Here is a 115,343-nt window from a genome sequence, read left to right on the forward strand (position 1 = left end):
GCCCAGTTGCTCCGCAGCGCCGCCGAATCGGCGGGCGCGACGGTCCTCGCCGTGCACATCCACGGATTCGAGCCGCGAGGCCTCGCAGGGGTGGCCGTGCTCGCCGAGTCGCACCTTTCGATTCACACCTGGCCAGAGGTGGGCTACGTGGCCGCTGACCTCTATACATGCGGTCGGTGCGACCCGGCGCGGGCGCACTCCATGCTGGCCACCGAGCTCGAAGCCAGCCGATCCGAGATCATGGAGATCGCGCGTGGTGGGCACGGGGAGCGCTCGCTCGGGCTCGTCCGCCTGACCAGCGAGGTCCACGAGCCGAGCCGAGCGATGAGTCGGACGGTCGAACGGCACGGCTGAGCGCGATCGGACGAGCTCGTGGCACCCATGGGGATCCACGCGGGCGAGCGTCACTTGCAGTACGACCGAAGCTCGCCGCGCCGACGGATGTCGAGCGTGGCGCAGTGAAAGCCCCCGCCGTAGACGTAGTAGCCCATGAACGGGCAGGGCACGGGAGTGAAGCCCCATGCGTCGAGCATCTCCATCAGCGGCTCCTGCGTGGCCTCGACCAGCACCCGCTGAGGGTCGAGCATGAGCACGTTCATCGTCAGCCATACGCTGCTCAGCTCGAGCACCCCCTTGATCACCGGCGGTGGTGCGTAGCGGCAGTCCCAGTCGTCGAGAGCGGCGGGCAGCTGCTCGCGCACGATGTTGTCGGGGTTGATCAGCGCCTTGCCCGGCGCCAGCGGCATGAACGTGGTGTCGATGTGCATGGGCTGCCGCGAGCGGCTCTCGATTCGGTGGATCCGGTACCGCTCGCCGAGGTGTCGGCGCAGCCACTCGATGCCGAACTCGTTGGTCACGTTGCTCCGTGTATAGAAGATGTCGCGACCGCAACGGACGAAATCGGCCGCATCGAAGGTGCAGTCCCGCTCGGAGACCGAGTATCGAACGGGCTCGTCCTTGCCGGGAACCACGTAGCCCTCGTCGTAGAAGTCGTCGGTCAGTCGGGGCTTGGGCGCGGCGGTCCAGCGGGCGCCCGTGCGGAAGTACTCGTGCAGCAACGAGCGATAGGCGTGGGTCTCGAAGTATCGCGAACGCCAAGCCGTGGGCGTCTCGAGGATCTCGTCGCCGAGGACCATCAGCAGGTCGCGCGGGTTGGCGAGGCTGTAGCCTGCCGCGCAGTGCCAGTCGGGGGTCGAGTAGGCGCCGGTTTGGGGTAGCGGATCCGGGCGTCGAACCTCGATTCCACTCGACTCGAGAATCCCCAGCAGCGCATCGAGGTCGCGCTGCGCGGCCTCGACCAGGGGCTCGGGGGCGGGGCGCCCCGACATGCCCTCGAGGAGGCTCCATGCATGACGAGGCGCGGTGGATCGGAGCGATACGTGCCACGGCGGTACGGCAGCGCCGGTGACCCGACCCACGATGACCTCTTCGAGTGGATCCCATTCATTGTGCGAATTGACGATGGCTTTGGGGGTGCTTTGGTTGGACATCGATCTCCGCCCCGAAGGTCGCACGCGGCGGCTCGCAATGCCATCGCATCCGCGGGAGGCAAGAAGCTGCGAGATCGAGCATGATTCATGTGCAGAATCGTTCGGACGATTTCGATCAGTGCTCGTTTTCGTCGCTCGGAGCGGTCTTTCCCTCCGGTACTTTCCCCGCTACTCTTCCTCCGTCTCGAGGCATTGCCGCTCGAGACCGTGGTGCCGAACATGTCCAGTGAGTCAGGAATCGTGCGCATTCCACCGTTGGTGCTGAGTGGAACGGGGGTGCACGCATGCTGCCATCTGGCCATCCCGGCATCACTGCAAGACTGCCTGCACGACACTTTTGCTGAGACGTCCGTGGCGGAGCTGGCACGGGCAGCGGCCCTCGCGGTGCTGCTGCGCATGAACGACAACAAGGCTCATGTCGTCGCTGCGGTGGATACTGACCATGGACGGGCTCGACGCCTCGTGCCCATGCACGTGTCCTTGGCATCCGATATCCCGATACGCGCCGCGCTGAGCATGGCCATGGACATCATGGAGGCCATCCGACACGCACCGGCAGATGTGCCAGATCGCGAGCTCGAGGGCCTCGTGAACCCGCGGACCGGCCGGCCGAGCGTGGCCATCGCCATGGCCGATCCACCCCGGGATGCCTGTGCCGACCTGGTCGTCGCCGCGACCGAGGCCGAGGTGATCGCAGCGGCCGTCGATGCGACGAGCGCACAGTGGCTTGCGCAGGCGATGGCGGAGCGGATCCTGGTCATGCTGCAGCACGCGGTCGCCCACTCGCAGCCGCGGCTGGACGCGGTGGACTATCGCTCGTCGGCAGACCGGGTGATCACCGAACGCTGGCACCAGCCGGTGGTCCGGGACGACGTCCTGTCCATGACCTTGCCCGAGCACGTGGCCCGGCTCGCCGCCACCGATCCGGATCGGGTGGCGGTGATGACCCCGGCGGGCGATACGACCTACGCTCAGCTCGAGCGCGCGGCCGCTCGGCTCGCCGGGCTCCTCCGGCAGCGCGGGGTGACGTTGGCCACCCGCGTGGGCGTGTGCCTGGACCGCACGCTCGAGCTGGTGGTGGCGTACCTGGCGGTGATGCGACTGGGCGGCGTGGTGGTGCCTCTGGATCCTGCCCACCCAGATGCCCGGCTTGGATTCATCGTCGCCGACACGGGTCTCACTCATGTCATCTCCCACGACACATATGCGCCACGATTTGCGCAGCCCCACGTACTGGTGCTCGACCGCATGAGCGACGACCCCGCTCATGTACGAGGCGAGGTTCCGTGGGCGCCCGTGGATCCAGCCGCGTCCGTGGCCATCGTCTATACATCGGGCTCCACGGGCCAACCCAAGGGGGTGCTGGTCACCCAACGTGGCCTCTGCAACAGCGCACGGTCGATCCTCGAGCAGGCCGGTGGTGGCCCGGACGAGCGCGTGCTCTCCAATGTGCCAATCGGGTCGGTCAGCTCGTTCTTCGATCTGTTCCTGTCCCTGCTCATGGGTGCTCGGATCGTCCTGCCGGATCCTCACGTGCTCCGTGACACCAAGGCCATCGTGTCTGCGGTCCAGAAGTACCATGCCAGCTATGCTCTCATGGCCCCCTGGCTCTTGCGGGCTCTGCTCGACGAGCCGGCGATCGGTGGCTGCACCACCTTGCAGCGAGTGCTCGTGGGTAGCGAGATCATACCCGACGCGCTCCGTGACCACTTCCACCGGGTCCTGAGCAAGGCGACCCTGTGCCATGCCTATGGCATCTCCGAGGCTGCGTGCGTGGTGCTGAGCTCGACGTGTCGAGCCGACGGCCCGGGCCCGGTGGTGCTCGACCAGATCGTATGGAATTCGTACATGGTCCTGCTCGATGAGAGCGGACGACCCGTTCCCGTCGGCGTGCCCGGAGAAATCCATGTGGGCGGCGCATGCCTGTCGGATGGATACCTTCACCGGGAGCTCGGGGAGGGGCGCTACCACGAGCTGATGCTCGCGGACGGTACCCGCCGGCGACTGTATGCGACCGGCGACCTGGCGTACTTCCTGCCAAGCGGGGCGCTGCGCTACCTGAGCCGGCGTGACTTCCAGGTCCAGATTCGCGGCTTCCGGGTGGAGCCGGCGGAGGTGGAGCACGTGCTCCTGGCACTCGACGGGGTCGAGCAAGCTCTGGTGGTGGCGCGAGACAGCGAAGGCACGCCCGTGCAGCTCGTGGCCTACTTGGTGCTGTCCACACCGAGATCCGCCACCGAGCTACGCACCGCGCTGGCCGAGCAGCTGCCCGAGCACATGATCCCATCGCTGCTCGTGTCGATCCCGGCCATTCCGTCGACTCCCAACAACAAGCCCGATCGCAAGGCGCTGCCCCCACCCACCAGGCAGACGCTGCTGCGCAGCGCACCCTGGGTGACGCCACGCGACGCGCTCGAGCGCACACTCGCCGGGTTGTGGGCCGAGGCCGTCGACCTGGCCGCCGAAGACATCGGAGTCCACGACGACTTCTTCGCGCTGGGCGGTGATTCCATCCGGTTCTTGGGGCTCGCGCAACGAGCTCACTCCTTGGGGATCCCGATTGCCCCCACCGACGTGCTACGGGCACCGACCATCGACATGCTTGCCCGTCGGGTACGCGAGCACGGTGCTCCACCCAGCCGCCTCCCGGAAGCCACCAAGAGCGCCGAGCCGACCGACGAGCTGCCACTCCTGGAGATGCAGTGCCAGCTCCATACATGGGCCCGCCGGGCGGGGAGCACGGTGGAGCGCCACAACATACCCGTGGCCGTGCGCCTCGTGGGTTCATTGGACGTGGAACGCTTGCGTGCAGCGATGCAGGGGGTGATCACACGGCACGCGGCCCTGCGCACCTGCTTCGTGGGAGTGGGAAGGCCAGCCGCTGAAGTCAGGCAGAGGATCGTACCGGCGGCGGCGGTGGACATGCATGTGGACGATTGCCCAGCGGGCGGCCCTGCCGAGGCACTGGCCGGACTGTTGGACATGATGTCTCGGGCCATGGACCTCTCCCGGGCGCCGCTCATGCGTGCCCGGCTGGTGCGGGTGGAGCCCGAGGAGCACCTGCTGCTCATGGCGATCAACCACATGGTGTTCGATGGCAACTGCGTGGCTCTGTTGGTGAGCGAGCTCGCGCGCGCCTACGACGACATCGCCTGGGCGGCCTCGCCTGTCCCTGGGCTCGACGAGATCGTGCGGGCCGAGCTTCGTGCTCGGACGACACCTGCCGCCCAAGAGGCGCGACGGGCCATGCGCGCGCGCATCGGCGAGGCGCTCCCCTTGCTGCCCGACGCTCACCTGGGCTCGGAGCCCACCATGCTCGGGCGTTCGATGACCTTGGACCAACCGGTGCTTCGTGACGGCCGACTCTCGGTGTTTCAGGCCTTGCTGGGCTGCTTTCAGTGGGCGTTGCACCGCTGGAGCGGCCACCCGCGCATGGTCACGATCGTCGCCGCCAGCGGACACCGTGCACCGGCGTGGGCCTCCGTGCTGGGGCCGCTGTTGACCGAGCACGCGATCATCACCTCGACCGGACCCATCGAAGAGCCGGTGCCGAGCTTCATCACTCGGGCCCGCGATGCCTGGCTCGAGTGCGTCCTCGCCGACGATGAGCTGCCGCTCTCGAATCAGTGTCTGGACGAGCTCGAGGCCGAGCAGGGGCGTCGGCTCCTTCAGGGGTACTTCGTGCTCAATCGCGCCGACCCGATGCCGCCGTTACGGAGCGCAGGCCTGGCCTGGGAGCTGGTGCCGGCCCATCGCTATGCCGAGGCCCATCAGATCGACTTCGAAGAAACCGCAGACATCTCCGTGCTGGCCACGGAGGTCGCAGCGGGGAAATACCGCCTGCACCTGTGTGGGCGCTCGGACTTGCTGGGACTGGCGGAGCTGGAGCGCATCGAAGACGGCTTTTGCGATGCGCTCCAGGTGAGCCTGGTCTCTGGCCAGCTCTTCCGCCACGGCCCCGGACACGAGCAGCAGCCATCATGAGCGAATCCCCGCTGATCATCACGAGCATGCGTGAGCTCTACGCTCGGGATCAGAGCTGCGCTCGCGCGTGGTTTCGACGCTATCACGCGGCGGCGAGCACGGCATTTCCCGATCCGGACGACCTCGTCCCCCTGGAAGAGTACGAGACCTACAGCACCCATCCCGGACCCTGGGAGATCGCCATGCTCTGCTCGGGTGACCAGCTCCTGGGCGGCTGTCACTGGGCCGTGCTCGAGACCGCTTCGGGCAGGCACTTCTATGCCGGGGGACTGGTCTGGGTCGATCGTCGGTTCCGAGGCCGAGGGCTGGCCGCCCACATGATCGACCACGTGCTCGGTGCTGCGATCGCGGGCCATCCAGATCTCCTGGGTGAGCTCAGCACGGTCGCCGATCCCCGGCTGATGACCGATGAGCAGGTGCAGCAGTCCACCATGAACCCGCAGGACCGACTCGAATACTGGGCGCACAAGGGGCTCCTGGCATTCGACGCACCGTACATCGAGCCGTCCCTGAGCCCCGGCCAGGCCGATGTACGCCACTACATGGCCATGATGCGACCCCTGCAAGAGTCCTTTCGCTCGATCTCGCGAGCGCAATACCTGGAGATCCTACGGGCCTATTTCGACTCGTTCGATCCCACCGGTGGCACGGACTCGCGCACGCTGCCTGCATACCGGGAAATCTCGGAGCGAACACCGCCCGAGGTCAGGTTGATCCCGTTCGGCACGCCCCGGGCCCATGTCTAGGGCACGCCCGGTTCGCCCTCGCGGGATCCCATGGAACGAGCGGAGTGACATGATCACACGAGACCACGAGATCACCACCGAGTACCCAGGCTACTCGCGGTTGCGCCAGCACGGTGTTCGTCGCTTCGTACTTGGACCGGATGACATTGCCGAGAGTGCCGCGGTGCTGACGCAAGTGTTCTGCGCCCAGGAGCCGTTGACCCGGACCCTGTCGATCGGGCCGGCCGAATTCGGCCCGGTCGGTCGCATGCTGTGCGAGGTCGCGGCGGAGGCTGGTCTTGGCATCATCGCTCGCGATCGAGGCGGCAACGTCGTTGGGTTTCGCATTAGTGAGCCCTGGCCTTCGACCAAGGGCAGCGAGCCTCCCGAGCGGCTCGCGCCGATCCATGCGTTGCTCGGAGAGCTCGAAGCAGAGTTCGATCGCCTTCATGCCGCTGACAATCGCGCCGTTCATTTCCTGATGATGGGATGTGTGCCCGGGCTGGAGGGCATGGGCTTGGCAAGCACCATGGTGCGGGACACACTGTGGCTCGCCGAGCGGCGCGGCTATGCACGGGTGTTCGCCGAGGCGACCCACGATGGCTCGGCACGGGTACTCGAGCGCCACGGTTTCGAGCCGATGGCCGAGATCGTCTACGACAGCTACGAGCACGCCGGGAGGCGGCCGTTCGTCCACATGCCGGCGCGTGCCTGCAAGCTCCTCGTGAGGTCGTTGGGAGCCGATCCGAGCCAGGGCGAGGGCCGAGTCATTCCCGCCGCACGAGAAGCCGGCCCCGCGAGGATCCGTGGGGGATGACGATGGGAGCAGGCTCGATCACGACCGTCCCGCTCGAGCGAGCGAGGGCCAGCTCCGGTGGGTCGACCCTCGACCACGAATCCGCGGTGGGGGTGTGGGGATCATTTCTCGAGCTGCATCAGCGGGTGCTCGATGAGCACCGGCATGAAATTGCAGACGACTACCTCGAGGGGCTTTCACACCTGTCGCTCACCAGCGCTCGCGTCCCGAGCATCCATGAGCTCCAGTCCAGACTCATGCCGTCCGGTTGGAGCCTCGTGCCCGTCGATGCCTTCCTGTCTCCAAGGGTGTTCTTCGAGCACCTGTCCATGCGGCGCTTTCCCGTGATCATGCACATTCGCACCGAGGAGCAAGTCGGGTACTCGCCGGTCCCCGACTTCATCCACGACGTGCTCGGTCATCTCCCCTTGCTTCACGTCGGGGCCCATGCCCGCTTCGTCACGAGGCTGGCCGAGAGCTACTTGCATGCTCCTCCGTGCGCCGTGGAAGACCAGATCTTCGATGCCCAGGTGCAGGAGAGCGCGCTGGCCGAGCGCGGAGCCAGCGACCGGGCTCTGGAGGACGCCCGCATGCTCGTACGAGCCATCGAGGAGCGCAGCCGCGTGCGTTCGTCCTTGCGCTCCCGTCTTCGCAAGCTCTACCTCTGGACGGTCGAGTTCGGCTTCGTCACCGGAGCAATGGGAGCACCCAAGGTCGTGGGAGCGGGAATCCTGTCCTCGCACGACGAGCTGGTGAGGGCCAAGGAGAGACCGCGGGTGTTGCTCACGAACGAGACAGTGCTCGCCTCCTATGACTTCACCCAAGTACAGCTCCAGTACTTGGTGTTCGAGGGATGGGAGCAGCTCGAGTCTCTGATCCCCGAGCATTGACGACCGTGGCAGAGATCGCGCGATTCTGAGAACTCGGTCGCAGTGAAGCTCATGATAGGAGACCATGTGTCATTTTCACCTGCGTCCCGAAGACCGGTGTGCGAGACTAGCTCGATGTTTCCGACCGACTGCTGGTACGCGATCCTCGACGCGCGCGAGCTCCGACGTGCCAGGCCGCTGTACGCCCGGCGTCTCGGGGTCGAGCTCGCGCTCTGGCGTGACGAGCAGGGCCGGGCGCGCTGCGTGCTCGATCGCTGTCCCCACCGAGGCGCGTCGCTGAGCGCCGGCAAGATCCGCGAGGGCTGCCTCGAGTGTCCCTTTCATGGGTTCGTCTTCGACGGCCGCGGCGCCTGCGTCGAGGTGCCCTGCAACGGCCCCGATGCTCCCCGCGCCCGCCATCTCGACACCCGGGCCTTCGAGATCCGCGAGGCCCAGGGCTTGCTGTGGCTGTGGTGGGGGCAGCCCCGCGAGTCCTACCCGCCGACTCCCTGGTTCGAGGTGCTCGATGGCCGCTACGAATTCGTCTCCTTCGAGCTCGATACCGAGGTCAATTGGATGCGCAACGTCGAAGCGCAGCTCGATTGGGCCCACGTACCGTTCGTGCATCGCAAGTCGTTCGGGGCCACCTTTCCCCGAGTGTTGGACATCCACTCTGCCGTCGAGGGCGACCTGCTGACCACCTGGAGAGGGGACCAGACGGATGGGGAGGGCAAGCCGACCTTCTCGCTGCGCTTGTTGCTGCCTGGCCTCTGGATGATGCCCTACGAACTCGAGAGCGAGCGAGCTTGCGGGCTGATCGCATATGCGCCAGTCGATGATGTGCACACTCGAGTGTACTTTCGCAGCTATGTACAGAAGACGGCGATTCCCGGTCTGGCGCGGCTGATCGGGATGTATCACAACTTCTATAGCCGAAGGATCCTGCGCGAGGATCTCCGCGTCGTGCTCACTCAGCCGCCTGGGCCCACCGCCCACGTGCACGACGAGCGGCTCGTGCCGGCGGATCTTCCGGTTGCACACTTTCGTCGGGAGGTCGCCCGGCGCAGCCAGCCGGGAGTCGAGCTCGGACCTCGTGTCGCGGTGATGAGACGGTCGGGCTGAGCGTGCGGTCGGGTCACCGCCGGTCGACCCGAGATCCAGACTCGGGGAAACGAGCCTGTTCACCCGAACAGCGACGGGAGGGTGTTCACCCGAGCAGCGCCGAGGGCCTCGAGGGTTGGGGAGCGAGCGGGCGAAGCCCAAGGGCGGCGGGGCCGCATTGGGGCGAGTCCCGAGCGGGCTCGAGCCCGAGCGCGAACCGCATCGGGCCCCCAGGGGCACCCGGCGTCCGGTGAGCCGGAGCCCGATGGGGTAGGGCGGATGCTCGATCGGTGCGCTCACGCAGGGCATTCTCCCCGAGGTGGTCGTTCGCTAAGGTCGGGGTCATGAGTGTGGACACCACGATCGAACGCCCGGTCTCCCCCAACCCCTACGACCTGCTCCCATCGCGCCCGTCCTTCACGGTCACCAGCGACGACGTCATCGACGGACGGCCTCTCAAGAGCGACCAGGTCGCCTCCGCGGGCAACCGCTCGCCGCAGCTGTCGTGGTCGGGAGCGCCGGAGGACACCAAGTCCTACGTCGTCACCTGCTTCGACCCCGACGCTCCGACCCCCTGCGGCTTCTGGCACTGGTCCGTGGTCGACATCCCCGCCAGCACCACCTCGCTCGACGTCGGGGCCGGGTCCGCGGGCGGCACCCTCCCCAAGGGCGCCTTCATGCTGCGCAACGACGGCGGCGGCGCGGAGTTCTTGGGCGCGGCTCCGCCCCCCAACGACCAGCCGCACCGCTACTACTTCGTCGTCCACGCGGTGAGCGAGAAGACGCTCGGCATCGACCCCGAGGCCTCCAATGCCTTGATGAGCTTCAACCTCGCCTTCAAGACGCTGGCGCGGGCGATCGTGCACGGCACCTACCAGCACTGACGTGCCACCCGCGGCGCACGCCGTCGGCAGAGCGGTGACGACCCGCGTTGCCGAGCGACTCCTCGTTCTCGGAATTCGATCGAGCTTGGTGCCCCCGACTCCGGGGCCTGCCTCGCCTGCGGGTCACTTGCACGAGACGGTCTTGGTCACCGTGGTGGCCGCCCCTCGTGCGTCATGGGCGACGAGCCGCAGCTCGTGGTCTCGGGTCATCGGCAGCGCGGTGACGTCCGGGTGCACGAGCACGTCGTCGACGTACCAGCGCAGGTGATCGAGGTCGTCGTCAGGGTCCGCCACGCTCGAGGTCAGCGGGAGCATCGTGGGGCATGGGACCGAGGCGGGTGTGGTGATCGCGGCGATCGGCGGCTCGCCGAGCACCGACTGCGTGGTGAGGTCGAAGCGGATCGTCAGCGGGAGTACTTCGTCGCCGCAGGGGATGGGGACGGCCACGTCCATGCCAGCCGCGAACAGGCCGGCGTGGCCCGCGGTGAGCGTGAGGAGCTCCTCGTTGACCCCGCGAACGGTGTACGGGACGCCCTCGACGGTGAGATCGGCCTGCAGCAGCAACGCCCCCGCCGGGAATGCCTTGGTGTAGGAACTCGCGTCGGCGATGCCCATCGCGGGCTGTAGCAGCTGCATGTCGAGGTCGCCGACGGTCAGTGACAGCGGGGAGCCGTCCGGGCACGTGTCGGCGATCGTTGCCTGGTTCGTGCTCGTGAGGAACAGCGAGCCCAGGTAGAACGGGCAGGTGGTGCCGGTCTCCCCGTCGGGGCACATGGAGTAGCCGAGCTCGCCGCTCAGGTTCATCGAGGTGATCGCGTTGGGCGTGATGAACTCGACCCGGCTGGTGCCGTCGTCTCCGCCGAGTTCGAGGAGGTGCTCCTCTCCACGGTGCAAGGGTTGGCGCGCTTCGGTGGTGCGCTTGGCTCTTGCCGCGCAGACTGCCTCGTCGAAGATCTCGCAGCAGCTGTCTTCGAGATCGCATGCGAGCGCCTGGCCCGGGAAGATGCCGTGGCCGTCGGCCCGCGAGTCGGGGATGTGCTGGGTGGGTCCGATGGCCGAGATCGGGCTCGAGGTCGGGATCGCGAAGGCGCCAGGAGCATCGCAGTTCGCATGGATGTCGCGATCGTCCGACCACTCGAGGTTGCATGCCTCGACACAGGCTTGCGTGATGAGGTCGAGTTCTTCGATGGTCGGATGCTTCGGGTCGAGCACCCAGCCCTTCGGTGCGTGGACGACCCAGCCCTCGAAGGCATCGCCGGGAGGCCCGTGGACGGTGGGCACCGCGACGGGAGAGATGGAGGTCGAGCCGCAGCTCCCTTTGTCGTCGGGCTCCGCCAGGCACGACTTCTCGACGGGAGCGAGCCCGGCCGTCGCGGGACAGTTCCACGCCGTGTCCTGGTAGCCGGGCGCAACGAGACCCATGCTCGAGGGATCCCGGGTGAATTCGATCGTGTCGACGAGTACGTGCTGCGCCTGATCCGACGAGAACCGCAGCCGGATGGCACCGAGACCCTCGATGGCGATCGGCGCGAAGCGGGTCAACGGAATGCGGATCGTCTGCATGAAGTGGTGCGCACGACAGTTGATGTTTCCCTGGTAGCTCGTCAGCTCGTCGTGCGGTTCGAGGATCGGCTCGGTGATCACGGTGCTCGCCTGTGCCACGCCGCTCTGGTCCACGAGATCGATCGCGAACGAGAGCGCCGCATGTTCGGACTTGCACTCCTCCGGGTCGAGGTTCTCGTAGATCCGGCCCGCTCGCAGGCTCAGGTGCGTGAAGCCGCCGATTCCCGCAAGCGGTGCGCCGTCGTCCTCGAGCGACCACTCGACCACCAGCTCGTCCATGGGATTGCCGCCATAGTCGACGCGAAGGGCCGCGGTGTCGTGCGAGAAGTAGCTGCTGTCCGAGAGGTCGTCGTAGAGCGCCGCGCCGAAGTTGGTGCAGGCGTTGCCCCCCGAGCCGGACACGGTCACCGCTCCGCCCAAGGTGGAGGCTCCCAGGTTGGGGCCGCACCCGAAGATCGGGCGGTGGAGGTTGTCGATCATGAACCGGTCCGCGCCGGGCGGCGCGTGGCCTTGCGTATAGTCGATGAACGTCAGAGGTCGCTGCTGCACGACGTCGTGGAAGTCGACGAGGTGGCCCTGCCAGTCGACGCCCGTCAGCGCGCAGTGGAAGCCATCCGCAGGGTTGCCGCCCTCGGGCGGGAGCGCGGCGGAGCGGAGGATCTCCTCCCGCGCGGTGGCGTCCTGGAAGATCGTCCATGCCGCGAACCGCCCCACGAAGAACGGGCCGAGGACGTCGCCGATCGCCCGTCCATAGTGCGAGCCGACTGTCCTGACCACACCACCCCAGTCGGTGTGGGTGACGCCGAACACATTGGCCAACACGGCGTCGTTCTCCGCTGCGGCCGCGGGATCCCGGGGCTCGGTGAACGCATCGTCGGAGAGACGATTGTCATACGCGGCGACCTGATCGCCGAGCGTGTCGTCGTCGATCGACCCGAGCAGCCCGAGGAACGGCGGGGAGCTCACGTCGGTGATGGGCCCGACGTCGGTGGGGTCTCCGGCGCCAACCATGGTGCCGTCGCCATAGCGCTGCGCGATCGCAGCGTGGCTGCACAGCTCGTACTCACCGATCGTCGTCGACAGCGACGTGGCGTAGGATTCGAACGACGCGGGCAGCAAGTACGCCCCCGAGCCGCTGCGGCTGTGGCCGACCACGAACGTGCTGTGAGCGAGCCGAGGCGGATCGTGGACGACGCCCGACCAGGGACTGGTCGCACTGGGATCCCTTGCCCAATGCATTGCACACGCCAATGCCTTCTCGCGCTTCTCCGAGCTCCAGTTCGAGTTCGGAGGAGGCTGGACGCTGAACACCACCATGCCCCGGCGAGCCAGATCCTCGGCCAGAACGTCATAGAAATGCTGACCGGGAGACAGCGGCGGCATGGCCTCCGGAAACACGGAATTCAAGCCATTCCCGGGCCCCAGGAACGCACTGGGGAACCCGACGTCGCTCGGGGGCCACGTGTCGGGCGGGTTGTCGTGGGTGTTCTGCGGGTTGCACTCATCGGGCGGGGCGCCGACCAGCGGCGCGGGGTGATGGACGACGATCTCGAAGTTATCGGTGTCGTTGTCACCGTTGAGCTTCGGCCCAAAACCACTTTGCCACAGGATGCCTTCTGGTCCGCAGTCTTCTTCGACAACGACTTCGTATCGAGTCTCCTCGAAATGAGCGTCATAGACGTCGTACATTCCGGCCATTTGGCACGGTGCCTCTACCTGTGGAAATCCGCCTGTTTCATCAACTCCCGCAGTATCGTCCGGTGAGCCGGCATCCTCCAAACCGCTCGTAGGACCACCGTCGGCCACCGAGGTCGAGTGGTTGCCCGGTGCACCCGGATCGCCACCACCACAAGCAAACACCATCCCGAGCGCGACCGCCAGGAGGAACCGGGTACTTTCTCCGTTGCTCGTGCTGTGCTTCTTCATGTTTCGTCTCGCCCCAGGCACGTCACCACGTCCACGCGCATTGCCACGATGCAAGCGCGTCCCCGTCCCCCCAGGCTGTCTATGATCTATGGCGCGGAGAGCAAGGCGATCCCATCTCGAGGCTTCGCATCGCTCTTGTCGTCCTTGAAGATCACGTCTTCGAGACCATCACCGTTGAAGTCACCCACCGCAATCGTGCTCGCACCGGTCAACGTCTCGTCGTCGTCCAACTGACTGATTCGAGCCGGGTCCGGCTCGGGTGCGAGTGGAGCGACGACATACTTGCCATCGACCCTCACGAGCATGTCCGGCCGGCCGTCTCCGTCGAATTCTGCGATCGTTCGGAGATTGTAGGCGTCCCTCCCCACGGCGTCGGTATGGTGCACCATCGGTTCCTCGAACGTGCCGTCACCGTTCCCACGGATGAACGCGACGCCGGCGGAGATGCTGAAGATCAGATCGAGGTTCCCGTCGTCGTCGAAGTCGACCCGGTACATGCCAATGGCGTGCGTCCCTCCGGCCGGGAACGAGCCCACGTACTCGACCGTCTGCAGGCTCGGCCGCGTCAGGAACACGTAGAAGCGCCACCACTGAGGGTCGTAGTCCGCAACGTACGGGTCGCAGACGTCTCCGAATTCTCGAACCACGAAGTCATCCACACCGTCCCCGTCGAAGTCACCGAAGAGCGACTCCCCGAAGCTCTGGCACCCGGAGAGTTCGATGGGTCCCTCAATTCCTTGCCAACCATCGCCCTCCCGCTCGAAGATCCACCCTCCGCGGACCTCCCCGGGCATCCATATCGTCGCCACGATCTTCTCGAGCTCGCCGTCTCCGTCGCCATCGATCGGCACGGGCAGCCCGCTGGCCAGCCAGTCGTCATCTCCGTACCACGTGTTCGCGAGGTGCGTGACCGGGGCGAGCGTGCCGCCGAGGTTCTCGTGGTACGAGACAATCCCCGGGCCGTACTGGAAGAGGACGTCCGGGTCGCCATCGCCATCGAGATCCCGATCGGCGCTGGCCACCCCGAAACTGCCAACCCCCGGCTCGGTCTGCCAGCGCTTCACGAATCGCCCGTCCTCGTACGCGATCAGCATCATGTCTGCGAACGGGTCATCGATCGGCTTGGCGAGCGCGAGCAGCTCGTCACGACCGTCTTGATCGAGGTCGGTCGTCAAGATCTTGGAGGCCGACAGCACCCCGATGTCGAGATCGGCCCATACGACGCGCTGCTTGGCGTAGCAGAGCTGCGAAGGATCGACGATTCCATCCCCGCACCCCTCGGGCAGCGGCTCACCGACGTCCGGTGGCACATCCTCGCTGTCACTCATCGAGGTCGAGCTCGGCGAGGGCGGTGGCAGCACCGAGGAGCCGAGCGCGACCTCGTCATCGGCCCCGCAGGCGCTCGTGCCGAGCGCCGATACCAACGCCGCGAGCGCCACCTCGCTGCGCGTCGGCTTCCTGCGGCTGCCCGTCGCCTCCATGGAGCCCATTGTTGCCCACCCCCCAGGGGTGGCAACCAACGCAATTCGGAAATTTCGCAGATGACGCTCGGCCGGTCGTGGTCGAGGGGTGGTGAGGGAGGTGCTGGCGCTACGACCCTGCCTCGAAGCTGCGTACGTCGAAGGTCGTTCCCGATGGACGGCAACGAGCAGGTCCATTCGGTCTCGAGGCCGTGCTCGAGTCGTGATATCGAAGGACTCATGCGCATCCCGATGGTCCTGGTCCTCGTATCACTGGCGCTTGGCAGCACCGTGGCCGCGGCCGAGCCGCTGCCCGAGGGCGACCAGGGGATCGCCGCCGGCTACCCCGGCGACGCGGGCATCGACCAAGACCCCGCCGTGATCTTCGCCGACGACTTCGAGGGCTACACCATCGCCGACGATCTATGGGACCGCTGGGACAACGTCTATCAGCTCGACCAGATCCGCTTTGCCACCGAGCCGGACCTCGTCTTCGCCGGCAACCAGGCCCTGGAATTCACCGTGCCCGAGCAGGACGCCGAGCTCAGCAACGCGACCGACAAGCAAGTCTCGCCCGAGCTCGACGTGCTGTTCTTGCGCTACTACTCGAAGTACCAGCCTCCGTTCGACGTGGTCGGCAGCAGCCACAACGGCGCGATGATCTCCGCGCACTACTTCATGGACGGCCAGGCCACCCCTGGAGTCCCGGCCGACGGCACCAACAAGTTCCTGGCCGGGCTCGAGACCTGGCGCGGGGAGCCCGAGACGGCGTCGCCGGGGCAGCTCAACATCTACATCTATCACCCCGAGCAGCGCAGCCAGTGGGGCGACCACTTCTTTCCCACCGGCGTGGTGCTGCCCAATTCGAGCGAGCCCTTCGACTTCGGTCCGGAGTTCATGAGCCGCCCCGACATCATCCCGCAGCTCGATCGCTGGTACTGCTGGGAGTACATGGTGCAGGCCAACACGCCCGGAGAGCGCGACGGCCGGATTGCGATCTGGCTCGATGGTGAGCTCGTGGCCGATTTCGGCAACCTTCGCCTGCGCGACGTTCCCGAGCTCACCATCGATCACTTCGGGCTCGCGTTCCACATCGGCAGCAACCCCAACGGCGAGACCAAGAAGTGGTACGACAACGTGGTCGCCGCGACCTCGTACATCGGGCCGCTGTACGTGCCCGGTGGTGGTGACGAGACCGGCGGCACGGGTGCGGCAGACGAGACCGGGGGCATGGGCGAGGGCGGCGAGGGCACGGCGACCGCGGCCACCGGCGTGGGTCCTGGGGCCGACTCGGGCCCCGACGCCGAGTCCGGCGGCACCGATGGCGGCGGAGCACAGAGCGAGGATGGCGGCGGGTGCGGGTGCACGAGCGGGCCCCACCGTCACGGGAGATGGATGGCGCTGCTCGTCGTGATCGCGGGCCTCGCTCGCCGCCGGAGCCGGCCGCTCGTCTCCGGCGACGGTCGAGCACCCGGAGCGATCCCCTTGATCAGCAACCCCCCCGCAAACGCCACCTCCACCCGCCCATGACCGGCGTCCCCCGTCCCATGACCACCTCCACCCGCCCATGACCGGGGGTCGCCCTTCCCATGACCCCCTCCACCCGCCCATGACCGGGGGTCCCCCGTCCCATGACCACCTCCACCCGCCCATGACCGGATGGACGACCCGCCCCTGGTCATGGGCCCGAGTGGAAATCCTTCGAGAGCCCCCAACGTCCTGCGCTTCTTGCGCCAAATCGGCAAACGTTTGCCGATTTCACCCCCACCCTCTTCGGACCCCACCATCCAGTTCCACGCTCGAGCACGGACAGTGGCTGTCGTGGATGCGCACGATCACCAACGCCATGCGCCGGATCGAGACCCGCTCGCATCGCCGCACGACCGCGCGAACCCTCCGGCAAATTCGAACACGTGTTCGAATTCCGACGAGCGCGGTGACCCCACCCCACCCGCCCCACCGCTATGATCCCCCCATGACTTCCATTCACATTCGAACTTGGCTGGCACTCGGAGCCTGCATGGCGTGGCTCTCGGGATGCCCCGGCGACGACTCCAGCGTTGGTGCCAGTGCCACCGAGACCGAGACCGGCACCGGCACGACCGGCACCGGCAGCACCGAGACCTCCACGACCAATCCAACCACGACCGCGCCGACGAGCGTGGGCACCATGGACGGCACCGGTAGCAGCGACACCACCGCGGCCTCGCTCGACACGGGCTCGACCGGCGACAGCAGCTCCGGGGACACGACCGGTGATCCCGGAACCTGCCCCGGCACGCAGTCAGGCTGCGTGGTGGACTGGGACAGTTCGGCCAGGGGGGCAGCACCGATGGCATCGGTCAGGCGGCACGCTTCGACAACATCGCCGGCATCACCTCGGTCGACGACTTCGTCTACGTCGGCGCCAACCATGCGATCCGTCGGATCGACGTGGACACGGCCGAGGTCACCACGTGGGCAGGCCAGAGCGGCGCCAACGGCCACATGGATGGCATGGGCACCGGCGCGCGCTTCTCCAATCCCTCCGGGCTCGCCACCGATGGCGCGGTGATCTGGGTGGCCGATGCCGGCAATGCCGTCATCCGGGAGATCGACGTGACCACGGCCCAGGTCACGACCATCGCCGGTCAGGTGGGCAACGCGGGCAACAACGACGGCATGGGCGGCGCCACCCTCGATGCCATGCGCGACCTGGCGTGGGACGGCTCGTTCCTCTACCTGGTGCAGGGCAACGGCGTGGTCCGACGGATCGACCCGGGCAGCGGGGCGGTGGTGACGGTGGCCGGGCAGCCCAACACCAACGGCTTCATGGACGGCCAGGGCGGCGCCGTGCGCTTCGACGTCCCGCGCCACATCGAGGCGACGGGCCCCGGGGAGCTCTACATCGCCGACACCGAGAACCACCGCGTGCGGCTGATGCTGGTCAACGGCATGGTGGGCGACGTGAGCAGCCCCTACGGCATGATGGCGGGCCACCAGGACGGCAACGGCAACGCGGCGCTGTTCCGACGCCACCGCGGGCTCGCCCACGATGGCGCGGGGCACCTGGCCGTCTCCGACTCGGACAACTTCGTCATCCGCGAGATCGACCTCGGCACCGACGAGGTGACCACCATCGCAGGCATGGCGGGCAACGCCAACCACGTGGAGGGCGTGGGGGTGGGCGCGGGCTTCGACAAGCCGCTGGACATGCACTACGACGCCACGACCGGTGACCTGTTCATCAGCGAGGGCAACGTGCTACGGCGGATGTACTACCAGTAGCGGCTCGCCCGCAGACGGTCGCGACGACCCGCGGCCGGGCCCGTGCTAGCCTGCGCGCCGTGCTCCCGCACCTGCTCGAGCTGCTCCCGGCGGAGCTCGTCGCCCACGCCAACGCCCACGGCGTGGCGCTGCGGCTCGACGAGGCGCGGCGGATCCTGGTCGATGCCCACGCGCCCCCGGGGCAGCAGCGGCGACGCAAGCCGGTGGCCAGGGCCAAGCAAGCCGCGGTGGCCGAGCTGACGCGCCACGACTCGCTGGAGGTGCTCGAGCGCGCCACGGATCCGAGCGATGGCTTCGTCAAGTACCTGCTGCGCGGCCGCGATGGCGACGTGTTCGAAGCGGTGCGGATCCCCCTGCACGCCCCGGGCCGCTTCAGCGTGTGCCTGTCGTCGCAGGCGGGCTGCGCCATGCGGTGCGCGTTCTGTGCCACGGGACGGCTGGGCCTGCGCCGCCACCTCGACGCGTGGGAGATGGTGGCCACGCTCGAGCTGCTGCGCAACGAGGCCCCCGGTCGCGTGACGGGGGCGGTGTTCCAGGGGCAGGGCGAGCCGCTGCACAACTACGACGCGGTGATGAAGGCGGCGCGGGTGCTGTGCGATCCGTGCGGAGCCCACGTCGCAGCCAAGGCCATCACCGTCTCCACGGTGGGGCTGGTGCCGCAGATCCGGCGCTTCACGGCGGAGCGACAGCCCTACCGCTTGATCGCCTCGATCACCACCACCCAGCCCGATCGACGCACGCACCTGCTGCCGGTGGCCTCGCGCTTGCCCTTCGACGAGCTGGTGGCGGCCCTGCGCGAGCACGCCGAAGCCACCGGCAAGCTGCTGACCATCGCGTGGGTGATGATGGCCGGGGTCAACACCGACCCCGCGGAGATCGAGGGCCTGCGGCGCGCCTTCGCCGGGGTGCCGTTCGTGCTGAACCTCATCGACGTCAACGATGCGCGACCCGACGGATTCGCCCGCGCGGGCGAGGCCGAGCGCACGGCGTTCATCGATGGGCTGAGCGCGGCCGGGATCCCGTTCCGGCGGCGCTACTCGGGCGGCGCGGCCCGGCATGCGGCCTGCGGCATGCTCGCGGGTCACCGCGCAGCATCGTGAGCCTGGTCGCATGCTCGAGCGCCCGTGGGGCTGCAACCGCGTCGCTTCGTGCTCGTCACGCCGGCGGGCCCAGCCTACCCTCGTGGCCGGACGACACCGCATGCGATCCAGACTACCCATCCTTCTTTGCTCGCTGCTCCCCACCCTCACCGCGTGTCCCGGAGGCGGCGAGGTGGTCGACGGCAGCGGCAGCGAGTCCGAGGGCACCGAGACCTCGGGCCCGAGCACCATGACGGTGGGCGCGACCGAGACGGTGAGCGCGACCGAGACGGCGACCGAGACGGCCACGGCGACCGAGACGGCCACGGACTCGGCCGACACCACGGCGGGTGACACCGAGCCCGACGCGATCTGCGGCAACGGAGAGCTCGAGCCCGGCGAGCAGTGCGACGACGGCAACACCGAGCCGGGCGACGGCTGCGACGAGAACTGTGGCGCGGAGAACATCCCCCCCAGCTGCGGCGACGGGGTGACCGATCCCGGCGAGGACTGCGACGACGGCAACAACGACCCCGGCGATGGGTGCAGCCCCATCTGCGAGCTCGAGATGCCCGAGGCCTGCGGCAACGGGATGCTCGACCCCGGCGAGCAGTGCGACGACGGCAACACCAACGCCGGCGACGGGTGCAGCCCCACGTGCCAGGACGAGATCGCGGTGACGTGCGGCGACGGGGTGCTCGACCCCGGTGAGGACTGCGACGACGGCAACGCGGCCAACGACGACGGCTGCCTGTCCAACTGCGTGCAGGCGTCGTGCGGCGACGGCAACGTGTGGGTGGGCCACGAGACCTGCGACGACGGCAACGTGGCCGACGGCGACGGGTGCTCGGCCGCGTGCGTGTCGGAGCTGTGCGGCAACGGGGTGATCGACGGGGCCGAGCAGTGCGACGACGGCGGGGCCAACGGCACGCCGGGCAACGACTGCTTCACCACGTGCCTGCTCATCGACGTGGGCTTCGATCCGCCGCTGGTGTTCGACCTCGACACCCAGACCCGCGGCGACGGCCCGCGGGGGATCGAGACCGGCGACTTCAACGGCGACGGACGCCCCGACCTGGCCACCGTCAACCAGAACTCGGCCGACGTGACCGTGCTCTACGGCTTCGGCGACGGGCGCATGTGGGCCCCGCACCTGCGCACCACCGGCTCGGCGCCCCACGACGTGGAGCTGGCCGACCTGAACGGCGACGGGCGCCTGGACGCGATCGTGGCCAACGAGAGCAGCGACACGGTCTCGGTGTTCCTGGGCGGCGGCGTGGCGCTGCAGCCGGGCACCGACTACTCCGTGCAGTACATGGGGGTCGGCTTCGACCCGCGCGGGCTGGCCGTGGCCGACGTCGACGGCGACGGCGATCTCGACGTGGTCACCGCCAACCAGGACAGCAACACGGTGACGATCCTCGATGGCGACGGGGCGGGAGGGCTGGCGGCCGCCGCTTCGCTGCCGACGTTCGTGGGGGTCACGGGCATGGGACCCATCGACGTGAAGGTGGCCGACGTCACCGGCGATGGCGAGCTCGACATCGTGACCTGCAACCCCAGCACCGACGACGTGACGCTGCTCCCCGGCCTGGGCATGGGCAACTTCGGCGCGGCGCAGACGTTCACCACCCGCATCGGGGCCGGGGGCGACGACCCCGAGGCGCTCGCGCTGGCCGACGTCACCGGCGACGGGGTCCCCGACGTGATCACGGCCAACCCGACCTCCGACGACATCGTCGTGCTGGTCGCGGCCGGTGGCATCCTCCAGGCGCCGGTTCGGTTCTTCACGCTCTCGGGCGCCAACGGCGATGGCCCGCAGGGCCTGGCGGTGGGCGACGTGACCGGCGACGGCGAGCCCGACGTGGTCACGGCCGACTTCAACACCGACGACGTCACCTTGCTGGTCGGCGTGGGCGGCGGGGCGACCTTCATGCCCGCGCAGGTGTTCCCGGTGGACGTGGCCAGCCCGCTGGGCCAGGCCGGCGACGGCCCCCGCGGCATCGCCCTGATGGACATGGACGGCGACGGCGATCTCGACGTGGTCACCTCCAACACGATCTCGGACGACGTCACCGTGCTGCTCAACAACGGCGCGGGAGGCCTGTCGGCGCCCGCGGTGTACGAGTCACGCAACGGCTACGACGGCGAGGATCCGCGCGCGCTGGCGCTGGGCGACGTCAACGACGACGGGATCCCCGACGTGGTGGTCGCCAACCAGGACACGGCCGACGTGACGGTGGTGCCCGGGCTGGGGGCGGGCCTGCTGGCCCCGGCCCAGACCACGGCGCTGGCCGCCGCCTCGAGCCCGCGCGGCATCGCGCTGGGCGACGTGACCGGCGACGGCGAGCTCGACTGGGTGGCGACGCTGTTCTCCCTCGACCAGGTCACCCGCGCGACCCTGGGGCCCTCGGGTCAGTTCTTCCCCACCACCTACTTCTCGGACGACGGCGTCGAGGGCATCGCGCTCGGCGACATCGATGGTGATGGCGATCTCGACCTGATGGTCGCGGCCTACAACGACCACGAGGTCTCCCGCATGCTCAACAGCGGCACGGGGGCCTACGCCTCGCTGTCCCCCTACGCCGGGACCTCCTTGCCCTACGAGGTCGAGCTGTTCGACGTGACCGGCGATGGTCTGCTCGACGCGGTGAGCGCCAGCAGCAGCGGCGACACGATCCGCATCTACCCCGGCAACGGCGCGGGCAGCTTCGCGGGCTCGACCGGCTACACCACCGCCCAGAGCACCTCGGGGCAGTTCCCGATCTTCATGGCGGTGGCCGACGTGACCGGCGACGGTCTGCTCGACGTGATGACGGCCAACGCCGACTCCAACGACGTGTCGCTGATGACCAACGCCGGCGGCGGGATCTACATGCCGCCGATCATCATCCCGGTGACCTTCGCCCCGGGTGACGCCGACACCTATGCGGTGCGCGTGGGCGACTTCGACGGGGACGGCGAGCTCGACCTGGCCACCGCCAATCGCAACCGCGACACGGTGAGCATCGTGTTCGGCTTCGGCGGCGGCAGCTTCTCGGCCCCGCAGGAGTTCGACGTGGGCGCGCAGCCCAGCCAGATCGCGGTGGCCGACTTCAACGACGACGGCTACGACGACGTGGCCTCGGTGGACTTCGGGGACGACACGGTCACCGTGCTGCTGAGCCAGGGGCACTGAGGAGCGCGTCTTGCCTGCGCAGGCCACCGCTGCGCAGGCCACCGCTCAAAAGCGCATCGACGCGGCCACCCCCAGGTGGCCTCCGCCCACCGTGGGCGCAAGCGACAGCGTATCGCGGGGCCTTCGCAGCCGAGCGCGTCGGTGCAGGCCCACTCCCAGGATCACGGCGCCCACGGTGGTCAGCCCAGCGCCCACCCCGGCCGAGATCAGCGAGATCCGGCGCCGGTGGAGCGCGTCTGCGATGGGCTCGGCTTGCGAGGTGACCCAGCGCGCCTCCTCGGCCTCCTCGAGCGAGGCGCGATAGAGACCATGCGTGGGCCAGCTGACCAGCAGCAGCGTGCCCAGGCCCAGCCCCACGCCGACCGAGCCCGTGATCACGAGGTTGGTGGCCTGGCGATCCTCGCGACGGAGCTCGGGATCGTGCTGGATCTCCCGCTCGCGCGCAGCAAGGGGACCGATGAGCTCGGGCTCGGGCTCGGGCTCGGGCGTGACCTCGGTCGCCGGCCGCGTCGCGGGAACCGACGCCGCGCTGGATGATGGCGCCGGCTCGGTCGCCGGAGCCAGCGGCTCGGCCAGGGTCGTCGCCAGCAGGGCGGCCATGATCGCGTGGCTCATGGCGAGTCCTCCTGGGCGAGCACGTCGACCGGGATCACGAGCTCGAGCCGACCGTTGATCCACAGCTCGACGTCGGTCTGCCCCTGCTCGACGCCGAGGAGCATCCAGGTCCCCGTGGCCAGCCCCTGCTCGATCCGAGCCACCGAGGGCTGTCGCGTGTCCAGCTCGAGCACGTCGGTGACCTCGTAGTCCCGTCGCCCCGCCACCGAGTCGGGATCGAGTTCGAACACGAACACGCCTCCCTCGGGCACGACGAACCCATCCTCCGAGCCGCTGGCGTCGGCGTGACCGGCCACGCGCTGGATGTCGACGGAGTCGTAGCGTGGGCTGCATGCGCCCGCGCCGATCAGCAGCGAAGCGGCCACGAGTCCTTGGCTGATGCGCTCTACGTTCATCACATGCCCCCCGTGGTCGTGCCCGTGCCGGTGTCCGAGCCCGCGCCGGTATCGCTGCCCGTGCCCGTGTCGCTGCCCGAGCCCGTGTCGCTGCCCGAGCCCGTGTCGCTGCCCGAGCCCGTGTCCGAGCCCGTGCCGCTGCCCGAGCCCGTGTCGCTGCCCGAGCCATCCATCGTGCCACCGGTGGTGTCGTCGGGCTCGGGCGAAGACTCCTGCACCTCGTACTCGAAGATCTCCTCGTAGTCGCCCGCCTTGACCGACAGCCTCACGGTGCCCTTGCCTCGAACCTCGACCCGAGCGCTGCGGCCCGAGGCGCGAACGATCTCGAGCAGGGTCGGGGTGAGGCTCTCCCACGAGTACGGCAGCGCTCCGGCGAGATCGTAGCCCCGGCCCATGGCGCGTGCGCGCAGCTCGGTGACCTCGCCCACCACCAGCTCCACCGAAGCGTCGTTCACCACGCCTCCCGAGCCATCGCAGGCCTCATCGTGATCGATGTCGTCGCACGGCTCGGGGATCGACGAGTCGTACTCGCCGACGATGAGGCCGTCGACCGGCAGGATCCAGAGCGACACGAAGTCGACCCCGTAACCGCCGGCCGTGGCCAGGACGCTCACGTCACCCGAGCGCAACGCCACCAGAGCGCTCGCATCGGCATCGAGCCGCGAGGGGCTCACCGACTCGAGCGCGGGGATGCCAACCTCGTCGGGCAGCGCACTACCCATGAATGTCAGATCGAAACGGGACCCCAACGCGACCGTGGTCGGAAACACGCCAGTGCCACAGGTGGAATCGGAGCCATCCACGCAGCGCCAGCGAAACACCCCATGCCCCAGCTCGCCCGTGGCCTCCTCGACCACGGGATCGGGCGTGTCATCGGTGCATGCCGCCACGAACCCCACACAGAACACCATCGCCCGGATCGTCGAGCCTCGGGTCGCCCCTGCCACGCTTCGCCTCATGCCTCTTCCCCCAAAGGAGCCCGTTGGATAGTGCCCCTCGTACCGCCAACGATCACGGTCGGCACCGATTCGCCACGCGAGGCCCCCATGCAAGGATCGCGCGATTCGCGAAGGACGCTACGGAATCAGCACCGTCGACCCCTGCGTCCGGCGGTCCTCCAGCGCGCGATGGGCCGCCTCGGCCTCGACGAGCGGCCATCGCTGACGCACCTCGACCTTTACGGCTCCGGACTCGAGCACCGAGAACAGCGCCCCGGCGCTGGCCAGCAGCTCCTCGCGCGTGGCCACGTAGTCGAACAGCATCGGACGCGTGAGGAACAGCGAGCCGTGCTGCGCCAGGCGCCCAATGTCGAAGGGGTCGGGCTTGCCCGAGGCATTGCCGAACCCGACCAGCATGCCCCGTCGTCGTAGGCAGCGCAGCGAGCCGTCGAAGGTGGCCCGGCCCACCGAGTCGTACGCCACCGGCACCCCCTGCCCGCCGGTGAGCTCGAGCACGCGCGCCTCGAAGGCATCGCGGGTGTAGACGATGGGGTGCGTGCAGCCGTGGGCGCGGGCCAGCTCGGCCTTGTCGTCCGAGCCCACGGTGCCGATCACGGTCACCCCCAGGTGGGCCAGCCACTGGCAGGCGATGAGCCCCACCCCGCCCGCCGCCGCGTGCCACAGCACCGTCATCCCCGGCTCCACGGGGAACGTGCGACGCACGAGGAACTCCACCGTCATGCCCTTGAGCAGCGCCGCCGCGGCGACCTCGTCGCTCACCCCGTCGGGCAGCGGCACCAGCACCGCCGCGCGAACGTTGCGATGGGTGGCGTAGGCTCCCGGAGGCCCCGCGGCATAGGCCACGCGCTGCCCCACGACGACCTCGTCGACGTCGGGGCCCACCTCTTCCACGACTCCCGCGGCCTCCATGCCCAGCCCCGACGGCAGCTCGACCGGATAGAGGCCCGTGCGGTGGTAGGTGTCGATGAAGTTGACCCCGATGGCGGTGTGCCGCACCCGGGCCTGGCCCGAGGCGGGGGGCGCAAGCGCGAGCTCCCGAGCCTGCAACACCTCGGGCCCGCCGTGCGCATGGAGCTGGATCACCGTGGACTTCACGACCCCGAGGCTACCCGGGCTCGAGCTCTTCTTGAAAGGGCCAGCCCATCGGGTCGACCACGAACAACCACCCGGGCTTGCGGGCGAACTGCCAGGCCGCGGCCACGTTGACGAGCACCGCCACCAGCACCAGCGCGGGAAACCACCGCCGCCGCGCCGCGCCGCCGAACGCCAGCAGCAGCAGCAGCAGCAGCAGCCAGTCGGCCCCGAAGCGATACACGGGCTGGAGCTGCCCGCTGTTCTGGTAGAGCAACGACGGCAGCGCTGCCCCGAGGATCGCCAGGCCGAGGCCCAGCCGCTGGGGGAAGCGCTCCCGGGCCGCGGCCACCGCCAGCACCCACGGGCTCGAGAGCCACAGCGCCATGCCGTGGATCGAGACCCTCACGTACGGCACCTCGGCGCTCACCTGCGGCGCCAACCACAGCAGGCACCGCAGGTTTCGCGGCAGGTACTCGAGCGAGAACATCCCGAGCTCCTGCATGCGCGCCTGCCAGCGGATCTCGAGGAAGCGATGCCCGAACTCGAGCGGGCTTTCGAACCGAGCCATGTTGTAGCAGGCCAGCGCCAGGCCAATCGCGCCGAGCGGCACGAGGAAGCGCAGCGCCGCGTTCACGAGTGCACGACGCTCGCCGGTGGTTCGAAGGCGCCATAGCTCGAGCCCCATGACCACGATCGCGGGCAGCATGTTGATCGGGCGGCACGCCACCGCAAGACCCAGCCATAGCCCCGCCCAGCCGGGGCGTCGCGCTCGCCAGGCCGCGTCGAGGTAGAGCATCAGGCACAGCGCCCCGAAGATCTGCGCGGTGAACCACACGCGCCCATTGGCCCCCAGAAAGCACGCGGGGCTGCCAAACGTCCACGCGGCTGCGATCCACAGGTGCTCGCGACCACGCCCGTCCTCGGTGCCGCGCTCGCGGTCGAGCATCCGCACCAGCACGAGCGCAATGAGGGCCGCCGCCAGGCAGGTGAGCAGCACGTCCCAGGTCGCCGGCCCGAACACCATCACGAACGGCAGCATCATCACCGCCGGCCCGGGCGGGAAGGTGATGTACCAGGTGTCGTCGCCGCGCCGCACCTGGCCGCGTTCGAAGTTGCGCCACCCCTGGCCCACCACCCAGTAGGTCTGCTCGCCCTGCCGCTCGGCGCTCTGGCAGGCCTTGGTGCGGCAGGGGTAGCCCCGCACCGTGCTGCCGTCGGCGAGGGTCAGCGTGTAGAGCACGGCGTAGTCGTCGAAGGCATGGCCGCGACAGCGCTTGCGCGCCTGATCTCGTGGTGCGCACCACCCCGGCGGCTTGCCCTCCAGGGCCATGCGCCCCTCGGTCCAGCCCTGGGCCAGGTGCACGAAGTGGTTGTCGCGGCTGGGCTTGGTCAGGCGCTCGCCCGCGAGCACGCACAGGCCCACGAACGCCACCACGAACACCAGCGCATGTCGTGGCCACTGCCGTGGGCGGGGGTCGGAGGTCACGCGGGGGAGTCTACGCAACTCTCGCATGTCGCGGGCAGGCACCCATGCCCCTCGTGCCCCGTGCCCAGAACGGACGAGGCGGGTCCAGGCACGTCCGGGGCGACGGGCACGCTATGCTGCCGGGGGTGATGCCGCGGGATCTGATCTTCGACCTCGACGACACCCTCATCGAGAGCTTTCCCAGCTACGTCCAGCTCCACACGCGCATCGCGGTCGAGCTGGGGTGGCGAATCCCGTCCCGCCACGAGCTCGTCGAGTATGGGCCGACCTGGCAGGCCACGCTGGTGCGGATGTGGCCCGACCATGATCTCGCCCCCTTCATGGCCCGCTACGACCAGCTGGCCGACGACCTCCCCTACCGCTCGGTGCCCGGAGCCGTGGCCGCCCTGCACCGGCTCCGAGCCCAGGGACACCGCCTGTGGGTGGTGACCAAGCGCGAGCGCTTGCGTCTGGCGCAGCGGCTGCGCCAGGCCGAGCTCCCCATCGCGCTGTTCGAGGGCGTGTTCTGCAACGAGGACGTGCCCGAGCCCAAGCCCAGCCCACGCTGCTTCGAGCCCATCGCCGACGCGCTCGGACGCGCGCCATCTCGCCCCGTGTACGTCGGCGACCGCGACGACGACCGCATGGCCGCCCAGTCCGCCGGCATCGAGTTCGTGGCCGTGTGCACGGGTCCCGAGCGGTCTATGGGTTTCCCCTACGAGCACCCGGTCTCACACGTGCTCCCCTCGGTCACCAGCCTCCCCGCGTGGCTGCGCGAGGCGTAGACCTCGCTCACTTCCTTCAGCGTCATTTTGGGACGGATCGAGATCGTCGCCCCTGCGCGACGGGTCTCCTCACCTTCGAGCGCGATGGCTTGCTAGATTGTGTCTTGGCTGTGCCTTCGGCCATGATCGACGACGACGTCACGCGCGACTCGCTGCCCGAATCGATCCGACCGGCGCCCGCGATCCTCGGCAGCAAGTTCGCCGACCGCTACATCGTGCGCCGCGAGGTCGGCCAGGGCGGCATGGGCACCGTGTACGCCGCCCACGACATGATGCTGGGCGAGGTGGTGGCGCTCAAGGTGCTGCGCCCGCTGTCGGCCGAGGACGGCGTGGTGATCGAGCGCTTCCGCCGGGAGGTTCGGCTGGCGCGCAAGGTCGCCCATCCCAACGCCGCGCGCACCTACGACATCGGCTTCCACGAGGGCATGCACTACCTGACGATGGAGCTCGTCGAGGGCACCACGCTGTCGAACGTGCTCCGCGAGCGCTCCCGCCTGCCGGTCCACCGCGCGGTGGACATCGCCATGCAGATCTGCGCCGGGCTCGACGCAGCGCATCGCGAGAAGGTCGTGCACCGCGACCTCAAGCCGGGCAACGTGCTCATCGAGCGCCGCACGAACCGGGTGGTGATCACCGACTTCGGCGTGGCCTGCATGATGTCGGCCGGTGATCTGCTGACCGGCGATCCCAACATCATGATCGGCACGCCGGCCTACATGGCGCCGGAGCAGATCACGTCGGGAGAGCTGGGCGCGCACACCGACATCTACTCGCTGGGGCTGGTGCTCTACGAGATGCTCACCGGGCGGGTCCCGTTCCGCGAGGCCACGCCGATGGCCACCGCGTTCGCCCGCGTGCGCCACGATCCCGAGAACCCGGGCGAGCACGCCAAGCTGCCCCCCGAGCTGTGCGAGGTGGTGCTGCGCTGCCTGGCTCGCGATCCCGCCAGGCGTCCCGCGGCAACCCGCGAGCTCGCCGATCTGCTCGCGCCGTTCCTCCACGACATCGGCGAGAGCACGCTCGTGGAGGGGCTGACGCGAGACACCCTCATCCCCACGCACGTGCCGATCTCCGCGAGCTTCGTGTCGATCCGCATGGGCACGCAGAGCCTGGCCGTGCTGCCCATGCGCTACCGCGGCCCGGAGTCCGAGGCCTACCTCGCCGACTCGATCACCGAGCAGCTGGTCGATCTGCTGTCGATGACCCGCGGCCTCAAGGTGCTGTCGGCCTCGGCCAGCGCCCGCCTGGGCGAGAACCGCGATCCCGTGGTGGTGCGCGAGCGCCTCGGCGTGGGGGTGATGGTCGACGGCTCGGTGCAGCGGCACGGCGACATGCTGCGGGTGGTGGCGCGCCTGGTGAACACGGCCGACGGCGTGCAGGTGTGGAGCGAGCGCTTCGAGGGGCGCCTCGAGGACGTGCTCGAGCTGCAGGACACCATCGCCAACCGCGTGGCCGAGGCCCTGCGCCTCGAGCTCGACACCCATCGCCACACCGCCGCGATCCCGGCCCCGGCCGTCGAGCTGTACATGCGGGCGCGCGGCCAGGCTCGGCGCTACGACCTGGGCGGGCTGGGCCCCGACGGCGCCGAGCAGCTGATGCTGCGCTGCCTCGACATCACCCCCGACTTTCCCCCCGCGCTGGCCTCCCTGGCGCTGGTGCTGGCGCGGCTGTGGTCGATCCACGGCGAGGGACAAGACGGGGCCAACTGGCCGCAGCGCTGCCGCGATGCGGTGGCGCTCGCGCTGGACAAGGCGCCCGAGCAACCCGAGACCCACCTCGCCGCCGGCCGCATGCACTGCGAGCACGGCCACTACCGCGCGGCCGCCGAGGCCCTCAAGGAAGCGCTGCGGCTGGCCCCCACGTATGCGGCCGCGCACGCCTCGCTGGGCGCGCTCCAGTGCGAGACGGGGCGCTCGCACGAGGGCTACCGCCACCTCACCACGGCGGTGGAGCTCGAGCCCGACGATCCCCTGTCGCTGCTCAGCGCCGCCCGCTACCACGCGCAGCGCGGCGACCTGGCGCAGGCCGAGGGCATGCTCGACCGGCTCGGCGACCCCGATCCCACCACGCGGGGGGCCATTGCGATCATCCGCCTGCGCATGTCGCTGTGGCGGGGACGAGCCGATCAGGTGCGAGCCCAGCAGCGAACCTGGGGCATGATCGACGCTCCGCGCAAGCGCCTGCTGGATCTGCTGGGTGGGGTCTACCTGGGGAGGATCGGAGTCCAGGAGCTCGGTGATGCGCTCGACGAAGCCATGGCCCGCGACACCAGCCCGCGCTTTGCTTCGAGCATCCACCAGCTGGCCACCGAGGTGCTCGCGGCCCGCGGCGAGACCGAGGCGGCGTTCGAGTTCCTGCGTCACGCGGCCCGGGACGTGCTGGTCGACGTGGACTGGCTGGCGCACTGCCCCGTGCTCGGCGACCTGCGCTCGAGGGAGGGCTTTGCCCCGGTGGTGATGACGGTGAGGCAGCGGGCGGCGGTGATCTGGGCGAACTGAGCGCCTCGGTCGATCCCTGATGGCATGGAGGGTGCATCGAGGGGCGCCCCGATGCACAAACCTCCCCCCAACGCACTCTCGATCTCATCGGCGACGCTGCTCGCGTGGCTCGGCACTGCCTCGATGGCGTCGCTCCCGTCGTGCACGGGATCCGGCGACGAGCCCGGCGACGACGCGCAGTGGCGGATCGACGAGCCGCTGCCTTCGGGTCCGATCTGCAGCGTCGACATCGATGAGCCGAGTCCGGACTCCATCCAGGTGTTTCCCGCCGGATCCTCCGTCCCCGTCAACGGCACCGCCGCGGTCGGCGAGGCGGTTCCGGTGCCCGTCACGACCTTGATCTACGTCATGGATCTATCGGGCAGCACCAACGACCCAGGGGGCGGCTGTGGCGATGATCCGAACGGTGATGGTAGCTCGGACACCACGCTCGACTGCGAGATCGCGGCGCTCACCTTGCTTCACACCCAAGCCACCGCGCTCGGCACGATCGCCGACACCGGGATCGCGGTGTTCGCCTCGACCGGTGCGACGGCGGACATGATCCCGGGCATGACCAACAACGACCTGCTCACCGCTCCGGCGGCCGATCTCGGCGGCCCCCCCGGCCCGGACGTGATCGACGTGCTTCGCTCGGCCGAGAGCGGCGGCTCCGGCACCCTGGACCTGTTCTCTCCTCGCAACGTCGGCCAACTGACGAGCTTCGGGTCGGGGCTCGAGGCTGCGGCGACCATTGCGAACGCCAGCACGCAACCGGAGATCTTGGTGGTCTACCTCTCCGACGGCCTGAACAATCAACCGCCGGCCGTGGCAGACGTCATTGGAGATCTTCCGTCCAATGCCACCGTGTTCACATTCGCGGTGGGGGACGATGCCAGCTGCACCAACCCGGGCAGCTTCGGCAGCCTGCAGGACATCGCCGACGCGACCGGCGGCACGTGCATTCCCGTGCCCGACACGGGGAGCCTGCCGGGCATCCTTCCTGGAATCATCATGACTCGGCTGACGGACCTGAACATGTCCATCAGCGGTACGCTCGTCGGCGGCGCGCCCTTCGGTCCCATCGACATCGACCCCATCGACGTGGTCGACCCGGTGGTACCGCCCCCCCTGAACGGGCCGGTCACGGTGAACTACGAGCACACGCTCGACGGACTCGCGGCCGGGACGTACACCGTTTGCGTGGAGGCCACCTGTACCGACGTGCTCGGCGGCGCGGCCCCCGAGGAGTGCAGCACCTTCAAGATCAACGCGCCGCCCGTCGCCAAGTGCGAGGACGTCACCGTGTCGGCCGATGCCATGTGCCAGGCCGAGGCCGACGTCGATGCTGGCTCGTTCGACCCGGACGGCTGCCCCGGGCCGCTCGAGTGCCAGGCCGACCCGCCCGGGCCCTACGCGCTGGGCGATACGCCGGTCACGCTGACCTGCTCCGACGGGCTCGACACCTCGCAGTGCGAGGCCACCGTGACGGTCATCGACGACACGCCGCCGGTGGTGGAGTTGGAGCCCGTGTCGCCGGAGCTGTGGCCGCCGAATCACATGTATCACGTGATCTCGGGGGATCAGTGCATCGCCAGCATCTCGGACAACTGCGACGGGGTGCTCGATCCCGCCACCGCCTGGAGCGTGCACACCGCGACCTCCGACGAGGGTGAGCTGGCCACCGGCTCGGGCAACACCTGCGACGACATGGTCCTCGACCCGAACGATCCGACGCTCGTGCAGCTCCGAGCCGAGCGCGCCGGACCGAGGAACGGGCGCTGGTACGAGCTCCACTTCGGCGTGGAAGACCAAGCGAACAACGTCACCGACGGGACGTGCGTGGTGACCGTGCCGCACGATCAATCCGGCGATCCGGCGATCGACAGCGGCTGCGCGTTCTGTGTCGGCGACGACTGCCCGACGCAGTGCCCGAGTCCGGAGCCCACCTGCGGGTGAGGATCGACGGCCGCGACGCCGCGGCATGAACCGGCGAGGGGCCGGCTCGAACACTCGAGCCGGCCCTCGTCGTTCGTCGCAAGCATGCGTGACCACGAGCGTGGCAACGATCACCCACGCCTACGCGGGGCACGAGCCCGCGCTCGAAACGGAGCCGAGGTGCACGTGCGCACGCGCGAGTGAGTCACAGCCTGTGCGTGGACGCTCGGCGGCTTCGAGACACCATCGGGCGGCCAGCAGGCCGCCTCCCGCCCGCCGAGAGTCGAGGCCGACCGTTCCCCGACGGAGTGACCGGCCCTTTGCTACCCTCGCGACCGTTGGCGCCCGTGTCCGCCACTCGCGACCGCCTCGGCGTGCACCCGCTGTACTTCCGCGAGCACGAGCCCGCGGTGGCCGGCACGATCGCGGAGCTACTGCGCGCGAGCCCCTCGCCCGCGCTCCGCCCCGACCGCGAGGCCATCGCACGCTACCTCGCGGGCGATCCCGACGACCGACACAGCTGCATCGAAGGCATCGGGCTGGTCCCCACGGGGCACACGCTGTCGTGGCGCGAGCGCGGCTGGCAGTTGCAGCCACCGCCCCCGCTGCCCGAGCCGCGAGGGACCCTGCACGACGCGATGGTGGATGCGGTGGCCGACCTCCTCGCCGCCCCGCGCCGCACCGCGATCGCCCTCAGCGGCGGACTCGACTCCGCGCTGGTGCTGGCGATCGCACGCCGCGAGCTCGGGCTCGACCCCCCCGTGATCACCCTGGCCGTGGACGTGCCCCACTACGGCGAGCTCGAGACCACGCGCAGCACCGCCCGCACGCTCGGCGCCGCCGTGCACGAAGCCCACGTGTCCGCACGGGACTTCCTCGCGCAGCTCCCCGAGGCGGTGCGCCTGGCCGAGGTTCCCCTGTGGAATCCCCATCCCGTCTCCAAGCTGCTGCTGGCCCAGGCCGCGCGCCGCGAGGGCTTCGACGCGGTGCTCACCGGAGATGCGGCCGACAACGTGTTCGGCGGCGCCTTCGGGCACGACTACCTCCCGCTGGTGGGCCGGCTGCTCCGCAGCCAGGGCGTCGAGCCGTGTTCCCCTTTCTTCGATCCCCGGGTGCTGGCCCACGCGGCCCGGCTGCCCGCCGATCCCGACAAGCCCGTGCTGCGCGAGCTGGCCGCACGGTGGCTGCCCTCGTCGATCGCATGGGCTCCCAAGGCACGGCGGCTCGCCCCCGACTTCGGCATCGCGCGTCTGTTCGACCCCGCGATCCTCGTGCACCAGGCCGAGCGGCTCGGCCTGCCTCCGCCTCGACTCGACGATCCACGAGCGCGATGCGGCCACACCACGCTGGCCCTCCTGTGGGACGCGCTGTCACGCGAGACCCGGCCATGTGCGGCATCGTAGGCATCATCGACCCGCAGCGACCGGCCCACCTGCACGAGCCCGCGGTGCGGCGCATGGTCCACGTGCTGCGCCACCGCGGACCCGATGACCAGGGCAGCTGGCAGGGCCGCCACGCCGTGCTGGGTCACACGCGGCTCTCGCTGCTCGATCGCGAGGGGGGAGCCCAGCCCATGCTCGACGTCAGCGGGCGCTACGTGCTGGTCTACAACGGCGAGGTCTACAACCACGCCGAGCTCCGCAACGAGCTCCGCGAGCGCTGGACGTTTCGCACGCGCTCCGACACCGAGGTGGTCCTCGCCGCCCTCACCGCATGGGGCGAGGACGCGCTGCCCCGCTTCAACGGCATGTTCGCGCTGTGCTGGTGGGACGAGCACGAGCAGCGCGGGCTCCTGGCGCGCGACCGCCTGGGCGTCAAGCCGCTGGCCTACCAGCGCGTCGAGGGCGGCCTGCGGTTCGCGTCGGAGGCCAAGGCACTGGTCGCCGTCATGCCGCAGCGCCCGCGCCCCAACGTGAACGCGCTGCTCGAGGTGCTGGCCGCCCCTTGCATGAGCGGCGTCGCGGCGCCGGCCTTCGCGGGCCTCGAGTACCTGCAGCCCGGGGAGCTGCTGCGGATCGATCGCCGCGGCATGCAGGCCCACCCCTGGGCGCCGCTGCGCGTGCTCGCCGACCGCGACGACGATGAGCTCGAGCCGCAGCTGCGCGCCGCGATGCAGCTCGCCGTGCGCCGGACCCTGCGGGCCGACGTGCCCGTGGGCGTGTTCCTCAGCGGCGGGCTCGATTCCACGCTGGTGGCCGCGCTCGCGGCCGCCGAGGCCTCCGAGCCCCCGCGTGCGCTCACCATCGCGTTCGATGGCCAGCACGCCTACGACTACGCCCGCTCGCGGATCGTGATCTCCGACGACACCCCGTTCGCTCGCCTCGCCGCGCAGCGGCTGGGGCTGCGCCACACCTGGGTGCATGCGCCCACCGCCTCGATCGCCCGCACGCTGCCCGAGCTCGCCCGCATCGACGACGCCGTCCCCGCGTGGGAGCAGCAGCTCGCGCAGCATCACCTGGCCCATGCCGCCGCTCTACACGACAAGGCGGTGCTGGTGGGCGACGCCGCCGACGAGACCCACTACGGCTATCACTTCCTGCTCGACGACCGGGCCAACCGCTCCCCGCTGGCGCTGCTGCGGCGCTTCCCCAGCGCGCCGATCCATCCCGACTGGGGAGACCCCGCGCTCGGGTCCGACGTCCAGGCCCGCTTCGCTCGCGACTACGAGCGGCTGCTGCGAGCGCACGGCCACGACCCCGACGATCGCGACGACCGAGCCCCCCACGCCGCGCGCGCGCGGGTGCTGGCCACCACGTGGCTGGTGCTGCGACGCTGGCTGCCGCGGCTGCTCCACAACGGCGACGTCCACACCATGGCCGCCTCGCTCGAGGCCCGGGTGCCGTTCGCCGACACCGAGCTGTGCGACCTGGCGCTGCGCGTCGACCCCCGCCGCGCGCTCGCGTCCGGCGAGGACAAGGCCCTGCTGCGTCGCGCCGTGCAGGGCCTGCTGCCCGAGGAGATCCGCGTCCGTCGCAAGTCGGCCCTGCCCAAGGACCAGCGCACCGCCGAGCTCTACAAGGCCCTGGTGTCCGAGCACCTCCGAGAGGATCCGGGCCTGCTGACCGCCCTGTGCGACGAGGCCGAGCTGCGAGCCCTGCTCCGCCCCGACCGACGGCTCGACGAGGGCGAGCGTGCGGTATTGTTCCGGGTGGCCGCGCTGGCCAGCTGGCAGCGGGCCTACGACGTCGCCCCGCCATGAGCCGGTTCCTGTTCGTCGTCATCCCCGAGCGCGGCCACGTGCACCCCTACCTCGGGCCCGCCGCGTGCCTGCGCGCGCGCGGACACGAGGTGGTGATCTACGCCGAGGGGCCGCTCGAGCCCGTGCTCGAGCCCCAGGGGCTGCCCCGCTGGCCGCCCACCGACCCCGCCCCCGAGGCTCGCCATGCGGGCGCCGAGTTCTCGGCCCGGGTTCGCGACCACGCATGGCTGCGGCAGTGGGTGGCCGGCGTGCTGCTCGACGGCGTGGAGGCCCAGGTCCCGCGGATCGAGGCCGCCATCGCGGCGCTGCGCCCCGACGCGCTCGTGCTCGACCCCATGGTCTACGCGGGTGCCATCGCAGCCCATCGCACGGGGCTCCCGTGGGCGGCCGTGTCGAACTCGCTCAACCCCGTCCTGCCCGACGACCTCGACTCCGAGCTGCTGCGCACGGTGGCGTGGCTCTCACCCCGACGCGCCGCACGGTTCGAGGCGCATGGCATGGCACCGCGCTTCCGCGGCTGCGATCTGCTGTCCCCCACCCTGACCGTGTGCTTCTCGAGCCGCGCCCTCGTGGGCGAGCCGCCTCCCGGCGTACACTTGGTCGGCGCCAGCCTCCCGCTCCACCCACGCGAGCCGCCCAGCGGCATCGACTGGGGCGTCGGTCGCTCGCGCCCGCGAGTGCTGATGTCGCTGGGCAGCCAGGTCTACCACCAGCCGCGCATGTTCCAGACCGTGATCGAGGCGCTGCGCGAGCTGCCCGTGGAGCTGGTGGCCAGCGTCGGCGAGCTCGATCCGGCGTCGCTGGGCCCCTGGCCGCCGGGTGCGATCGTGCGGCCGTGGCTCCCCCAGCTCGAGGTGCTCGCCCGCTGCGACGCGATGATCACCCACGGCGGCGCCAACTCGGTGATGGAAGCGCTCGCCCACGACGTGCCGGTGCTCGTGTCACCGATCTGCAACGATCAATTCCATCAGGCGAAGCTGGTCGCCCGCGCCGGGCTGGGGTCCACGCTCGATCTCCACACCGCCACCGCCGAGCAGTGTCGCGCGGCGGTCCGGGCGCTGCTCTCACCCGAGCAACGCGCGCGCGTGGTCGGCTGCCTGCCCCGCGACGGCGCCCAGCGCTGCTGCGACCTCCTGGAGCGATGGGCCGCGCGTGCATCCGGTGCGCGGTGATCACCTCCAGTCCTGCTCGTAGGCATGCTAACCATTTCAGCGCTTCGATGACGGTGCTTCTCTCGCATCCCTCGTCGGCTCATAGAATGCATCACTCCACGGCGGGTCCAACCGCCGCCTCGTCCCATGACCGCCGCCCCAGAGTCCAGCGCCGACCCGAGCTCCGACGACCCGATGGTCGGTACCGTGGTCGACGGCAAGTACCGCGTCGACGCCCTGCTCGGCGAGGGGGGCATGGGCTCGGTCTACCGCGTCCAGCACCTGGGGCTTCGCCGCAACCTCGCGCTCAAGGTGCTGCGACCCGAGCTGACCTCGCACACCGAGGTCGCGGCCCGCTTCGATCGTGAAGCCCAGAGCGCCGCGCGGCTCGACCACCCCAACTGCCTGCAGGTCACCGACTTCGGCACCACCCGCGACGGCCTCAAGTACATGGTGATGCAGCTGCTGTCCGGCCACGAGCTCACCGACGAGCTCGACGGACGGGCGCTGCCCCCCGAGCGCGCGGTCACCCTGATGCTGCAGATCGTGCGGGGGCTCGAGCATGCGCACGAGCACGGCATCGTGCATCGCGACATCAAGCCCGAGAACGTGCTGGTCACCACCGACCACGACGGCCAGGAGCTACTCAAGCTGGTGGACTTCGGGATCGCCAAGGTCCTCGAGGGCGAGCTCGACGGCGCCTCCCCCAAGCTCACCCGCGCCGGCATGGTGTTCGGGACCCCGCGCTACATGAGCCCCGAGCAAGCCGCGGGCGGGGACATCGATCACCGCGCCGACCTCTACTCGGCGGGGATCCTGTTCTACGAGATGCTCACGGGCACGCTGCCGTTCGACTCCGACGACCTGGTCAAGGTGCTGCGGCAGCAGATCATCGAGCCACCGCCTCCCCTGCCCGACCACGTCCCCGCCGCGCTGCGGGCCATCGTCGAGCGCCTGCTCGAGAAGGACAAGGACGATCGCCTGCAGAGCGCCACGGCGGTGATCGAGGCGCTCGAGGCCTACCAGGCGTTCCAGCCCGTGCCCGCATCGCCCACGCCGAGCGGCGCGCCGGTGCCGACCCTCGCCCCGCGCGGCCCCACCCTCGCCCCGCTCGGCCCCACCCTCGCCCCGCTCGGCTCCACCCTCGCGCCGCTCGGCCCCACCCTCGCGCCGCTGCCCTCGCCGTCGGTCCCGCCCGTCGGTGGCTCCACCATGATCCCGATGCACGGCCACCCCACCTACGCGGGGCACAACGCCGTCTCGCTGCCCACGATGAGGCCCATGGCAGCCTCGACCCTGCGCGTGCGCATTGCCCAGCGACCGCGCTGGCAGCTGGTGAGCGCGGCCGTGGGCGGTCTGCTCGCCCTCGTCGTCACCTGCTCGTGGATCGCCGGCGACGACGGCGAGCCCGGGACCGCAGCCGTCGGCACCCCGAGCGAGGTGGCCTGGTACGACGGGTTGTTCTCGGGATCGGGAGACGACGGCCCGGACCCCGACGCGCTCACGGCGATCGACGACGCGATCGTGGCCAACCGAGTCGACGAGGCCCGGACCAAGCTCGAAGCGCTCGAGGAGGAGCACCCCGAGCATCCCCAGCTGAAGTGGCGCCGGGCCCGTCTGCTGGCCAAGGCCAACGGCCAGGCCGAGGAGGCCCTGCAGGCCTATGCCGCGGTCGCGACCCAGGCACCCGCGCTCCTGGAAGAGCCCGCGTTCTTCGCCGAGCTCGACCGCTTGCTGCGGCAGCCCAAGCTGCAGACCACGGCAGTGACGGTGGCGATCGAGCAGCTCGGGCACGCCGGGCACGGGTTCCTGCTCGGGCGGCTCAACCAGCTCGACGATCCCCTGCCGTGGGCCGAGCGCAAGCGAGCCGCCGAGGCCATCGAGGCCCACGAGCCGTGCGCTCCGCTGCTCGACGCGCGGCGGCAGATCGCCGCCGATCTCCTGCAGGCATCGGATTCCGACGACCCGTGCGCCACCTTCGGCGGCGCGCTGATGCTGATGAAGCTCGATCTCGACCAGACCTATCTGCAGCCCGTCCACGACGCCAAGCTCCCCAAGGCCTGCAAGGAGCACAAGGCGCTGCTGACCGAGGTTCGCACGGCCCTCGCCCAGCGACACGGCCAGCCCAAGAGCAAGAGCAGCGCACGCTGCCGCGGCCTCAAGGGCATGTTCCGCAGCGGCTGCTGACACGGCGTGGGCTCGTGATGACCCCGCGTCCGCGCCCGCACCTCCCCGTGATCCGGCGCGTGGTGCCGCCAGGGGTGATTCCGGTCGAGCTGTGGGACCTGGAGCTGGGCCATGGGGAGCTGGGCCATGGAATCCTGTGGGATCACATGGGGACCGAAGCGCTGCCCGCTGCGCTGGTGCAGGCGATCGAGCACCTACGCCGTGGCACCGCGATCACCCGCTCGCGGGTGCCGATCCCCCCACGATGTCGCGAGCTGACCGCGGTGTGGTTGGCGGGCGGGCACGCCGTGGCGCTCGATCCCTCGCCGCTGTCGGCAGCCCTGGGGCTCCCCGTCTGGCGCGCCGACGAGCCCACCGCCGTGGCCGAGCATGGTGCCCGCGCCTTGCTGCCCGAGGCGCCCGCGCCCGCGGTGATCGACCTCGGCCAGAGCCGGCTCAAGATCTTCCTGAGCGGCGAGCGCTTCGTGTACGAGCGTCCGTGGGATCGACTCGCGCCGCTCGACCCCTTCGCCCCCGGCGCCCCCGTGATCGATCCCGCGGCCGGCCGCGCCCGACTGCGTGCATGGGTGAGCGAGGCCCTGGCCGACGCGAGCGCCCGCATCCGCCAGCTCCGCCAGCTCCGAAGGTCTCGAGGGCCCACCGATGCCGTGATCATCGCCCTGCCCTGCGCGCTGGCGGACACGCCCACGCCGGGTTCCTGCTCCTATCCCGGCCTCGAGGGCGATTCTCGCTTCGTCGCCGACGTGCTCGCCACCGCCGGCTGGACCCCCCGCACCGTGCTCGTGCTCAACGACGCCGAGCTCGCAGCCGCCGCGGCCAGCCTCGATCCACGCTGCCGCGACGCCGTCACCCTGGTGCTCACGCTAGGCTTTGGAGCAGGCGGAGCGCTGTTGCTGCCATGACCCTCGCCCTGTTCCTCTCCCCCCACCTCGACGACGCGATCCTCTCCTGCGCCGGCCGGATCCAGCGCCACGTCGCCCGCGGCGATCGGGTCGTGCTGCTCACCGTCTTCAGCCACGCCGACCCCGACGACGTCGCCGGCTGGGCCGCACGCCGCCGCGAGGACGAGGCCGCCGCCGCGCGGCTGCATGCGCAGGCGCGGTGGCTCGGCCTGCCCGACGCACCGTTTCGCGATCCCAGCTACGTCGACTTCGATGCACTCACCGGCGACCATGCCCCCGGCGACGCCACCTGGCGCGAGCGCCTCGCCGCACGCCTGTGCGAGCACCTCGACGCCGAGCGGCCCGCCGCGCTCTACGTGCCGCTCGGCGTGGGCGATCACGTGGACCATCGCCTGACCCACGAGGCCGCTGCCCTCGCGCTCGCCGAGCGCGAGCCCCAGGACAGCCCCGCGCTCTACCACTACGAAGACGTCCCCTACGCCATGGTGCTCCACGCCACCCGTCGGCGCCTCGATGCGCTGGGGTGGTCGAGCCACGACGTCCCCCCCGGCCAGGTCGACGCCTACCTCGACGCGCTGGCCCACACGCCCTACATCGCGAGCTACCTGCCGCCCGGGCCGGTCCGCGACCGCAGCTTCGCCCGCCTGCGCCAGTGGCCAGCGTCGAGCCCGACCCGATCCCTCCATGCCGAGCTCGAGCGCCTCGATCACACCACCGCCGCACGATCGGAGGACGCGATCTGGGACTACGCCAGCCAGGCTCCGGCGCTGTTCCACACCCGCGAGCGCTACCGGGACCTCGCCCGCACCCACGCCGAGCGCCTCCACACGGATGCACCTCGGGCCGAGCGCTACTGGCGGCTACGGTAGCTGCGGGGCCCCGTACATGTAGCGCCACGCCGGATCGAACACGTACTCGCCATCGCCATCCACGGGCGAGTCGCCGCTGACGCAGACCGAGCAGTGCGGGTAGCCGTTGGGGGTGGTGGCAATCAGTCGGTGCGAGTCGCCGTAGGGCGGCGGCACGTCCTCGATGACCGTGGGCACGCCCACCATCCCCGCCGACTCCCACGCATCGAGGTGCCCCTGGTGCTGGTCGTCATCGACGTGCGTCAGCCCGTAGAACTCCGTCACGGGCGTCGCGGGATCGGGAGGCACGTTCCACCACCCACCCGAGTGCATCACCGCGCGGTGGGTGAAGCGGCGCGACGCATAGAGCCCCGTGCTCGACGCTCCATGGGAGATCCCGGCGATGATGAGGTCCTCCCCCCGCAGCATGTCGTCGTCGTCGAGATAGTAGCCCCAGTCGCCGCCGGGGTGGATCTGGTCCAGGTGCCGCAAGATCGTCACCACGCGCCCCTCGGCGCTGTCGGCCCGGCCGATGTCGATCACGCCCGAGACGTCCTCCCCCACCAGCGCCTCCCAGCGGGTGTCCTCGTTGCAGCTCCCGCCCGCGCCCCCGCACGACCAGTCGTTGGAGTAGTCGGGCACGATCACGTGGAACCCGTGCCCGGCGAGCTGGATGCTGTGGTTGCGCCAATTCGACGGCGTGTTGGTGAACCCGGGCAAGAAGAACACCAGCTTGCCGAGCGGCTCGACGCGCGTGTCGAGGTGGGCGTACTGGAGCGCGAGGTTCTCCACCACCGTGGGGTCGAGCTCCACCGGATCGAGTTCGAACTCGTAGAGCTGCGGGTCGCTGACATCCACGTTGGGTCCGTCGTCGCCGCCACCGGTCGAGTCGGCCGTCGAGTCGACCCCCGTGTCACTGCTTCCGCTCGAGGTCCCGCCGCTGCTCGAGCTGCCCGGCGGCGTCCCCGTGTCCGAGGGCCCTCCCGTGGACGTCGCCGCCACCGTGTCCCCCGAGCCACCGCTGCCCGTCGAGCCCTCGGCCTCCGGCGTGCCGTCGTCGGTGCACCCCCCTAGCAAGATCAGCCCCAACCACATGCCCCGCTTCATTGGCCGGAGTATAGAGGGTCTTGCCCGGACTATCATGCTCGCGCCCTCCGGGATTCGCATGACCGAGCGAGTCATCTTCCTCGACGTCGACGGTGTGCTCAACACCGCGAGGTCCCGTACCCTCGGCGAGGGCCGCTGGCGCGACCTCGACCCCCAGGCCGTGGCGCGCCTCGACCAGATCCTCGAGCGAGGCAGGGCCACCGTCGTGCTGTCCTCGGCGTGGCGCAAGGCCGTCGACCCCCAAGAAGTCCAGGCCCGGCTGGCCGAGAACGGATTTCGGGGCACGGTCCGCGACCGGATCCCCCTGCGCGAGGAGCACGATCCCGCCGTGCTCGAGCGCCTCGGCGAGACCAAGGTCGCCCGCGCGGGCGGGGCCTGGCCGCGCGGCTACGAGATCCAGCAGTGGCTCGACGCCCACCCCAAGGTGGCCGGGATCGTGATCCTCGACGAAGGCCACGACATGAAGCACCTCCAGCCGTGGCTGGTCGAGACCAACCACATCAGCGGCCTGCGCGACATCCACGTCGAGCGCGCGCTCGCCATCCTGCTCGGGCCTCCGCCGCCCCGCTCGCGATGACGGCTCGCGATGACGGCTCGCGATGGCCTCGTGCGCGACCACGCACGCGCTCACCCGTCGCACGCGCTCACCCGCCGCACGCGCTCACCCGCCGCATGCGTCGGGCAGGTTGCCGCTGATCTCCGCGCTCCCCGGCACGCCCCCCAGCTGCCCGAACACCGCCACCGGCTGGCACGTGGGCAGCAGCGGGTTGTCCTTGACGAAGAAGTCCGTGCCCACCGAGCCGAGCGACCCGAACGCCCCCATGGTGCTCAGCACCGGGTTGTCGCGAATCACGAATTGCTCGCCCACCGTCTGCAGCAGCGAAAACCCCTCCACGCTCTGCAGCCCGGGATTGTCGCTGAAGTAGAAGTAGGCCCCCGTCGACTGCAGGCTCATCGGCTGTCCCACCGCGAGCAGCCCCGGGCACTCTCGCACCTGGAAGCCCCCGCCCACGCTGGTGATCGACCCCAGCCCGATGAGCGTGGTGATCGCCTGATCATCGAGGATGATCACGTCCCCGCCCACCGCCGTCACGTTGCTCAGCCCTCCCAGCCCTTGCAGCACCGGGTCGTGCGCCACCACGAGCTTGCCCCCCACCGTCTGCACGGCCAACAGGCCGTTGATGTCGAGCAGGTTCGGGTTGAGCTCGATGCGTAGATCCGCCCCTACCGTCTGCACGCCGATGAGCCCGTCGATGTCGACCAGCTCCTCGTTGGTCGTCACGCGCAACAGATCGCCCACGCTGGTGATGCCGGCCAGGCCGTCCACGTGCTGCAGATCGTCGTTGTCGTTGACCGACAGGAACCCGCCCACCCCGGTCAGCCCCGCGAGCCCGTCGAGATCGAGCAGCGACGCGTTCCCGTCGATCCACAGCCCCCCGCCCAGGAACCCCGACACCCCCGACAGGCCGTCCACGTGCAGCAGCGCGTCGTTGTTCTCCACCACGAGGAAGTTGCCCACGCTGCCGAGCGCCGACAGCCCATCCACGTGCTGGATGAGCGGGTTGTCGATCAGCACCAGGTTGCTCCCCACCGCCGTCACGCTGCCGAAGCCATCGATGGACGGCAGCGACGCGCTGCCCTGGATCCACAGCGATCCTCCCACCGACTGCAATCCCGACAGCCCCGCCACCGAGGTCAGCTGCGGGTTGGCCTCGAGGCGCACGTCGCCCCCCGCCGCGCTCAGCCCCGCCAGGCCGCCGATGTCGAACAGGCTCGGGTTGTCGACGATGAAGATGCTCCCCGTGGGCCCGCCGAGCCCCGACAGCCCGAACAGATCGATGAGCGACGGGTTGCTCAGGATCACGATGTCGCCGCTGCTGCCCCCGACCCCCAAGAGGCCATCCACGAACAGCAGGCTGTCGTTCAGCCCCAGCTCGATCCCCCCCACCGTCCCCTGCAACAGCGGCACTTCGATGAACCCGAGCTCGTCGGCGTTCCACACGCGAAACCGCCCGCCCACCGTCTGCAGGCTCGGCAGCCACAGCTCGAACAGGCTGGGGTGATCCTCCACGAACAAGAAGTCCCCCACCTGCTCGAGCGACTCGAGCCCCGACACCGTCTGCAGCGAGGCGTTGTCGATGAGGTAGAGGTGCCCGCCGATCGTCTCGAGGTTGTGCAGCCCGTCGAGCCGCTCGATCGTGGGGTTGTGGCGCAGCTCCACGTTGCCCCCCACCTCGCGCAGGCACTCGAGCGTCGACAGCTCGAGCGCCTGCTGGAGGTCGAAGATGACCAGGTCGCCCGTGATCGTGCTGTGCCGGGGGTAGTCCAGCAGCTCCTGGTCGGTGTCGAGCAGCACGTTGCCCTGGAACGGCGTGGGATCGCAGCCCTCCGGTCCCGTGCTCGTGCTCGTGCTCTCGTCGACGATGGTGGTCGTGCCCGGGCCCGTCGACGAGGTGCTCGGGTCGACGGTGGTGGGCCCAAACGTCGTATCGAGCGGACCGACCGTCGTGGGCGCCGTGGTGCTGTCGGCCGGCCCGGTCGACGTACCCTCCGAGGACGAGCCACCCGTGCCCGCGAGCTGGAAGTCGAGATCGTTGCGCCCGCAGCCCCCCGGCAGGCACGCCGCAACCGCGGCAGAGAGGACGATCCGCTTCATCGCGGCCCCATCATAACCCGGGCACCGCGGGCCGCCGCCGACTGACGAGACCGAGCGATCCCCTGGGGCGCACAAGGTCGGAGCAAAACCCACACGATCTCCGCGCTCGATTTTCGGTATCGTCATGATCGAGCCGATGTCGACCCAGCCCCGCCTCGCGCCGGGGGAGCTGCAGTCACGGCTGCCCCCCGGCTGGCCCCGCTTCCTGGCGGCGGTGGTCGAGCATTCGCTGCGGATCGGGCTGCGTCGGCCGCGGGACTTCCTGCGCAGCTTCCCGCCGCGCTCGATCATGCGCGCGCTGGCCAACGACCCCGAGCGTCGCGGTCGTCTGCTCGAGGCCACCACCGGCGTGCGTCAGCGGATCGCGATCCGCAAGTCGCTCGACTCGGCCGCCGAGGATCTCCAGATCGCGCTCGACGAGCGCATCACCGATGCGGCCGCCGTGGTCTCGCTGCTCACCCCCGACGATCGCGTGCGGCTGTTCGACCGCAAGCAGCTGTGGGGGTTCGTCGTCGAGCCGGGCTATGGCAGCGGCGCGGCCGAGCACGGCGAGCGGATCCCCGCCATCCGCGAGCACACCAGCTTCGTGATCGAGCAGGCGTTGTTCGAGGGCTTGATCAGTCCTCGCGACATCATCAGCGCGATCTCGGTGCCCACGCTCGTCGAGCGCCTGCCGCGGGCCGAGCTGGCCACCCTGCTCGAGCGCATGCTCGAGGACGGCCGCGCCGGGGTGGCCTTCACCGACGACCTGCTGTTCCAGATGGTGCCCATGTCCACCATCGTCACCCACGTGCCCATGGCCACCCTGTGGGACTGGGTGATCACCGCCAAGATCGCGGCACCGCTGGGCCTGGTGCCCGATCCCATGGACTTCAGCTCCAAGGACGACGCGCTGTTCGACGAGCTCGCCGCCGCACCGTCCGAGGCCGACGACGAGGCGCGCGACGTCACCGTGATCATCGACGGCGACGAGGTGCAGGAGCCCACGAGGGCCGCGGTGCCGCTGCGCTCGTTCGGCGGCGGTCGCTCGGCCTAGCGCCACGCCTCAGGGCTGCCGCAGGCGGATGCAGACGATCCTCGCCCCATCCCAGGTCTTGCTCACCGCGGAGATGCTGTTCTTCTTGCCGTTGATCACCAGCCGCTCGTCGCCGAACGAGTCCCCCGGGGTCGAGCTCCAGTAGATCGACTTGCCCAGCATCTTGGCGTTCGCCATCGCGTTGAGCTCGCCGATGGTCGGCACGCGCCAGCTCTTCAGGCCGGCGACCTCGAGCTCGCTGCAGTAGGCCACCGCTCGATCGAAGCCGAGGTTGCCCGCACGCTCGGGTGCCACCAGGAACACGTCGAGCGCCCGCACCTCGCGGGCCTGCAGCGCCTCGGCCACCTCGGGAGGATCGTCGCCGGGATCGAAGGTCCGCGCGGGGATCGGCGGATCGCCGGGCGCAATCACGGCCAACGGACTCGGCCCGTCGCTCGGCCCATCGCCCGGCCCATCGCCCGTATGGCCGGGTTCGTCCCCGGCGGGTGGGTCCCCGATCTCGACATCGGCCTCGGCCTCGGCATCGGCCGGACCCGCCTTGGCATCGACGTCCGCGACGCCTTGCTCGGGCGCGTCGGCCTCGTCCTTGGCCGACGAAGCCGCCGGAGCGCTCGCGACCTTCTCGTCGTCACCTTCGTCACCCCCAACCAGCGAGATCACGAGCACCGCGGCAATGATCACCACCACACCTCCCAGGACGACCGCCAGCCCGGCGGGGCTTCCAAGGGCCCGTCCCATCCGGCCCCCCACCGTCAGCGGTGACTCGAAATCGGTCGCGGACTCGTCGGCCGAGACCGGCGCCGGCGTATAGCCAGCCATTGCATCCGACATGGATGGCGATTCCCCAAAGCCCAGGCTGCCTCCGGGATCGCTGCCGAGCTCCACCGGCGTCAGCGGCAGCGGACTCGATCCCTCCGCGTCGAGCAGGGCCGTCGCGCCCGGCATCGGCGGGCTCGCGGCCGGCATCGCCGGGCTCGCGGCCGGCATCGCCGGATTCGCGCCCGGCATCGGCGGGCTCACGGCCGGCATCGCCGGATTCGGACGCGGCAGCGGGTTGGCCGGCGCGGGCGTAGGCGGCAGCGGACTCGGCGCCATGGCCGAAGGCGGACGCGGGTCGGCCAGCGGTGAGCGAGCGACCGCCGTATGGTCCGCTCCCGTGTACTCCACCGGCGGGACCTCGTGCGCGACCGCCGTGTGGTCCGCTCCCGTGTACTCCACCGGCGGGACCTCGCGCGCGGCCTGGGTCATCTCGATCTGCGAGGTCGAGGCATAGGGATCCGCATTCTCCGGCTCCGTGCCCAGGCCCACCAGCAGCTGCTCGGGACTGGAGCCCCCCGGGCCCTTGCGCGGACGACGAATGGTCGTGTCCTCCACGTGCGGAACCGGTACCGACATGCCCCAGGTACGCGGTCGACCATCGGCGCGCCCGGTGACCATGCGCCGCAGCACCGAGACGATCCGCTCCTCCACCTCGCGCGGACGCTGGGTGTCGACCGCCAAGGTGAGCGTGCGACCAAAGGGCACGTCGTGGGATCGCAAGACCTCGCGCAGCGCATCGACGGCGTTGCGATCGAGCGAGTGGCTGCGGCACAGCACGAACAGGCCACGCCCTTGCTGCGCCGAGATCGCCCGGGTCAGGATCTCGGCGTCGGCATCCACGCCCACCACCAGCCGGACCTCGTGGCCGCGTGTCTCGAGGGCCTCGGCCGTCTCCCGCACCGCGGCCTCGTCCGACGCCGCGCAGCAGATGGCGACGGGTGGCGCGCCAGCATCTGCATCGGAGTGAGCGTCGGCCATGGGGGAGGCCCGCAAACGGCGTGCGGGCTCGAAATTATAGATCAACGGGCCGGCCGGCCCCAAAACCCCGAATGGCCTGAAAACCGCGTGGGATCGACAGCCTTCTGGTCACTCGAGCGGGATGCCCGGGCCCGGTCACGGGCCGGTCTCACCGAGGACACGAGCACCGATCAGGGCTCGGCGCGGCGGCGCAGGACGGCAAAACGACCGTAGGGACCGCGCTGAACCCTGATTCGCACGCCATGGTCGAGATCGGCGCGCTCGAGCAGGCGCTGGGCCTCGGAGGCCGAGCCCGCCGGCTGCTCCCCCACCCCCACCACCACGTCGCCCCGCCGCAGGCCGGCCTCGTCGGCCACCGACCCGGGCTCCACCGAGGTGATCACCGCCCCGCCATCGGGCGGCAGCCCCAGCGTGCGACGCACCCGGGCGTCCGGCTCCTCGAGCCGCAGCCCCAGCGGCTGAACGGCGGGCGCCGGCGTGGGCTTGGGCTTGGGCGCCACGCGGACCCGCCCGTCGGACCCGTCGCCGGGCAGCTCGCCCAGGCGAACCGAGAGCTCGTGGCTCTGGCCCTCGCGCCACACCTCCAGCGTCACCACGGCTCCGGGCCCGGCCTGCGCCACGGTGTTGCGAAAGTCGGCCATGTCGCGCACCGGTTGCCCGTCGAGGTTGGCCACGATGTCACCGGCGCGAATGCCCGCCGCGGCCCCGGGACCCGAGGAATCCACGTCGTCGATCAGCACCCCGTGATCGCCCTCGTACTCGAACGAGCGCGCGAGATCGGACGACAGCTCGCCCATCACCACGCCCAGCCAGCCGCGACGCACCACGCCATGGCTGATGAGCTGATCCTTGACCGCGCGTGCCATGCCCGAGGGGATCGCGAACCCGATCCCGCTGCTGCCCCCGTTGGGGGAGAAGATCGCGGTGTTGATGCCGACCACGCGACCGCGCAGATCGATGAGCGGACCCCCGGAGTTCCCGCGGTTGATCGCCGCATCGGTCTGGATGAAGTCGCCATAGTCGGTGATCCCCATGCTGCCGCGCCCCACCGCCGACACGATCCCCGCGGTGACCGAGCGCGAGAGCCCAAACGGGCTCCCCACCGCCAGCACCCACTGCCCCACCCGCAGCCCCGAGCCCTCGTAGAGCGACGCCGCCCGCAGCCCCTCGGCCCGGATGCGGATCACCGCGAGGTCGGTCTTGGGGTCGGTGCCCACCAGCTCCGCGTGCAGCTCGCGATCGTCGTGGAGCTGCACCTTGAGCGTGCCCGCGCCCTCGACGACGTGGTTGTTGGTGAGGATGTAGCCCGCCTCGTCGATGATCACCCCGCTGCCCATCCCGCGGGCCTCGCCCTTGGGCGCGAGCGGGCGCAGGAATTCGGGCAGCTCGGCCGAGGTGTCCTGCTCGTTGATCACCGAGACCACCGCGGGGGCAATGGCCTCCGCCGCACGCTCGAACGCCAGCTCGAGATCGGCCACCGAGGGCTCGGGCGCGGGCAGCTCCTCGGGCGAGAGCGAGGGGGCGCGCAGCGCGGCCGCCTGAGGCCCGTCGCCGCGAGCGACGGCTTCGTCGGGGGCCGTGCTCTCAGGCGCACCACGGGAGTGACACGCGCCGAGGGCGAGCACGAGGAGCAGCGACGGGGCGAGACGGTGGGACATGTCGACCTCCAAGGCGCCGGGAACGCGGCCGACCTCGAGTATAGCGGGCGACCGCGGGCGCGCCCGCCCCCTGTGGACGAACGAGGGGCGGGCCGCGGCCTCAGGCGACCGCCTTCACCGAGATCCGCCGCGGCTTGGCGCGCTCGGACTTGGGCAGCCGGACCTGCAGCACGCCGTCGTCGAGCGAGGCCTCCACGCGCCCCGCATCGACCTCCTCGGGGATGCGGAACACCCGGCGGAAGTCGCCCTCGCGTCGGGACAGCGCCAGCGCCTCGCCCTCGCGGATCACGTCGCGCTTGGCGAACACGGTCAGCTCGCCGCGCTCGAGGTCGATGCCCACGTCCTCTCGTCGCACGCCCGGAAGGTCGGCGACCAGGCGATACTCCTCGGCGTTCTCGAAGATGTCGACCGCGGGGGCGAGCACGGGCCGCTCGCCGCCCACCTCGTGCACGGGACGCGTGTCGATCTGATCATCGTTGGGGTTGGTCATGATTCTCGTCTCCTGGGGAAATCCGATGGTTGGTGTGGAACTGGACCGGAGCTGGACCGGGCTCACGCAGCAACGCTGCGCACCGTCACGCTGCGGGGCTTGGCGTCGGCCCGCTTGGCCAGGGTGATGGTCAGCACGCCCTGCTCCAGCGTGGCCTCGACCTTCTCGGGGTCGAGCTTGGACGGGAAGGTGAACGAGCGGGCGAGCTGCAGGCTCTCGCGCTCGCGGCGATGCACCGAGAAGCCCTCGGGCACCGCGACCTTGCGAACGCCACGAATCGCGACGGCATCCTCGGTGACCTCGACCTCGAGATCCTCGGCGCGCAGGCCCGGCACGTCGGCCACGAGGCGGTAGTGCTCGCCATCGTCGAGCACGTCGAACGCCAGGCCCGCGGTCGGTCGACGCTGCGGTCGCGCCCAGTCGGACAGCAGCGCGTCGACCTGGCGCTGGAGCTGGTGGAGGTCATGGTACGGATCGGCAACACGGAACAGCTGGCTGAACATGATGATCTCCTCGTCTGGTCGACGCGCACGCCCCAGTCGTGGATCGCAGGGAGGCGATGCGGCCGACCCGAAGTCTCGGCCCGAATTCGATCGGACCGCTTGGGTGGTTCGATGGTTGGTTGGTGCCAAGCGCCTCGAGCACCGGGCCCGAGGGTCGCTGGCGGCCCGGGAGTTTCGTCGCCCCCGGGTCGGTGCACATCCTGGGGACGTCCCTCGGGCTGTCAACCCCGGACGTCGTCACCCACGAGCACCGCGTCCTCCGCGTCCTCGCGCACGGCCACGCCCTCCCACACCACCACTTGGCGCAGGCTCACCCCCCGGGCCACCGTGGCCCGCTCGCCGAGCTGCACGTGGGGCCCCACCCGGGCCCCTGCCCCCACCCGAGCCCCCGCACCGATCCACACCGGTGGCACGAGCTCCGCCCCGTCCTCCACGATCGCCTCGGGGTGGACGCCGCGTAGCGCATGCTCGGCATGCGGCAGGTCGATGCCGCCATCGAGCACGTTCCACACGCCCTGCCGATAGCGCTCGGGGGTCGAGTGCTCCCACCAGTAGCGCTCGCTGACGAACCCGAACACCCGCCCCTCGGCCGCGGCCGCGCGGTAGGCGGTTCGCACCACGCACTGCTCGCCCTCGGGAGGAATCCGATCGAGGAAGCGAGGCTCGAGCACGTGCACCCCGGTGAACATCAGCGGACCGCCGAGCGGCTCGCGAACGACGGGGCTGCGCTCGCCCACCAGCTCCACCAGCCTCGCGTCGGCATCGAGGCGCAGCGGTCGCCCCCAGCGTCCCTCGGGATCGGGCCGCAGCACCATGGTGGCCTCGCCGCCGTGGGCCCAATGCGCCGCGAGCACGGCGTGGAGATCGAGCTCGAGCAGGATCTTGCCGTTGACCACCACGATCGGCGCCCCGTCCCCGGGATCGAACAGCGGCCGGGCCTGACGCAGCCCGCCCCCGGTGCCGAGGATCTGGCCGTGCTCGGGCGAGTAGCGGATGCGGACCCCGAGCGCCGAGCCATCGCCGAGCTCCGCCTCGATCTGCTCGCCGAGGTGATGGAGGTTGATCGCGATGTCCTCGATCCCGTGGTGCGCGAGCCAGCGCACGGCCCAGCGCACCAGCGGGCTGCCGCACACGGGCAGCATCGGCTTGGGACGCCGCTCGGTGATCGGCCCCAGGCGGGTGCCGAAGCCGGCGGCGAGGATCATGGCGCGAGCAGGGGGTACGGCACTCATGGTCATAGCTCCCACACGAGGATCTCGAGCAGCAACACGGCGGTGACCAGCCCCGCGGCCATCGCCGCCACCACGAGCAGGCCCCTCATCATGCCCGCGTGCTTCGAACGACGCACGTCGGCCTCGAGCAGCTCGCGCTCCTCCCCCTCGGGCATCGAGGCCCGCAGCTCGGCGATGGTGGCCTCGCCGTCGCGGGCATGGCTGCGGAGCATCAGCACCGTCATCGCCACGAGATAGAGGCCGCCGCCGCCGAACACGAACAGGCGCAGCCCGAAGATCCAGCGCAGCTTGTGCTCGCGCATCGCCAGCAGATCGCGCTCGCGCGTGGACAGCAGCAGCGGCGGGCCGTGGACCTCGACCGGCAGCGTGTCGATCACCCAGCGCTGCGCCATCGCCCGCGCCTGCGGCGGGAGCGTGCCCGCCTTCTCGGCCTGCTCGAGCGCGTCGAGATACCCGCGCTCGCGCTTCTCGTCCCAGGTGCGATCGTTGCGCGGCAGCGACAGGCGACCGCGCTGCTGCTCGAGCCCTTCACGCAGCGACGGCGGCGACGCCGGGCTCCGTGCCAGCACCCGCGCCACCGCGGTCGACTCCCCCGGTGCATTGGTGAAGTGATAGGCCTCGAGCTGCAGCAGACCCGAGAGCTGCGCCGGCGTGCTCCAGGGCCGCGCCGGCTCGCGGCCCTGGATCGGAGGATCGAACGTGTCGACCCACGCGCCGTCGGGATCGTAGACGTCGACGAACACGGGGCGCTTGGCCGACAGCCCCAGCGCCAGGACCTCGAGCTCGCCGCCCGGCTCGACCTGCAGGGGCTCCGTCGTCAGCAGCACCGCGCCCGCGAAGCTCACCAGTCGGATCTTCCGCTCGTGCAGCACCTTGGGCGGCGGCGGGGTGGCCGGCACGGGCTCGACCGCGGCCTCTCCCTCAACCGGCGGATCGGGCGGGTCCTTCACCGCAGGGTCCTCGGGGGCCGGCTCGGCCGCGGCCTCTTGCGGCGCGCGCAGCTGCACCAGCACCCGCAGCACCTCGGTGCTGAGCAGGCCGTGCACCAGGGCCAGGCCCGCCGCGTCGGTGTGCCCTTCCCACACCAGCGGTGGATCCTCCGCGTTGCCGCGTCGCTCGGCGAACTCGCCGTCCACCAGCCGCAGCGCGAGCGGCCCCGACCACGGCTTGCCCGCGGGCTCGGTCACCCGCACCATCAGCTCGTTCTCGAAGCCCGCGAGCACCCGCCGGCGCGGCCGCACGTCGATCTTCAGCGCCTCGGGCTGCGGGTCGCTGTCGTCGGCGTACTGCGACATCGACGTCGACACCACGTGACGCGCGGGCACGGGCGTGCGCTCGGCCACCACCTCGATCGGGATCCGCTCCACCCGCGGAGGGAACGGCGATGCCTCCACGTTCACGTCGAGGATCGCCGCCCCCGGTGTGAGCGAGGGCACCACGACCCGCCCCTGTGCCATCCCGCCCCCGTGCACGCGCGAGAGCGCACCGAGCTCGTGGCGAACGCCCCCTTGCTCCACCGCGATCGCCACCGATGCCTCGCCCACCTTGGTCGGCGACTCGGGGGTCACCTGCACCCGCATCGCCAGCGTCTCGCCGCCCACCCACTGCGGCTCGCCCTGCACGATCACCGCATGCGTGACCTGCTGCTGGGACACCCACAGGCTCAGGAGCAACGCCACCGCCAGCCCCAGCGGGCCCCCGATCACGAACAACCGACCGACGAGCGGACGCTCGATGGGCGAGGTGAGGAGCTCGATTTCTTCCTTGGACAAAGGGACCTCCCAGGAGGTGGAGCCGGTGTGGCCCAAGAGGCAGAGCCGGTATGGCCAACTGGCAGAGCCGGTGGTGGCGCCGGACCACGCTCGGGCACGGCGGCCGTGGCGGAGCGCGCACGATTATCGTATCGTCCCGCCCTTCATGAAAGTCAGCGTCATTGGAACGGGATACGTGGGCCTGGTCGCGGCGGCGGGCTTTGCCGACCACGGCAACGACGTGGTGTGCGCCGACATCGACGAGGGCAAGGTCGAGCGCCTGCGCCAGGGGGAGATCCCCATCTACGAGCCCGGGCTCGACGAGCTGGTCGAGCGCAACACCAAGGCGGGCCGCCTGCGCTTCACCACCAGCAATGCCGAGGCCGCACGACACGGCGACGCGATCTTCATGGCGGTGGGCACCCCCAGCGCCCCCGACGGCTCCGCCGACCTGAGCTACCTGTTCCAGGCCGCGGCCGAGGTCGGCAAGCACCTCGAGCACTACACGGTCATCATCAACAAGAGCACCGTCCCCGTGGGCACCGCCGAGCGGGTGGCCCGCATCGTTCGCGAGCACACCCAGCAGGAGTTCGTGGTCGCCAGCAACCCCGAGTTCCTCAAGGAGGGCACCGCGGTCGAGGACTTCATGCGACCCGATCGCGTGGTCATCGGCACCGACGACACCCGCGCCCGCGAGCTGCTGCGCCAGCTCTACAAGCCGTTCTTCCGCACCAACGACCGCATCGTGTTCATGGACGCCCGCTCGGCCGAGGTGACCAAGTACGCCTGCAACGCCTACCTGGCCACGCGCATCTCGTTCATCAACGACATCGCCAACCTCTGCGATCTGGTGGGGGCCGACGTGGGCTCGGTGCGGCAAGGCATGGGCATGGACCCCCGCATCGGCCCGAAGTTCCTCTACCCCGGGGTCGGCTACGGCGGCTCGTGCTTCCCCAAGGACACCCGGGCCCTCATCAACACCGCGCGCGAGCACGGCCTCTCGATGAGCCTGGTGGCCGCGGCCGAGCGCATCAACGAGGCGCAGAAGCTGGTCATGATCCGCAAGCTGCGGGCCATGATCGACGACGTGGCCGGCAAGACCTTTGCCCTGTGGGGGCTCTCGTTCAAGCCCAACACCGACGACGTGCGCGAGGCTCCGGCCCTGCGGGTCGCCCGCTCGCTGCTCAACGACGGCGCCAAGCTGCGGCTGCACGACCCCGAGGCCGGTCCCAGCTTCATGGCGGCGCTCGGCAACGGCAACGCGGACCGCGTCGAGCTTTGCACCGACGAGTACGCCGCGGCCGAGGGCGCCGATGCGCTGCTGCTCGTGACCGAGTGGCGCGAGTATCGGAGCCCCGACTTCGATCGCCTCAAGAAGCTGATGGCGCAGCCGATCCTCATCGATGGTCGCAACCAGTGGGACCGCGCCCGCCTCGAGGGCATGGGCTTCCGCTACGCTGCCATCGGTCGATGAAGCTGGCCCGATGAGCTGCGGCGCCCGATGAGCCGAGACGGTGCACCCGCGGACCGCGGTTGCCCGTGTTTGACGCGTGCGCGGGTGCGGGGCTATCGTCGCGCGCCATGATCCGCGTTCGCGGTATGCACAAGAGCTACCGCACGGGAAAGCTCGTCACCCCGGTGCTGCACGGGGTCGATCTCGACGTCGCCGACGGCGAGATGGTGTCGATCGTGGGTCCATCGGGGTCGGGCAAGAGCACGCTCCTGCACGCCATCGGCGGGCTCGACCGCGACTACGAGGGCACCATCGAGGTCGACGGCCGCGACCTCCGGGCCATGTCCGACGTCGAGCTCTCCGCCTATCGCAATCGACACGTGGGGTTCGTGTTCCAGGCGTTCAACCTGCTGCACCACCAGACCTGCGTCGAGAACGTGGCCCTGCCCGCGCTGTTCGCCCGCGGCGAGGGCATGCTCTCGCGCGAGCAGGCGCTGGACCGCGCCCGCGAGGTGCTCGGCCGGGTGGATCTGCACGACAAGGTCGACGCCCTGCCCACCACCCTCTCCGGCGGCCAGCGACAGCGCGTGGCCATCGCGCGGGCGCTGTTCAATCGCCCGCGCCTGATGCTGTGCGACGAGCCCACCGGCAACCTCGACTCCGTGATGGGCAAGGCCATCATCGAGCTGTTCCGGCGGCTCAACGAGGAAGACGGGATCACGCTGGTCGTGGTGACGCACGATCCCAAGATCGCCGCCTCGACCCAGCGCACGGTTCGGGTGCAGGACGGCCTGGTGCTCGAGGGGGCAGGCGACGCGCTCGAAGCCGAAGCGGCCGCGGCCGAGAATTCGAGCAACACCGCGGACGCCGAGGCGAGCGCCGAGGGCTCGGCCGACCCCGAGAGCGCGGACGTGCCCGAGGACCCGGCCGACGCGCCGGCGCAGGAGGCCCTCGCATGAGGAGCGCCCGCTTGTTCGCCCTGGTGCTCGCCAACCTTCGGCGCAGCCGCAATCACTTCTTGCTGGCCTCGATCGGCATCGTGGTGGGCATCGCCACCTTTGCGTTCTTCCTGGCGCTGGGCCTGGGCGTGCGCGCGGTGGTCCTCGGCAAGATCTTCCCCCTCGACAAGCTCGAGGTCGTGCCTCGCAGCCTCGAGGTCGACGTGGGCCCGCTGCGCATGGGCCTGGGCCAGGACGCGCTCGACGACGCCATGGCGGCCAAGCTCGGGGCGCTCCCCGGGGTCACCGCCGTCTACCCCAAGATGAAGCTCACCGTGGGCTCCATCGCCTACGGCGGCGAGTCCTTGTTCGGGGCCGACCTGCGCTCGGAGATCGTCGCCGACGGCATCGACCCCGCGCTCTTGGCCAGCGAGATCAACAAGGACGGCTACCAGTTCGTCGACCACGAGACCCCCGAGCGCCTCGCCGCCGAGCCCCCCAAGGCGTGCACGGCCGACGCCGAGTGCGGCGACAAGATGTACTGCGGCGAGCCGCCCGGCACCACCACCCCGCGCCGGGGAACCCGCAAGAAGCCCGGACCCGACGGCCAGCCCGACCAGCCCGAGCCCGCCAAGGTCTGTCGTCACTTCGTCCCCGTGATCGTCTCCCACCACGTGGTCGAGCTCTACAACGGCACCCTGCGCCGCGCTCACGGGTTTCCCCAGCTCAACCCCGATGCGGTGCGCGGCTTCACCTTCGACCTCATCATCGGCGAGTCGATGGTCGAGACCTCCAACCAGGACCAGGTGATCCACGATCGCGGGATGTTCGTGGGCTTCTCGGACAAGGCGATCCCGCTGGGCATCACCCTGCCGCTGGGCTACGTGCAGCGCTACAACGTGCGCTACAACGGCGAGGACGCCGCCCAGCGCTACCACTCCGTGATCCTGGAGATCCCCGTCAAGGACGACGTGGCCGCGGTCGCCAAGGGCGTGGAGGACCTCGACCTCAAGGTCAAGGACAGCGGGGCCGAGGAAGCCGCGCTGCTCATCGCCGTGTTCATGATGGTGTTCGGCCTGGTCAGCGCCGTGATCGTGGGGATCGCAGCCGTCAACATCATGCACGTGTTCTTCATGCTGGTGTACGAGCGCCAGCGCGAGATCGGCGTGATGCGAGCCGTGGGAGCCAGCCGCGGCGACATCGGCCGCATCATCCTGGGCGAGGCCGCCTCGCTCGGCACCATGGCCGGCACCGCGGGCATCGTCCTCGCCGTCACCGCCGGGACGATCTTCGATCACGTGTCGGCGCGCTACGTGCCCGACTTCCCCTACAAGCCGACCACCTACTTCGACTTTCCGTGGTGGCTCATCGTCGCCGCGCTCGGGTTCTCGATCAGCTTCTGCGTGCTCGGGGCCCTGCTGCCCGCCCGCCGCGCCGCCCACATGGAGCCGGCGCGGGTGCTCTCGGGCGCCTGACCCGAGTGCCCGCTGCGTCCGCGCCAGATCCCGACACGACCCGATGAGCCTGCGGGCCTCACCAGTCCACTCCCGCCCTCCCCCCAGCGACGCTACGATCCCGCCGTGCGTCCTCGCTTCAACACCAGCGGCCCCTGCATCCCGGACGAGCACTACATGCTCCCGCCGCAGCGGCGGCTGCACCACGTGCTCGAGCTCATCGAGGACCACCGCTACTTCACGCTGCATGCCGGGCGGCAGACGGGCAAGACCACCAGCGCGCGATGGCTGGTCGAGCACCTCAATCGCGGCGGTCTCTTCCATGCACTGTGGGTCGACGTCCAAGATGCTCGCGAGCTGAGCGATCCCGTCCGCGCCTTCGAACTCGTGCTCGACGATCTCGACCGCGCCGTGCGGCGCGACCTGCCGGATCTCGCGGCCCCCACCGGCCCCGCCCGCGAGCTCCACCCCCCGCGCAGCGCCATCCGCCGCTACCTCGAGGATCTCGCGGCCCGCGCCCCCCGGCCTCTCGTGGTGCTCCTCGACGAGGTCGATGGACTGGTCGGCGAGGCGATGGTCTCTCTGCTCACGCAGCTTCGCCAGGGCTACATCGACCGCGACCGCGTGCCCTTCCCCGCCAGCGTGGCGCTGGTGGGCATGCGACAGGTCCGCGACTACGTGCTGCGCCAAGAGGATCGGCATGTGCTCGCCTGGCTCGGCACCACCTCCCCCTTCAACATCACCGCCGAGGCCGCCACGCTGGGGCCCTTCGCGGAGGCCGAGGTGGGCGAGCTGTGCGACCAGCACACCTCGGCCACCGGCCAGCGCTTCGCCCCCGCGGCCATCGCTCGCATCTACGACCTCGGCCAGGGCCACCCGTGGCTGACCAACGCGCTCGCCGATCAGATCGTACGCCGCGACGTCAAGGACCGCGCCGTGGAGGTGACGGCGGAACACGTCGACGCCGCCAAGGAGACGATCATCCTCGAGCGACGCACCCACATCGACTCGCTGGTGGCACGCCTACGCGAGGAGCGAGTGCGGCGGATCGTGGCGCCGATGCTGGCGGGAGACCGCACCACCGAGGACGTGCTCGACGACGACTTCGCCTACGTGGCCGGGCTCGGGCTCGTCCGCCGCCGGGAAGGGCGCTGGGTCATGGCCAATCCCATCTACCAGGAGGTCGTCCCGCGCGCGCTCACGTATGTGCAGCAGGGGCAGATCGCCAACGAACCCGCTTGGTACGTGCGTCCCGACGGCTCGCTCGACGTCCCCAAGCTGATGGCCGACTGGCAGGACTTCTGGCGCGAGGATGGCCACCTCGCCGCCAATGCCTTCGGCTACCGCGAGGCTGGCCCGCACCTCATGCTCATGGCGTTCCTCCAGCGCATCGTCAACGGCGGAGGCACCATCGTGCGCGAGTACGGGCTCGGTCGCGGCGCGCTGGATCTGCTCATCGAGTGGCGAGGGCAGCGGCATGCCATCGAGGTCAAGCTGAGGCGGGGACCGACGACCGAGGACCGAGCGCTCGAGCAAGTGGCCCGCTATCTCGATCGACTGGGCCTTTCGGACGGATGGCTCGTGATGTTCGACCTACGCAAGGGCCCGAGCTGGGACGAGAAGATCACCCAGCGCGAGGTCGAGCACGACGGCAAGCGGGTCCACGTGGTGGGGTGCTGAGGCCCGAGTCCCTCGCGCCACGCCCTGCTCACTTGGACTCGGGCTTGGACTCGGGCGACCCAGCCGGCTCGGGCTCGCTGGCTCCCGCCGTCGCGCTCTTGCTCTGCCGCGCCTCCACGCACGCCACGCACGAGTCCTCGGCCTCGCCGCACTCGAGCTCGGCCTTGCGACACAGCCCCTGGTACTCCTCTTCACCCGGGTGCCGGTCGGCCACTTCGCACAGCTTCTCCTTGACCGTGCAGATGCTCGAGGCCAGCGAGCACAGGTCTTCGCAGACCTCGAAGCTGGCGTTGGAGGTGCTGGCCTTCTGCGCCTGCTCCACCGTCAACCGATCGAGCCGCGCCGCGAGGTCGCCGATGTTGTCGCCCTCGTCGCGCCCCTCGGGCTCGGCCCCGTCGGGCACGTTGCCGTTGCCTCCGGGCGGGACCGTGCCGCCTCCGGATGCACTCGGATTGCAGCCCAGCGGCGCCACCGAGCCCAGCGCGAGCGCGAGCGACCATGCTGCCTGCGAAGCACCCCTTCGTCGGTTCGCCTTCATGGTTCCAGCTCCTGGCGCAACTCCTGGCTCAGCAGGGACATCACCTCGATCGACCGCGCATAGCTGCCCGCGGCCAGGGCATCGTCGCCGGTCCGAACGGCCGCATCGCCGAGCACGATCAGCGCGCGGGCGGTGGCGCGATCCAGCGGCAGCGAGCGCTCCACCGCCAGCATGGGACCGAGCAGCTCGCGTGCCGCCGCCGCCCCGCGGGGAGCCTGCATCAGCTCCTCGCCCAAACGCGCGGCCAGATCGAGCCGCAGGATCTCGGCCTCGGCCAGGCCCGCAGGAACGGGCACGCCCAGACCTGCTCGCAGCGCGTCCACGCGGGCCTCGCCCGCGAGCGCATCGGCCCGCTCGTGCACGTCGGCGATCGCCCGCAGGTACACCAGCCCTTCGTCGGTGGGCGTGCTGGGCTCGATGATGTGCGTGCGCAGGGTGTCGTCGGGGCCTCCACGCTCGACGGCCCGCGGCGACGCGTTGCCTCCACCCGTGGATGGATCACAGGCCGCGAGACCGAGCGCCCACACCACCAACGTGCGGCGTCCCTTGGCCACTCGGCTCATGAGGCGGCTCATGGGTCGGATCATCACTCGGCTCCTCGTGCGGCCCGCAGCCGCGCCTCGTAGCGCTGCGCCAGCTCGCGGGCTCGGTCGCTCGGTGCGGCCGCGCCCTGCAGCTGCGCACGGGCGAGCTCACCGGCGCTCCGCAGATCGTCGCGGTCCTCCGGCGACAAGGGCGGCGCAACCGGCACGTGGAGCACCAGGGTCACGCTGGCCACCAACGCCAGGCTCGCCACCACGCCGCGCCAGCCGCTGGATGCGGCGTCGTTGGCCGCGGCCGGCCCGGGCTCGGCCACGATCGTCGGCAGCGCCGGGATCCTGGCCTCCACGCGCCGCCACACGCGATGACGCTCGAGCGCCGACAGCCCGTCGGCGGGCGGATCCCAGCGCGACAGCCCCACGAGCGTCGCGACCGTACGCACGTCGGCCGTACGCACGTCGGCCTCATGCACGTCGTCGTGCATGGATGGATCGCTGGCGACGAAGGTGAACTCCTCGTCGTCGGCCGGGTCCTCACCCAACGCGGCGAGCTCGGCATCGATGCGCGCCCGCTGGAGATCCGGCTGGAGATCCGCCTGGAGATCAGGGTCGTGGTTGGTCATGGGAATCCGAGCTCGCGCTGTGGACCGTCGCCGTAGCGCGAAACGTAGACCTTGCGAAACGCCTTGCAAGCGCGGAACAGCAGCACGTCGAGGGTACCGATCGAGACCTCCATGGCCTCGGCTGCGCGATCGCGAGCCATGCCCTGGACCAGCCGCAGCTCGAGCACCCTGCGATACCGCGGATTGATCTCCTCGAGACATGCATCGATGCGCTCGCGCATGAGGCCCGTGAGCTCTCGATGGGCCGCGAGCGTCTCCCCGTTCCACTCGCCCGGGTCGGGCACGAGCTGCTCGTACTCCGTGGGCCAGCTGCCCACGCGCCCCGACTTTCGCAAGTGATCGAGGCATAGGTTCTTGGCGATGCGAATGAGCCAGGGCAGCACGCCCTTGCCCTGCCACTGAAAGCGTCCGATGTTCTCGAGCGCGCGCACGAACGTGTCCGCGAGCAGGTCCTCGGCCAGCACGCGATCGTGGACCAGCGGAAGGATCGCGTAGCGATGCACGGCCGGAGCGAAGCGCTGGTACAGCGCCCGAAAGGCCGCGGTGTCGCCCGCCTGGGCACGCACCACGAGGGCACGTTCTTGCTCTCGCTGCTGCTCATCGCTGGGGGTGGTGTTCACGTGGGTGTGCTCGGCCGGCCTCATCGTCGCGGCGCCTGCGCAAGAAAGCGCCACTTCGAAGGCCATGGGCGCAGGGCACACAGGGAAACATCGCTCCTCGGCCCAAGCAACGGGGTCCCTCCCCGCGACTTACACGCTCCTCTCCTGGCCCCCGGCCCCGGCCGCCGGCGAGCGGCCACGAAACAGCGATCCGCTCCATGGCGTCCAAGACGGCGCACCCGCGGGCCTCCCCTACATGCGCTTGACCCCGGTGGAGCACGGCGGTATCCGCCGGGTGCGTTCGACAGGGTCACCGGGTCTCGAACGAGGGGTTAGCCGTGCACCTTCTCACGAACATCGCCGCTCTACTCCTGTTCGCTCCTGCCTCCGCCCCGACGCCCGCGCCGGGCCCCGCTCCCATCGCCGATGCACCCGCCGACGATGCGACCACCAGCCCCACCGCGGCTCCCGCTCCCATCGAGTTGCCGCCGGTCGAGATGACCGGCCTGTCCGACGACTACGTGCCCCCGTTCGACAGCGATCCGCTCGAGCTGTCGGAGGTGCTCGAGCGCTCGCTCGAGACCAACCTCGACCTGGCCGGCAACGCCATCGACATCCAGATCACCGAGGCCCAGGTCCGCGCCGCCCTCGGAGCCTTCGACGTGTTCATCACCGCGGGGGTCAACGGCAGCATCTCCGAGTCCCCGCAGCGCGGCTCGGCATTCGCCTTTGCCCTCGGCTCGCGCTCGGTGGGGGCCAACTTCGGCGTGTCGCGCAATCTCGAGACCGGCGGCAACGTCAACTTCACGGTTCGGGCCACGCGAACCCTCACCGAGCAGCCGCTGAACTTCTTCGACGCCAACGCGGGCTCCTATCAGCTCGCCAGCTATGCGCTCGTGCCCACGCTCACCGTCAGCCATCCGCTGCTGCGCGGGGCCGGGCTGCGGGTCAACCGGGCCGACATCAATCGCGCCCGCATCGCCGTGAGCCAGGCCGAGGCCCAGCGACAGATCACCGCCCAGAACATGGTGCGCGACATCATCAGCGCCTACTGGGACCTCCTGTTCGCCCATCGCGATCTCGAGAACAAGCGCCGCAGCGTGGGTCTGGCGCAGCGACAGCTCGAGCGCACCCAGGCGCTGGTCGCCGCCGGGCGACAGTCGCCGGTCGACGCCAAGGCGGTCGAGCAAGCCCTCGCCGCCCGCGAGAGCGACGTGATCAACGCCGAGAACGGCCTGCTCGTGGCCAGCCTCAACCTTCGCACCCTGATGGGCGAGTCGCTGGCCGATCAGAGCACGCTGGGCGTGCTGCCCATGACCGATCCGGTGGTGCAGCCTCGTCCCGTCGACATCAAGTCCGAGCTCGACAACGCCCTGGCCAACAACGCCCAGATTCGCCAGCTCCAGCTCGGGATCGAGAGCCGCCGCATCGACGAGCTGGTGGCCGCCAACAATCGCCTGCCCCAGCTCGACGTCAGCGGCAGCTTCACCCCGCAGGGCCGCAGCGTCGACAGCGTCCCGGATACCACCACCGGCGAACCCGGCACCCAGGGCAGCTGGCCCGAGGCGTTCCGCAACATCTTCAGCAGCGACATCCGCGATGGCGTCCTCGCCGACTGGACCCTGAGCGGGCAGATCAACCTCACCTGGGACGTACAAAACCGCGGACCCAAGGGACAGCACGAGGCGGCGCGGCTGCAGATCAAGAAGGCCGAGCTCCAGCTCGACCAGGCGCGGCAGCAGGTGGCGGCGGGCACCATCCAGTCCGCCAACTCGCTGCGCACCGCGGCCAAGGTCATGGAGGTGGCGGAGATCTCGCTCGAGCTCGCCAAGGACAACCTCGAGGCGGAGCAGGCGCGCTTCGACGTGGGCCGCTCCACCAACTACGACGTGCTCCAGCGGCTCGACCAGGTCGATCAGGCCGCTGCACAAGCGCTCAGCGCGCAGATCAGCTACCTCAAGGCCTTGGTCCAGCTTCAGGCGCTCAACGGTGAGATCCTGCCGGCCTACGGCATCGACCTGCAGTAGCCGGCCGCCGCCACCGCGGAGGTCATTCGTTCAGCGGCCCAGCCATTCGAGTTGTCCCCCGTTGGGGGCGCGTGATAGCGTTCTGGCTCGACCCGTGGGGTGATTCGCGCTCACCAAGACCACGGTCTCAGGGGAAGTCACATGTCCGCATCCGAGATCGCCGACAACAAGTGGGAGCTCCAGGCCTCCAAGCCGCCACTGGGCAGCGCGGGGGGCATCATGCAGCTGATCTTCATGGCCGGCTTCTGCGGCGTCTTCCTCTATCTGATCATCTTCTCGATCATCGGGGCCGTCACGCCCAAGCCGGAGGACGGCGGCCTCGCAGGCCAGTACAAGAACATGAAGGTCGAGGGGACGAAGGCCGAGGGGACGAAGGCCGAGGCCGAAGAGTAGGGCTCGCCTCGCGCTCGTCCCCGAGACGCCTTGGTCTACCCATGGCGTCTCGGGCTCGGTACACAAGAGCTCATGTCGGGCTCGCGTGTGGTTCATAGCGGTGATCTGCCCTGGGAGTCGGGCGGAGAGGGTGATCTGTTCGCCCATCGTCGACGTCGGCTGGCCATGGCTGCCGGTGGGCATGGCCTGGGCTGCAGCATGATGGAGCTGGACCCGGGCAAGACTGCGTGGCCGTTCCACTATCACCACGCCAACGAAGAGGCGATCTACGTGCTGCACGGCGAAGCCACCCTGCGCCTGGGCACCGAGCGCATGCCGCTGCGAGCGGGCGACTACGTGGCGTTTCCGACCGGCGCCGACCATGCGCACCAGCTCACCAATACCGGGGTCGAGGTGGTGCGCTACCTCGTGATCTCGACCATGGTCGTCCCCGACGTGTGCGTCTACCCCGATGCTCGCAAGGTGGGGGTGGTGGGCGCACTGCTCGACGACGAGGGCCAAACCCGGCGGGTCGTCACCTATCCGCTCGAGGCCGAGGTCGGGTACTGGGCGCGCGAGATCACCAAGCGCGACCCCGGCCGCACGACCGAGCCCTCGACTCCACGGCAGGACCATCGGCCCGACGATCGCAAGGCCAAGCTCGACGAGATCGTGGAGTCCGAGCTCGAGGCGCTCAAGCGCAAGCTCCAGCAAGAGTCCTCGGTGGCGCACGAGGATCTCGACGCCCTCGAGCGCAAGCTCGATGGCTGAGTCCGCCTCGATCGCATCAGCTCTGGGGCAAGCGCACCGGGACCATCGTCGTCCCCGGCTGGCCCAGGGTCAGGCCCCGAACCTCGAACCGACGCTCGCGCTTGAACACCCGCAGGCGATAGCTGCCCGCGGGGGGCTCCTCGACGCTCCAGACCCCCTGATCATCGGTCAGGGTGGTGATCTGTACGGCCTCACCGCCGCCGTCCTCGCGCTCGAGGAACACGGTGGCGCGCGAGAGCGGCGCCGCCGTCTCGGCCGCGACCACCTGCCCCAGCACGCACGAGCTCGTCTGTGCGCAGCGAGCCCGTACGAACGTGACACCCCCCCGATGACCGGGCCCAGCGGGGGGATTGGGGGCCGCGGGGGCCCGACAGGCCGAGCCAAGCATCAGCACGACGAACAGCGACGCTCTCTCGATGGTGCGCATGCGGACGCTCCTCGGGCCACTGCCATCGCCGACCCCGTTTCCCACGCTACCGGGGCTCGAGGGGCACGTCCAGCGATGACCGGACTCGCACGGGGAGAACGGAGCCTCGCGGGAGGTCTTTCACCCGCGGGAACGGCGACCCCGCGGGTCGGGCCACCGCCCTTTGCACGGGCGTGGGTGCCATCGTAGGCTGGGACACGAAACGAGGTCCCCCGATGGTCGGAATTCGACGTGCATTCGCCCTCCTGCTCCTCGGCTTCTACGTCACGCAGTTCGCGATGACGGCGGGGCTCGGACCCGACGAGACCTTCGCCGCCTACCTGGGCCTGGCCCTGTGCTACGGGCTGGCGTTCGTCGGCCTCGCGGCCGAGTGGTTCTGGGCCCGGTGGTTTGCCATCGGCGTGGGCAACTTCGGCTCGCTGATCCTGCTGGTGTTGATCAAGGTGGGGATGGAGCCGCTCATCGCGTTCTTCGGCTTCACGCACCTGGCGATCTGGCTGCTGCTGCTGGGCGAGGGCATGGCCGCCCGCTACGAGCACTCCGAGGCCACGGCCGAGCGCTGGAACTTCCAGGAGGAGTCGCTCATCCTGATGCGCCGCGCGGTCAAGTCCGCCGGCACCACCCTGCCCTTCCTCATCCTCTACGCCCTGGCGCCTCAACCGGAGGGGCTGCAGCTGGTCGCGCTGGCCCTGGGCGTGGGCGGCCTCTGGGGCTTGGTGCGTGGGCGCACGTGGGGCGTGCTGGCCCTGGGTGGCGCGGGCTTCATCGCGCTGGCCGACGGCCTGGGCTGGCTGGGGGTGCCGGTCACGAGCTACCTGCTCATCACCCCCACCGGCTCGCCCATCATCTACGGCCCGCTGGGGGGGCTGATGGCCGCCATCTTCCTGCTGATGGTGCCGCTCATCTACGGTCGCCCCATGCTCCGATACCTGCGCGCGAGCCGAGCCTAACCCGGCGGTCACGGACGCCGAAGCAAGGAGGCGGAAGAGCCCTGGGCTCTCCGCCTCCTTGCTTCTTCGGCCGCCGTCGGATCTCGCTTGCAGGTACCAAGCCGCCGCCGGGCCCGGCGTATCCTGCCCGCGATGCTCGCTCCGACGATCCATCGAGGCACGCTCGGGCTGCTGCTGGTCCTGCTCGCGGCTGCGCTCACCGCCTGCGCCCTGCCCCGTCGGGCCCAGGCCAGGCCCCCCGGCAGCTCGGCGCCCGTTCGCTACCGCGTGGAGATCCCCGCGCCCCATCGCCAGTACGTGCACGTGGCGATGGACGTCACCTCCCCTTCGGGGCGCCACGCCCAGGTGGCGATGCCCGCCTGGACTCCCGGCTCCTATCTCATCCGCGACTTTGCCCGGCACGTGTACGACCTGCGAGCCGAGGACGACCGCGGCCGTGCGCTGGAGACCCGCCGCCTCGACAAGCAGACCTGGCGCGTCGAGCACGGCGGTCGCCCCTTCACCGTGCGCTACCGAGTGTTTGCCGCCGAGCCCAGCGTGCGCACGAGCCACGTCGACGACCAACACGCCAGCCTCGTGGGCGCCTCGCTGTTCCTCTACGTGATGGGCGAGCAGAGCCGGCCGTCCGAGGTGGAAGTGATGCTGCCCGCGGGATGGTCGGCTCACACCGCGCTCGCGGCCGATCCCACCGCCAGCGACGGCGTGGTCCGCTTGACGGCGCCCGACTACGACACGCTCGTCGACTCGCCCATCGAGCTGGGCACGCCGGCCGTCGAGCGCTTCGAGGTGGACGGCGCCCAGATCGAGTACGTGCTGACCGGCGCCGAGGGCACGGCGATCGAGCTGCGCCGCCTGGTCGACGACGCCAGGCGCGTGGTGGAGGCACAGGGAGAGCTGATGGGAGGCCTGCCCTTCTCCCGCTACGTGTTCCTGCTGCGGGTCTCCGAGGTCGGGGGCGGCGGGCTCGAGCACGCGAGCAGCACCTCGATGATGATGCGCCGCGCCGACTTCGACCGTGACGACGGCTACGCCCGCGCGGCTCGGCTCGCGGCCCACGAGCTGTTCCATGCCTGGAACGTCAAGCGGATCCACGACCGTGCGCTGGGGCCGTTCGACTATGGGCGCGAGAACCACTCGCGGCTCTTGTGGCTGCACGAGGGCTTCACCGAGACGATGGAGGCGCAGAGCCTGTTGCGCGCGGGCCTGGTCGAGCCCCACGACTACGTGCGCGAGCTCGGCCAGCGCTTCAGCAGCTACCTGGGCAAGCCAGGCCGCAACTACGCGCCGCTGTCGTCGCTGTCGTTCGACGCCTGGACCAAGGCCTACATGCCGGCCGACAACCACCCCAACGTGGCCATCAGCTACTACGAAAAGGGCGACTTCGTGGGCATCGCGCTCGACCTCGAGCTGCGGCTGCGCGCCGCCTCGCATGGGCACGAGGGGTCGCTCGCGGGGCTGTTTCGGCGCCTGATGGCCAGCCACGGGGCCAAGGGCCGGGGAATCTCGGCCGACGACGTGGTGGCGGCCACCAGCGCCGAGGCCGGCGAGGACATGGCGTGGTTCTTCGCGCGCTACGTGGACGGGACCGAAGAGCTGCCGCTGCCCGAGCTCCTGCCCCGCGTGGGGGTGGACGTGAAGATCTCCGCCCCCTGGCTCGACGACGACGGCAAGGTCCTCGACGTGCTCGGCCGCACCCAGCGACTGGAGCGGCTGCACACCGGGCTGCAGCTCTCGGGCAACGCCGAGGTGCGCAACGTGGAGCCCGACTCGCCCGCCGATCGAGCGGGGCTGATGCTCCACGACGTGGTGGTGGCGGTGGACGGGCTGCGGACCTCCACCCGCAGCGCGGTCGAGGCCCGCCTGGCCGACCACGTGCCCGGTGAGTCGGTGCGGATCGCGTTGTTCCGCGGCGAGCGGCTGCTCGAGCGCACGCTGACCGTGGCCGAGAGCACCGCTCGCACGATCGCGCTGTCGCTACGGCCGCAGGCCGAGCTGTCGGCCGAGCAGCAGCGCCTGCGGCAGGCGTGGCTGGGTGGCGAGTAGACGGCGACGTTCGAAGTCTCCGCGCCCGTCAGCCTCCCGACGAGCCCGTGCTCCCGTCCGAGCCCGAGATCCCGTCCGAGCCGACCCCGTGCCACGAGAGTCCTGTTCGGCGCGTGTACCACCCCGCGCGCGGCTACGGCATAATCCGCGCGCGGTGATGCACCGAGTCACGCGTGCGGCCTTGCTCGGAGCCCTGGGGGCAGGCGTGCTCGCGTTGCCCGATCTCGCGCGCGCGGCCGTGAGGACGGTCGGGCCCGCCCCCGAGGTGTCGGCCGACGAGGTGCAGCCGCCCGTGCTCCTGCAGGGCGTGTCGATCGACTACCCCGAGGCCGCCAAGGCGCTCGAGCCTCCGCCGGCCGGGCGCGTGGTGGTGGAGGTGACGATCGGCGTCGACGGAATCCCCAAGGACCCGCTGGTCGTGACCAGCGTGCACCCGCTGCTCGACGAGGCGGCCGCGAGCGCCGTGCTCGGCCTGCGCTACACCGCGGCGCGCTGGAAGGGGCGAGAGATCGAGGTCGTGCTGCCGATTCCGATCGACTTCGCGCCCCCGGAGCCCGCGCCCGAGCCCGGCGACGACACCGAGCCCGACGACACCGAGCCCGACGACACCGAGCCCGACGACACCGAGCCCGACGACACCGAGCCCACCGACGACGCCACCGCGCCCGATGCCGAGACCGGCCCCGTGCGACTGCGTGGCCAGCTGCTCGAGGCCGGCGACCGCACGCCCATCACCAACGCCCGGGTGGTCGTGATCCCGGCCGAGCCCGACGACGAGGTCGGCCCCGTGCGGCGCACCGACTACCGCCAGCGTCCGGCCCCGCCCTGGCAAGTCCGGGCCTTCACCGACGAGGAAGGCCGCTTCACCATCGCCGGCATCCCCGATGATGCGGGCAGCGGCAAGATCCGCGTGATCGTGCTCCAGGAGGGCTACGATCGGCTCGAGGTCGTCGAGGCGCTGCCCGCCGGCGAGGCGCTCGACGTGCGCTACTACGCCAAGCGCCTCGAGGACAACCCCTACCGCACCGTGGTCGAGGGCGAGCGGATCGAGCGCGAGGAGGTCGCCCGCCGCACGATCAGCACCGAGGAGATCAGGAACCTCCCCGGCACCCAGGGCGACGCGCTAAAGTCGATCCAGAACTTCCCCGGCATCGCCCGCGCGCCGCTCGGGATCGGCCTCATCGTCATCCGCGGATCGGATCCCACCGACTCGGCCGTGTTCCTCGCCGAGCACGAGATCCCGCAGCTGTTCCACTTCGGCGGGATCACCTCGGTGTTCAACTCCGACGTGCTCGAGAAGATCGACTTCATCCCGGGCAACTTCGACGCACGCTATGGCGACGCGATCGGCGGCGTCATCGACGTCAAGCCGCGGGCCGGCCGTCGCGACGGCTACCACGGCTACATCGACAGCGACCTGTTCGACACCGGCGTGCTCGCGGAGGGCCCGGTGGACAAGGGCTCGTTCGTGGTCAGCGGCCGCCGCAGCTACATCGACGTGATCCTGCCCGCGGTCATCCCCGACGACGCCGGCCTGTCGATCTCGGTGGCTCCCCGCTACTACGACTACCAGGTGCTGTTCGACTATCCGGTGTCCAAGGGCAACCTCTCGGCCAAGGTGTTCGGCTCCGACGATCGCACGCGGCTCATTGCCCCCAACCCCAACGACATCGAGCCCAGCGATCGCGACCAGTTCGAGACGTCCTTGACGTTCCACCGCGCCGATCTGGCCTACACCCGCCGCGAGGGCCCGTGGGACTTCCTCATCACGCCGTCCTATCGCTACGACGACGTGGGCGCGGGCGCGGGCGGGCTGTTTCGCTTTCGCCTGATCGCGCACACGTTCTCGGGTCGCGCCGAGCTCGGCTACCGCGCAAGCCCCTCGATCTACTGGACCGTGGGCACGCAGGTGCTCGCCGGCCGGCTCGAGATCGATGCCGAGTCGGTCCCCGTGCCCACTCCGGGCGCGGGCTCCAACGACACGCGCCTGCGCATCCAGTCCAACGAGCCCATCCTCCAGCCCGCGATCTACAGCACGTTCGTGATCAACCTGGGCGAGCGCTTCGTGCTCTACCCCAGCGTGCGGCTGACCGAGTACGCGCTGCTGCTCCAGCGCACGACCACCGATCCGCGGGTTCGCTTCCTGTGGCAGGTGGGCGACCGCACCAGCATCAAGGGCGGGGTGGGCCTCTACTCCCAGATCCCCGACTTCCCCGAGTGGAACCCGCGCTTTGGCAACCCCGAGGTGCTCACCGAGAAGGCGCTGCACAGCAGCCTCGCCGTGGGCCGCGACTTCGTGCGCGACATCCGGATCGAGGTGACGGGCTTCCACAAGACCCTGTGGGATCTGGCCGCGCCCTCCTCCGACCTCGTGCTGCGCGACGAGGGGGAGGTGGGCCTGGAGAACTTCGACAGCCGCGGGCTCGGCCGCATCTACGGCGGCGAGCTGTTCGTCCGCAAGGCGCTCACTCGCAACGTGTTCGGGTGGCTCTCGTACACGCTCTCGCGCAGCGAGCGAAGGCCCGACCCCGACGAGGACTGGCGGCTGTTCGATCTCGACCAGACCCACATCCTCACCCTCATCGGCGTCTACCGCCTACCCAAGGGCTGGCAGGTGGGCGCGCGCTTCCGCCTGGTCTCGGGCAATCCCTACACCCCGGTGGTCGGCGCCACCTACGACGCGTCCGGCGGCGGCTACATCCCGCTCGCCGGCCCCTACAATTCGGCCCGCGTGCCGGCGTTCCACCAGCTCGATCTGCGCGTGGACAAGCGCTTCACGTGGAAGCGAGTCGTCCTGACCACCTACCTCGACGTGCAGAACGTCTACAACCGCCAAAATGCCGAGTTCGTCAACTACGCCTACGACTACTCGGCGCAGAGCAACATCCCGTCGCTGCCCATCATCCCCTCGCTGGGGCTCAAGCTCGAGTACTAGGGCTGGAGCACGGCGCTACTCGGCCCTGACCCACACCCGCTTGCCCGCGAACGCAATCGCCACCTTGCGCACCGGCTCCGCCCCCGCCGCGCGCAGCTCCGCCGCGTAGTCCCGCGCCTCGATCTGCTGCAGGGCCGACGCGAGCGCAGCATCGGGCGACTCGCCGCGGTCCTCGAGCACCCGCTTGAGCTCGAGCACCACTCCCGGCTGGCCGGGCCGGCGGGGAATGATCAGCACGTCGCTGCGCCCGTAGCCCGACTCGCGCTCGGAGCGGACGCGATGCTCGGGCTCGAGGTGGGCGAGCAGGCCCAGCACGAACGCGTGATAGACCCGCTCGGGGGCGGTGGGCCCGGTGCCAGTGTCGTGCACCGACAGCACGTCTCGTACCAGGTCGCCGAGCAGCGCGGCCATCGTGGAGGCGTCGCCCTCGAGCAGCGCCCGGGCCACCGCGTCGACCTGCCCGATCCCGTGCATGCGCTCGCCGAGCCAGCGCACGAACAGCTCGCGCCACAGGCCATCCACCTCGAGGTTGGGGATCGACACGTCGGCCACGACCCCCTTGGGCGAGTCCTCGACGACCTCGGCCTTGAGGTAGCCGGCAAAGACCAAGAAGCTCCAGATCGCGGTGGGGTTGCGCTCGAGATCGGGCAGCACGACGTGCTCGTCGAGGGCGCGGCGCAGGCACTGGCCGGCCAGCAACACGGGGACCTCCCGGGCGAGATCGATGCCGCCCGCGAGGAACAGCGTGCGCAGCAGGTGATCCGAGCTGGGCGCCACCCAGTAGGGGCGAGCCCGACCCGTGGCGGCGAAGCTCAGCACGGACCAGGGGTTGTAGACGACCGCTCCACCAAAGACATAGCCGTTGTACCAGCGCCGCACCTCGTCGAGGTGCTCGACGTGGCCGGCCGCCTCGAGCACGGTGCGGACCTCTTGGTCGGTGAAGCCGAAGCTGGTGCGGAACGGGTCGGCGAGCAGGCTGAGCACCACGACGTTGTTGAGCCCGGAGAACAGCGATTCCTTGGCGACCCGACGCACCCCCGTGAGCACGCCGCGGTAGAGGTGCGGGTTGTCCTTGAGCCCACCGCCGAGCACACCGCGGAGCACGTCGACGATCTGATCGTAGTAGCCATGAGCGAAGCCGGCCTCGATCGGGGCATCGTACTCGTCGATGAGCAGCACGCAGCGCTCGCCGTGGTGGGCGTGAAGCCAACGGGTGAGGCGCTGGAGGCTGGTCCGCAGCTCGGCGCGAGAGGCGGTCCCCTGCAGCAGACGGCCAAAGGACGCGTGGTCCTCGGGAGACAGCGCTGCGCTGTCGAGCAGCGAGCGATGGGCGCCGCAGACCTCGGCGATGCGTCCCTGCAAGGCCTCGATGCTGCCGGCCAGATCGGGCAGCCCCACGTCCTTGAGGTTCAGCGCGACCACCGGGTGACGCGCCTGGTGCTCGAGCACCTCCGGCCCGGCGCTGGCGATCGCCAGCCCCTCGAAGAGCGACCGGCGCTCCTCCTCGGAGCGCTCGATGAAGTAGCGCAGGGCGCTGAGGTTGAGGGTCTTGCCGAAACGGCGGGGCCGGGGCAGCAGCACCACCTGCTCGGGTCGATGCAGCAGCTCGGCGATCCACGCGGTCTTGTCGACATAGAAGCGACCTTCCTCCCGGAGCTGGCGAAAGTCCGAGGGGCCGGGTCCGGGCAGGCGCATCGGGGGTCACGATAGCGTCGCCGGCCCCCGTGCACCACCAAAGCCCCACGCCTCGGCTCGGCCTTAGCCCGCTCGGGGCTTGGCGGCGGACGGGCCGGCTGCTACTTCGATCTCATGGACGATGCTCCCGGTCTGCTCCTCAAGCGCGCGCTCGACCACGCCGCGGTGTGGCACGCCGACCAGGTGCGCAAGTACCCGGGGCTGCGCGTCCCCTACATGAGCCATCCGGCCGGCGTGGTGAGCATCCTGGCGCGCCACGGCTTTGCCGAGGACGTGCAGGCCGCGGGCGCCCTGCACGACGTGCTCGAGGACACCCCGGCCACCTTCGAGGATCTGCGCACGCGCTTCGGTCGGAGGATCGCCCAGCTCGTCCAGTGGGTCTCCGAGGAGGACAAGACCCTGCCCTGGGAAGAGCGCAAGCAGCAGTACCTCGACCGCTTCCCGCACAAGCCATGGGACGCCCAGGCGATCACGCTGGCCGACAAGATCGACAACCTGCGATCGATCGTCGTGTGTGCGCTCGAGTTCGGCGACCCCTGGGCTCAGCTCAAGCGCGGCCGACAGGCACAGATCCTGCGCTACGACGCCTTGCTCGTGGCCGCCCGCGCCTTGCCGACCCACCCGCTCGTCGACGAGTACGCCGAGTCGCTCGAGCAGGTGCGGCGGGTGGACGACGACGGGCGCATGCGATAGCCGGTTCTGCTACTCCTCTTCCCACGCCGACCCGGCATCGAGCTGGGTCGACAGCTCCACCACCACCGGGGGCCCGTCGTACTTGGGGAACTGCACCGTGGCCACCGCCTCGCGGATGCAGTCCTTGAGCACGGTGTCCTTGTCGAGCTTGCCCGCCGAGAGCGTGGCATTGACCGCCGCCGCCTTGCCGGTCTTGGGCTCGAGCTTGACCGCGAGGTCCACGTCGCCCGGCAGCGCCTGGTCGGCCGCGATGCCCTTGCGCTCCTTGGCCGCCACCACGCAGGCATCCATCGGCGCGAACGCCTGGTTGAAGGACATCTGGACCGCGTAGTCGTCGGGACGCTGCGTGCCACCTTCGAAGTCGATCGCCACGTCGGCATTGGGATCGAAGGTGCTGATGCTGGCCTTGACGGTCCTGGTCGAGCGACCGGCCTGCTTGATCTCCGGATCCTTGCAGCCAACGGCGGCCAGGACCAGGGCCAGGGCGGGTACGGTGAGGGCAAGGGCTCCGAACGACTTGGGGGTGTGCATGTCGAGCTGGCTCCGAGTTGGGGTCTCGTCCGAGGGGGGCGCCTAGGACGTTAATCGATCATCGAACGTTTCGGTCGCGCGCTGTTCCCGCTACACTCGTTTGCGACATGTCCACCCCGCTCCGTGCGCAGGCCGAAGTCTCGGCCCAGTGCTCATCGTGCGGGCTCCACGAGCTGGTGTCGGTGGTGCTCGCTCGAAGCGCCCAAGGGGCGTGGCAACCGGTCGAGAATACGGGGAATTTCCTGGATCGCTGGCGACGGCGCACACGGCCGGGGACCCGTCCCGACCCCGTCCTGACCACCGTTCAGATCGACGTGTGCCCCGTGTGCATGGGGGCCTGGTTCGACCGTGGCGAGCTCGATGTCCTCTCGGGGGATCTTGGAGATGTCGAGCAGGTCCTCGCGCCCGAGCTCGGACGTGCGCAACGCCCGTGCCCCCATGGCCACGGACTCATGGTCGAGCAGCAGCTCCCTGGCCTGATTCGAACTCCGGTCGACCGCTGCCAGCGATGCGGTGGGATCTGGCTCGACGGTCACGAGCGCCGCAAGCTGGCCAAGGCCAGCACCCGCGAGGGACAGGGCACCAAGACCGAGCGCTGGCTCCGACGCGGTGCCATCTGGGCCGCGCAGGTGCTCACCCATCTCCCGGTGGAGGTCGACAACCCGGCGCGTGGCACCCCATGGGTGGTGCTCTCGTTGCTCGTCGGGCTCTTCGGCCTGTTCCTCTTGCAGGTGCAGGGCGTCATCGACACCTATACCTGGGCCCTGGTCCCCGGGCGGCTCCAGGCCAATGGCGACTGGTGGACCCTGGGTACCTCGATCCTGCTGCACGGCACCTGGGTGCACATCCTGGGCAACGCCTACTTCCTCTACACCTTCGGCGACAACGTCGAGCACCTGTTCGGGCGCTGGCGCTTCCTCGCGTTCTACCTCGCCGCGGGGCTGGTGGGCGCGGTGGCTCAAGCGCTGCTCACCACCAAGACGGCACTGCCCGTGGTGGGGGCCTCCGGATCCATCGCCGGGGTGCTGGGTGCCTACCTCTGGGCGTTCCCGCGACAGCGGCTGTTCCAGGTGATCCTGTGGATCCAGCTCCAGGTCCCCATGTGGATGTATCTGGGCGTGTGGGTCGCCTTCCACGTGGTGATGGGGCTGTTCGGCACCGGGCAAGGGGCGGAGAGCGTGGCGTGGTTCGCCCACCTCGGCGGGTTCCTCACCGGGCTCGGGGTCACCCCCTTCGTGCTCGCCTGGCGGCGTCGCGAGGTCGCTCACCGCGTGCGCGTGCCCGCACGCCCGGCCCCCGGCACCGCGGTCGCCCTGCCGCCGTAGGGATCGTCGTCGCTCTTCATGGCGGCCCCTTCGGGAGCGTCGCCTCCCGGCGCCGCAGGGCCTTGCCGGCAGGCTTCGCCGTCGCTCTTCATGGCGGCCCCTTCGGGAGCGTCGCCTCCCGGCGCCGCAGGGCCTTGCCGGCAGGCTTCGCCTGCCTACTCTTACTCCTTGGACGGCGGCACCCAGGCCGTATCGGCCAGGTTCCCCTCCTCGAACCCGAAGAACACCTTCATCTGGTCGCGCAGGAACTCGCGTCCCTTGTCGCTCTGCAGGTCGAGGCCGTAGGTGTTGACGTAGCGCGGCGACTCGCGCAGCCACATCTGCCACGCCTCCATGCTCACGTTGTCGTAGAGGAGCTGGCCGAAATCGTCGGTGAAGGGCTTGAAGGGCAGCCCGGGCGCTTCCTTGCCGAGCTTCTTGCAGAACACCATGCGCGGTCCGTTCATCGGGTGGCCTCCGGTCCGGCGCGGAGCATAGCGACCACGAGCCGTGGATGCCAAACCCACGCGCACTCGACCCGTGCTATCACGCGAGGGCATGTCCGAGGGCAGACCCGGCTTCTCCGAGGAGGAATCGGCGCTCATCCTGCGCCGGGCAGCCGAGCTCCAGGCGCAGGAGGGGCGCAGCCTGTCGCTGCGCGAGCTCGAGGCAGCCGCGACCGAAGCGGGCATCGACGCCGCGCTCGTGCGGCGCGCAGCGCAGGAGGTGGCGATCGAGGGGCCACCACCGGCTCCGCCCGCGCCCGCGCCCGTGCACGGCGGAGCCCTGGGCGCCCCGCTGCACCTGGTTCACGAGCGGGTGGTGGCCGGCGAGGGCCGCGGCCACTGGGACGAGGTCGTGGCCGAGCTCAACCGACGGCTCGACGTGCCCGGCCGCCTCGAGACCGGTGATCGACGGCTCTCCTGGCATGGCGGCCTCGGTCGCAAGGTGCGGGTGTCCATCGTCGTGCGGGCCGGCCGGCGCCTCATTCGAGTGGAGGAGCGCGTGGGAGAGCTCGGCGGCGGCCTGTTCCTCGGGATGGCGCTGCCGATGACGGCGGCGGGCCTGGGCTTCATCCTGCCGATCTGCATCGCGGTGCTGGCGATGCCGGTGATGATCCCGGTGATGCTCGTGGCCTGGGGCGGGCTGTCGTTCCTGCTGGCGCGGACCATCTTCACGACCATCGTCCGCCAGCGCGATGCCGAGCTACGAGCGCTCGCCGACGGGCTGGCCGAGGTCTGTGGGTCCGAACCACCCGCGCTCACCGGCGAGCCCTGACCTTCGCATCACGCATCGGCCAGCGCCGCCTTGACCACGTCGACCGCCTCGGCCACCGGGATCCGGCGCTGCTCCTTGGTGTCGCGCCAGCGCACGGTGACCGTGTCGTCCTGCAGCGTCTCGGTGTCCACCGTGATCGCGTAGGGCGTGCCGATCTCGTCGTGCCGCGCGTACCGGCGACCGATCGCATGCTGCTCGTCGTACTTGGCGTTGATGCCCTCGGACAGGAAGCGCTCGACGATCTTGCGCGCCACCTCGGGCATGCCGTCCTTCTTGACCAGCGGCAGGATCGCGGCCTTGACGGGGGCCAGCCGCGGATGCAGCCGCAGCACCGTACGCGCGCCCTTGCCGTCGGCGTCGCCGGGCTCCTCGGCGTAGGCATCGCACAGCACCGCCAGCACCCCGCGGGTCGCTCCGGAAGCCGGCTCGATCACGTGGGGCAGGTAGCGCCAGCCCTTCTTGCCCGTCTCCGGATCGTTGGCCTCGGGATCGAAGTACACCAGCTTGCGCCCCGAGGCCTCGCTGTGCGCCCGCAGGTCGTAGTCGGTGCGGCTGGCGATGCCCTCGAGCTCGTCCCAGCCCCACGGGAAGCGGTACTCCACGTCGAAGCAGCCGTCGCTGTAGTGGGCCAGCTCGTCGGGGCCGTGGGCGCGCAGCCGCAGGTTCTCCTCGCGCAGCCCGATCGAGCGCCACCACCGCATGCGCTCCTCCTTCCAGTACTCGAGCGACGCGGGGCCCTGCCCCGGCTCCACGAAGTACTCCATCTCCATCTGCTCGAACTCGCAGGAGCGGAAGATGAAGTGCTCGACCTTGACCTCGTTGCGGAAGCTCTTGCCCATCTGGGCGATGCCGAACGGGATCTTGGCCCCGGTGGTCTGTTGGACATTGAGGAAGTTGACGAACATCGCCTGTGCGGTCTCCGGACGCAGGTAGACCGCGCTGCTCGCCATGGCCGCCTCGATCGCTCGGCGAACCTCGCCATCGTCCCTGCCCGCCGCGATCGCCTCGCGCATCACCGAGATCACGTCCCCCACCGGATCCACGGGTCCCAGGCTGGTGCGAAACATCAGGTTGAACTGCCGCTCCTCGCTCAGGAACGGCGAGGCGCAGTTGGGGCACACGTAGCCGCGCTCGCCCGCCTTGGCCCCGCGCAAGGACTTGCCGTCGCGGGTGAGGGTGAACCCGGCCTGCACGACCTCGTCGAGCTTTGCCACCCGATCGAGCGCCGCCTTGGCGCGACCCTTGTCGGCCAGCTCGATCACCGCATCGCTGCCGGGCTCGGCTCGCGGGGCCTTGTCGGCTCGAAAGCGCTCGCCGCAGACCTTGCAGTCCACCAACGGGTCCGCGAAGTTGGCCAGGTGGCCGCTGGCCTGCCACACGCGCGGGTGCATCACGATCGACGCATCGATGCCCACCACATCCTCGCGGCTGTGCACCATCTGGCGCCACCACTCGGCCATCAGGTTGCGCTTGAGCTCGGCGCCCATCGGCCCGTAGTCGTAGGCGCTGCGCAGGCCACCGTAGATCTCCGAGCTCTGGAACACGAAGCCCCGGCGCTTGCACAGGGAGACGAGCTTGGACATCAGGTCGGTCTCGGCGATCGGCTCGGACATGGTCGGCGGGATCTAGCACGGGCCGAGGGAGCGGGCCCAGGGGGCGGCCGGGGGCTCGCGTCGGATGGAGACAGCCCGCCGTGCGGGCGGCTCGGGCATGCTCGTCCGGATCGCGTCGCGAGCCGGACCCGCTCCCCGACCTCGTGCAGCCGCTTCGCGCCCGGATCCTCCTCGCCATCGCCATTGGGGTAGGCTTGGGCCATGCGGGGGTGCGCGATCGCAGTGCTCGTAGGGGCAGCCCTCGGATGGTCGTGCGGCACCCCCGGGTTTCGCTGCTCGGATGATGCGCAGTGCGTCAACGGCAGCGAGCAGGGCGTCTGCCAGGCCAGCCAGACCTGCACGTTCCCCGACGAGACCTGCCCCTCAGGCCAGCGCTATGGCGACGACGTGGGCAACGGCTTGGCCGGCACGTGCTTCGAGGGCGATGGGACCTCGGGCGAGGCCACCAGCGGCAGCACCGGCTCGAGCGGCAGCAGCGGGGCCGACGGGGCATCGACGGAACCGCGGCCCGAGGACACCACGGCGGCCTCCTCGGCTGGCTCCTCTGGAGGTGAGCCGGGATCGAGCAGCAGCGGCTCGGTGGACGGCGATCCCTACGATGATTGCTCGGACGTCGACGACTGCCCGTACGAGTACGGGGACTGCATCGACCTCGGGTTCTCGTCCGTGTGCACGCCCGGCTGCGAGACCAACGAGCAATGCCCGCGACCGCTGGACTCGAGCATCGAACCGGCGTGTGTGCTGGGATCGGGGCATCCGAGCCCGGGCGTGTGCGTGCTGCCGTGCAACGATGACGACCAGTGTCCATGGGGCATGGAGTGCGACTCCGATGGGGGCGATGACTTCGGCACGCCGATCTGCGCGTGGGACTGAGAGGAGCACTTGCGTGACCCCAACGATGAGCGGCACCCCATCGCCGAGCGGCACCCCATCGCCGAGCTTCTGTCTCGGTGCGGATCTCATCGCCGAATAGCCTCGGAGAGTCTTTGCGATATCCGATCAGAATCTTTCGCCCTTGTTGCGCAGGTTGTCGGGCCCAACGGCTGCGGCGTCGCCTTCCCGCAGGGGCCATCGTTCATTTCTCCTCGCACCACCAGGTGAGCAACTCGTCATGCTCCCCCACATCAAGTGCAAAGCCAGCACGCAAGTCTGGTGTGGCGAACAAAATGTCCGGTCGCCGGGGAGCTGGCGGTCGACCTCGAGCCCCATCGCATCGCGGACGATCTTCGCCTCCCAGCGCTGCTGCCCCTGTCGCGCGAGGTGACCGACCACGTCGCCCATCGCGTTGCGAGTGATCGTCTGCCTGGCCCCCGTCGAGGACTCCATGCCGATCCAGATCGGCCGGCCCAGGGCGTCGCGGGTGATCCTCCGCGCGTTGCCCCTGGCGTCGACCTCGGCGCTGACCCGCCCGAACGCATCGTGCTGCCAGCGCTTGGTGGTCCCGCCGGGGTGTCGCAGCGCGATCATGAATCTACTCGAGGAGGACGGTTACCGAGTGAACACGAAGCAACTCGAGTAGATCAGCGACCATGTCTTGTGGTGGAAACGAATCTCCACCGACACCCACCAAGTCCGTTGCCAGGCGCCAAAACTGCTCGCGGGCCCATCCTTCGGAGGGAAAGCGGCCAAAGTGTTTCCAGACCAGAGTAAATGGCGGGGTCGGACCAAAGCCGCCGGAAAGGCAATCCTCGACCGCATCGAGGTCGGCGCCGTAGTAGCCACAGGGCCCATTGACGGCCTCTCCCAGGGCGAGCAGAACCCCAGGGTAGTCCGTCGCGTAGCGGCCATCGAGGACGAAGGATGACCTGGTCGGCGAGGTTTCGGGCCGACGAAACGTCGAGGCACCTGTCACGAGCCGCAACCAGGCTCGTCGCGCATGGAAGGTGAGTGTCGCCCACCGATTCAGCTCGGCAGGAAGCCCTTGTCTCCATGACCTCGCAAGGGTCGCCGTGCCTGGAGGCAAGGGATGCAAGCAACTCGCTCGTACCACGAGTTCTGCCACCGAACCGTCTGACTTGGGCCCAAACACACGGATCGGCTCCATTGGTCCGAGGAAGTGTCGAAAGAACGGATCCCCGTTCACTGTGCGAAACACGAGCGAGGCGTTGTTGGCGACGGGGCGCCCATGACACGAGTTGACCCAAGGATGCTCCTCGCTCATGGAGCGACTACCCATGAATGCGAGGAGATGACCGCCGTCACCGTGTAAGAGCCTGAATTGCCCCTCTAGTCCTTCCACGTCGGAAAAGTAGATATCCGGGTGATCCTCGAGTTCGAGGAGGACCAATGGCTCAGAGGTACTTTGCATGATGAAGTCGCTCAACCTCCATCCGGATACCATGGTGCCGGAAAGAGGCGGGGGGTCGCATAGTCGTGCTCGAGCACATAGCCGAGCCGCTGATCGGTCCGTCTCAGAATTCGATGCTTCGTCCCTGGCACGTCGAACTCACGGGATCCAGCCCACACATTGCGATCGCTCGAGCCTGCGCGCAACTCGCGAGCCTGGAAGATCTTCTGGCGCCCGATCTCGTCGAACCTGGGGGTACCGCGTCCAAGCAAGATCTCCTCATACTGAATCCTGATCGATTTTGGGATTGGATTGGGTGATGAGAGCCTGAGATCTCGTTTCTTCGGGCCGCCGGAGTAATCTCGCCGTTGCGAAAGACCTAGTGGATCGACGGAGCCTAGTGGATCGCGGACGTAGCCGTACAGGGCGCTGCCGCCGAGCAGGCCGATGGGGTCGTGGCCGAGGTAGGCGCCTTGCCCCGGATCGTAGTAGCGAAAGCGGTTGTAGTGGAGCCCGGTCTCGGTATCTTCGTACTGGCCGGGGAAGCGCCATGGGCAGAGCCCGGCGTCGCCTGCGATGCTCATGCGGCCCCAGGGGTCGAGGTTGCCCTGCCAGCGAGGGGCGCCGTGTTCGTCGAGCAGACACAGCGGGCTGCCGAGGTGATCGGTGACCACGCTGTGGGTGCCTTCGGGTCCGAGCCGGGCGGCCGGAGCGAAGCGCTCGGGGTCGAAGATCCAGGTGATGACCGTGGGGCCGGCTTCAGCGCTCGGGGCCGAAGCGTCGTCGGCCGTGTCCTCGTCGGCTGCCGCAGCGACCGACTCGCGCAGCTCGTGCAGCAGCACGTCGCCGTCCCAGACCCATGCCGTCGTCTGGCCTTCCGCGGTCTTGCTCACCCGCCGGCCGAGCGGATCGTAGGCGAACGTGATCTCCCGACCGTCGGCGCGGACGACCTCGTGCAGCCGCCCCGCGCCGTCCCACGCGTAGGTCCATGCGCTGCCGTCGGGCTCCTCCCTCCGCACGAGGTTGCCCTCGGGATCGTAGCGATACGTCCGCACCCCCTGCGGCGTGTGCTCCTTTCGGATCTCACCGGTCGGGCCGAACTCTCGATCCTCCCGAGCGGCGGTGCGGAAGAGATTACCCACCTCGTCGGGCACGCGCAGGTCGACGCGACCGTCGGGGTAGGTGGTGGAGGTCAGATACCCGCGAGCGTCGTGCTCGAAACGCAGCGCGCCCTGGCCTTCTTCGTGGATCTCGGTGATGCGTGCATCGAGCTCCCAGGCGTAGCGCCGGCCTCGGGCGAGCTGCTTGTCGCGGCCAACCCAGTGCTGGGTCGGCCGCCCCAGCGCGTCGCGCCACCAGTACGAGCGCGCGTCGCCGGGCAGCTGGCGGTCGACCTCGAGCCCCATCGCATCGCGGACGATCTTCGCCTCCCATCGCTGCTGCCCCTGTCGCGCGAGGTGACCAACCACGTCGCCCATCGCGTTGCGAGTGATCGTCTGCCTGGCGCCCAGCGACGACTCCATGCCGATCCGCAGGTCGCGGTGATCGTAGTGCGATGCCACCCAGTGCTCGCCTTGATGCTCCTTGGTGATCCTCCCGAGCAAGTCGCGCTCGAAGCGAACGCTCGCATCGGGATTGCCGGCCTCGACGAGTGCACCGTCTTCATCGAACGCGAACGTCTCCACCAGCCCGCGGCCGTGATCGATCGTGGTGACGCGCCCGGCGGCGTCGTGCTCGTACGTCGTCGACTGGCCGATCCCCGGCCGCAGCACCTTGGTCACTCGACCCGCGATGTCCCGCTGGTACAGCCGTCGCGCCTCGTCGAACTCGAACTCCGCGAGCACGTCGCCCACCGGATCGCGCTCGAAGCGATGGGCGTGCCCCTTCTCGTTGACGAAGGCCGTCAGCCGCTCCTCGGTGTCGTACTCGAAGCGAACGGTGGTACCGGCGATCGTCCGCGAGGTCGGCTTGCCGAGACCCTGGTAGGTGAAGGCGATCTGCCGCAGACGGTCGCCCGCCCGCACGACATTGCCCTCGCCGTCGTATTCGAACGCCTTCACGTTGCCGTCGGGCTCGTCGATCCGGATCGGTCGGCCCAGCGCATCGCGGGTGATCCTTCGCGCGTTGCCCTTGGCGTCGACCTCGGCAACGACCCGCCCGAGCGCATCGTGCTGCCAGCACTCGGTGGTCCCGTCGGCATGCCGCAGCTCCACCACGTTGCCCGTGGCGTCGTGCACCAGCGCCGTGCGCCCCCCGACCGCATCCTCCACTGCCACCAAACGACCACCTTCGTGGTGGTACCGGGTGGTCGAGCCGAGCGCATTGGTCTCGGTCAGCCGCCGCCCCGCGTGATCGTAGGTCCATCGCCACTCCCCTCCGCGAGGCGTTCGCAGAGAGATCGGCGAGTCGTGCTCGTCGTACGCGATCTTGGTGACCGCACGATCCGGCTCCACGATCATCACCGGGTTGCTGCGCGCATCGTAGGTGGTGCGCGTGGCATGCCCGAGCGGATCGATCACCGCCGTGCGTCGCAGCAGCTCGTCGTACTCGTATTGCGTGACCCCGCCGCGCGCATCGATCACCCTGGTGACCACCCCGTACGCCCCATGCTCGTACACCGTGGCGTGACCCAGCGAGTTCTCGACGATCGTGCGCCGCCCCTGCACGTCGTAGGTGAGCACGTGATCGTACAGCCGGCCGTCGCCCCACGTCCGCGTGCAGCGGGCGAACGGCCCCCAGCCCTGGTACTCGAAGTAGAACGACAGGCCGTTGCGGTCGGTCTCCTTGACCAGCGTGTGGCGGTCGTACTCGAAGTGCACGATCTTGCCCACCGCATCGTGGGCCTCCACCAGGTCGCCCTCGGCGGAGTAGCGGAACGCGGCGTGCTGACGCATGCCCTCGCCGTTGCTGGCGGGCAGCCAGATCGTCGACATCCGACCTTCGCGATCGTATTCGAATGCGATCGTACGACCGCCGCTGTCGCGTACGTGCTGCAGCCGTGCGGTCGCATCGTAGTGCAGCTCGATCGCATCGCCCGACCGACTGCGGATCCTCGTCAGCCGCGACAGCCCGCGGTCCTTGTTCTGCGGCGACTCGCCCGCGATCGGCCCGAATTCACGCACGAGCCCATCGGCGCCAGCGAGCTCCCAGCGCAGCTGCCCGAGCGCGCGCAGGGTCAGGCGGCTGACCGGGTCGAAGATCTCGTCTCCCCGCCGCATTGCGCGATCGGGCCGGTCCCACGTGTCGAATTCCAGCTCGCGCCCGTCCTCCGTCAGCAGCACCACGCGGCCTTCCTCGAGCCACAGCTGCTGATCGAGCGCATGCGCCCACCCGTGCCCGAGCACGGAGTCGCGGTTGCAGAAGCTCGAGCGATAGCGACGGGTGAACGACAGCGGGATCGGTCCCGGCAGTTCGAAGTCGGTCCACGTGGTGAACAGGCTGCCGTTGACCACGTTGACCGGGTGCCCGGTGACGAAGCACGCGGTGTCGTGCAGGAAGTCGCGCGCTCGGTTCCAGCGCCTGGGCACGAAGCGGTCGACGGCCGAGTGCGCCAGCGTGCTGGCCCAGCGGGTGCGGATCGCACCGAGGCCCGCGGTCGCGAGCAACGAGCCCCAGTCGAGCGTGGGCGGTCCGCCGACGAGCACGTTGGCAGGGCCGGTCGAGATCACGAACGACGTCGGCAGGCGCACGGGATCCGAGCAGGAGAGCACGGGGTCGCCCATGCGCACCGCCTTGCCGCCGCGCCACTCCACCGACTGGCTCCCGAACAGCACCATCGCATCGCCCGGGGGCGGCATGGGCAGCTCGGGCGGCGACGGCTTGCCGCTGCCACCGCCCGGGATCGGCACCTTCGGTACGGGTGCCCACGACACCCCCGGAGGGATCAGCACATGGCCGATGGGCATCGAGGCTTCGTCACCCGTGGCCGTGGCCGGCAGGCCCCCCACCAGCACCGGTCCCGGAGGCGGCGGTGCGCCGGTCAGCGCCATCATGGCCGCGACCATCTCCTCGACCACCACCCCCGCGGGATCGAGCACCACCCCGATGAACGGATGCGGAAACGGAATCGGCGACGGCGCGCCCGGGACGAGCTCCAGGTGGAGGTCGACGCCGATGACGAGATCGAGCCACTTGCTGGCGATGGTCATCCGGGGGCGGTGGAATTCGTATCACCGGGACGCGCGCGAGCCGGGATCGAGATGCCGACCCTCTGGTGACCACCCGCGGCTCCGAGCCCGGGCGCCAGTCCGAATCCCTGGTCGCATTTCGACCCTGAGGTGGGCGAAGGACCGGAACGGAGCATTCTCACAAGAAATCGTCCTCGCAAACACGCAACGAGTCGCACTGGTGGCCGATAGAAGGCGCAGAGACCCGGCCTTCTCTTGCCGCAGGCGCACCCAAGCGCCCTCGAGCGGCCGTGTCGACCCAACCCAACGGAAAGAACCGATGCCCAACGCAAACCGCGCGTTTTCCGCCTTCCTTGCGACCCTGGCCCTGCCGTCCTGCTTCTCCCCCATCGTCGAGCCGCTCGACAGCGAGGGGGCCTCATCCAGCGCTACGGATCCCGGCGAGTCGAGCACGGGTCCGGGCACGGACACCACCGCCGACGGCAGCAGCAGCGGTGCGGTGGACAGCACGGGAGCCACGGACACCCCGCCCGAGATCACCGCATTCACCGTCGACGGCTCGATCATGCCCGCCGAGCAGCAGGTGGCCGGGATGGTGATCTTCGATGTCGATGCGGTGGACGACGTGGGGATCGACCACGTGGAGCTCTACGACGACGGAGAGCTGATCGCGACCCTCGACAGCTCGCCGTGGCGAACGGAGATCCTGGTCTCGAGCGCCGACAACGGGAGCCACTCCTATACGGCGGTGGCGTACGACACGGTCGGGCAGACGGACGAGAGCGACGTGGTGCCGATGAGCGTGAACGTGATCGGGGGGGAGATCCTGGAGCTGCGGCAGGACATTGCGGATTTCCGCGTTACTCCTCCTCTTGTCACTTTTCCTCGTATCTCGGCCTCGGCCCCCACCGACCTGCTCATAACCGCCTCATTCCGTGAGGATGTCCCCCTCGATCCCCGTTATGGAATCACCGCGATCTCCTATAGCGACACCTTGAGTCGTCAGTGGTCCGATGATCTTCTCCCGATGATCGGAGGAACCCATGGTTCGTTCCTCAACGGGGATGGGCCTGCTCCGAGCGTCACCATGCCGGGCAGATGGCTCCTCGGCGGTGCCATGTATGGCGACGGCATGGGTCAACGAGCGGTATTCTCGATCGACGAGGTCAGCCAGAGCATCTCGGATGTTCTCCCCGTCGGTCCGAGCAATGAGTTCGTCCCGACCCCGGTGACGACGGACCTCTCTGGCAACGTAGTGTTATCTCCCAGCACGAGCACCCTTGACAAACGCCCTACTCCCAATGCAATGCCAAGCTGGAGCATCCCTATCGGCGACGGAAACGCAGTGGTCTTCCATGCATTCACCGACGGCGACGATATCGTCATCACCCTCTTCGAAGCGAACTGCGCCCCCATGGCAATGCAATGTGCCCAGAGGCTCTCACAAGACGGCATGGTGCTCTGGACGCGCCCTATCACCTCAATGGAAGGTTCGGCAGCCGCCGCGACCATGTCTCCCGATGGCCATCTTGCCCTTTCCACTCGAACCGAGGACGACCTATTGCGGCTCCTCGTTCTCGACCGCGTGGGAGATACGGTCACCGACGAGATCGTCGCCGAGGATTCCATCTATCTACCACTGGACATGAGCTACGACCCGCAGGGCTCGCTTCTCATCGCCGGCCATCACAGAACTGATTCTGATGACACCGATGACGAAGCATGGGCAGCCCGAGTTGATGAGAATGGCGAGCTACTCTGGCTGGAAGTCTATTCCTTTGATGTCGATCATGGGATCACGGGAATCACGGCCACGCCAACTGGCAAAGCCTACGCAGTCGGCTGGGAGAACTCGTTCGACCATGATCTCTTCGGCTTCTCAGGACACGGTTGGGTCGCCGAACTCGCACTCTAACGTAGCGAGGGCGATCCACTCGCGCAGGCGAGAACCTGAAGGGCGGCCGCATCGGCCGCCCCTCTCTTCGTTCGCTGCGCAGCCGCCTCGCTAGACACCAACGAAACTGCTCTCGTCTGCTCCCACTACATTTCGAAAGTGACCGAGCCGTCGAGACCGGTGAGTGTGACGGTAACCACCACACCCGGGGCGACCTCCGGCATGGCAGTAGCGATCACAGTGCTGTTGTCCGCATAGGTCACCGTAGTGTCACCACCACCGAACTCCACGTCGCCCTCGGGAAGCACCCCTGAGAAGTCCATCAAAGGTGCGGGGCCGATCGGCCCCAACGGTGACATGCCTTCAACATCGCCGAGGACGTCGACCGACTGGTTGCCAGTCATTGCGCCACCGGCTTGTGGCACCACGACTTCCATCCCATCACCGGTATTGACGATGCTGACATTGGTCAGGGCTACGCTGGCCAGTCCACAAGGCATCGGTGGGATGTCTTCCATGGTCATACTCTCCACGGTGTAGAAGTACCCCCCTGCCCCGTCATCGACAGCACAGATCGCCCCTCCCGTGATGGTGATGGTGATGTCCATGTTGCAGGACACGATCCCCTGCACCGACAGGTTCGTGATCATGTCGTTGTTGGTCGACGTCAGCGTCGCGAACGACATCCCTGCGCAGTCGCTCGGCGGATCCCCGGACGAGCTCTCCTCCCCCGTCGGATCCCCCGAACTGGAGCTGTCCAGCCCGGAGTCGCTCGAGCTCGACCCAGTCGTCGGATCCACCGTGGTCCCCGGTGATTCCGTGGTGTCCACGCTCTCGTTCGTGGTCATGGTCATCGCCGAGGTGGTGGTCCCGTCCATGGACGAGGTCGTTCCATCGCCGGTCCCCGGCGACCCATCGTCACCGCAAGCGCCGAGCGCCAGCGAACCACCCACCACTGCGAGCAAAGCCCTCAAAGACGTCGTTCTTCCAAGCCGCATGCGCGCATGCTAGCCGAAACCCACCGCCGCTGCGCGCTTTTCGACCATCACGAGTGCGGCTTACCCGCGAAATCGTGCGGCCAGGGCCTCTCCAACCGGTCCCCGCCCGCCCAACCGCAGCGATCCCTGCCCGCCCAGCCGCAGCGATCCCTGCCCGCCCAGCCGCAGCGATCCCTGCCCGCCCAGCCGCCCTACCCCGGCTCGGCCAGGTACGCTCGCAGCCCCTCGAGCTGCTCCTGCAGCCGCTTCTCCTCACCCTGCCGCGCCTCCACCACGTCCCGAAGCTCCGGCCACCGACACCCGTAGGCACTGCGGATCGCAGCCCTCCGCACCGCCACCTCGGGGTGCTCGAGCAACCGCCGCAGCGCGGTGAGGTGCCGCTCCTCCGCCCGCTCGGGTCGACATGCCGCGAGCTTGCCGGCAACCCTCACGCACGGCCCGGGCTCCCCTTCCATCGCCATCGCCAGCAGCTCGCCCTCGTCCTCGCACAGGATCCTCCCGCGCAGGCGATCCGCCGTCGCCGCAGCCCCCGGCCCCGACACCCGCAGCGACTGCGCACCGCTGGTGTGATCGGCAACGTAGGTGATCTCCTCGCCCATCGGGGTCGACCAGCGGCGGCTGGCGAGCAGCAGGTGCGCACGCCCGGTCTCCTCGCGCAGCTCCCATGCCTCGAGCTCGGCGAGCGCATGCACCACGGTCAGGCTGACCTCGTCGCGCAACACCAGGACGTGCTCGCTCACCGTGCCCCCCCGTAGGCCCCCGAGCCATCCTCGATCACGTCGACCTCGTCGACCTCGACGGGTTCGTCGCTCTCCACGATCACGTCGGCGTCTTCGAGCTCGGTGGCATCGTCCTCTTGGTACTCGACATCCTCTCCGTCATCGAAGGGATCGTGCTCGACGATCGGAATCCCCTCGTCGAGCACCTCCTGCAGCTCGGCCTGCAGCTCGGCATCCGGCTCGCGCAGGGTCATCTCCTCGAGCAAGACCTCGTAGTTGTAGGCCATGGCGATGTCGGCCACGGTGCCGCGCACCACGGGCGAGGGGTGCTCGAGACACTTGCGAAGGAGCGCGAATGCCCCCAGATCGTCGTGGCGCAGGGCCGACACCACGTAGAGCAGACCGGCGATCTGCTCCGGGTCGGTGGCCTTGGCCAGCTCGGCCTCGAAGTCTCCCGCTCCGGCGAACTGAAAGCCCATCAGCGCGCCCACCACGTCGACGGGAAGATCGATGGGATAGTCGCAGCCGAACATGGTGTTCATGGCCTTGACGGCCCAGGTGTGGGGGCTCGGTCGGTAGCGAACCTCGGCCACGTAGATGTCGTCGCCGGTGTCGGAGCCATGAACCGAGCCATGGACTTCGATGGTGAGGTACGAGCGCGAGTGGCGAGTGCGCCGGGTCAGCGACCACACGTGGCCGCGGCCCTGCTGGCCGACCACCGCCTGACGCTGACCGACCTTGAGCGTCAGACCCGGTTGCTCGGGAATCTCGTCGGGCCAGGGGTCGTCGTCGAAGGCGCTGCCCCACGAGCACGAGTCGACGAACGGGTTGATCGAGAAGTGGCGATCGAGCTCGGCGATGGTGGCGGGCTCGACCCCCCGGGCGTAGGGACTGGGTATGAAGAAGCGCCCGCCATAGCCCACGAAGCCGCGGGCGCGGCCGGGCATGTCGACGCGACGCAGACGAGGCGGCGGGAAGTACTCGCCCAGGGCCCGCCGCAGCCCCCCGGGACGCGGCTCGACGCGGATCCACAAGAACGGCGGGTAGCTCTCCGAGAGCGCGAGCCACAGGCCATCCTGCTGGCGCACGGCGTCCACGAACAACAAGCACCGCTCCTCGACCCGCTCGCGGCTGCGCGAGACGGGACCCCACGCGACCGCCCGACGCGTGGCCAACATCGAGCGACTGCGACGCAAGGTGACCTGGGTGTGGATCGTGCCCACCGGTCCCTTCTCGTGCTCGACCAGGAGGATGGGAAGGATCCGCTCGCTCTCCGCCTCGGTCAGCCACTCGATGCCGAGAGCCGCGAGATCGGGGTCGCGGCGCAGCGCGCCCATCCACGGGGCCACGTCGTCGAGCCACGCGAGCTCGGCGGGCGCACGCACCCGCACCAGCAGCTCGGAGAGCGCCGGCTCGGCGCGCACGGGCTCGAAGCGCAGATCCTCGCTGGCACGACGACGATGCGACGGCCGCAGCCGACAGGCCTTGGCCAGCCAGTCGGCGGCCGCACCGACCTCGCCAACCTTGGCCTCGAGCGCCGCACGCTCGTACATGGCCAGATCGAGGTCCTGCTCCTCGCGCACGGCCCGCTCGAGCGCTTTCCGGGCCTCGTCGACGCGATCGAGCTCGGCCAGCAGCTGACCGCGATGCAACCATCGCGCGGCCGATCCGGGATCGTGCTCGAGAGCCCGATCGATCATGGCGAGCGCCTGCTCCCGCTCGCCCGCCTGCCACTCGAGCAGCGCCCGCGCATGCTCGAGCTCGCCCGGGCTCGAGAGGCCATCGGAGGCCGCGGCCTCGCGGGCCCGGTCCAGGGCCCGTCGGGCCTCGTCCATGCGCTCGGCTCGTCGCAAGGCACACGACTCGAGATAGAGCGCGCGCGACCGTGCATGGCCCTGCACGGCTGCATCCTCGAAGCACCGCACCGCGTCGTCGAGCTGGCCGGCCCGCAGCAGCAACGCCCCCCGCAAGAGCTGCTCCTCGCCCGTCAGCCCCTGCGGCAGCCGAGCATCGAGACGCGCGAGCAGCTCGGCGTCGTCTCCGAGATCGAAGCCGCGGATCTCGGCCATGGTGGCCTCGAGCTGGGGGTCGTGCATGGGGGCGAACGTTCCCGGCGGGAGACCCGACGGGCGCCGGGATGTTACCCGATCGCCTTCGATTGGGTCGGGTGTGGGCCCCGGCGCCGCGCAAATCGCGGGGGCGCGAGGATGGGAGGCGAAACGCGTTCCTACGGGGCTGCGGCGCGAACGCGCTGGATCTCGCGGGAACGGTGGTGCTCACCGATCATGGCGCGCGGGATCGTCGACCGAGACGATCCCACCACGCGGGTCACCTCGGTGACGGCCGACCAATCCCTCGGCAAGGGGGCCACGACCAACGTACCGCCGTCGCCGTCGGGGAGGCTCTGCACGTGCGCGGGGATGCTGGCGACGACGGTGTTCCCGGCGCGCATCTCGAGCCGCATCGGACCACGCTCGGCCGCATCGGGAAGGCGGCCCGGGATGGTGATCCACCGCTCGCCGCCGTCCGGTCCGATCGTGCCCATGATCAGCGTCCCCGGACCCCCGTCGACGTCGCCGGCCACCAGGCCCGGCGTGCGCTCGGCGGCCGAGGTGCCACCTTCGGGCTTTGGTGCACCGCCGGGGAAGCCCGCGTCCCACTCGCTCAGCCCCCGGATGACGGGATAGACCTTGTTCCATCCCCAGGTGCCAACCCACGTGGGATGACAGTAGGTCATGTAGTCCTTGTAGAAGGTGGGGTGGCGCAGCCCGAAGTCGATCACGCCAAAGCCCCACTCGCCGACGTCACCGCCGTCGTGCGGGTACGTGGGATCGGGACCGCCCTCGCCGTCGCACGCCACGTGGCGCCGCCCCTGCGAGTGACCGATCTCGTGCACGAAGGTCTCGGCCGACCAGTCGGGGTCGAGCGAGAGGCCGGCCGAGACGCGTGCATAGGCCTGCCCGGGATCGACGGGATCGCTGGGGATGCCGTTGGCCTGGCCCCCCGCCCCGTTGAGACCACCCGCGCACACGTCGACGAGGCCGTAGTAGTAGGTCTCGGGCAGAGCGTCCTCGTCGATGCGCAGCGACACGAGGAACGAGTGCAGCTCGCCGAAGTTGGCCAGCGGCGTGTCCCACACGATGGGCTCGTGGACCTCGAAGTCGAGCCGGTCGATGGGGTTTTGCTGGTACATGAGGTCCTTGAACAGCTGCATCGTCTCCGGGGAGGTGTCCGGGGTGGTGGAGCAGCCGGCTCCATTGTCGTAGACGAACGGGACGACCACCGCCTTGAGCACGAGATAGCTGTCCTCGATGCCCACGTAGGCGGTGCTGCCGTCGACGGGCAGCATGGGGGGAGGATCGGACTCGGCCAGATCATCGTAGTCGGGCGTGGTCTCGTAGAGCTCGACCCGGTACTTGATGCCGGGGACGGTCTGGTCGGCCATCAATCCCCAGTAGAAGGTGCGATGCAGGTCGCCCTCGAAGGCATCGGACTCGACGAAGGCGATGTTGGAGAAGACCTCCTCCATGCCGTCGGGGTAGCGAACGATGAGACGCCCCTCGAGCTCGCGCGGGATCCAGTCGTCGGGCACGGTCCAGAACGCACGAACGAGGGTGACGCGGTTCTGGATGAGCGGAGCGGCGCGCTCGGTGGGTCCGACCTCGCCCCCGTCGGCGCCGATCCTCACGCCCACGCCCTGGTTGGCCTGCACCCAGTCGACCACGATGCCACCGCGGGCGAGCGGAGCCTCCCACTCGACGCCGGTGGTGGAGTCGGCGGTGGAATCGGCGATGGCCGTGGTGCCCGTGGTGTCGGAAGGCTCGCCCGTGCTGCTGGCGGACTCGCTGGCATCGTCGGTGGTGGCAGGCGACGGCTCACCGCATGCGGGGACCAGCGCGAGGGACAGGCAGGCGGCGATCCACGGCAGCATCCGCGACGACATGAGGCCAGGGTAGCAGGCGGACGTGGGACCGGGCTACGGCCCGGGCCCGGAGACCGAGCCCGCGAGACCAGCCGCGGACGGCAGGCTCGTGGGCCGCGCCGGGCCGTGTCTCGTTCGAGCCCGAGTTGCTACGCTGTCGCCGCCGATGGACGACCCTACGCGACGTCCGCCGATGAGCCTCGACGAGACCTCGCGCCAGCCTGGCGAGTTCGTGCGCGGGGACGTGTTCGGGCAGCGCTGGCGGCTCGAGGAGTTCATCAGCTCCGGCGGCATGGGCCACGTGTGGCGGGCGACCGACCTGCGCCTGCACGAGTCGGTCGCGATCAAGCTGATGGATCCAGGCTTGGTCGCGACCGAGTACGCGCGCGAGCGCTTCATGCGAGAGGCGCGGGCGGCCGCCAAGCTGCGCGGGCCCAACGTCGTGCAGGTGTTCGACTTCAACGTCGACGCGATTCGACACGTGCCGTACATGGCGATGGAGCTGCTGCGGGGCGAAGACCTCGCCCGCCGCATCGCTCGCGGACCGCTGGGCTACCTGCAGACGCTGTCGATCATCACCGACATCTGCGGGGCGATCGCCCCGGCGCACCGCGCCGGCATCATCCACCGCGACCTCAAGCCGGCCAACGTCTACCTCGTGCAGAGCGACCCGGGGCCCGTCGCCAAGGTCCTCGACTTCGGCGTGGTCAAGCTCGCGGTCGACCAGGCCCCGGCCACGGGAGCCGCGGGCGAGCCGCTGACGCTGGCGGGCGCCAAGCTGGGAACGCTCGCGTACATGAGCCCGGAGCAGATCGACCGCCCGCACGGCGTCGACCATCGGGCCGACCTGTGGTCGATCGGCATCATGGCGTTCGAGTGCCTGGCCGGCCAGCGGCCCTACCGGGCCGACTCGACGATCGAGCTCATCCACCAGATCTGCCTGGCCAAGCCGGCCGTGCCGTCGCAGATCGCCGAGGTCCCGCGTGGCTTCGATGCGTGGTTCGCGAGGGCCACCCACCGCGATCGCGAGCAGCGCTTCGGGTCGGTCGCGGAGCTGCTCGATGGGTTCCGCTCGCTCAGCAGCGAGCCGAGCCCCCGCAAGCCACGGACGACCCGCCCGAGCGTCGGGTCCGGCGAGCCGCTGCGCCAGCTCGAGACCTGGGCCTCGGACGCCAGCCAGCTCGACATTCGGCTGCTCGAGGACCTGACGTTCAAGAACGCGGTGGTCAGCGAGTTCCTCGACAGCGGCAACAAGCACTTCGTGTCGGGCAGCAAGGGCCTGGGCAAGACGCTGCTGCTGACCTACAAGCGCTTCCTGCTCAGCGCCCAGTACCAGGGCAGCGAGGGCCGGTCTCCGGCCGGGATCAAGTTCGTGCCCGAGGGGCGGCCCTACCTCGACCTGATGGGCGACCTGCCGAGCGTCAGCCAGGCGGAGATCGAGCTGATGTCGTCGCTGGCCCGCTGCAAGCGGATCTGGGGCTTCGGGTTCCGCGTCTGCGCGATCTCGCATCAGCCGGGCTTGCTGGGCCCCGAGGACGCCGAGGACCTCGACGAGTTCCCACGCCGGCTCAAGGCGATGCTGCGGGGGCGAGGCGCGGCCGAACCGACGATCGTCGTCAAGGAGCTGCTGGGCCTGAGCTACGCGCAGCTCAATCGGCTCATCGACCAGTCGGAGAGCTTCCTCGAGTACAAGCTGCGATCGCTGCACAGCCCGATGTTCATCTTCGTCGACAAGCTCGACCAGGCGCTGCGCTCGCTCCCACGCGAGGCGTGGGTCCACATGCAGGCCGGCATGATCGAGGCCGCGTGGGACCTGATGAACACCAACACGCACATCAAGATCTTCGCGACCATCCGCGAGGAGGCGTTCGCCAGCTACGAGTCCGACATCAAGACCAACCTCTACGGCGCGACCTCGACGCTGCGCTACACCAAGCGCGACCTCCAGGAGCTGCTCGAGAAGCTGACGTTCTTCTACGAGCGGCTCCCGCTGCGCGACTTCGTGATCCTCGACACGGTCAGCACGCAGTCGTCGCGGAGCGAGCCGGCGTTCGACTTCATCTTTCGCCACACCCTCGGCCGTCCGCGCGACCTCGTGATCATCGCGTCCGAGATCTCTCGCCACCGCGAGTCGCTCGACGAGCGCACGTTCAAGCGGCTGGTCCAGGACACCAGCGCGAGCATCCTGGTCTCCAACGTGTTCGACGAGATGCGCGTGTTCCTCGAGGTGCTGTGCGAGCGAGGCCCACGCGGCAAGTTCCTGGCCTCGCTGCCCTACAACATCCTGCCGCACGACGAGGTCGTCGAGCTGTGGTGTCGGTTCCACGGCGTCGACCGTGACTACTACGAGCTCCACGGGCGCGAGGCCGAGGACGTCTACCACCCGTTTCGCGAGCTGTACGACTGTGGCCTGCTGGGCATCGTCGTGCGCGATGCATCGAGCGAGCGTCGCAGCCAGCGCTTTCGCCAGCCGCACGATGCGGTGGCGGGCTCGCAGCGCCAGCTGCCCCGCTCGAGCCACTACCTGCTCCACCCCGCGCTCTCGGCCCTCGTGGCCCAGCTGGCCGCGGGCGGCGACTTCGAGCCCTTCCGCCAGATCGTCGTCGGTCACGAGCAGCCCTGGCCGGCCCACTTCGATGCGCTGGTCGAGATCCAGCGGGCGATCTTCAGGTCGCCGGAGTCGCGCGACGAGGACTGCGACGCCGCGACCTTCGAGCTCTTGCGCACGCTCGACACCGCGCTCGCGTCCGGCGAGAGCTTCGAAACCACCCGGACCCGCCTGCGCGACGGCGACGCGTTCCGCGAGCTGGTCGCCCGCCTCGAGCAGCTCGGTCGCGACGAGCTGCACCTCGCGCTGCTCGAGCTGTTCGAACGCTGACGAGCTCGGGGCTCGCGCGAGGCGGGCTACTCGTCGGTCGCGGGCTCGGCCGGCTCGACGGGCTCGGGCTGCGCGGGGGCACTGGTCACGGCGTCGGGACGGAAGCGACCGTCGTGGGTGAGCATGCCGTAGAAGCGCGGCAGCCAGTCGGGCGGCAGCTTCTTGTCCTTGGCCCACGCCTCGACCTTGTGGGCCTTGCCATCGCAGTGGCGCCAGAGCACGAAGTAGAGGATCTCGGCCGGATTGCGGACGGCCTTGAGGAAGGCCTCCCAGCTTCCGTCGAAGTGCGTGTCGACCTCGCGCTGGAGATCGACGTAGGAGCCTGCCTCGGAATCCTCTCGCTCGCTCACGGGCTCACGCTACCAGATTCGAGACGGGAACGGGGAGAGCGAGGACGGGGCGCGACTCTGGACCCCGGGCCGCGAACGGAGCGGGCGAAGTCTAGAGGCAGGCCCCGATGGTGCCCGCCGGGAGGTAGAGGCCGGCGCTCAGATCCGTACAGGTCCCGGTGACACAGGCGCCGGCCAGCGGATCGCACCACACCCGACAGACCCCATCGATGCAGCCCACCCCGGCCCCGCACAGGGAGTCGTCCATGCTGCAATCGCCACCCTCGCCGAGCGGGCCGGCGTCGTCGCACAGGAAGGCCTGGCCACCGAAGGCCTGGCCGCCGATCACCCCACAGGCCCGTCCGGGCCCACAGTCGTCCTCGATGAGATCGCACGCGGGGCCGCCACCAATGCAGGTCCCTTCGTGCCAGATGGGATCGGACTTGCCCTGGCACAGGGCGGGCATGCCTCCGCAGGCGTTGGGGTCCTGCGCGAAGCAGGCGGGCTGGCAGATGCCCACGAGCATCTCGCCCTCCATGGGGATGCAGGCGCCGCCCAGTCCACAGGAGCCGAGGTTCTGCGGGTTGCAGGTGGTACCGCCGGTCATGCACGCGCCCACCATGGGATCTTCGGGGGTGGCCACGCAGGTCTGTCCGCCGGGGCAGGTGCCGGCCATCCCCGGGACGCAAGTGGCACCGCAAAGGCCCGCCGCGTCGAGGCCGTCGAGGTGCAGACAGGTGGCGCCGCCGCAGTCGACGTCGGTGGTGCAGGGGAGGCCGCAGGCGCCGTTGCCCTCCACGAAGGGGGCCGCGTTGAGCTGCGTGCCATCGCTGGGGAAGCAGGCGGCGTTGGGCATGCACGCGCCATCGCCCAGGGCGGGATCGCAGGTCGACCCACAGATGCCCAGGCCACCGCCGATGTCGAGGCAGTTGTCGCCGGGGAGGCACCCGGTGGGTGGCATGGCGGTGGGATCGCAAAGGAGCACGCCCGCGTTGATGCACACGCCGAGCTGATCCGCGGGGGCACCGGGCATGAGGACGCTCAGGTCGAGGCACGACTCGCCCTCACCCGTGCAGGTGGGGCTCTGCGGATCGCAGGGCACCAGGCAGAGCGGTGGGGTCTCTCCACCGGCGTCGAGGTCGACGCACAACAGCCCATCCTGACACGACTGCGCGGGCTCGAGCGGGGCGCATGGCGAGCCAGGGCCGCCGGGTCCGGTGTCGATGCAGACGCCCCCGAGCAGCTCGTTGGCGAGCTGGCACTGGCTGCCGGCCGGGCAGGGATCGTCGAGCACGGTGCACTCCGAGCAGATGCCCAGGGTCTGCCCCAGCGGGGCGCAGGCGGGGCAGCCGTCGGGCAGCGCGGCCTCCAGCACGCACCAGCCGGTGCAGATGCCGGGCAGGCCGGCGTCGAGATCGCTGCCCACACAGCCCATGCCGGGACCACACTCGAGCATGCCGGCCGGCGCACAGTCTTCGCCCGCCCCGGCGGTCCCCACCGGGACGCATGCGGTGCGCTCGGGATCGAGGCCGATCACCACGCAGGCGTCGCCCGCCGCGAGGCTACAGCCATCGCCGGTGACCACGTCGCAGGTCCGCACGTCGAAGCATGCGGTCTGGGTCGCGCCAGGGCGCACGGGCAGGCACACGTCGTCGGCCCCGCAGGGCGTGCCCGGCTCGGCCATGCTCGAGCATCCGGGTCGGCAGTAGAAGCCGCTCATGGGATGACCGGAGCACACGCCCTCCTCGCACGAGGCCTCGTCGTTCGGATCGCAGGGGACCAATTGCACGCCGGCCGGCTCTCCGGTGGTGTCGCCCGTGCTCTCGTCGGCCGTGGAGTCGACGGCCTCGGTGGTCTCGGTGCCGGTGCCGGTGCCCGTGCTGGTCTCGGTGCCTCCGGTGCCCGAGGTGTCGTCGCCGGGGCAGGCCGCCAGCGACAGCAGGAGCACCGAGGCCAGACCGGAGACGAGCGAGCGCACGCGCATGGAGAGGTCGCTTGCAGGGAGGATGCCGAGGGAAGAGGACCGTAACATCGCGGATCGGTGAGCCGAGGCGTCGCAGGTTGCCACGCGGGGCGTTGCAGGATCCCACACCGGCTCAGCCGGCGCGACGGGAGGGCAGCATGCCTCGCATCCACCGCATGACGATGCTTCCTCCAGCGCCCCGACTCGACTCCACCACCTCACAGGCGCGAAAGCGCTGCTCGAGCTCCTGTGGAGGCAAGGGCTCGCCGGTTCCGATGACCACCAGGCCCGTGGTCGGTGACTGGTCGCCCCACGGCGCATCGAGGCAGAGCTCGGCGCGACGCCCCACCACGTGCATCACGGCGCGCTGATCGGGGTGCGAGGCGAGGTGCACGGTGCCCTTGGCCCGCACGACGGATGCGGGGAGCTCGTCGACCGCACGGCGGAGCCGCTTGGCCGACAGCGGGCGCTCGGTCTGGAACGCCCACGTCCAAAACTCGGCCGCATGATCGTGGAGGTGCGCATGATCGGGCTCGGGTACCTCCCCGGCCTCGTGCACGTGCACCTGCGGGGGAGTTCCGGCCTCGGCCAACCGCTCGGGATCGAAGGCCCCCACCCCGAGCACCAGCGCCGGAGCCACCCGGGCTCGCGTGGCCCGCAGCACCCGACCGCCTCGCGTGCGGCGCTGGAGCTTGGCCTCGAGCCCTTCGAGCCGGGCCTCGTCGACGAGGTCGATCTTGTTGAGCACGAGGATGTCGGCCGCCGCGAGCTGCCCGCCGGCCACGATGCGCTCGCGGAGGCCGAGCTCGAGGTGTCGCTCGACGTCGACGACGACCACCACCGCGTCGATCTCGGCCACGTCGCGGCTGACGCGTTGCTGGAGGGTGGCTGCCACGCCGCGCGGGTCGGACACCCCGCTGGCCTCGATGATCACGTGGTCGGGTGGCTGCGGGCGCTCGAGCAGCCGCCGCAGGCCCTCGACGAGGTCGTCGCGGATGGAGCAGCAGATGCAGCCGTTGGAGAGCTGCACCATGTCGCCCTCCACCCCCACCACCAGCGCGGCATCGACGTTGATCGAGCCGAAGTCGTTGACGATCACTCCGAGGCGGCGGCCCTCGGCGCTGGCGAGCAGATGATTGACCAAGGTGGTCTTGCCCGCCCCCAGGAATCCGCCGACCACCGTCACGGGCACCGCGGCTGCGGCCCCCTCTGCCCCCCGTGCGCCCATCGCGACCACGGTGGTACCCAGCCGGTGGCGGCTTGGTCAAGACCGGAGACGCGCTCGAATCGTCCTTGCGGACCACGGGGCCTCGCGCGAGGATCCCCCGCATGCGAGCGGGCTTGGGATCTTGGGGGGCTTGGTGGTCATTGATGATGGGGCTCGCCACGGCATGCGGCAACGACCCTTCCCCCTCCGCCGACTCGGCAGACGACACGAGCGGGCCGCAGGACGGCACGAGCACCGGTGAGGCGTCGGTCGACGGCACCACCACCCCCGTAGGCACCACTGCGGAGGGCACCACCGCGGCCGACGAGAGCACCACGGGCCCCCAGCTCCCGCCCGAGCCGCCGTCGTACTACCAGTGGGAGAAGGTCGAGATCCCCGGGACCGTGTGTGGCAACGGGTCGCAGTACAAGTTCTTCGTCAACTACTCCGAGACCTCCGACGACGTGATGATCATCTTCGAACCCGGCGGCGGCTGCTGGGACTTCGAGAGCTGCAGCGGGCAGACCGACCTGGGCGCGGCCAACCCCAACGGCATCGACGACCACCACCTCAACGGATTCCTGGGCGTGCACACCCCGCTGCTCAACCGTGAATACCCGACCAACCCGGTGGCCGACTGGAACATGGTGTTCATCCCCTACTGCACCGGCGACGTGCACACGGGTCGAGCGGTCACGGTGTACCAGGATCCGGCGGGGATCCAGCCCGATCTCGAGTACCACCACAACGGCCACGACAACGTGGTCGCGGCGGTGGAGTGGATGAACGTGCAGTTCCCCCAGGTGCCGCGAATGCTGGTCACCGGGTGCAGCGCGGGCGGAGCCGGGGCCACCGCCAACTACTACTTCATCCGCACGGGCATGAACATCGACAAGGGCTACCTGCTGGCCGACTCGGGGCCGATCTTCCCCGACTCGACGTTCTCGCAGCCGCTGCACGACGAGATCAACGGGTCGTGGCGCGTGGACGAGGTGCTCGAGGAGCAGCCGGCGTTCGCCGAGATCATGTCGGACTTCGGGCTCATCAACACGGTGCTGGCCGACACGTTCCCCGAGGATCGGCTGGGGTTCGCGTTCTTCCGCCGCGACTTCAACTACTCGCGCTACTCGTACGAGCGCTTCTACGAGCCCACCCCCGACAAGGACGAGATCCTCGCGATGTGGTGGGACGACACGCAGAAGCTGATGGCGCAGTTCGACACGCGCGACAACCTCTCGTACTACATCCCCTACTGGCGCGCGTTCAACGACAGCCACTGCACCATGGTGGGGCTCACCTGGGACGGCACCGAGATCCAGGAGGCGGGCGTGGACCTGGGCGACTACATCGACCACGTGCTCGACGACCAGGCCCCGCTGCAGAACTGGCTCGAGAGCGAGCAGCCCAGCGAAGACTAGGCTTGGGGACTAGCGCGCGCGCCACAGCCAGCGCAGCGCCAGCAGGTGACCCAGCAAGGCCGGTGCCACGCACATCGGCACGATCCACCCGTAGGGCACGTGGAAGACGAGCAGCACGGCCGGCTCGTTGGTGAACACCCGAAACGGGACCGGGCTCGACAGCACCGCGATGGTGGCCACGGCCAGCAGCAGCGAGAAGCCCACGAGGGTGAACAGCCCCACCGCCGCCCGGGTGATCGCGGGCGACGGACGCCGCCGCCACAGCCACAGACCCACGCAGAGGCCGAGGATGCCGGTGACGATGTCGAAGTTGCGCCCGGCGTAGGTCATCTGCACGGGCAGCACCCCCTCGACGTACCAGCGGTGCAGCACCAGCTCGAGCGGGAGCCGAAACGCCTGGAAGCCCACCAGCGCCGCCACCGGTAGGCCGCTGACCCAGCGCGTGCCCACGCGGGAGAAGGTGACCACCACCGCCACGAGGTTGCAGCCGGCCATGAAGAACAACGCGCGCGGCGGAAGGCCGGGGTGCTCGAGCACGCCCGAGCCGGAGACGGCCGCGGTCACGGCCATCCACCCCACCACCGCCACCGCCGCGATCACGGTGGTTCGCCGGATGGCGGCCGGTGACTCGCCCGAGCCGCGAGCCGCCGCCCGGGCGCCGAGCACGATCATCACGGCGACCGCGAGCACCACGGCGACGAACGCCACGGTGCTCGCCGGCGAGGGCTGGATCATCGGGGGGATCGTGGACATGACCGCACTCGGCTGGGATCAACGGCAGGTGGTCGGCACGGCGCTCGGGTCCTGCACGATCGCATCGTCGAGCCCCTCCTGGTGGATCACGATGCGGTCGATCAGGTGCCAGTCGCCGCGGGCCGCCAGCGCGAACACGTAGTCGCCGGGGCTGCCGAATTCCACCATCACGTCGTAGGCATCGTTGTCGTTGGTGCGGGTCGACCAGCTCCAGTCGCTCGCGCCCGACGAGTACACCTTGAGCCAGCCGTCCACCGACGAGCCCTGCACGCACGCGGCCTCGTCGACGTTGGGCAGCGCCTCGATCGCGGCCATGGCATCGGCGTCCTCGCACAGCGGCCGCGGATAGCGGCGGCGCTCGTTGGCACCGGCGGCCTGGCGACCGTAGAAGTCGGTGGCGTCGGGGAACCGCACCCAGGTGTCATTGTGCTCGGTGGTGTTGGCGCCCATCCCGATGCGGTTGCGCCAGCGTAGCTGGTAGCGCCCCGGCTCGGCCACGTGGATCGTCACCTCGATGACCCCGTGCGTGGGATCGTTGTTGAAGCTGCCGCGGGTCCAGCCGATGTAGCCGTCGGCGTAGTAGTCGGGCTCGGTGGTCTGGATCTGCCAGTCCTCGGTGATGGGCAGCTCCTCGGCCTCGATCACGATGCGCCCGTCGATCACCTCGTAGTCGCAGTCGCTCGGCGTCCCGGTGGTCTCGGTGGTGTCGGCGGCCGTCGTGTCGGCGGGACCGGTCGGGTCACCCGAGCTGGTGCTCGTCGAGTCGTCGTTCACCGCGGTGGTGGAGCTCCCCGTGGGATCGGTCGAGGCGGTCGCGGTGCCCTCGGCGCTCGCGCCAGTGGTCGTGCCGCTCGAGCCCTCCGGGGTCTGCCCCTGGTCGTCGCCACAGCCGAGCGCGAGGGTCGACAGCACGAGCACGCGGGCGCAACGATGGATGTGAGACGTCGTCTCCACGGGCCCAGCGTGCCCGATCGAGGCGCCGACGTCGACCACCTCGCTCCGTGCTGATCCCCCTTCTTGACGGACACGGTGGGCGCGACGAGCCCGGCCCTGGGCCGGCTGCGGCGCGAAGGGCCGGCGGGCGCTCTCCGACTTCGCCCGCGCCGTCGGTCTGAACCCGTAGCCATCGAACGGCGCCCCGCCGCACAGAGAGGGTGGTTGGTCGAGCGTACGTGCGCTATGGTGGGTTTCGTGAGCGCCGAGGCCGAGCGTCTTCTAGAAGCAGTGCTGCAGCTTCCCCACCGTGAGCAAGTGCAGTTGATGCTCGTCCTCTCCGACAGCGTAGAGGGCGGCGACCAGTGCGACGACGTCGAAAGGGCCTGGGTCGAGGAGGCGAAGCGTCGACTTGCGGGGATCCGAGCCGGTGACCGCACCCCGATCCCATGGGAAGCGGTAGAGGCTCGCCTCCTGACGGACTGATTGTCCCCGTACCAGCGTCACCCCGCATATCCAGCAATGGTGTGGAGAGTTGGTCCTGGCGGTGGCGCATCATCGACGCGCACCGGGATACTGGCGCGACCGTCGATGACGCTCGGCGCTACCCGTCCTTCTTGGACGAGCCCGGCGTGACGAGCTCCTTCGACTTCGGGGTCTTCACCGTGGGTCGGGGCTCGTCCTTCTTCGACGAGGGCGGCGTGACGATCTCCTGGGCCGGCGGGGCCTCCACGGTGGGCGGCTCGTCCTCGTTCATCGGCTCTTGCGGGGCTGGTTCTCGAGCGCTGGCCGGCGGCGGATTGCGGGCCTTGCCCAGATGACGGCGCCGCGCCTGGGCGGAGATATCCACCGAGGCGATGGTGGGCGGCTGCGTCATCTCGAAGATCACCCCCACCGTGCCCGAGCGCGTGTTGGCCTCGAAGGCCACGAACGCCCGCCGGCACGCGCGGCAGTCGTTGGACACGGTGACCACGAGGCGATCGGTCGGCCGCAGGTGCATCAGCGAGCGCAAGCCACCGGAGCCCTCGGCCAGCGCCTCGACGAGCTCGGCTCCCTGCAGCCGCTGCATGTCCTGCTGGTGGGCGGGACGCGTGAGCACCACGCCCTTGGCGAGCTGCGAGGCCCAAGCGCCGAGATCATCGGCCGCGACGGGATCGAACCCTCGATGGCACAACGCCTCGAGCGCGTCGTCGGTCGTACGACACACCGCGGTGAGCTGCGGCTCGACCACCGGCGGGGTCTCCTCTCCCGAGGGCGGTACGCGAGTCGGACCCGGATCGGATGGAGGATCGGATGGAGTCTCGGATGGCTCGGAGGGAGTCTCGTCCGTCGGGTCCGCGGAACCAGCCTTGCCGATCGGCTTGGAGCTCGGCGAAGAGCCCTCGGCAGGACCGTCGTGGACATGCGCAGGCTTGCCCGTCTCGCCCGACGCCGAGCCGCCCGCCTTGAAGCTGAACGAGCACGCGGTCGCGCCGAGCGCGACGAGACCACAAAGGAGGAACGAGGAACGCAGACGTGAGCGGGTCATGACGAGGCGGCTCATGATCGCCCCAAGGCCCCACGCCGTACAAATCGCGCAACCGGCGACCCGGACCCGGCTGCAAGTCTGGCAGGGTCCGTAGCCACCCGGTGGCAGGGGCCGTTGCTTCCCGTCGCCGGAGGGACTGGTCGATCCTCGTAATTTCAAGGTCTTGGAGGCTGGTGCCGATCTTGCTGAAGCCATGAGCCCCATGCTTCCCCCCAATCCCGCGCCCCTCCGACCCGCCGGCTCACCTCTCCATGCGCGCCCCGAGATCCGCTCGATCTCGTTCTCCACCGCGACGCTTCGCAGCGGTCGCGTGGTGGTGGCCAAGATCGATTGCAGCGGCCTGCGGCCCGAAGACATCGAGTGCACGGTGGCGCGGGCCGGCTTCACCGCGGAGATCCTGCCCGACCGCACCCGGCAGGGCCGCTACGTGTACGTCGCCGTGCGGATCCATCGCGAGCCCTGCGCCACGCGCGGGCTGTGCTTGCTGCGGTTCAGCGCCGGGCCGGCCAGCCTGCTGTCCTCGCTGACGGTGCTGAGCTGAACGACCACCACCATCGAGCGAGCCCGAGCCGCTTGCGCGAGGTCGCATGGGACCTCGCGCGCGGGCGTCGTCGCTAGAGCCCAGGCACACCGCTGATCTTGATCTTGCCGTCCTTGCCGACCTCGACCTCGTGACCGTCCGACTTGATCTTGGTGTTCCCGTCGGCGTCGGTCTTGACCGAGTCGCCACCCTTCTCGACGCTGGTGCCGCTGGCGTCGGTCTTGACGACCCCACCGCCGCCCTCGACGACGCTGCCGTTGGCGTCGGTCTTGACGGTGGCCTCGGTGCCGTCGGCGGCCTTGGCCGCCACCTCGCTCGTGCCATCGCCGGTCTTGACCGTGGCCTCGTTGCCGTTGGCCTTGGCGGTCACCTCGTTGCCATCCACGGTCACGCTCGAGCCATCGGGACCCACGACCTTCGCGTCGCCGTCCTTGCCCTCGACGGCCACGCTGCCGTCCTTGCCCTCGACGGTGACCTGGGCCCCGTCCTTGGTCTCCGCCTTCTTGTCCTCGCCGGCATTCTTCGCGGCGTTGTCACACGCGCCCATCGCCAGCACGCCCGTCAGCGAGACGACCGACAGGAGAGTCGAGATCTTGGTGCTCATGCGGCGGATGCTAGTGGGACTTGCCAGGGGAGAAAAGCCCCCGCTCCGGCGCAACCCCATGCGGCCGTCCTTGGTGGCGCCCTGGCGCCTTCGCCCCGACCAGATCCGCGCAGCGCTCACGCGCCCGGCTCAGCCACCGCCCGCGCCGTCTTGCCCTGCATCCGCGGCCGCGGGCTCGCCCCCCGCCTCCACCTCCACCGTGATCGTGGCCGCCCACTCGGGGCCATACGAGCGATGCGCGCCGTCGGCGAACTGCATGGTGAGCTGGTGCTTGCCCGGCGGCAGCTTGACCGTGGCCTTGGTCGCCCCGTCGCCGTAGTGCAGGTGCGCCTCGTCCTTGGGAACGATCTGCATGTCGGCGATGGCTCCGGTGTCGATGAGCAGGTGGTGGTGGCCCTTGGCGGGATCGCGCTCGGTCGCTCCCGCGGGCTCGATCTCCTTGCCCTCGAGCCCGAACTCCACCTCGAACTGCTCGCTCACCTTGGCACCGTCGGCCGGGGCCACGAAGAACACGCGGCCGGCCGGGGCCCCGGGAGCACCGCGACCGGCAACGTGCCCCTCGGCGGCCTTGCCATCGTCGACCTTCTTGGCCGGGATGGGCTTGAGGTCGGGACGCGTGGCCTCCTTCTTCTCGTCGTCGCAGGCGGGAAGCAGCAGCAAAAGCGCGAGGGTGGCGATCGTGGCCGTTGGCTTCATGGACACTCCGGCCGCGATGGTACCCCACGACCGCCGGGGAGCAAGGCGAGCGCCGCCCGCACCCGCCTGCGCAGGCCCTCGCCCAGGCTCCGGGACAGCTGGCGCCGCTTGGTGGCCAGGAACTGGTCGACCACGGTCTGCTCGCGCCCACGCACGAGGTTGACACCCAGCTCGAGCGCTCGCCGGGGCTCGAGGGCGTACTGCACCGCGAAGAACGACAGCAGCATCGCGAGCTGCAGCAACAGCAGCTGCCGGGCGCTCAGGTGGGGATGATGACTGCGCGCCGATCCGGCCGAGCGCAGCAGCGAGCCATAGAGGTAGAGATCGTCGTGGGTGATGCGCCCTGCCTCGCACAGCCGGCGATACTCCTCGCTGCCCGGATACGGCGCAAACACCATGACCGACAGCGAGTGCAGGCCGACGGTCGCGAGCCGAAGGCACAGGCCCACGCTGGCGAGCAGGTCGGCCGCGCGCTCGTGGGGGAAGCCGATGATGATGTTGGCCTCGGTGCGCAGGCCGGCCTCCACGGCTCCCCGCAGCGACCGCAGCAGCACGGGCAGCCGCACGCGCTTGCCGATCCGCTCGAGCGTGGCCTCCGAGCCGCTCTCGGGCGCATAGCAGAAGTTGCGACAGCCGGCGTCGTAGAGCCTGGCCGCGACCTCGTCGTCGATCGCCTCGGCGCGCGTGCCCGAGGGCAGCTGCCAGGTCACCCGCAGGCCGCGGCGCTGCAGCTCGTCGCAGAAGGCCAGGATCCAGCGCTTGGTGAGCAGCGCGGTCAGGTCGTGCAGATCGAAGTTGTCGATGCCGTGGCGCGCGACCAGGTCCTCGAGCTCGTCGACGACTCGCGCGGGATCGCGACGCTCGTAGCGGGTGGTCCACATCGACGGCGACGAGCAGAACGTGCAGCGATAGGGGCAGCCGCGGCTGGTGAGCAGGGGCAGCGAGCGGCCCCGCGCCACCCCCCCGTGACCACGGTGCCGCAGGTAGGGCTCGAGCGGGAACAGATCCCACGCCGGGCGCGGCCAGGCATCGAGCGTGCGCAGGCGCGGGCGATCGGGGGTCTGCGTGGGCCGGCCGTCGACGCGCACGGCCACCCCGGCCACCGACTCGAGCGGGCGGCCCTCCGACCATGCCGCCACCAGCTCGAGCATGCTGGCCTCGCCCTCGCCTCGCACGCACGCATCGAGGGCCGGGCACTGCCGCAGCATGTGCTCCCAGTAGGCCGAGGCATTCTCGCCGCCCGCCACCAGCAGCACCTCCGGATGCCGCCGTCGGATCGCGGCCAGCAGCGCGCGCAGCAGCCCCCACTCGTGCAGGAACATGTGGGTCACGCCCACCACGTCCACGTCGTCGGGCAGGCGCTCCACGAGCTGCTCCAGGCGCAGCCCATGGGCCACCAGCGGACCGACCGCGGTGGGGAACGTCCACGTCTGCGACCACGCCTCGCCCGGCGCATCGATCACCGACACCCGATGCCCCGCCTCGCGCAGCGCCGCCGCCACGTAGGCCAGCCCCAGGCTGGGCACGCTGCCGAAGTAGCTGAGGCTGCGCGGAGCGGTGAGGGTGGGCGGCTTGACGAGGCAGATGGTGCGAGGCGTGGCCGCGCCGAGGGCAGTGGGGTCGAGCACGGGGAGGCGAGCCGAGCGAGCCATGGTCGGCCGCCTACTGCATCACCAGCATCACCAGCGCGACGGCGCTGCCCACGATGGCGATCGCGATGAGCACGCCCACGAAGAAGCCCCACGCCAGCCGCGTGCTCTCGTCGGGCCGCGCGGCGACGACGGGCACGGCTCCGGTCGAGGTGGTCATGGGGCGCGGCCTGCCGGGCGCAGCCGGCCGACCACGGGCGGGCACCACCGGGTATCCGCCGCTCGAGACCGCATCGACGATGGGATAGCCACCGGTGCCCACCGTGGGATAGCCACCGGTCGGAGGCGTGACCGGTGGTGGATGGCCGAAGCGAGCCGCCAACGGCTCACCGGCCGCAGGGCGCGAGGACGGCAGCACCGGAACTGCCGGCACCGTGATCGATCGCGGCGGGTCGAGCGACGACGCGCCCATGCCCGGGAGGTTCTCGGTGATCATCGGATCGACGGCCTGCGGCGCCCCTGGCTCGTCGACCGCCAGCAGCTGGGTACGATCGGCCATGTGCGCCGGATAGCCGCCCCCGGGGAGCACCACGGTGGCCCAGCTGCGATCCTCCTCTTCGGGTGGCAGCCCGTCCGCGGCGAGCAGCACCGTGTGCTCGTCACGCGGCGGCAGGACGCGAGCGCTCGGCAGGGCGACCGTGCCCTCGACCGGCGCGGAGCTTCCTCGAAGCTGGGGCGGCAGCGTGGGGCGGGACTCGAGATCGTCGGAGTGCACGGCGGTGATCTCCTCGCCGTCCTCGTCGAGCTCGATGCGCCGCCCGCCCTCCTTCATGGCCCGCTCTGCCGTCCCCTTGGCCCGTGGGGGCCTGGATCCAGATCAACCGTAGCCGATCGCGAGCACCGCGAGCAATGCGCGGGCCCAATCCCACGGGCGCGGGTCGACGGCGAAGCCCGAGCGCCGCGGCCCCCAGGCGCTACTGCGCAGCCGCGGCCGGGGCGCTGGTGGCCTCGGGCGGCGCCGCGTTGGGATGGCGCTCGTACCACTTCTTGCCCGCCGCCGACCGGTCGGGATCGCGGTTGGACTCGAACAGGGTGATGCCCTCGGGCTTGGCCGCTGGCCCCCCGCGCACGATCTGGTACACGTTGATCACGAACGGTCGCGAGAGCCACTGCACGTAGTTGGTCGCCGGCTGGAGGTTGTAGCGGTAGTCCTCGTTGATCGCCTGCGACAAGAGCGTGCGCAGCACCACCGCGTCGTCGGAGAACGGCAGCGACCCGATGTTGCGACGAAACTCCGGCGAGTAGCGCTTCCAGTACTGCTCGGCGTTGCTGAGGTAGAGCACGCGGACCGGTACGCCGAGCTTCTCGGTGGCCCGGCTGAGCGCCAAGAGCCCCTCGTCGTCGAGCAGGTTGACCAGCAGCGGGCGCACGCGACGCTGCTCGAGCATCATGCGGACGTAGTCGTAGTGCTCCTGATCGGTGAGGAACGTGGGGACGTCTTCGCGCTCGAAGCGGCTGGTCAGGGCCTTGAGCCGACGGTGGATCCGCGCCCGCGAGCCCTTGTACCAGTAGGAGAGCTTCTTGGCCCGGTCCTCGTCGTGCGCGGCGGCGATGACCTCGAGCGCCCGCTCGCTGCCCGACGAGCTCCACAGCGACACCAGCTCGGTCGGGGTCTGGGCCGTGGTGAAGAACAGGCGGTAGAGCTCGTGGATCTCCTGGATCACCGGGTCGTAGTCGATGAGCCACGCGATCTCGACGCGGGCCCAGCTCATGAACAGGTAGGCCTGATCGGTGCCCACCCCCACGTAGGCGCCTCCCATCCGCTCGGTGAGCTTGGGGTAGTAGGCGTCGAGGGTTCGCTCGTTGCCCGACGTATAGTGGAAGTTGGCCTGCCGATCGGTGATGCCCTGCCGATACTCGGGGACGTCGTCTTCCTGCGTGGAGAACAGGATCGCGATCTGTTCCTCGGTGAGCGGGCGCCACGTGCCGGGCGGGGGCTCGGGCTCGGCGTCTTCGGGGGGCTCGAGCTCGGCGGCCACCGGCGGGGGCTCGGGCTCGGGCGTGGCCAGGGGAGCCTCGGCCGCGGGTGCAGGGGCGGCCTCCATCGTGTCCGGCTCGGGGTTGGCCATGTCGGCCTCGGGGCGACAGGCCACGACCCACGGGAGGGCCAGGGCGAAGGCAAGGGCCCCCGCCAGGGCCGGAACGCGGCGCCAGGCGGAGCCAGGGCCGATCCGGTGGGGGGCGTACGACGGCGCACGGCAACGAGGTACGGACATGGGAGGGTTTTCTCGGCGCTCATTGTGCCCCGTGTCCGTCGGCTGCGATAGGGTCACGGCCGATGTTGGCCAGCATGCCCTGGGATCTGGCGCGGCACCTGCCGTGGACGCCACTACAAAGCCCGCTCGAGAAGTGGGCGGTGCAACCGACGTTCGTGATCGGCGAGTACTTGTTCTATGCGTGCACGATCGCGGCCTTCGTGCACGCCCGCCGCCATGGGCGCGCGCACCTGCTCGTGTTCCTCGCCGCGCTCCTGGCCGGCACCGCCAACGACGTGCTGTTCATGGCGCTGCCCATGGTCGACAACTTCTGGCAGGCGCAGGCCACCATCATGCTCACGCCGCGGCTGCCGCTCTACATCCCGTGCGTGTACGTGTGCTTCATGTACTTCCCCACGGTCACCGCGTGGCGCACGGGGCTGCCGCTCCTGCCCCGGGCCGCCCTCACCGGGATGCTGGCCGAGGTGTTCTACGGGCCCTACGACATCGTGGGCGCCAAGTTCCTGTGGTGGACGTGGCACGACACCGACATGCCGATCGCCAACCGCCTGCTCGGCGCGCCGATCGGGAGCTCGATGTGGGTGCTGACGTTCGTGTTCGCGTTCTCGCTGCTCTTGGGACTCGGGCTGCGCAAGGATCCCGAGGCCAAGCAGCGCGCCACCTCCTGGCGGGCGCTGGGCTTCGCGGTCGCGGGGAGCTCGGCGCTCATGGTGGTGCAGGTCCAGGCGATGCAGCCGCTGGACGGAGGAATCCCGGGCCCACGGGGGCTGTGCGTGCTGCTGGCGATCTACGTGGGGCTCGTGGCCTGGGGCTGGGGCAAGCGCCGGCCCCCCGGGTTCGAGGCCGACGATCGCACGCTGCGGCGCTTCGCGATCCTCTACTTCTGCACCCTGGCCGCGATCATGGCGTTCGCCGATCCAGCCACGCACAAGAGCGCCTCGATGCACCAGACCTACGGCCCCTGCCACGTGGAGGCCAAGGACATCATGGGGTTCACCCGCTACCAGTACGTGTGTGCGGAGGACTTCGACGAGGACTACACGTTCGACTGCGTCGAGGGACGGCCCGAGGCGATGGCGCAGTGGTACACCGTGTGCGGCAAGCCGCACTCCAGCTTCGCCGCGTTCATGATGGGCGTGGCGGGGCTGTGCGCGCTGGGACTGGCAGCCTACGGGTGGCTGCTGCGGCCACGAACGCCGAGCGCACGAACGTAGGCCGCCTGCCTCGCCCCGGGCTGAGGCATATCGAGCCGCCCTACGCCGGCGACCCTTCGCTCGCCGCCTCGACCTCGGCCTCGAGCCGCCCCGCGCCCGGGTGCCCCTTGAGCACGCGCAGCCACAGCGGGAACAGCTCGGCCAGCTCGCGTGCGGCCGCGGCCGGCACCACCGCGTGCGCGAGGCCGTGATTGCTCATGTAGGCGACCACCCCCGCGGTGCCGTCCTGCACCCAGCCGAGGATCTCGGGCTCGAGCACCAGGCGCCCGACCTGCCCCTTGGCGGTGGCGAAGTGAAAGGTCTGGGCCTGCTCGGTGGGAGGTCGGCCAGGGTCGTCGAGCCGGGCCCGCTCCATGAAGCGCCGCACCGCATCGTACTGCTCGCCCTTGCTCTGCGAGCGCAGCTTGGCGAAGGCCAGCCGAGGCGCGCCGCCGCGCCCCGCCCCCGCGCTGCCCCCCTTGCCGCCCCCGCCGTGGTCGCGACGAGGCTTCTTCTTGGCGGCCTTGCCCTTGTCGATGCGATCGACGTCCTCTTGGGTGACCAGACCGGCTGCCGCGAGCTTGGACTTGAGATCGAGCATGGGGAGGAGCCCACGATCATAGCGGCTGTCGTGCTTCTATGCCTGCGGCCGCCATGCTATTGGCATGGCGTGCGAACTGCGGGCACCGGCGCCCCACCGCCGCGACCACGCCGCGTCCGCGCAGCATCGATCTCGGTCGCGGCGCTGGTGCTGCTCGCCTCCGCGCACGCCCACGCACGAGAGCCTCCGACACCGGCCAATCAGTCGGTTCCGACCCCCGATGCGAGCGAGTCCGAGACCACCGAGTCCGGGACCACCGAGCCCTCAGTGCTCGCTGCTCCCCACGATCCCGATGCCGTGCGCCGCCAAAGCTGGATCGCCTGCGTCAACGGTGCGGCCCCGTGCGTGCGCTCGCGACCGGCTCGCGCGCTGCTGCTGTCGCTGGGGATGGCCGGAGGCGCGCTCGCAGCGGGCTTGCTGTTCGGGCTGGGTGATCGGCTCGCTCCGGGCGATCCCGCCACGCTGCTCGTCGGCTTGTCCGGCCTCGCGGGCGCGGGCGCGCTCGCGGGCATGCTCGCGGGACGGCTCGGCCCCGACGGTCCAGCCGCGCCCGATCGCCTCCGCCCCCCCACCCTCTCGCTCGCCCACGCCTACTCGGGCCCGCAGATCCTCGACGAGACGCGCCCGCACTCGCTGACCCTGCGCATCGCCCCCAACCTCTTCCTGCCCCACGGTCACGGGCGCGCGCGCCTGTTCGGCCACGTGGGCGGGTGGCTCAACCCCGCGCGCGACGTGGATCCTCGGCCGCAGCTCACCGAGGCGCTGCCCGAGCAGCAGGGCACCGCCCCGCGCGTGCTGGAGCAGCGCCACGTCAGCATCGGCGTGGGGATCGACCTCGCGGTGAACCTCCCCTACCCCGTGCTCGCGCCCAGGCGCTCGGCCCAGCTCGGTGCGGCCGAGCTGCGCTATCGCCCCGAGGTGCAGATCCGCCGCGATCGCTTCGCTCCCGACACCCCCGAGTCGACCGTGCTCGAGCGCACCATGCTGCTGCCGCTCACCGCGGGCGTGCGCTGGCATCTCTCACCCCGCCAGCGCTTCACGGTGTACTTCGGCCCGCGCTTCGACTTCGTGGCGTTCTCCGATCCCGCCTCGGCCGGGGGCTCGGACCGCCTTCATCGCGGCGGTCCGCAGCGCGGCCTGCTGTACGGAGAGGCGTGGTACGACATCGACGTGCCGCTGACCGCCCGCCCTCGCCGCGACGACCGGGTGCGATCACTCCACGCCACGGGCCAGCTCACCCTGGGCTACGTGCACAGCGGCTTCGATGGTCAAGGCTTCGACTTCGGCCCCGTCGTCGGCTTCCTCGGCCCGCTCCACCTGGCCTGGTCCACCCGGCTGCGCCCGGTCGGCTCCCCCGTGGCCGCCCAGCTCGGGGCCTTCGCTCGGATCGGCAGCGGCACCACGCTGGGACTCGAGCTCGGCGTGGTGGCGCCCGACCTCCATGCGCGAGGGAGGACCTCGCGATGACCCGACCGCGAGCGCTGGCCGTGCCGCTTCCCGGCTCGACCCTCCGCGCGCCGCTCGTGCTGGCGCTGATGCTCGCCGTGCCGGGCACCTCCGGGTGCGTGCAGCCGCACTGCACCTCCCCGCTCTACAGCGAGGCCGAGTGCCGAGTCATCGCCGAGAACCAGCGCGCCCGCCTGCGCACCTCCGTGGGGGTCGAGCTGCGCTTCCAGGATCCCGAGGCCACCGACGACTCCACCTGGGACGCCCGGGGGCTGCTCGAGGAGCTGCCCGATGGCTCGGTGCGTGCCCGCGTGGCAGGAGCCGGGCGCTTTTCGCTCTCGATGCGCGCGCCCGAGGATCACGACGTCGTCTTCCCGCTGACGGTGACCAACGTGGATCCCGAGGCCGTGCTCGGGATCGGCATCCGCGGCCTCGAGCTGCAGCAACCGCTCGACCCCTCCAACGGCTCCACCCGCACGATCGACGTGACGCTCGCGGAGGGACAGGTCCAGTGGCTCGTGGGCGAGCGCCCGTGCCCGTCGCGCTATCGACTCGCCGTCACCGCCGACATCCAGACCAACCCCACGCAGTTCGAGCGGATCATCGATCGCCTCCAAGAGGAATCGCAGCACTCGGCGGGGATCGACGAGCCGCTGGTGGGCCTGCTCATCGCCGGCGACCTGACCGAGGCCTCGCGCGACGAGGAGCTCGACACGATCCTCGAGCTCCTCGCGCGGGTACCGTTCCCGGTGGCGGTGACCGCGGGCAATCACGACATCTATCGGCCCAATCGGCCCTACTACAACCTGAGCTTCGGACCCGGCAACCACGCCTTCGACGTGTGCGGCGTGCACGTGGCCCTGCTCGACACGGGCAGCGGCGCGCTCGCGCGCTCGGTGCAGGCGCGCTTGCCCGAGCTGCTGCACCGCGGCGACTCGCGGTTCCTGGTGGTGGGCATGCACCATCCGCCCTACCCGGGGAGCACGGGTGCCGGCTGGTCCCAGGAGGATCGAGCCCAGGCGCTGCTGGCCGAGCTCGCGCGCGAGGAGGCCGACCTGGTGGTCGCCGGACACAACCACGCGCTGCACGACTTCTCCGACGTCCCGGTGGGTGACGTGACGCTGCGCGAGATCATCGTGGGCACCGGCGGTGCCTACCAGGGCGCGGGCGTGCCCCGCTACGGATACCTGCGGCTCACGTTCGACGATGACGCGGGCACGATGGAGACCTGCTTCGTCGAGGTGCCGCCGGTCGGCTACGCCGAGCCCCCCAACGACCCTCCCAACGGCCTGCCCTACTGCGCCCCGGGCTCCTGAGGGGACGTCGTCGTCACGAGCGCCGCGATCTTGTCGAGCAGGGCGCGCACGTCGAACGGCTTGCGAAGGTAGTCCTCGGCGCCGACCTCGAACGCTCGCTCGCGTGCGTTCTCCGCCGCGGTCACCACGATGATCGGAGGCCGATGGGAGTAGCGACGAGACAGCTCCGCGACGAGCTCCCATCCATTCATGACCGGCATTAGCATGTCGAGCAGGATCACCGCGGGCACACGCTCGACGATCCGGTGGAGCGCCTCGACGCCGTTGGCCGCGACCACGACCTCGTAGCCGTGGGCCTCCAGGATCATCTGAAGGGTCACCGAGACGTCCGGCTCGTCGTCCACCACGAGCACGTAGGAGTCAGCGCTCGTCATCGGCTCCCCTTGGGATGGTCGGAAGCTCGAGCGTGTCGGTGCGCCGCGGGCCGGGCATCGTCCGAGTGCGCACGACCCCCCCGGTCATGTGGATGATCGACTCGACGACGTGGGTCCCCACGCCCAGCCCACCGTAGCCGGCGTCGTCGAGGTGGTCGGCCTCCACGTCGTCCACGATGGGCTCGTAGGTGAGCGAGATGGCGGCCTTGTCCGCGACCTCGTCGAGGACGAGCTCGACGTCGGTGCCGGGGCGCCGACGGACGAACGCGATGTCGATCTGGGCGCGAAGCGCCTGCCCGAGCCGCTCCGGATCACCGAACACGCGCGGGCGCGCACGGTAGTGGGCGACCAGGCCAGGCTCGGCGTTCTCCATCGCCCGTACGGCCTCGTCGACGAGCTCCCGGAGCTCGAGCTCCTCGGGGCGCAGGCGGAGCGCGCCCGTCCGGATCCTGAGCAGCGTGAGGAGGTCGTCCGAGAGGCGATCGATCTTCCCGCACTGTCGCTCGAGGATCGCGAGCGAGTGCTCCATCGGGCTCAGCGACGATCGCAGCAGGTAGAGCTGCGCCTTGATGACCGAGATCGGGGTCTTGAGCGCATGCGCGGCCGAGGCAAAGAACTGATTGCGGGTCCGCTCGAGGTGCTCGATCTCGGTGATGTCGCACATCACGCTGACCGCCCCCTCGACCGGCCCACCGGGCGCCGCGCGCACTGGTGCCGCGCTCGAGCGGATCACGACCTCCGGCCGCCCGGGCGGGTAGAGCAGCGCCTTGTAGGGCGGCGGGACCTCGCCATCGAACGCGCGCTGCGAGACGTACTCCCTGGGCGCGACGATCCGCCCGTCGGGGAACGACAGGTGGAACCGCCGCGAGAACTCCTCGGGGCCCATGCCCGTCAGGTCATCGGAGCGCTCGACGCCGAGGATGCGCGCCGCCGAGGGGTTGGCGGACGCGATCGTGCGATCGGGCCCCAGCAAGAGGACGCCATCCGCGATGCTCGCCACGAGCGCCGCGTTCGTCGCCTCCGACAGCGCCAGCTCGTGGGTCAAGCGGCTGGTGAGCTTGAAGCCCGCGAGCACGAATGCCGCGACGAAGAACCATCCCTTGGCCGTCTCGACGCGAGCAATGAGCCCGGGGTCGTTCACGATCGAGTAGAGCAGCACGTCCGTCACCAGGATCCAGGCCATCCCGCCCAGGAGGAGAATGGCCGCGACCCTCAGCGCGATCATCCGCGAGCGCCGAGCCGCGACGCCCTTCATCGAGCGTGCACTGGCCATTGCAACCAACTCTGACGCGCCGAGCCGCATGCGCAACCGCGGCCGCATCGAATCGAGACTCGTCCGGCCGGTCCGCCCACGAACGGCGCCGCGGCAATGCGCCGCCGGGATGGGGGAGGCCGGCGAGGCGGCCTCCCATGCTCACTGGTCGGCCGCGCCCTCGGCCTCGTCGGGGTGCTCGTTCCGCCAGCGCTTGGCCAGCCACGTCTTGCTCGGGTCGCCCTCCGAGGTGAAGAAGCTGAGCTCACCCTTGACGTACTCGGGGCGACCGGTGATGTCGTACACGTTGCGCACGTAGGGCGCCGAGAGCCACTCCACGTAGTTGGTGGCGGGCTGCGTGCCGTAGTGGAAGTCCTTGTCGATCGAGACCCGCAGCAGCGTTCGCAGCAGCACCGCGTCCCCGTGCAGGGGCAGGCTGGCGATGTTGCTGCGGTACTGCGGCGAGTAGCGCTTCCAGTACTGCTCGGCGTTGCTGAGGTAGAGCACCCGGATCGGCACCTCGAGCGTGCGCGCGGCCTCGGCGATGCCAGCGAGGGCCTCGTCGTCGAGCAGGTTGGCGAGCATCGACCGCACGCGCCCCTGCTCGACCATCTGCCGCAGATGCTCGTAGCGCGAGAGGTCGCCGAGGTAGCACGGCAGCGCCTCGTGCTCCATGCGCGCCTTGACCTTGCCCAGCCTGCGCCGGATCTCCTCGCGATAGGAGCGGTAGGCCTCCACGAGCTGCTCGGCCTCGCGATCGCTCGCTTCGGCGCGCAAGAGGGCCTCGGCTCGGTCACGACCGTCGCGCTCCCACAGCGCCAGGAACTCCTCGGGCGAGGCCGCCCCCAGCAAGAAGCGGCGGTAGATCTCGTGCACCACCAGCACCTCGGGGTCGTAGTCGATGAACCACGCGATGTCCGACCGGGCCCAGTCGACCAGCAGGTAGCCCTGATCGGTGCCCACCCCCACGTAGCCCCCGCCCACGTCGGCGATGGTGGAGTGGAACAGGTCGAGGGTGCGCTCGTTGCCCGAGATGTAGTGCTCCTCCTCGTGCACCTTGAGGATCCCGTTGCGGCGCTCGGGGACGTCGTCCTCGGGGGAGCCGTGCAGGACCCGGAGCTGCGCGTCCGACAGCGGGCCGGGACCCTGCACGCGCAGCGAGACGGGCTCGGGCTTCGCCTCGGATCGAGGCTCCGCGGGAGGGGTCACCACCGAGGGCGCGGTCGGGGTCGAGGCAGCGGGGGGCGACGCAGCCGACACGGGAGCATCGGACGGCGGGACCGCGCCACCGCGAGGGGCGCAGGCCAGCAGCAGCAACAACGGGAGGGCGATCGAACGGGTCACGACGGGGTGCAATTGGGCGATCGTCCGGGGCTCGAGCGCAAGGGACCCTGGCGAATTGCCCGGTTCCGTGCCCCACGGCCAGGGCACCGGCCCAGCTTCCAGTCGCGATCCGCGGTACCCTACGCGCCATGCGAGGCTGGACGCG

General features: G+C 69.9%; 94 protein-coding genes (2 of these 94 only partly in view). 46 read left to right on the forward strand and 48 right to left on the reverse strand.

Features of this window, described 5'->3' with window-relative positions:
* Window positions 1–354, forward strand: the 3' portion of a protein-coding gene (gene speD / locus OEB96_RS30530) for an adenosylmethionine decarboxylase (protein ID WP_266220321.1). It extends 267 nt beyond the left edge of the window; the window shows 354 of its 621 coding nt (coding positions 268–621); its start codon lies beyond the left edge, outside the window; its stop codon occupies window positions 352–354.
* Window positions 355–404: 50 nt separating this feature from the next.
* Here speD and OEB96_RS30535 read toward each other — a convergent pair whose 3' ends face one another.
* A complete protein-coding gene (locus OEB96_RS30535) occupies window positions 405–1,328 on the reverse strand; it encodes a hypothetical protein (RefSeq protein ID WP_266220322.1) in 924 nt (307 codons plus the stop codon).
* 513 nt (window positions 1,329–1,841) lie between these two features.
* Here OEB96_RS30535 and OEB96_RS30540 point away from each other — a divergent pair.
* From OEB96_RS30540 to OEB96_RS30565, 6 genes are all read left to right on the forward strand, one after another.
* Window positions 1,842–5,474: a non-ribosomal peptide synthetase gene (locus tag OEB96_RS30540; protein WP_266220323.1), complete on the forward strand. Its 3,633-nt coding sequence runs from the start codon at window positions 1,842–1,844 to the stop codon at window positions 5,472–5,474.
* Window positions 5,475–5,500: 26 nt separating this feature from the next.
* On the forward strand, window positions 5,501–6,220 hold the full coding sequence (locus OEB96_RS30545; protein ID WP_266220324.1) for a GNAT family N-acetyltransferase: 720 nt from the start codon (window positions 5,501–5,503) through the stop codon (window positions 6,218–6,220).
* 49 nt (window positions 6,221–6,269) lie between these two features.
* Window positions 6,270–7,016, forward strand: coding sequence for a hypothetical protein (locus OEB96_RS30550; protein WP_266220325.1), 747 nt, complete (start codon window positions 6,270–6,272; stop codon window positions 7,014–7,016).
* A 2-nt stretch (window positions 7,017–7,018) separates the two neighbouring features.
* Window positions 7,019–7,885, forward strand: a complete 867-nt coding sequence (locus tag OEB96_RS30555) for a hypothetical protein (protein ID WP_266220481.1) — start codon at window positions 7,019–7,021, stop codon at window positions 7,883–7,885.
* Between the two features lie 114 nt (window positions 7,886–7,999).
* Window positions 8,000–8,986, forward strand: a complete 987-nt coding sequence (locus OEB96_RS30560) for an aromatic ring-hydroxylating oxygenase subunit alpha (protein WP_266220326.1) — start codon at window positions 8,000–8,002, stop codon at window positions 8,984–8,986.
* 323 nt (window positions 8,987–9,309) lie between these two features.
* Window positions 9,310–9,849, forward strand: coding sequence for a YbhB/YbcL family Raf kinase inhibitor-like protein (locus OEB96_RS30565; protein WP_266220327.1), 540 nt, complete (start codon window positions 9,310–9,312; stop codon window positions 9,847–9,849).
* Window positions 9,850–9,972: 123 nt separating this feature from the next.
* Here the strand turns inward: OEB96_RS30565 and OEB96_RS30570 are convergent, their stop codons facing one another.
* The gene (locus OEB96_RS30570; RefSeq protein ID WP_266220328.1) at window positions 9,973–13,110 is read right to left on the reverse strand and encodes a hypothetical protein; all 3,138 of its coding nucleotides are present in this window, start codon (window positions 13,108–13,110) and stop codon (window positions 9,973–9,975) included.
* A 314-nt stretch (window positions 13,111–13,424) separates the two neighbouring features.
* The gene (locus tag OEB96_RS30575) at window positions 13,425–14,819 is read right to left on the reverse strand and encodes an FG-GAP repeat domain-containing protein (protein WP_266220329.1); all 1,395 of its coding nucleotides are present in this window, start codon (window positions 14,817–14,819) and stop codon (window positions 13,425–13,427) included.
* 219 nt (window positions 14,820–15,038) lie between these two features.
* Between OEB96_RS30575 and OEB96_RS30580 the strand changes: the two genes are divergently transcribed.
* Entirely contained in the window at window positions 15,039–16,328 is a 1,290-nt protein-coding gene (locus OEB96_RS30580) for a hypothetical protein (RefSeq protein ID WP_266220330.1), read from the forward strand.
* Between the two features lie 456 nt (window positions 16,329–16,784).
* Here OEB96_RS30580 and OEB96_RS30585 read toward each other — a convergent pair whose 3' ends face one another.
* A complete protein-coding gene (locus tag OEB96_RS30585) occupies window positions 16,785–17,213 on the reverse strand; it encodes a hypothetical protein (RefSeq protein WP_266220331.1) in 429 nt (142 codons plus the stop codon).
* A gap of 18 nt (window positions 17,214–17,231) precedes the next feature.
* Between OEB96_RS30585 and OEB96_RS30590 the strand changes: the two genes are divergently transcribed.
* The 3 genes from OEB96_RS30590 (at window position 17,232) to OEB96_RS30600 (ending at window position 22,322) form a co-directional block, all read left to right on the forward strand.
* On the forward strand, window positions 17,232–18,065 hold the full coding sequence (locus tag OEB96_RS30590; RefSeq protein WP_266220332.1) for an NHL repeat-containing protein: 834 nt from the start codon (window positions 17,232–17,234) through the stop codon (window positions 18,063–18,065).
* Between the two features lie 59 nt (window positions 18,066–18,124).
* Window positions 18,125–19,165, forward strand: coding sequence for a radical SAM protein (locus OEB96_RS30595; RefSeq protein WP_266220333.1), 1,041 nt, complete (start codon window positions 18,125–18,127; stop codon window positions 19,163–19,165).
* 100 nt (window positions 19,166–19,265) lie between these two features.
* Complete coding sequence (locus OEB96_RS30600; RefSeq protein WP_266220334.1) at window positions 19,266–22,322, forward strand: FG-GAP-like repeat-containing protein; 3,057 nt, start codon at window positions 19,266–19,268, stop codon at window positions 22,320–22,322.
* A 45-nt stretch (window positions 22,323–22,367) separates the two neighbouring features.
* Here the strand turns inward: OEB96_RS30600 and OEB96_RS30605 are convergent, their stop codons facing one another.
* The 5 genes from OEB96_RS30605 to OEB96_RS30625 form a co-directional block, all read right to left on the reverse strand.
* Window positions 22,368–22,937 (reverse strand): hypothetical protein, encoded by a 570-nt coding sequence (locus tag OEB96_RS30605; protein ID WP_266220335.1) that lies wholly within the window; start codon window positions 22,935–22,937, stop codon window positions 22,368–22,370.
* Entirely contained in the window at window positions 22,934–23,302 is a 369-nt protein-coding gene (locus OEB96_RS30610) for a hypothetical protein (protein WP_266220336.1), read from the reverse strand. Before OEB96_RS30610 ends, OEB96_RS30605 begins: the two co-directional genes overlap by 4 nt.
* A gap of 29 nt (window positions 23,303–23,331) precedes the next feature.
* Window positions 23,332–24,279, reverse strand: a complete 948-nt coding sequence (locus tag OEB96_RS30615; protein WP_266220337.1) for a hypothetical protein — start codon at window positions 24,277–24,279, stop codon at window positions 23,332–23,334.
* A gap of 129 nt (window positions 24,280–24,408) precedes the next feature.
* Window positions 24,409–25,386, reverse strand: coding sequence for a quinone oxidoreductase family protein (locus tag OEB96_RS30620; protein WP_266220338.1), 978 nt, complete (start codon window positions 25,384–25,386; stop codon window positions 24,409–24,411).
* A 10-nt stretch (window positions 25,387–25,396) separates the two neighbouring features.
* The gene (locus OEB96_RS30625; RefSeq protein ID WP_266220339.1) at window positions 25,397–26,851 is read right to left on the reverse strand and encodes a hypothetical protein; all 1,455 of its coding nucleotides are present in this window, start codon (window positions 26,849–26,851) and stop codon (window positions 25,397–25,399) included.
* 128 nt (window positions 26,852–26,979) lie between these two features.
* Here OEB96_RS30625 and OEB96_RS30630 point away from each other — a divergent pair, with 128 nt between their 5' ends.
* From OEB96_RS30630 to OEB96_RS30670, 9 genes are all read left to right on the forward strand, one after another.
* Window positions 26,980–27,615 carry an HAD family hydrolase gene (locus OEB96_RS30630; protein WP_266220340.1) on the forward strand — a complete coding sequence of 212 codons (636 nt, stop codon included), beginning with the start codon at window positions 26,980–26,982 and terminating at the stop codon, window positions 27,613–27,615.
* A 122-nt stretch (window positions 27,616–27,737) separates the two neighbouring features.
* Complete coding sequence (locus OEB96_RS30635; protein WP_266220341.1) at window positions 27,738–30,113, forward strand: serine/threonine-protein kinase; 2,376 nt, start codon at window positions 27,738–27,740, stop codon at window positions 30,111–30,113.
* A 51-nt stretch (window positions 30,114–30,164) separates the two neighbouring features.
* Entirely contained in the window at window positions 30,165–32,051 is a 1,887-nt protein-coding gene (locus OEB96_RS30640; RefSeq protein ID WP_266220342.1) for a vWA domain-containing protein, read from the forward strand.
* 326 nt (window positions 32,052–32,377) lie between these two features.
* Complete coding sequence (locus tag OEB96_RS30645; RefSeq protein WP_266220343.1) at window positions 32,378–33,433, forward strand: asparagine synthase C-terminal domain-containing protein; 1,056 nt, start codon at window positions 32,378–32,380, stop codon at window positions 33,431–33,433.
* Window positions 33,418–35,229 (forward strand): asparagine synthase (glutamine-hydrolyzing), encoded by a 1,812-nt coding sequence (gene asnB, locus OEB96_RS30650; protein WP_266220344.1) that lies wholly within the window; start codon window positions 33,418–33,420, stop codon window positions 35,227–35,229. The genes OEB96_RS30645 and asnB overlap by 16 nt, the downstream gene beginning before the upstream one ends.
* The gene (locus tag OEB96_RS30655) at window positions 35,226–36,401 is read left to right on the forward strand and encodes a glycosyltransferase (RefSeq protein WP_266220345.1); all 1,176 of its coding nucleotides are present in this window, start codon (window positions 35,226–35,228) and stop codon (window positions 36,399–36,401) included. Before asnB ends, OEB96_RS30655 begins: the two co-directional genes overlap by 4 nt.
* Before the next feature lie 126 nt (window positions 36,402–36,527).
* Window positions 36,528–38,567 (forward strand): serine/threonine-protein kinase, encoded by a 2,040-nt coding sequence (locus OEB96_RS30660; RefSeq protein WP_266220346.1) that lies wholly within the window; start codon window positions 36,528–36,530, stop codon window positions 38,565–38,567.
* A gap of 17 nt (window positions 38,568–38,584) precedes the next feature.
* Complete coding sequence (locus OEB96_RS30665) at window positions 38,585–39,469, forward strand: hypothetical protein (protein WP_266220347.1); 885 nt, start codon at window positions 38,585–38,587, stop codon at window positions 39,467–39,469.
* Entirely contained in the window at window positions 39,466–40,338 is an 873-nt protein-coding gene (locus OEB96_RS30670) for a PIG-L deacetylase family protein (protein WP_266220348.1), read from the forward strand. Before OEB96_RS30665 ends, OEB96_RS30670 begins: the two co-directional genes overlap by 4 nt.
* Here the strand turns inward: OEB96_RS30670 and OEB96_RS30675 are convergent.
* Window positions 40,330–41,424 carry a BPSS1187 family protein gene (locus OEB96_RS30675; RefSeq protein WP_266220349.1) on the reverse strand — a complete coding sequence of 365 codons (1,095 nt, stop codon included), beginning with the start codon at window positions 41,422–41,424 and terminating at the stop codon, window positions 40,330–40,332. The two genes, OEB96_RS30670 and OEB96_RS30675, sit on opposite strands and share 9 nt — an antisense overlap.
* 58 nt (window positions 41,425–41,482) lie before the next feature.
* Between OEB96_RS30675 and OEB96_RS30680 the strand changes: the two genes are divergently transcribed.
* A complete protein-coding gene (locus OEB96_RS30680; RefSeq protein ID WP_266220350.1) occupies window positions 41,483–42,001 on the forward strand; it encodes an HAD domain-containing protein in 519 nt (172 codons plus the stop codon).
* A gap of 84 nt (window positions 42,002–42,085) precedes the next feature.
* Here OEB96_RS30680 and OEB96_RS30685 read toward each other — a convergent pair whose 3' ends face one another.
* Window positions 42,086–44,080 carry a receptor L domain-containing protein gene (locus tag OEB96_RS30685; RefSeq protein ID WP_266220351.1) on the reverse strand — a complete coding sequence of 665 codons (1,995 nt, stop codon included), beginning with the start codon at window positions 44,078–44,080 and terminating at the stop codon, window positions 42,086–42,088.
* A 136-nt stretch (window positions 44,081–44,216) separates the two neighbouring features.
* On the opposite strand from OEB96_RS30685, the gene OEB96_RS30690 reads away from it, so the two are divergent.
* A complete protein-coding gene (locus OEB96_RS30690; protein ID WP_266220352.1) occupies window positions 44,217–45,116 on the forward strand; it encodes a hypothetical protein in 900 nt (299 codons plus the stop codon).
* 9 nt (window positions 45,117–45,125) lie between these two features.
* Here the strand turns inward: OEB96_RS30690 and OEB96_RS30695 are convergent, their stop codons facing one another.
* The 6 genes from OEB96_RS30695 to OEB96_RS30720 form a co-directional block, all read right to left on the reverse strand.
* On the reverse strand, window positions 45,126–46,913 hold the full coding sequence (locus OEB96_RS30695) for a hypothetical protein (protein WP_266220353.1): 1,788 nt from the start codon (window positions 46,911–46,913) through the stop codon (window positions 45,126–45,128).
* Window positions 46,914–47,083: 170 nt separating this feature from the next.
* Window positions 47,084–48,571, reverse strand: a complete 1,488-nt coding sequence (locus tag OEB96_RS30700) for a trypsin-like peptidase domain-containing protein (RefSeq protein ID WP_266220354.1) — start codon at window positions 48,569–48,571, stop codon at window positions 47,084–47,086.
* A gap of 100 nt (window positions 48,572–48,671) precedes the next feature.
* Complete coding sequence (locus OEB96_RS30705) at window positions 48,672–49,061, reverse strand: Hsp20/alpha crystallin family protein (protein ID WP_266220355.1); 390 nt, start codon at window positions 49,059–49,061, stop codon at window positions 48,672–48,674.
* 62 nt (window positions 49,062–49,123) lie between these two features.
* Window positions 49,124–49,564, reverse strand: a complete 441-nt coding sequence (locus OEB96_RS30710; RefSeq protein WP_266220356.1) for an Hsp20/alpha crystallin family protein — start codon at window positions 49,562–49,564, stop codon at window positions 49,124–49,126.
* Between the two features lie 221 nt (window positions 49,565–49,785).
* Entirely contained in the window at window positions 49,786–50,796 is a 1,011-nt protein-coding gene (locus OEB96_RS30715; protein WP_266220357.1) for a nucleotidyltransferase family protein, read from the reverse strand.
* A 2-nt stretch (window positions 50,797–50,798) separates the two neighbouring features.
* A complete protein-coding gene (locus OEB96_RS30720; protein ID WP_266220358.1) occupies window positions 50,799–52,568 on the reverse strand; it encodes a hypothetical protein in 1,770 nt (589 codons plus the stop codon).
* 145 nt (window positions 52,569–52,713) lie between these two features.
* On the opposite strand from OEB96_RS30720, the gene OEB96_RS30725 reads away from it, so the two are divergent.
* The 4 genes from OEB96_RS30725 to OEB96_RS30740 all read left to right on the forward strand — a co-directional run bounded on the left by OEB96_RS30725 (window position 52,714) and on the right by OEB96_RS30740 (window position 58,072).
* Entirely contained in the window at window positions 52,714–54,021 is a 1,308-nt protein-coding gene (locus OEB96_RS30725) for a UDP-glucose dehydrogenase family protein (RefSeq protein ID WP_266220359.1), read from the forward strand.
* A gap of 107 nt (window positions 54,022–54,128) precedes the next feature.
* The gene (locus OEB96_RS30730) at window positions 54,129–54,959 is read left to right on the forward strand and encodes an ABC transporter ATP-binding protein (protein WP_323137448.1); all 831 of its coding nucleotides are present in this window, start codon (window positions 54,129–54,131) and stop codon (window positions 54,957–54,959) included.
* Window positions 54,956–56,413: an ABC transporter permease gene (locus tag OEB96_RS30735; protein WP_266220360.1), complete on the forward strand. Its 1,458-nt coding sequence runs from the start codon at window positions 54,956–54,958 to the stop codon at window positions 56,411–56,413. Before OEB96_RS30730 ends, OEB96_RS30735 begins: the two co-directional genes overlap by 4 nt.
* A gap of 105 nt (window positions 56,414–56,518) precedes the next feature.
* Window positions 56,519–58,072, forward strand: a complete 1,554-nt coding sequence (locus tag OEB96_RS30740; RefSeq protein ID WP_266220361.1) for an ATP-binding protein — start codon at window positions 56,519–56,521, stop codon at window positions 58,070–58,072.
* Window positions 58,073–58,100: 28 nt separating this feature from the next.
* Here the strand turns inward: OEB96_RS30740 and OEB96_RS30745 are convergent, their stop codons facing one another.
* Genes OEB96_RS30745 through OEB96_RS30760 form a run of 4 tightly spaced genes read right to left on the reverse strand, consistent with a single transcriptional unit; the run spans window position 58,101 to window position 60,416 of the window.
* Entirely contained in the window at window positions 58,101–58,610 is a 510-nt protein-coding gene (locus OEB96_RS30745; protein ID WP_266220362.1) for a hypothetical protein, read from the reverse strand.
* Window positions 58,607–59,185, reverse strand: coding sequence for a hypothetical protein (locus OEB96_RS30750; RefSeq protein WP_266220363.1), 579 nt, complete (start codon window positions 59,183–59,185; stop codon window positions 58,607–58,609). Before OEB96_RS30750 ends, OEB96_RS30745 begins: the two co-directional genes overlap by 4 nt.
* An 11-nt stretch (window positions 59,186–59,196) precedes the next feature.
* On the reverse strand, window positions 59,197–59,772 hold the full coding sequence (locus tag OEB96_RS30755; RefSeq protein ID WP_266220364.1) for a hypothetical protein: 576 nt from the start codon (window positions 59,770–59,772) through the stop codon (window positions 59,197–59,199).
* Window positions 59,769–60,416 (reverse strand): RNA polymerase sigma factor, encoded by a 648-nt coding sequence (locus OEB96_RS30760; RefSeq protein WP_266220365.1) that lies wholly within the window; start codon window positions 60,414–60,416, stop codon window positions 59,769–59,771. The genes OEB96_RS30755 and OEB96_RS30760 overlap by 4 nt, the downstream gene beginning before the upstream one ends.
* Before the next feature lie 293 nt (window positions 60,417–60,709).
* Between OEB96_RS30760 and OEB96_RS30765 the strand changes: the two genes are divergently transcribed.
* The 3 genes from OEB96_RS30765 (at window position 60,710) to OEB96_RS30775 (ending at window position 63,541) form a co-directional block, all read left to right on the forward strand.
* Window positions 60,710–62,398: a TolC family protein gene (locus OEB96_RS30765; protein WP_266220366.1), complete on the forward strand. Its 1,689-nt coding sequence runs from the start codon at window positions 60,710–60,712 to the stop codon at window positions 62,396–62,398.
* Window positions 62,399–62,539: 141 nt separating this feature from the next.
* Window positions 62,540–62,791, forward strand: coding sequence for a hypothetical protein (locus tag OEB96_RS30770; protein WP_266220367.1), 252 nt, complete (start codon window positions 62,540–62,542; stop codon window positions 62,789–62,791).
* A 72-nt stretch (window positions 62,792–62,863) separates the two neighbouring features.
* Window positions 62,864–63,541, forward strand: coding sequence for a cupin domain-containing protein (locus OEB96_RS30775; RefSeq protein WP_266220368.1), 678 nt, complete (start codon window positions 62,864–62,866; stop codon window positions 63,539–63,541).
* A 16-nt stretch (window positions 63,542–63,557) separates the two neighbouring features.
* On the opposite strand, the gene OEB96_RS30780 is transcribed toward OEB96_RS30775, so the two are convergent.
* Window positions 63,558–63,968 (reverse strand): carboxypeptidase-like regulatory domain-containing protein, encoded by a 411-nt coding sequence (locus OEB96_RS30780; protein ID WP_266220369.1) that lies wholly within the window; start codon window positions 63,966–63,968, stop codon window positions 63,558–63,560.
* A 215-nt stretch (window positions 63,969–64,183) separates the two neighbouring features.
* Here OEB96_RS30780 and OEB96_RS30785 point away from each other — a divergent pair, with 215 nt between their 5' ends.
* The 3 genes from OEB96_RS30785 (at window position 64,184) to OEB96_RS30795 (ending at window position 69,896) form a co-directional block, all read left to right on the forward strand.
* Window positions 64,184–64,918: a hypothetical protein gene (locus OEB96_RS30785; RefSeq protein WP_266220370.1), complete on the forward strand. Its 735-nt coding sequence runs from the start codon at window positions 64,184–64,186 to the stop codon at window positions 64,916–64,918.
* Window positions 64,919–65,050: 132 nt separating this feature from the next.
* Window positions 65,051–66,961: a M61 family metallopeptidase gene (locus OEB96_RS30790; protein ID WP_266220371.1), complete on the forward strand. Its 1,911-nt coding sequence runs from the start codon at window positions 65,051–65,053 to the stop codon at window positions 66,959–66,961.
* Between the two features lie 157 nt (window positions 66,962–67,118).
* Window positions 67,119–69,896 carry an energy transducer TonB gene (locus OEB96_RS30795; protein WP_266220482.1) on the forward strand — a complete coding sequence of 926 codons (2,778 nt, stop codon included), beginning with the start codon at window positions 67,119–67,121 and terminating at the stop codon, window positions 69,894–69,896.
* A 15-nt stretch (window positions 69,897–69,911) separates the two neighbouring features.
* Here the strand turns inward: OEB96_RS30795 and OEB96_RS30800 are convergent, their stop codons facing one another.
* Window positions 69,912–71,591 (reverse strand): AAA family ATPase, encoded by a 1,680-nt coding sequence (locus OEB96_RS30800; protein WP_266220372.1) that lies wholly within the window; start codon window positions 71,589–71,591, stop codon window positions 69,912–69,914.
* Between the two features lie 114 nt (window positions 71,592–71,705).
* Here OEB96_RS30800 and OEB96_RS30805 point away from each other — a divergent pair, with 114 nt between their 5' ends.
* Window positions 71,706–72,284, forward strand: a complete 579-nt coding sequence (locus OEB96_RS30805; RefSeq protein ID WP_266220373.1) for an HD domain-containing protein — start codon at window positions 71,706–71,708, stop codon at window positions 72,282–72,284.
* A 9-nt stretch (window positions 72,285–72,293) separates the two neighbouring features.
* Here the strand turns inward: OEB96_RS30805 and OEB96_RS30810 are convergent, their stop codons facing one another.
* Window positions 72,294–72,815, reverse strand: coding sequence for a hypothetical protein (locus tag OEB96_RS30810; protein WP_266220374.1), 522 nt, complete (start codon window positions 72,813–72,815; stop codon window positions 72,294–72,296).
* A 107-nt stretch (window positions 72,816–72,922) separates the two neighbouring features.
* On the opposite strand from OEB96_RS30810, the gene OEB96_RS30815 reads away from it, so the two are divergent.
* The gene (locus tag OEB96_RS30815; protein ID WP_266220375.1) at window positions 72,923–74,140 is read left to right on the forward strand and encodes a rhomboid family intramembrane serine protease; all 1,218 of its coding nucleotides are present in this window, start codon (window positions 72,923–72,925) and stop codon (window positions 74,138–74,140) included.
* Window positions 74,141–74,301: 161 nt separating this feature from the next.
* Here the strand turns inward: OEB96_RS30815 and OEB96_RS30820 are convergent, their stop codons facing one another.
* Window positions 74,302–74,586: an oxidative damage protection protein gene (locus tag OEB96_RS30820; RefSeq protein ID WP_266220376.1), complete on the reverse strand. Its 285-nt coding sequence runs from the start codon at window positions 74,584–74,586 to the stop codon at window positions 74,302–74,304.
* 91 nt (window positions 74,587–74,677) lie between these two features.
* Here OEB96_RS30820 and OEB96_RS30825 point away from each other — a divergent pair, with 91 nt between their 5' ends.
* Window positions 74,678–75,397 (forward strand): hypothetical protein, encoded by a 720-nt coding sequence (locus tag OEB96_RS30825; RefSeq protein ID WP_266220377.1) that lies wholly within the window; start codon window positions 74,678–74,680, stop codon window positions 75,395–75,397.
* Between the two features lie 8 nt (window positions 75,398–75,405).
* Here OEB96_RS30825 and OEB96_RS30830 read toward each other — a convergent pair whose 3' ends face one another.
* Complete coding sequence (locus OEB96_RS30830; protein WP_266220378.1) at window positions 75,406–77,010, reverse strand: glycine--tRNA ligase; 1,605 nt, start codon at window positions 77,008–77,010, stop codon at window positions 75,406–75,408.
* Window positions 77,011–77,211: 201 nt separating this feature from the next.
* Between OEB96_RS30830 and OEB96_RS30835 the strand changes: the two genes are divergently transcribed.
* Entirely contained in the window at window positions 77,212–77,883 is a 672-nt protein-coding gene (locus tag OEB96_RS30835; protein WP_266220379.1) for a hypothetical protein, read from the forward strand.
* 126 nt (window positions 77,884–78,009) lie between these two features.
* On the opposite strand, the gene OEB96_RS30840 is transcribed toward OEB96_RS30835, so the two are convergent.
* The 3 genes from OEB96_RS30840 to OEB96_RS30850 are packed head-to-tail and all read right to left on the reverse strand — an operon-like array spanning window position 78,010 to window position 83,445.
* Entirely contained in the window at window positions 78,010–78,477 is a 468-nt protein-coding gene (locus tag OEB96_RS30840) for a hypothetical protein (RefSeq protein WP_266220380.1), read from the reverse strand.
* A gap of 4 nt (window positions 78,478–78,481) precedes the next feature.
* Window positions 78,482–79,333, reverse strand: a complete 852-nt coding sequence (locus tag OEB96_RS30845) for a barstar family protein (RefSeq protein WP_266220381.1) — start codon at window positions 79,331–79,333, stop codon at window positions 78,482–78,484.
* Window positions 79,330–83,445 carry a DUF6531 domain-containing protein gene (locus OEB96_RS30850; RefSeq protein WP_266220382.1) on the reverse strand — a complete coding sequence of 1,372 codons (4,116 nt, stop codon included), beginning with the start codon at window positions 83,443–83,445 and terminating at the stop codon, window positions 79,330–79,332. Before OEB96_RS30850 ends, OEB96_RS30845 begins: the two co-directional genes overlap by 4 nt.
* A 298-nt stretch (window positions 83,446–83,743) precedes the next feature.
* On the opposite strand from OEB96_RS30850, the gene OEB96_RS30855 reads away from it, so the two are divergent.
* Window positions 83,744–85,339, forward strand: a complete 1,596-nt coding sequence (locus OEB96_RS30855) for an Ig-like domain-containing protein (protein WP_266220383.1) — start codon at window positions 83,744–83,746, stop codon at window positions 85,337–85,339.
* Between the two features lie 125 nt (window positions 85,340–85,464).
* Here OEB96_RS30855 and OEB96_RS30860 read toward each other — a convergent pair whose 3' ends face one another.
* Window positions 85,465–85,968: a hypothetical protein gene (locus OEB96_RS30860; RefSeq protein ID WP_266220384.1), complete on the reverse strand. Its 504-nt coding sequence runs from the start codon at window positions 85,966–85,968 to the stop codon at window positions 85,465–85,467.
* A gap of 7 nt (window positions 85,969–85,975) precedes the next feature.
* Between OEB96_RS30860 and OEB96_RS30865 the strand changes: the two genes are divergently transcribed.
* Window positions 85,976–86,329 carry a hypothetical protein gene (locus tag OEB96_RS30865; protein ID WP_266220385.1) on the forward strand — a complete coding sequence of 118 codons (354 nt, stop codon included), beginning with the start codon at window positions 85,976–85,978 and terminating at the stop codon, window positions 86,327–86,329.
* Between the two features lie 178 nt (window positions 86,330–86,507).
* On the opposite strand, the gene OEB96_RS30870 is transcribed toward OEB96_RS30865, so the two are convergent.
* The 3 genes from OEB96_RS30870 to OEB96_RS30880 all read right to left on the reverse strand — a co-directional run bounded on the left by OEB96_RS30870 (window position 86,508) and on the right by OEB96_RS30880 (window position 90,978).
* Complete coding sequence (locus OEB96_RS30870) at window positions 86,508–87,056, reverse strand: hypothetical protein (RefSeq protein ID WP_266220386.1); 549 nt, start codon at window positions 87,054–87,056, stop codon at window positions 86,508–86,510.
* A complete protein-coding gene (locus OEB96_RS30875) occupies window positions 87,053–89,131 on the reverse strand; it encodes a tetratricopeptide repeat protein (protein WP_266220387.1) in 2,079 nt (692 codons plus the stop codon). The genes OEB96_RS30870 and OEB96_RS30875 overlap by 4 nt, the downstream gene beginning before the upstream one ends.
* Before the next feature lie 131 nt (window positions 89,132–89,262).
* On the reverse strand, window positions 89,263–90,978 hold the full coding sequence (locus OEB96_RS30880; RefSeq protein WP_266220388.1) for a zinc metalloprotease: 1,716 nt from the start codon (window positions 90,976–90,978) through the stop codon (window positions 89,263–89,265).
* A 172-nt stretch (window positions 90,979–91,150) separates the two neighbouring features.
* Here OEB96_RS30880 and OEB96_RS30885 point away from each other — a divergent pair, with 172 nt between their 5' ends.
* Window positions 91,151–93,835 (forward strand): serine/threonine-protein kinase, encoded by a 2,685-nt coding sequence (locus OEB96_RS30885; RefSeq protein WP_266220389.1) that lies wholly within the window; start codon window positions 91,151–91,153, stop codon window positions 93,833–93,835.
* A 26-nt stretch (window positions 93,836–93,861) separates the two neighbouring features.
* Here OEB96_RS30885 and OEB96_RS30890 read toward each other — a convergent pair whose 3' ends face one another.
* The 3 genes from OEB96_RS30890 to OEB96_RS30900 all read right to left on the reverse strand — a co-directional run bounded on the left by OEB96_RS30890 (window position 93,862) and on the right by OEB96_RS30900 (window position 97,355).
* On the reverse strand, window positions 93,862–94,185 hold the full coding sequence (locus OEB96_RS30890; protein ID WP_266220390.1) for a hypothetical protein: 324 nt from the start codon (window positions 94,183–94,185) through the stop codon (window positions 93,862–93,864).
* Between the two features lie 91 nt (window positions 94,186–94,276).
* On the reverse strand, window positions 94,277–96,148 hold the full coding sequence (locus tag OEB96_RS30895) for a hypothetical protein (protein WP_266220391.1): 1,872 nt from the start codon (window positions 96,146–96,148) through the stop codon (window positions 94,277–94,279).
* Between the two features lie 112 nt (window positions 96,149–96,260).
* On the reverse strand, window positions 96,261–97,355 hold the full coding sequence (locus OEB96_RS30900) for a CobW family GTP-binding protein (RefSeq protein ID WP_266220392.1): 1,095 nt from the start codon (window positions 97,353–97,355) through the stop codon (window positions 96,261–96,263).
* A 143-nt stretch (window positions 97,356–97,498) separates the two neighbouring features.
* On the opposite strand from OEB96_RS30900, the gene OEB96_RS30905 reads away from it, so the two are divergent.
* Window positions 97,499–98,752: a pectin acetylesterase-family hydrolase gene (locus OEB96_RS30905; protein WP_266220393.1), complete on the forward strand. Its 1,254-nt coding sequence runs from the start codon at window positions 97,499–97,501 to the stop codon at window positions 98,750–98,752.
* Between the two features lie 9 nt (window positions 98,753–98,761).
* Here OEB96_RS30905 and OEB96_RS30910 read toward each other — a convergent pair whose 3' ends face one another.
* Window positions 98,762–99,505, reverse strand: coding sequence for a hypothetical protein (locus tag OEB96_RS30910; protein WP_266220394.1), 744 nt, complete (start codon window positions 99,503–99,505; stop codon window positions 98,762–98,764).
* A gap of 18 nt (window positions 99,506–99,523) precedes the next feature.
* Window positions 99,524–100,459: a hypothetical protein gene (locus tag OEB96_RS30915; protein ID WP_266220395.1), complete on the reverse strand. Its 936-nt coding sequence runs from the start codon at window positions 100,457–100,459 to the stop codon at window positions 99,524–99,526.
* Between the two features lie 237 nt (window positions 100,460–100,696).
* On the opposite strand from OEB96_RS30915, the gene OEB96_RS30920 reads away from it, so the two are divergent.
* Complete coding sequence (locus OEB96_RS30920) at window positions 100,697–100,924, forward strand: addiction module protein (protein ID WP_266220396.1); 228 nt, start codon at window positions 100,697–100,699, stop codon at window positions 100,922–100,924.
* Between the two features lie 118 nt (window positions 100,925–101,042).
* On the opposite strand, the gene OEB96_RS30925 is transcribed toward OEB96_RS30920, so the two are convergent.
* Entirely contained in the window at window positions 101,043–101,966 is a 924-nt protein-coding gene (locus tag OEB96_RS30925) for a hypothetical protein (protein WP_266220397.1), read from the reverse strand.
* Window positions 101,967–102,159: 193 nt separating this feature from the next.
* Between OEB96_RS30925 and OEB96_RS30930 the strand changes: the two genes are divergently transcribed.
* The gene (locus tag OEB96_RS30930) at window positions 102,160–102,507 is read left to right on the forward strand and encodes a hypothetical protein (RefSeq protein ID WP_266220398.1); all 348 of its coding nucleotides are present in this window, start codon (window positions 102,160–102,162) and stop codon (window positions 102,505–102,507) included.
* Between the two features lie 73 nt (window positions 102,508–102,580).
* Here the strand turns inward: OEB96_RS30930 and OEB96_RS30935 are convergent, their stop codons facing one another.
* The 5 genes from OEB96_RS30935 to OEB96_RS30955 form a co-directional block, all read right to left on the reverse strand.
* On the reverse strand, window positions 102,581–103,111 hold the full coding sequence (locus OEB96_RS30935) for a hypothetical protein (protein WP_266220399.1): 531 nt from the start codon (window positions 103,109–103,111) through the stop codon (window positions 102,581–102,583).
* Window positions 103,112–103,240: 129 nt separating this feature from the next.
* Complete coding sequence (locus tag OEB96_RS30940) at window positions 103,241–103,807, reverse strand: DUF4399 domain-containing protein (RefSeq protein ID WP_266220483.1); 567 nt, start codon at window positions 103,805–103,807, stop codon at window positions 103,241–103,243.
* Window positions 103,804–105,459, reverse strand: coding sequence for a B12-binding domain-containing radical SAM protein (locus OEB96_RS30945; RefSeq protein WP_266220400.1), 1,656 nt, complete (start codon window positions 105,457–105,459; stop codon window positions 103,804–103,806). Before OEB96_RS30945 ends, OEB96_RS30940 begins: the two co-directional genes overlap by 4 nt.
* Window positions 105,460–105,469: 10 nt before the next feature.
* A complete protein-coding gene (locus tag OEB96_RS30950; RefSeq protein WP_266220401.1) occupies window positions 105,470–106,228 on the reverse strand; it encodes a hypothetical protein in 759 nt (252 codons plus the stop codon).
* 142 nt (window positions 106,229–106,370) lie between these two features.
* Entirely contained in the window at window positions 106,371–107,672 is a 1,302-nt protein-coding gene (locus tag OEB96_RS30955) for an LIC_10091 family protein (RefSeq protein WP_266220402.1), read from the reverse strand.
* 62 nt (window positions 107,673–107,734) lie between these two features.
* On the opposite strand from OEB96_RS30955, the gene OEB96_RS30960 reads away from it, so the two are divergent.
* Window positions 107,735–108,886 carry a DUF7802 domain-containing protein gene (locus OEB96_RS30960; RefSeq protein ID WP_266220403.1) on the forward strand — a complete coding sequence of 384 codons (1,152 nt, stop codon included), beginning with the start codon at window positions 107,735–107,737 and terminating at the stop codon, window positions 108,884–108,886.
* Between the two features lie 40 nt (window positions 108,887–108,926).
* Here the strand turns inward: OEB96_RS30960 and OEB96_RS30965 are convergent, their stop codons facing one another.
* Window positions 108,927–109,466 carry a hypothetical protein gene (locus OEB96_RS30965; RefSeq protein ID WP_266220404.1) on the reverse strand — a complete coding sequence of 180 codons (540 nt, stop codon included), beginning with the start codon at window positions 109,464–109,466 and terminating at the stop codon, window positions 108,927–108,929.
* Window positions 109,467–109,535: 69 nt separating this feature from the next.
* Between OEB96_RS30965 and OEB96_RS30970 the strand changes: the two genes are divergently transcribed.
* Window positions 109,536–110,933 (forward strand): hypothetical protein, encoded by a 1,398-nt coding sequence (locus OEB96_RS30970; protein ID WP_266220405.1) that lies wholly within the window; start codon window positions 109,536–109,538, stop codon window positions 110,931–110,933.
* Window positions 110,930–112,228, forward strand: a complete 1,299-nt coding sequence (locus tag OEB96_RS30975; protein WP_266220406.1) for a metallophosphoesterase family protein — start codon at window positions 110,930–110,932, stop codon at window positions 112,226–112,228. The genes OEB96_RS30970 and OEB96_RS30975 overlap by 4 nt, the downstream gene beginning before the upstream one ends.
* Here the strand turns inward: OEB96_RS30975 and OEB96_RS30980 are convergent.
* The 3 genes from OEB96_RS30980 to OEB96_RS30990 all read right to left on the reverse strand — a co-directional run bounded on the left by OEB96_RS30980 (window position 112,207) and on the right by OEB96_RS30990 (window position 115,198).
* Window positions 112,207–112,602, reverse strand: coding sequence for a response regulator transcription factor (locus OEB96_RS30980; protein WP_266220407.1), 396 nt, complete (start codon window positions 112,600–112,602; stop codon window positions 112,207–112,209). The genes OEB96_RS30975 and OEB96_RS30980 overlap by 22 nt on opposite strands.
* Window positions 112,589–113,875: an ATP-binding protein gene (locus tag OEB96_RS30985; protein ID WP_266220408.1), complete on the reverse strand. Its 1,287-nt coding sequence runs from the start codon at window positions 113,873–113,875 to the stop codon at window positions 112,589–112,591. The genes OEB96_RS30980 and OEB96_RS30985 overlap by 14 nt, the downstream gene beginning before the upstream one ends.
* A gap of 141 nt (window positions 113,876–114,016) precedes the next feature.
* Window positions 114,017–115,198, reverse strand: coding sequence for an LIC_10091 family protein (locus OEB96_RS30990; RefSeq protein ID WP_266220409.1), 1,182 nt, complete (start codon window positions 115,196–115,198; stop codon window positions 114,017–114,019).
* 128 nt (window positions 115,199–115,326) lie between these two features.
* On the opposite strand from OEB96_RS30990, the gene OEB96_RS30995 reads away from it, so the two are divergent.
* Window positions 115,327–115,343, forward strand: the beginning of a protein-coding gene (locus OEB96_RS30995; RefSeq protein WP_266220410.1) for a receptor L domain-containing protein. The gene runs 664 nt beyond the window's last position; the window shows 17 of its 681 coding nt (coding positions 1–17); it begins with the start codon at window positions 115,327–115,329; its stop codon lies off the right edge, out of view.

The sequence above is a fragment of the Paraliomyxa miuraensis genome, assembly GCF_026337845.1.
Classification (GTDB): Bacteria; Myxococcota_A; Polyangia; order Nannocystales; family Nannocystaceae; genus Paraliomyxa; species Paraliomyxa miuraensis.

Excerpts from the sequence above, each read along its gene's own strand:
- OEB96_RS30555 (WP_266220481.1), top strand. The coding sequence starts at position 7,019 with ATGGGAGCAGGCTCGATCACGACCGTCCCGCTCGAGCGAGCGAGGGCC.
- OEB96_RS30985 (WP_266220408.1), bottom strand. The coding sequence starts at position 113,875 with ATGGCCAGTGCACGCTCGATGAAGGGCGTCGCGGCTCGGCGCTCGCGG.
- OEB96_RS30840 (WP_266220380.1), bottom strand. The coding sequence starts at position 78,477 with ATGATCGCGCTGCGACACCCCGGCGGGACCACCAAGCGCTGGCAGCAC.
- OEB96_RS30880 (WP_266220388.1), bottom strand. The coding sequence starts at position 90,978 with ATGTCGTCGCGGATGCTGCCGTGGATCGCCGCCTGCCTGTCCCTCGCG.
- OEB96_RS30690 (WP_266220352.1), top strand. The coding sequence starts at position 44,217 with ATGTCGACCCAGCCCCGCCTCGCGCCGGGGGAGCTGCAGTCACGGCTG.
- OEB96_RS30785 (WP_266220370.1), top strand. The coding sequence starts at position 64,184 with ATGGTCGGAATTCGACGTGCATTCGCCCTCCTGCTCCTCGGCTTCTAC.
- OEB96_RS30795 (WP_266220482.1), top strand. The coding sequence starts at position 67,119 with ATGCACCGAGTCACGCGTGCGGCCTTGCTCGGAGCCCTGGGGGCAGGC.
- OEB96_RS30585 (WP_266220331.1), bottom strand. The coding sequence starts at position 17,213 with ATGGTTGGCGCCGACGTAGACGAAGTCGTCGACCGAGGTGATGCCGGC.
- OEB96_RS30600 (WP_266220334.1), top strand. The coding sequence starts at position 19,266 with ATGCGATCCAGACTACCCATCCTTCTTTGCTCGCTGCTCCCCACCCTC.
- OEB96_RS30780 (WP_266220369.1), bottom strand. The coding sequence starts at position 63,968 with ATGCGCACCATCGAGAGAGCGTCGCTGTTCGTCGTGCTGATGCTTGGC.
- OEB96_RS30835 (WP_266220379.1), top strand. The coding sequence starts at position 77,212 with ATGCGGGGGTGCGCGATCGCAGTGCTCGTAGGGGCAGCCCTCGGATGG.
- OEB96_RS30605 (WP_266220335.1), bottom strand. The coding sequence starts at position 22,937 with ATGAGCCACGCGATCATGGCCGCCCTGCTGGCGACGACCCTGGCCGAG.
- OEB96_RS30770 (WP_266220367.1), top strand. The coding sequence starts at position 62,540 with ATGTCCGCATCCGAGATCGCCGACAACAAGTGGGAGCTCCAGGCCTCC.
- OEB96_RS30660 (WP_266220346.1), top strand. The coding sequence starts at position 36,528 with ATGACCGCCGCCCCAGAGTCCAGCGCCGACCCGAGCTCCGACGACCCG.
- OEB96_RS30860 (WP_266220384.1), bottom strand. The coding sequence starts at position 85,968 with ATGATCACGAACCTGTCGGTGCAGGGGATCGTGTCCTGCAACATGGAC.
- OEB96_RS30630 (WP_266220340.1), top strand. The coding sequence starts at position 26,980 with ATGCCGCGGGATCTGATCTTCGACCTCGACGACACCCTCATCGAGAGC.
- OEB96_RS30580 (WP_266220330.1), top strand. The coding sequence starts at position 15,039 with ATGCGCATCCCGATGGTCCTGGTCCTCGTATCACTGGCGCTTGGCAGC.
- OEB96_RS30750 (WP_266220363.1), bottom strand. The coding sequence starts at position 59,185 with ATGAGCCGCCTCATGAGCCGAGTGGCCAAGGGACGCCGCACGTTGGTG.
- OEB96_RS30710 (WP_266220356.1), bottom strand. The coding sequence starts at position 49,564 with ATGTTCAGCCAGCTGTTCCGTGTTGCCGATCCGTACCATGACCTCCAC.
- OEB96_RS30695 (WP_266220353.1), bottom strand. The coding sequence starts at position 46,913 with ATGGCCGACGCTCACTCCGATGCAGATGCTGGCGCGCCACCCGTCGCC.
- OEB96_RS30745 (WP_266220362.1), bottom strand. The coding sequence starts at position 58,610 with ATGAAGGCGAACCGACGAAGGGGTGCTTCGCAGGCAGCATGGTCGCTC.
- OEB96_RS30670 (WP_266220348.1), top strand. The coding sequence starts at position 39,466 with ATGACCCTCGCCCTGTTCCTCTCCCCCCACCTCGACGACGCGATCCTC.
- OEB96_RS30665 (WP_266220347.1), top strand. The coding sequence starts at position 38,585 with ATGACCCCGCGTCCGCGCCCGCACCTCCCCGTGATCCGGCGCGTGGTG.
- OEB96_RS30825 (WP_266220377.1), top strand. The coding sequence starts at position 74,678 with ATGTCCGAGGGCAGACCCGGCTTCTCCGAGGAGGAATCGGCGCTCATC.
- OEB96_RS30885 (WP_266220389.1), top strand. The coding sequence starts at position 91,151 with ATGAGCCTCGACGAGACCTCGCGCCAGCCTGGCGAGTTCGTGCGCGGG.
- OEB96_RS30800 (WP_266220372.1), bottom strand. The coding sequence starts at position 71,591 with ATGCGCCTGCCCGGACCCGGCCCCTCGGACTTTCGCCAGCTCCGGGAG.
- OEB96_RS30945 (WP_266220400.1), bottom strand. The coding sequence starts at position 105,459 with ATGGCTCGCTCGGCTCGCCTCCCCGTGCTCGACCCCACTGCCCTCGGC.
- OEB96_RS30930 (WP_266220398.1), top strand. The coding sequence starts at position 102,160 with ATGAGCCCCATGCTTCCCCCCAATCCCGCGCCCCTCCGACCCGCCGGC.
- OEB96_RS30565 (WP_266220327.1), top strand. The coding sequence starts at position 9,310 with ATGAGTGTGGACACCACGATCGAACGCCCGGTCTCCCCCAACCCCTAC.
- OEB96_RS30635 (WP_266220341.1), top strand. The coding sequence starts at position 27,738 with ATGATCGACGACGACGTCACGCGCGACTCGCTGCCCGAATCGATCCGA.
- OEB96_RS30850 (WP_266220382.1), bottom strand. The coding sequence starts at position 83,445 with ATGACCATCGCCAGCAAGTGGCTCGATCTCGTCATCGGCGTCGACCTC.
- OEB96_RS30940 (WP_266220483.1), bottom strand. The coding sequence starts at position 103,807 with ATGAAGCCAACGGCCACGATCGCCACCCTCGCGCTTTTGCTGCTGCTT.
- OEB96_RS30640 (WP_266220342.1), top strand. The coding sequence starts at position 30,165 with ATGCACAAACCTCCCCCCAACGCACTCTCGATCTCATCGGCGACGCTG.
- OEB96_RS30790 (WP_266220371.1), top strand. The coding sequence starts at position 65,051 with ATGCTCGCTCCGACGATCCATCGAGGCACGCTCGGGCTGCTGCTGGTC.
- OEB96_RS30830 (WP_266220378.1), bottom strand. The coding sequence starts at position 77,010 with ATGTCCGAGCCGATCGCCGAGACCGACCTGATGTCCAAGCTCGTCTCC.
- OEB96_RS30560 (WP_266220326.1), top strand. The coding sequence starts at position 8,000 with ATGTTTCCGACCGACTGCTGGTACGCGATCCTCGACGCGCGCGAGCTC.
- OEB96_RS30950 (WP_266220401.1), bottom strand. The coding sequence starts at position 106,228 with ATGAAGGAGGGCGGGCGGCGCATCGAGCTCGACGAGGACGGCGAGGAG.
- OEB96_RS30535 (WP_266220322.1), bottom strand. The coding sequence starts at position 1,328 with ATGTCGGGGCGCCCCGCCCCCGAGCCCCTGGTCGAGGCCGCGCAGCGC.
- OEB96_RS30730 (WP_323137448.1), top strand. The coding sequence starts at position 54,129 with ATGATCCGCGTTCGCGGTATGCACAAGAGCTACCGCACGGGAAAGCTC.
- OEB96_RS30675 (WP_266220349.1), bottom strand. The coding sequence starts at position 41,424 with ATGAAGCGGGGCATGTGGTTGGGGCTGATCTTGCTAGGGGGGTGCACC.
- OEB96_RS30545 (WP_266220324.1), top strand. The coding sequence starts at position 5,501 with ATGCGTGAGCTCTACGCTCGGGATCAGAGCTGCGCTCGCGCGTGGTTT.
- OEB96_RS30855 (WP_266220383.1), top strand. The coding sequence starts at position 83,744 with ATGCCCAACGCAAACCGCGCGTTTTCCGCCTTCCTTGCGACCCTGGCC.
- OEB96_RS30575 (WP_266220329.1), bottom strand. The coding sequence starts at position 14,819 with ATGGAGGCGACGGGCAGCCGCAGGAAGCCGACGCGCAGCGAGGTGGCG.
- OEB96_RS30815 (WP_266220375.1), top strand. The coding sequence starts at position 72,923 with ATGTCCACCCCGCTCCGTGCGCAGGCCGAAGTCTCGGCCCAGTGCTCA.
- OEB96_RS30805 (WP_266220373.1), top strand. The coding sequence starts at position 71,706 with ATGGACGATGCTCCCGGTCTGCTCCTCAAGCGCGCGCTCGACCACGCC.
- OEB96_RS30955 (WP_266220402.1), bottom strand. The coding sequence starts at position 107,672 with ATGTCCGTACCTCGTTGCCGTGCGCCGTCGTACGCCCCCCACCGGATC.
- OEB96_RS30550 (WP_266220325.1), top strand. The coding sequence starts at position 6,270 with ATGATCACACGAGACCACGAGATCACCACCGAGTACCCAGGCTACTCG.
- OEB96_RS30655 (WP_266220345.1), top strand. The coding sequence starts at position 35,226 with ATGAGCCGGTTCCTGTTCGTCGTCATCCCCGAGCGCGGCCACGTGCAC.
- OEB96_RS30705 (WP_266220355.1), bottom strand. The coding sequence starts at position 49,061 with ATGACCAACCCCAACGATGATCAGATCGACACGCGTCCCGTGCACGAG.
- OEB96_RS30895 (WP_266220391.1), bottom strand. The coding sequence starts at position 96,148 with ATGCGCGTGCGCTCGCTCGTCTCCGGTCTGGCCTCGGTGCTCCTGCTG.
- OEB96_RS30875 (WP_266220387.1), bottom strand. The coding sequence starts at position 89,131 with ATGCACGACCCCCAGCTCGAGGCCACCATGGCCGAGATCCGCGGCTTC.
- OEB96_RS30910 (WP_266220394.1), bottom strand. The coding sequence starts at position 99,505 with ATGTCCACGATCCCCCCGATGATCCAGCCCTCGCCGGCGAGCACCGTG.
- OEB96_RS30925 (WP_266220397.1), bottom strand. The coding sequence starts at position 101,966 with ATGACCCGCTCACGTCTGCGTTCCTCGTTCCTCCTTTGTGGTCTCGTC.
- OEB96_RS30570 (WP_266220328.1), bottom strand. The coding sequence starts at position 13,110 with ATGGCCGGAATGTACGACGTCTATGACGCTCATTTCGAGGAGACTCGA.
- asnB (WP_266220344.1), top strand. The coding sequence starts at position 33,418 with ATGTGCGGCATCGTAGGCATCATCGACCCGCAGCGACCGGCCCACCTG.
- OEB96_RS30820 (WP_266220376.1), bottom strand. The coding sequence starts at position 74,586 with ATGAACGGACCGCGCATGGTGTTCTGCAAGAAGCTCGGCAAGGAAGCG.
- OEB96_RS30975 (WP_266220406.1), top strand. The coding sequence starts at position 110,930 with ATGACCCGACCGCGAGCGCTGGCCGTGCCGCTTCCCGGCTCGACCCTC.
- OEB96_RS30775 (WP_266220368.1), top strand. The coding sequence starts at position 62,864 with ATGTCGGGCTCGCGTGTGGTTCATAGCGGTGATCTGCCCTGGGAGTCG.
- OEB96_RS30980 (WP_266220407.1), bottom strand. The coding sequence starts at position 112,602 with ATGACGAGCGCTGACTCCTACGTGCTCGTGGTGGACGACGAGCCGGAC.
- OEB96_RS30960 (WP_266220403.1), top strand. The coding sequence starts at position 107,735 with ATGTTGGCCAGCATGCCCTGGGATCTGGCGCGGCACCTGCCGTGGACG.
- OEB96_RS30715 (WP_266220357.1), bottom strand. The coding sequence starts at position 50,796 with ATGAGTGCCGTACCCCCTGCTCGCGCCATGATCCTCGCCGCCGGCTTC.
- OEB96_RS30810 (WP_266220374.1), bottom strand. The coding sequence starts at position 72,815 with ATGCACACCCCCAAGTCGTTCGGAGCCCTTGCCCTCACCGTACCCGCC.
- OEB96_RS30755 (WP_266220364.1), bottom strand. The coding sequence starts at position 59,772 with ATGACCAACCACGACCCTGATCTCCAGGCGGATCTCCAGCCGGATCTC.
- OEB96_RS30965 (WP_266220404.1), bottom strand. The coding sequence starts at position 109,466 with ATGCTCGATCTCAAGTCCAAGCTCGCGGCAGCCGGTCTGGTCACCCAA.
- OEB96_RS30905 (WP_266220393.1), top strand. The coding sequence starts at position 97,499 with ATGATGGGGCTCGCCACGGCATGCGGCAACGACCCTTCCCCCTCCGCC.
- OEB96_RS30760 (WP_266220365.1), bottom strand. The coding sequence starts at position 60,416 with ATGAGGCCGGCCGAGCACACCCACGTGAACACCACCCCCAGCGATGAG.
- OEB96_RS30900 (WP_266220392.1), bottom strand. The coding sequence starts at position 97,355 with ATGGGCGCACGGGGGGCAGAGGGGGCCGCAGCCGCGGTGCCCGTGACG.
- OEB96_RS30935 (WP_266220399.1), bottom strand. The coding sequence starts at position 103,111 with ATGAGCACCAAGATCTCGACTCTCCTGTCGGTCGTCTCGCTGACGGGC.
- OEB96_RS30735 (WP_266220360.1), top strand. The coding sequence starts at position 54,956 with ATGAGGAGCGCCCGCTTGTTCGCCCTGGTGCTCGCCAACCTTCGGCGC.
- OEB96_RS30685 (WP_266220351.1), bottom strand. The coding sequence starts at position 44,080 with ATGAAGCGGATCGTCCTCTCTGCCGCGGTTGCGGCGTGCCTGCCGGGG.
- OEB96_RS30680 (WP_266220350.1), top strand. The coding sequence starts at position 41,483 with ATGACCGAGCGAGTCATCTTCCTCGACGTCGACGGTGTGCTCAACACC.
- OEB96_RS30725 (WP_266220359.1), top strand. The coding sequence starts at position 52,714 with ATGAAAGTCAGCGTCATTGGAACGGGATACGTGGGCCTGGTCGCGGCG.
- OEB96_RS30700 (WP_266220354.1), bottom strand. The coding sequence starts at position 48,571 with ATGTCCCACCGTCTCGCCCCGTCGCTGCTCCTCGTGCTCGCCCTCGGC.